Raw genomic sequence first — 114732 nt, 5'->3', positions numbered from 1 at the left:
CCTCTCGGACGGGCCGTCCGCACCGCCCTGACGAGCCGTTACCGGAGTGGGGCGGTCGCGCCGAGGGGGACCCGGATTTAGGCGTGGGGGCTGCGGGCCGGTAGTGTACGCCTTTGGCTCACCAGGCGGACCGTTACTGCGCGCTGAACTGTGGAAAGCGCTGGGTGACATCTGCTGCCAGATGTGACAAACCGGGCATTGGTGGGTACAACAAGGGGCGGCACGAAGGAAGGCAGCGGCGCGCAGCGCCTCCATCAGGCGGTGGTGGGCGACGAGTGGGCACATCTCCCGGTGACGGGAATCTTCACCGCCGACCGGACGTTGACCGGATGACGACGACAGCGACACCTGTCCTGTGGGCGACAAGCCCGGGAGGCACGATTCATGAGTGAGCGAGCTCTTCGCGGCACGCGACTTGTGGTGACCAGCTACGAGACCGACCGCGGCATCGACCTGGCCCCGCGCCAGGCGGTGGAGTACGCATGCCAGAACGGACATCGATTCGAGATGCCGTTCTCGGTAGAGGCCGAGATTCCATCCGAGTGGGAGTGCAAGGTTTGTGGTGCACAAGCCCTCCTCGTGGATGGCGACGGACCTGAGGAAAAGAAGGGCAAGCCCGCGCGTACGCACTGGGACATGCTCATGGAGCGGCGCACCCGCGAGGAGCTGGAGGAGGTGCTGGCCGAACGGCTGGCCGTCCTGCGCTCCGGCACCATGAACATTGCCGTGCATCCGCGCGACAACAACAACAATCGCAAGTCCGCCTGACGAACGGACGCGCGAACGGGCCGGGGCCACTGCACCACGCAGTGGCCCCGGCCCGTTTCCGTGCCCGCCTTCGACCTCCGGCGCACCGCCCGGCGGTGTGCGTCAGGTCACCCCTCACCTGCGGAATCATCCGCGGAGCCAGAGCGCTGCAACGGGTGCGGGTGCCGGTGGGACAGTGTCCCCGGGCCTCACCATTCGCCCGTGGGGACGATCGTTCGGCTGAAGCCCCACGGAGCCTTCCGCCGAGAGGCGACCGCCACCGGTATCCGCACCCTCGGACCGCCCCGGCCAGTTCCCCCCGACTGACCGGGGCTTCTTTTCTGCCCTGCCTCTTGCCCGACGCGGATTGCACCTCACCACCACACGGGGTGACGGGTCGCACACATACCGTACGCCCGCGCGGTCAATCCGCCCTGTTCCGCTCGCAGTTACCGCGCTCAGCGCGTCAGCGGCGGGTCCTCACGCCGCGGTGCGGGCCCTTCGTCCTCGCGTACGACCTCACCCTGGACGACCTTGCCGTCCGGCTGGTGCATACGGGCCTGCTGGAAGGCGTCGCCGAGGGAGCCCGGCGTACGGCGTGCCTGGCGGGTCAGGAAGCGCTCAGCGCGGCGGTGGAGCAGCTTGCGGGTGGGCGGGAAGAGACAGAGCAGCCCGGCGACGTCGGTGACCAGGCCGGGGAACATCAGCAGCAGTCCGCCGAGCATGGGCAGCGTGTTCCCGCTGCCCGAGGAGGCCCGCTCCCCCGGTTTCGCGGACGCGCCCGGGGAGGCCGCGGGGTCCCCGCCCGCCTGCATGGTCTCCGTGAGGTTCTTCCAGGCCCGCCGGCCCGCCCGCTTGATCACGTACCCGCCGGCAACCACTCCGGCCAACAGCAGCAGAAGCACCGTCAGACCGCCCGCGGCGTCGGCGACCAGGGTCAGCAGCCAGATCTCCAGCACCAGCCAGGCGGCGATGCCCAAGGGGACGAACCGGCGGGCGCGCGAGCGCTGGGGCGGACGGGACCTGGGCGGCGGCGTGGCTGCGAACGTCATGGTCCCAGTGTGCCTGGCTCCGGCCGCCGGGCCCGTCCGCGGGTGGCTTCCGGGCGCCTCACGCGCTCTCGAAGACGATCAGGCAGAACTCGTTGCCCTCCGGGTCGGCGAGGACCGTGGTCGGGCAGCCCGCGTCGTCGAACGGGCCGCGCAGGACCCGCGCGCCCAGGGCCACCACCCTGCTCAGCGCGGGTTCCATGGCGGGCACCCGCAGATCGAGGTGCATCCGGTTCTTGCCCCGCTTGGGCTCGGGCACCTGCTGGAGGAGCAGCTCGGGGCCGCGGCCCTCCGGGTCCGTCAGGGCGGTGTACGGCGGTGTGGTGCGCGTGACCCGGTAGCCGAGGGCCTGGCTCCAGAAGTCCGCCAGCGCCTCCCGGTCGGCACAGTCCAGCACCATGACCAGCTCCTTCGGCGTCACCGCTGCCATCGCCGTCTCCTTTCGCCCGTACCTCTCCGTACGGCCGTTTCCGTACGGTCCTGACCGCTCCGGAACGCATGCGGCCGCGCCTGTCGGGCACCCGTACCGGACATCACACCCCTACCCGTCCCTCTCACAAGGAGGCCGAACACGATGGACAAGCGCAGCGAGACACCGGAGCAGGGCGGCAGCGCCGTTCCCCGGGACCTGCCGGACCAGCAGGCGGACCCGCAGGGCGCGCCGGACCCGTGGGAGGGCCGGAGCCCGGACGACGGGGACGACCGTTCGGAGCACACCGACGTGCCCGACACCGACGTCTCCGGTACGGGCCGCCGGGGCGCGGCGCACGACCACGACACACAGGCCGACGACCCGACCCCGGACGAGCCCGCCGACTGATGCGGCGGGTCCGCGCGCCGCACGGCGCGCTCCCTGGCGGGCGGCCCGGGAGCCCCGCGGTCAACCGTTCCGCGGGGCTCCCGGCGCGTTCACAGCTCCCGCAGCGCGGGCAGCAGCTTCTTCTCCGCCCAGTCGAAGAACTCACGCTGGTGGTCGCCGCCGACCTGGACCACGGCGATCTCCGTGAATCCGGCCTCCGCGTACGGGCGCACCGCCTCGACGAAGTCGTCCACGTTGTCGCCGCACGGGATCGTCTCGGCGACGTCCTCCGGCCGGACGAACTGGGTGGCCCCGGCGAACCCGGCCGGGTCCGGCAGCTCGGAGTTGACCTTCCAGCCGCCGGCGAACCAGCGGAACTGGTCGTGGGCGCGCTTCACGGCGGCGTCCCGGTCGGGGTCGTAGCAGATGGGCAGCTGGCCCACCCGCGGCTTGCCCTGGCCGCCGTGCTTCTCGAAGGAGCTGATCAGCTCGCCCTTCGGCTCGGTGGCGATGACCAGGTCGCCGAGGCGGCCGGCGATCTCGCAGGACCGCTCCCCCGACACGGCCACCCCGATCGGCGGGGCCTGGTCGGGCAGGTCCCAGAGGGTGGCGGAGTCCACGTCGAAGTGGTTGCCGTGGTAGCTGACGGTGCCGCCCTCGAAGAGCGCCCGGATGATCTCCAGGGCCTCGGTGAACATCTCGTGCCGGGTGGTCTTGCCCGGCCAGCCGCGTCCGACGACGTGTTCGTTGAGGTTCTCGCCCGCGCCCAGGCCCAGGCGGAAGCGGCCGCCGGAGAGCAGCTGCATGGTCGCGGCCTTCTGCGCGACGACCGCCGGGTGGTAGCGCACCGTCGGGCAGGTCACGTACGTCATCAGCGGGATGCGGGAGGTAGCCTGCGCCGCGGCGCCCAGCACGCTCCAGGCGTACGGGGCGTGGCCCTGGGACTCCAGCCAGGGAGCGTAGTGGTCGGAGGTCACCGAGAAGTCGAACCCGGTCTCCTCGGCCCGGACGACGTGGTCGACGAGATCACGCGGGCCGGCTTGCTCAGTCATCATCGTGTAGCCGATTTGCACCATATGGCGCGAGTTTCCCGATCATGCGACCGCAAAACTCGGTCCCGGCGACGAGGCCCGGCCGGGCCCGGAAGACTCCGCCCGACCGGCCTAGCGTGTGCGCTCGCGAACGCCCGGCACACCCGCTGTCATCCGCCCTGGCCACGGAAGGCGCGGGCACGGGCCGGGTCCCTCCCGGGAGCCCGGCGCCCCGCCCTCAGCGCCCGCGGAGCTTGTTGACCCGCGAGCCGACACCCCAGCCGGTGACCCGCCACAGGGCCTCCACGACGATGTCCTTGCTCATCTTGCTGTCGCCGCGCTCGCGTTCGACGAAGGTGATGGGGACCTCGACGACGTGGAAGCCGCTCTCGACGGCACGGCGCGCCAGGTCGACCTGGAAGCAGTAGCCCTGCGAGGTCACCTCGTCCAGCCCGAGCCCTTCCAGGGTCTCCTTGCGGAAGGCCCGGTAGCCGCCGGTGACGTCGCGCAGCGGTACGTCCAGCATGGCCCGGCAGTACGTGCTGCCGCCGCGGGAGAGGTACTCGCGGTGCTTGGGCCAGTTGACCACCCGGCCGCCGGGCACCCAGCGGGAGCCGAGCACGAGGTCGGCGCCCTTGAGGGCGGTGAGCAGCCGCGGCAGCTCCTCGGGGCGGTGGGAGCCGTCCGCGTCCATCTCCACCAGGACGCCGAAGCCGTGCTCGATGCCCCAGCGGAAGCCCGCCAGGTAGGCGGCGCCGAGCCCTTCCTTGCCCTTGCGGTGCAGCACCTGGACGTGGTCGTCCGCCGCTGCCAGCTCGTCGGCGACCTTGCCCGTACCGTCCGGGCTGTTGTCGTCCGCGACGAGGACGTGCGCCTCGGGCACGGAGGTCCGTACCCGCGAGACGATCGGTTTGATGTTCTCCGCCTCGTTGTAGGTCGGAATGATCACCAAGGTGGTCCCGAGCGGACCGTACTTCCGCTGACCGCCGTCTGTCACTGCTGCCCCTTCTCGTCCTTCGTACGCCCGCGCCGGCCGATGACTGTCGCGGCGACGCAGGACAGAAGTCCCACGATAGCGAGCGCCCACTCGGGAAGGGCACCGACGCGGTCGGCCACGGTCTTTTCGTCACGCAGCGGCAGGCTCGCCCGCAGCACCCCTCGGGTGAACTCCGGGATCTTGTGGGTGACCGTACCGTCCGGGGCCACCACCGCGCTGATCCCGCTGGTGGCCGCCGTGACGACGGCACGGCCGTGTTCCACGGCGCGCAGCTTGGACATGGCGAGCTGCTGCTCGGGCTGTCCGGTGCGGCCGTAGGTGGCGTTGTTGGTCTGGACGACGAGGGCGCGGGCGCCCGCGTTCACGGTGTCGTGGACGATCTCGTCGTAGGCGACCTCGAAGCAGATGACGTCGCCGAGCCGGGCCGGCCCGACATCGAGGACGCCGGTGTGGTCACCGGGGTAGAAGTCGCGCGGCACCCGCTGGAACCGCGTGATGATCTTGCTGAGCTGCTCCCGGAACGGCACGTACTCGCCGAACGGCACCGGGTGCTGTTTGGTGTACGAGGCGCCGGGGCCCTTCTTCGGGTCCCAGACGATGCCCTGGTTGAAGACATAGCCCGGCTTGTCCGGGTGGTCGACCAGGGCGCCGACGAGGACGGGCACACCGATCGCCTTGACCGCCTCGTCGATCCGGTCGTACGCCTGCGGGTAGCGGAACGGGTCCAGGTCCGAGGCGTTCTCGGGCCAGATCACCAGGTCCGGCTTCTTGGCCTTGCCCGCCTTCACGTCGGCGGCCAGCTGCTCCGTGGCGGTGGCGTGGTTGTCCAGGATCTGCATCGGGCGGCCGAGGAAGTCCATGCCGGGCCGCTGCACGTTGCCCTGGACGACGGCGATGTCCACCCGGTCGTCCGCGTCGGTGTGCACCGGGACCAGGAGCCCCGACACGGTGACCGCGGCGGCCAGGCCGACGGCCTCCACGGCGGGCAGAGCCGCCCGCACGGACCTGCCGGACCCACGGCGCGGCCGCCACAGTACGGCGGCCGCCGCGGCCAGCAGAGCGCCGCTCAGGGCGACGGCGAAGGTCACCAGCGGAGCGCCGCCCAGTGCCGCGAGCGGGGTGAAGGGCGAGCCGGTGTTGGCGAAGGCGAGCCGTCCCCACGGGAAGCCGCCGAAGGGCACCCGGTCGCGTACCCACTCCTCGGTGACCCACAGACAGGCGGCCCACACGGGCGCGTACTTCAGACGGGAGGTCACGGCGAGGCCCGCACCGAGCAGGACCGTGTACAGGGCCTGTACGAGGGCCAGCCCGAACACCGCGTCCCAGCCGACGACGTGCAGCCACTTCAGCAGCATGAAGAAGAACGGCAGGCCGAACGCGAGGCCGGTCCAGGCACCCTGACGGGCCGTCCTGCCACGGGTGAGCAGGCCGAGGGCCGCGACGCCGACGAGGGACAGCGGCCACAGGTCGTACGGCGGGAAGGCCAGCGCCAGGGCGAGGCCGCTCAGCACGGCGAGCACCGTACGCGGTGCCTCGCGGCGGGCCAGCGCCGCGAACCGGCGGCCGCGCCCTGGCACGGCTGGTGCGGCGGTGTCGGAGCCCGATGGCACGGTCCCGGCCTCCCTTGCAGGTCGTGCGGTGGTCTCGGGCACGGTCGCGGCCTTCCTTGCAGGTCATGCGGTGGTGTGCAGACCGTACAACGGGGTAGCGCGATTGCGGACCGGGGGTGGCGACGGGTATGAGCTGCGCCGCCATCGCGCGGCAGGGGAAGAGAGGGGGCACCGGCCTGCGGTGCGGATCGGGGCCCGGCGCCCTTCGGGCCGACCTGGGGCCCGCTGGCTGCGGGTCGACCGAGAGCCGTTGTCTACTGAGCAACCGGGCCCCACCCGGGTCGCACCTTCCCCCTGGCCCTTGACGAGCAGGGAGGGACCCCCATCCGGACGAAACCTTTCCGTCGTCCCCGTTCCGCGGGTGCTGGACCTGGCTCCCAGTGACGGAGTGCCGGTGCGGCACCCCGTCCCATGGCCCAGCTGCGTTCGACGACTGCGCGGAGGTCTTCCGGTCTGACGTCCTGTGGTGGACTCGGCCGAACCTACCGGCCGCCGACCGTCTGCTGTCAACAGTTGCCCGGACCGCGTGGTTTTCGCGTCGCCCCAGGCCGGCGCCCGCTCTCCCAGGTGGGGCAGGCGCCCCTGGGCGCGTCCCGAGGCGGCACGCGCCCGCGTGAAGTCACTCGTTCGGCCGTCCGTACACCGTGCGACCGCCGACCACCGTCCACAGGCAGCCGGGCAGGTCCCGGCCGGGGGTCAGGTCGGGCAGGCCCGGGGTACCGGAGCGGGGGTCGGTGGACCAGCGCTCGACCCGCTCGTCGGGAGCCTGGACGACGAGGTCGCCGGTGCGCCAGACCGCGTAGTCGGCGGGCGCGCCGGGCACCAGGACGCCCGCGTCGTCGCGGCCGATCGCACGCCAGCCGCCGCGGGTGTGGGCGGTGAAGGCGGCGCGGGCGGAGATGCCGTGCTCGCGGGTGCGGTGGAAGACTGCGGCCCGCACCGTGCCCCACGGGTCCAGCGGGGTGACGGGGCTGTCGGAGCCGAGGGCGAGCGGGACGCCGGCCCGCAGCAGCGCGGCGTACGGGTTGAGGGTACGGGCGCGCTCGGCGCCGAGCCGGGTGGCGTACATGCCGTCCTCGCCGCCCCAGGCCGCGTCGAAGGCGGGCTGCACGGAAGCGGTGAGGGCGAACTCGGCGAAGGCCGCGACGGTGGCCCCGGTGAGCATCTCGGCGTGCTCGACGCGGTGCCGGGCGGCACGGATCCGGCCCAGACCGACGCGGTCGGCGGCGGCCCGCACACCGTCGGTGACGGCGGTCAGCGCGGCGTCGCCGATGGCGTGGAACCCGGCCTGCAGACCGGCCTCGGTGCAGGCCGCGACGTGGGCGGCCACGGCGTCGGCGTCCAGGTGGGCGGTGCCGGTGTGACCGGCGTCGGCGTACGGGGCGTGCAGGTGGGCGGTGTGCGAGCCGAGGGAGCCGTCGGCGAAGAGGTCACCGGCGGCGCCGATCGCGCCGAGGGCGCGGACGCGATCGGCGTCCTTTGCGCTCGTGACGGTCTCGGCCCAGTAGCCGACGACGCGCGGTCCTGCCTCACGGGCGGCGCGGGCCAGCAGGGCGGTGAGGTCGTCCTCGCTGGAGATCTCCGGTCCCGCGCACTCGTGGAGCGTGCCGATGCCCCGGGAGGCCGCGTGCGCGAGCGCCGCGGCCTGGGCGGCGTCGCGCTGGGCGGGGGTGACGGTGGCGTACGCGGCGGCCCGCACGGCGTGGTGCGCGTCGCCGGTCAGCGGCTGCTCGGCATGGAATCCGGGCAGGTCACGAATGCCGGGGACGAGGTCGAGGAGGGCCGTGGTGACGACCGCGGAATGCACGTCGACCCGGGTCAGGTAGAGCGGGCGGCCGCCGGTGGCCGCGTCCAGTTCGGCGCGGGACGGCGGCCGGCCCTCGGGCCAGGCGGTGGCGTCCCAGCCGTGCCCCAGGAGGATCCGGTCGGCCGGGCGGGCCGCCGCGTACTCCCGTACCCGGGCCAGCGCGTCCGGGAGCGTGCGGGCTCCGGACAGGTCCAGGCCGGTGAGCGCGAGGCCGGTGGCCGTCGTGTGCACATGTGCGTCCGTGAACGCCGGGGTGACGAGCGCGCCGTCGAGGTGGACGACCTCGTCCACGCCGTCGGCGAAGGAGTCGGCGGCGCCCTCCTCGCCGACCCAGGCAATGCTGCCGCCCTCGACCACCATGGCGGTGGCGAAGGGGTCGGCGGGACTGTGGACCTCTCCGCCGCGCAGCAGGACGGTACGGGGCCGGGCCGGGTCGGGGGTGCGCTCACTCATAGCGGACAGTTTGGCCCCTGCGGGCGGCGGGCCCGCGCGCGGGGTCGGGATCTTGCCGCGCGGCGCCCGCGCGCCGGAGCGACCGGGCCCGGCGCACGCCCGGGGCACACCCTCCGAGCGCCCCGGGCGTGCGCCGGACGGGTGCCCGTACGCGTCCGACGGCTGCCCGTGTGCCGGCCGGACGTCAGATGCGCGGCGGCCGGGCCTCGTACGGCGTGGAGAGCACGACCGTGGTCCTGGTGGAGACCCCGGCCAGCGTGCGGATACGGGTCAGCAGGTGTTCCAGCTCCAGGGGCGTTGCCACCCGCACCTTCAGGATGTAGTTCTCGTCACCCGCGACGCTGTGACACGCCTCCAGCTCGGGCACCTCGGCCAGCCGGTCGGCGATGTCGTCCGGGGCACTGGGGTCGAAGGGTTTGACCGAGATGAACGCGGTCAACGGCAGCCCCACCGCCTCCGGGTCCACGATGGCGGCATAGCCGCGAATGACACCGCGCTGCTCCAGACGGCGCACCCGCTGGTGCACCGCCGAAGTGGACAGGCCGGTGGCCTTGCCCAGGTCGGTGTAGCTCATCCGCCCGTCCTTGACGAGCAGCTCCACGATTTGTCGGTCCAACTCCTCCACCCGATCAACCTACTGTGCTCGGGCGCGTGTGCGCACCGTACGCCGGTTCGTGGCCGCGCCCGCGCGGCTCGTGTGACCAACGCCACAGGCGTGCCCCCGTATCCCGCGGGGCTCGGCGATTATGCGCGGGGCATGAGGGGAATTGCTGCTGTTGGCCGGAGCCGCCCGTCACAGGAAGCCGGCGGCCCGTGCGGCCCACCCGAGGGGGATGACCATCATGCGACGTCTGAAGACCACGACCGTGCCGCTCGGCCTCGACGCCGAGGAGGGCGACGGTCCCGGCTTCGTCGGCGAGGACGATCCGTACGACTCCTTCGAGACCTTGGAGATCTTCCGGGTGACCTGCCCGGACTGCGCCCAGCCGATCGCGATGCTGGCCGACGAGGACACCCTGCCCGAGCACGCGCTGTGCCCGACGCCCTGGAACCCCTTCTGCCTGTCGGTGTGCGAGGGCTCGGGACGGCCGGTGGCCGACGCCCCCTCGGCGGACGACTCGCTGGAGGCCCAGGAGCAGGACGCCGGCGTGCTGCTGACCCTGCCGGAGGGTCTGGACTGGCGCCGGCAGCCGTTCTCGCACGTGGGCGGGCCGGGTACGCGGCCGACGCGCGTGCCGCGGATGCGCCGGCCCTGAGGGCCGCGTCCGGCCGGCACGAGCGGTCGGCCGGCGGGGCCGCTCCCGCACCGCCCCGGCACCTCCCGCTCCCGGAGCACCGCCGGACCGCTCCCGGCCCTCCCGCGTGACGGCCCTCACCAGCGCCGGTAACGGCCCTCGATCATCGCCTCCAGCGCGCCCCGGTGCATGATCAGCGCGTCCGGGTCGGCGGGTACGGGCAGCTCCCCGAAATGGACCTGGCGGTACGCCACGCGCAGCATGACGACGGCGTGCCGCAGGGCCGCGTAGAGGGTGTGGAAGTCCATGGCGCGCGGTGTGTGACCGGTGAGCCGGGCGTACCGTTCCTCCACGCGGTCGCGGCGCAGCAGACCGGGCAGGCCCCGCCGGCCGCCGCTCTCCGCCAGGTCCTGGAAGAACCGGTGCAGATAGACCAGCCAGCCGAGGTCGAGTTCGCGCGGGCCGGGCACGGCCATCTCCCAGTCCAGCACCGCGGCGGGCGTGAAACCGTCGTAGACGATGTTGCCGATCCGCGCGTCGCCCCAGGTCAGTACGGTCTCCCCGGTCTCCCCGGTCTCCGCCGGCCAGTGGTCGGCGAGCCAGGCGAAGCCGCGCTCGATCAGCGGGGACGGCTCCCGTCCGGCGACGACCCAGGCGTAGTAAGCCCGTTGGGCCGCCACATGCCGCCGCAGCGCACTCCCGCTGCCCGGCAGGGCGAGGAACGCAGCCTCTCCGACGGGCACCTGATCATGGATCCGGGCGAGGACGGAGACCGTACCCGCCTCCAGCTCCGCGCGTTCCGCTTCGGTGGCGGCGTACAGCCAACTCCCCTCGTACGTGTACGGCATGACGTCCGGCGGCACGCGGCCCTCGGCACGCTCCATCACGAAGAACGGCGCGCCGAGCGGCTCCGGGTTTTCCTCCAGCCACAGTGTGCGCGGCACGGGCACGTCGGTGTGCTCGGCCACCAGGCGCAGCGTGCGGTACTGGCGGGCCATGTCATAGGTGGGGAATACCGTGTAAGCGGCGGGGTCGGCAGCCAGCCGCAGGGCGCAGGAACGGGCGGGCGGACGGGGGTGGTCGATGGCGAAGAGCAGGGTTTCGCTGGACATGCCGTTGGAGGCGGGCACGGTCGCGGAGACCGCGCGGGCACCGGGCAGGCGGGTGGCCAGCCACGCCGACAGCCGCCGGGTCAGCTCGCCCGGGTCGCGGGTGGAGGTGCGGGGCCGGGGCGTGCCGCTCATGACCGGCCCTCCGGGGAGACCGGCGTCTCCGAACGGGCCGGTGCCACGTCCGCATACCCCGTGAACCCGCTGGGATCGTGGCGGCCGGAACTGCCGTGCTCGAAGATCCCGTATCCGGTACGGCCGTCGAGGGTGAAGCGGGCGGCATGGTCGGTGACCCCGTAGGCCGCCCGCGGACGGGCGGCGGGGTCGGCGAGGTCGTAGGTGCGGCGGTCGGTCCAGCCGCGTCCGCGCCAGGTGCCGTGCTGCCAGTCGTCGGCGGGCGGATAGCCCGCGCCGACGGCCAGGGGCGAGGAGGTGAGGATCTCGGCGGCGAGTTCGAGCGGCTTGCGGGACGGGTCGGTGAGGTGCAGTACGGCGCGCTCGGGGTGGCGGGTGCCCGGCCGGTAGGTGATGTCGGCGTGCGGCCAGCCGAGTTGGACGTCGTGGGTGCCGTTGCGGACGAGCAGGGCCTCGTTGAGCGTACGGTGCCCGTCGGCGTCCTCCTGGACGACGACCATCACGAACCGGTCGTCGAAGCGGACCGGGCACCAGATCCAGTGGAAGCCCTCCGGCCGCGCTTCCTCGGCGGCCCGCCCGCCGTCCTCACCGGGCATCGGCCGCACGCCCCAGCTGCGGTCCCGGGTGCCGGTCCACTCCCCCGCCGTCACGGTCAGCCGCTCGCCGCCTGCGTGGATGATGCCGGTGCAGGTGCCCGCCTGGACGAACCGGCGGCCTTCGAGGACGAGTCGTCCGCCGCGGTACTGGGTGTGGTGCGGTTCCCAGACGGCGGGGAAGGCGGCGTGCCACACGAGGTCGCAGGAGAGGCCGCCGGGGTCGGCCGGGTCGGCCGCGCAGTGCAGCCGCAGCCGTTCGAGGGGCCGGTCGACGGTGATCGTCAGCGGCCCGACCGTGAGGGCCAGGCGGTCGTCGGTGAGCGCGTCGGAGGCCCGTACGGCGTGCAGGCGGTCGCCGAGCCGCAAGGTGGCGTAGGCGTCGATGACACCGGTGTTGGGGTAGACCCCGAGGCCGGCGACGAGCAGCGCGCGGCCGGAGTGGTCCAGGACGTGGAAGATGCAGCGGTCGTAGGCGTTGCGGTCGCCGGTGGCGACATACCGCATGGACAGCGGCACTTGGTGGACCGGGTATTCGTCGAGCGCGATCGGCCGGTCGGTCACGGGACACCTCCTGGACGCGCGGGCGGGCGCGGTCAGGTGGCCACGGGGCGCGCGGTGCTGCCTCGGCGGCGACCGTTTCCGCGCGGGGATTTGACGGTACGTCAGGAGTACGCGCGGAACCATAGCCGTACCCGCGCCGGGGCAGGTTACCCCGGGTCTGCGCGGCACCGCACCACGGCCTCACCCGCCGCGTCCGCCCCGGCTGCCCCGTCCTCCCACGGACACGAACACGGGGCCGTCCGCTCCCCTGTACGACGGACGCACCGCCGTACAGTGGGGGCGTAAGCCATCGCGGACACCGGCGACGAAACGGCGACGGAACGAGGGGGCACCATGACGACGGCCGGCTCCGCCCAGGGCCCGAGCAGCCTGCACTGCCTGCGCTGCGGCCAGGAGGTGAGGGGTTTCACCGGCTGCCCCCGGTGCGCGGCGGAGGGCATCGGGGCCAACGCGATGCCGCCGCTGGCCGATCTGGCGGGCCTGGAGCTGTCCTCCTACCCGGGCGGCCCGTGGGGCTGGCCGGAAACCCTGCCGGTCAGCGGCCCCCCGATGACGCTCGGCGAGGGCGACACCCCCACCGTACGGCTGCGTACCGACCCGGCCGCGCTCGGCGACGGGCTCGCGCCGGAGTGCGGCAGCGAGTTGTGGGTCAAGTACGAGGGCGGCAACCCGACCGGCTCGCACAAGGACCGGGCGATGGCGGTGGGCGTGGCCGCCGCGCTGGAGACCGGCGCCGACACGGTCGTCGCCGCGTCGTCCGGCAACGCGGGCGCGGCGGCGGCCGCCTACGCGGGCCGGGCCAGGCTGCGGTGCGTGGTCTTCACCGACGAGGGTGTGCCGCCCGCGCTGGCCGCGCAGATGGACCTGCTGGGCGCCGAGCAGGTCCAGGTCGAGGGCGGCTTCCTGGCCCGCAACGCCGCGATGGCGCGGGCCGTCGAGGAGCACGGCTGGTATCCGCTCACCAGCTTCTCCGCGCCCTCCCCCGGCGGCAATCCGTACGCCGACGAGGGCTACAAGTCGGTGGCGTACGAGCTGGCACGCGACTTCGCCGGCCGGCGGATCGGCGCCGTGGTCGTACCGACCTGCCGGGCCGACCTGCTGTCCGGGATCGAGCGGGGCTTCCGGGAGCTGTCCGCGGCCGGCCTGGTGTCCGCGGCGCCGCGGATGGTGGCCGCCGAGCCCGCCGGAGCGGCGCCCTTCACCGCCGCCCTGCGCCACGCCGACCGCGCGGCCCAGGAGCGTACGCGCGTGGAGAGTCACCCCACCGCCGCCTTCTCGCTCGGCGAGGAACGCCCGTGCTGGCAGGGGCTGGACGCGCTGTGGCGGTCCGGCGGTACGGCCGTCGCGGTGGCCGAGAAGGAGTTCGTGGCGGAACAGCGCCGTCTCGCCGAGCAGGGTCTGCTGCTGGAGACGTCCTCCGCCGTAGCGGTCTCCGTCGCCCGCCGGATGCTGCGCGAACTGCCGGAACTGGTGGTGGCGATCGGCACGGCGACGGGCATGAAGGAACTGGCGTCGGGCGCGGCCGGCGGGTGACGGCACCATGCCGCAGAACTCACCGCCCCGGGCGGCGGACGGCTCTGCGACCATCCACCGCCTGCGCAAGAAACCGCCGCTTTTCTAAGGGATCGCCGTACTCCTACGGGACCGCCGTACTCCTACGGAACCGCCGTACGCATTCCCTTCTCCACCCGGCCCCCACACCCCTCAGCGGGTCTCGGGCCCCGCCAGATGCCGCGCGACGACCATGCGCTGGATCTGGTTGGTGCCCTCGACGATCTGGAGCACCTTGGCCTCGCGCATGTAGCGCTCGGCCGGGAAGTCGAGCGTGTAGCCGTACCCGCCGAGCAGCTGGACGGCGTCCGTCGTGACGCGCATCGCGGCGTCCGTGCAGAACAGCTTGGCCATCGCCGCTTCCTTCGAGAACGGCAGACCGGCGTCCTTGAGACGGGCGGCGGCCAGGTAGAGCGAGCGGCCTGCCTCGATCTGGGTGGCCATGTCGGCGATCATGAAGCGCAGGCCCTGGAAGTCGGCGATCGGACGGCCGAACTGCTGCCGGGAGGCGGTGTACTCCAGCGCCTCGTCCAAGGCGGCCTGGGCGATGCCGATCGCGCAGGCGGCGATGCCGAGACGGCCCGAGTCCAGGGCCGACAGGGCGATGGTGAAACCCTGCCCCTCGTCCCCGATGCGGCGGGCGTCGGGAACCCGTACGCCGTCGAAGTGCAGCTGGGCCGTGGGCGAGCCCTTCATACCCATCTTGCGCTCGGGCGCGGCGGCGGTCAGCCCTTCCGCGTCGCCGGGCACCAGGAAGGCCGTGATGCCGCGGGCGCCCTTGTCGCCGGTGCGCGCCAGCACGGTGTAGAAGTCCGCGACACCACCGTGGGTGATCCACGCCTTGGTGCCCTCCAGGGTCCAGGTGTCCCCGTCGCGTACCGCCCGGGTGGTCAGGGAGGCCGCGTCGGAGCCGGACGCGGGCTCGGAGAGACAGTAGGCGCCGAGCAGTCCGCCGCCGAGCATGGCGGGCAGGTGGGCGGCGCGCTGTTCCTTCGTGCCGAACTCGGCGAGCGCGTGGCAGGCGAGGGTGTGCACGCTGACGCCGAGGCCCACGGTCAGCCGTGCGGCCGCCAGCTCTTCCAGCACCTGGAGGTACACCTCGTAGGGCTGGTCCCCGCCGCCGAACTCCTCCGCGTACGGCAGGGAGAGCAGACCGGACTCGGAGAGCAGGGCGAAGGTCTCCCGGGGGAACCGTCCCGCTTCTTCCTGCTCGGCGGCGACCGGCTTGATCTCACGGTCGAGGAGATCCCGCACCAGTGCCAGCAGATCGCGGGCCTCCTCCGTGGGCAGCCTGCGGTCCACCGGCCGGGGGCCGTAATCGGTCATGGCGGCGCTCTCCTCCCTGTCGGGCGCTGCGACGGCGCCCGCGAGGGTGAGGCGGCGCCGCCGGTCGTTCGCACAGTGCTCAGCAGATGATCCCCCACCGGGTCGCGGAGGGCGGTGACCTGCAGCTGTGGCGCTGTGAGTATGCCCGATCGGCAGCTTCACGTCACTGGTTGATCGAGATCTTGTTCCGGCCGGCCGGAACTTCGTCAGCACCGGAACCGGCGGACCCGCACCGCCGTCAGGCCGGCCCGAGACCCCGCCCACCCCCTCCCCCATCACCCGCACCTCCCCTCGCACCTCCTCCCACACCTCTCCCCGCATCCCCCGTACATCCCCGTACGCCCCTTTACTCCTCCCTCGAACCTTCCGGCCGCCGGGAGCTGTACGCACCATGAAATTGGTCCAAACCATTGACCGCACTGGTCTAGTCCTTCTACGTTCTCCTCCGCAACACTCAACGCGTTCATGCCAATTCGCAACGCGTGTCCGTCCCGCACCGCCCTCGCCCCCCCTCCGAGGAGACGACATGCCCAGATCCATCCGTACGCGATCGCCGCGCCGGCTGATCGCCGTCACCACCGCCCTGTGTACGGCCGCCCTGGCCGGCACCCTGTTCGCGGGCACGGCCGCCGCCGACCCCACCGGAAGCACCTCCACCGCCCCCGCGGCCACCCAGCCGGCCGGCGCTCAGGCCGCCGGCGGCAAGGTGGTCGGCTACTTCACCAACTGGGGCGTCTACGACCGCAATTACCACGTCAAGAACATCCAGACGTCCGGGTCCGCCGACAAGCTGACCCACATCAACTACGCCTTCGGCAACGTCCAGGGCGGCAAGTGCACCATCGGCGACGCGTACGCCGACTACGACAAGGCCTACACCGCGGACCAGAGCGTCGACGGCAAGGCCGACACCTGGGACGCGGGCGCGCTGCGCGGCAACTTCAACCAGCTGCGCAAGCTCAAGAAGCTGCACCCGAACCTCAAGGTGATCTGGTCCTTCGGCGGCTGGACCTGGTCCGGCGGCTTCGCCGAGGCCGCCAAGAACCCGAACGGCTTCGCGCAGTCCTGCCTGGACCTCGTCCAGGACAAGCGCTGGGCCGACGTCTTTGACGGCATCGACATCGACTGGGAGTACCCGAACGCCTGCGGCCTGACCTGCGACACCAGCGGCCGCGAAGCGCTCACCAACCTCGTCAAGGCGCTGCGCTCGAAGTTCGGCGGCAAGCTGGTGACCGCGGCGATCGCGGCCGACGCCTCGGCCGGCGGCAAGCTGGACGCCGCCGACTACAAGGGCGCCGCGCAGTACCTCGACTGGTACAACCCGATGACGTACGACTACTTCGGCGCCTGGGACGCCAAGGGCCCGACGGCCCCGCACTCGCCGCTGACCTCGTACAACGGCATCCCGAAAGCCGGCTACAACACCACCGACACCATCAAGAAGCTCAAGGGCATGGGCGTCCCCGCCAACAAGCTCCTGCTCGGCCTCGGCTTCTACGGACGCGGCTGGCAGGGCGTGACGCAGGACGCACCGGGCGGCACGGCGACCGGCGCGGCACCGGGCAAGTACGAGGCCGGCATCGAGGACTACAAACTCCTCAAGACCCGCTGCCCCGCAACCGGCAAGGTCGGCGGCACGGCGTACGCCAAGTGCGGCAGCCAGTGGTGGAGCTACGACACCCCGGAGACCATCGGCACCAAGATGGCGTACAAGAATCAGCAGGGCCTGGGCGGCACGTTCTTCTGGGAACTGAGCGGCGACACGGCGAACGGTGAGCTGATCAAGGCCATCAAGTAGCGACTCCGAGCACGCCACGACGCGACCGGCCCCGGCGCGGCCCGCGCGGGCGTCCCGACTCCCGTGCCTGGCGCCGCACCGGGCGCCCCACGCCACACGTCGCCAGGTCACAGCGGTGCGGCGACAGCACACACCCGCTCACCGCCGCAGCCCGTCCCGTGTCTCGCGGGCCGGGCTGCGGCGGCGTCCGCACGTACCCGTACCCGCAGGGCACTTTCTCGCAGTCACAGGCACCTTCCGGCAGAAGCCCACAGAGGCGCGCCGCCCGGATTTCCCACGCGTCTCCCAGTTGATCATGCTCACGGGGGCTCGGACCGTCCACCGGAGCCCCGGCCCGGACCGGCTCCTCCCCCACCCGGGACGCGCGGCACGACACCGCCGCAACGGCCCCTCACCAGGCGCCGATGAGCCAGACAGACCGCCCCACCGGCACCCGGCCACCAGAAGCACACCGAGCACGACAACACCCAGCTTTCTCAGCAAGCCTGCCCGTTTGCTCCTGCCCTTGTAAGGGTGCAAGGCGACTGGATTCGCCACTCCCCTACACGCGTCGCTCCTAACCCCCGCCCGTCGGCATCGCCACCGCGCCGAGGGGCCCGGACCACCACCTGCCCACGGCCAGTGCACCGCGCCCTGCCCTGGCGTGCGCCCGCGCGACCCTGTGGGCTCCGGCCGACGCGCTCACTCGGGCGGCAGCCCGACGACTTCGCCTTGCCCCGACACGGACAGCTCTTCCCGTGCCTGACCGCACAGCCTCACCCGCAGGCAGCGCGCCACCCACACCCCGCCACGCCCTCCCGCTCCCCAGCCGTGCCCGCGCGTCGTCTCGGCCGCGGGCCGGCGGCGGCACGACCTCGATCACGCCGCCGTTCATCGTGTGGAACAGCTTCCCTCCCTCGACTCCGGGACTGCGACGCCTGCGAGGACCAAGATTGTTTCCGCAGAGGACCGCGAATCGGTGAAGATGACGCGAGAGTCTGACCGTAGCTACTGGGCAGCACCCTCGTGCCCCCAGACATCGAGAGATTGCCGTTCCCCCGTACGTCCCCCGCGCCCCGAAGGACAGCTCGGCAGGAGCACATTTGCCCAGGTCAAACTCCATGCACAGATGATGGATCGAGTGCCTTCCGAGCACTTAGCCGTTTCGGGCAAGACGGCGGGAAGGCACTGTCTGTGCAGGCTGATCTCATGCGGGCATGACTCGTCTTGGCGGGTGCCGCGTCCGCGAATGCCCCTCGTTGGCGCCACCACCTCTTTGCGGTCCCGAGCTCAGCTCGTATCGGTCGTCACGATGTCAGGCGCGATGTCCAGCACCAGGAGTGCCGCCGCCATATGGGCCGGGTTGTCCTCCACCTTGACGGCCGAGAGTCCGTTGGCCCGCGAGACCCGCCGTTCGACGGTGTTGCGGTGCGCGTAGAGGTTGGCAGCCGCACGGGTGGTGTTGAAGCCGCACTGCACGTAGGTGAGGAGTGCCTGCCGTAATGCTGTGTCGGCTTCGGCCAACGGCCCCAGGGTGTTGATGACGAACCGACGTGCGCCGGCACGGTCCTTCGTTAGCGCGTCGATCAGCTCGACGTCGGCGTAGGCGGTGTATCGCCGGTCGGACCCGAGCCGGATGACCAGCGCCTGCGCCGCGAGGGCGTCCTGGTGGCTGGACCGGAACCCTTCGAGTCCGCGTCCCGGCCTTCCCACCGCCGCGCGGATCTCGTCGGTCGCCGCGAGGGCCTTCTCCACATGGTGAAGGTCCGAGACGGACTCCCCCGAGAGCCAGATCCACCGCGACGTGGCGCTGGCACGCGCCACCAGAGCGCTCCGGCCGCCGGCGGCGGAGCGCACGGCGGAAATGGCCTCGTCCAGGGCATCGGACTGCTGGGGACCGTCGATCCACAACACGAGGCCCACGTGCCACCACGCCATCCGATAGCGCAGGCGTTCTTCGGCGAGGTCCTCCGCCATCGGTGCCCCGCTGGCAATCAGCTGGATCAGGGCGATCCCCTCGGCATCCGTATTGCCCATCGCCGCGGCCAAGCCGGCTTGGCGCAGGGCCGCGACCGAGTCGAGGGCGTACTGCACCAGCGACTTCGCCGTCACGTCCAGGACCTCCACGAGAAGGTCGGGGTCGGCGCAGTCTGCTACGCATGCCTGCAGCCATCGCCGCCAGCTGATACCCAGTGCCACGCGCCAGGCAACGGCGAAGTCGGGCGCGATGCCTCGGGAGACGAGATCGTTGATGTATGCCGTGGTTCTCGGGCCGACGTAGGGCTCCACCCGCCGCCCCGGTTGCTGGATGTTCGCGGTCAGCCACTGGACGAGGTCGGAGCGGTTGAGCTCACGGTCCTCTTCGACCAGCGATGCGTCCGCGAGGAGGGCAGGATCGTTCTGGGCGACGAGAGAGGGCCTTACGAAGGCGTCGACCAGAGCGTCCGTTTCCGTCAGTTGGCGCCGGCACAGTGACCTGATCGCATCAGCAACCTCGCGGGAGGGCCTGGGCCACAGCTCATCCATTCCTACAGTGTCCTCCTGATCGCGAGGAGCCGACGCTCCCGACATGCCGTGTCACAGACAGATGAAAGGAAGTCGGCGGCATGGCCGATGGCGAAGGCGAGGGCCGTCGGCCCGCCGACGGCGGTTCCTTCTTCGTGCGTGAGAGGTGCCAGAGATGGGCGGGGTGTTGCGCGCTCAGGGCGGCAGCAGGTGACGCATCTGCCGTCCGGTGGCGAGGTGCTCCAGCGCTTGTGCGGCCTCTTCGAGAGGAAGGCATCGGAGCCTACGGAGGAAGTAGGTCCACGACCTGTTCCTCGGCGACGACCCGGCAGTCGCCGACCGCGGCCACTTCATCGATCGGCTCTGAGAACCCGAACGTGATCTCCAGGACGATCACCGCCTGCCCTTGAGCACTCCGCGGACGGCATGAATGACAGCCGGGGTCTGTCCCCGCCCGGTACGCCTGTGTCCTGACGTGCCGCGAGATCGTGTCCTCACCGGCCATCCGGGCCTTCCCTGGCCCGCCGCTCCGACGGACTCGACGTCCGCGCGCCACGGCAAGGCGGAAGCGACGGCCCGGCCAGTGGCACCGAGACCCACAACGACACCCCGAACACTCGACGTTACTCCCCTGAGCGCCTGAACGGACGCGACCGCGACGAGGTGTTCAGTCCTGCCAAACGTCGGGGGCGAACCTGCATCACGCCGACGTTGTCAGCGCAACGGCTGCGGCGAGGCCGGCCGCTGCGCTGACGCCCTGTTCCTCGAAGAGCCGAGCGCGGCCTCGGCCGGGGACGCGCTCGGATGTCGACCACCGTACGGGCGCAGCGGCGCCACCGGCCTGTGCATCGTGCACCGGGTCCGGGCGAAGCAGGTGCTCACTGTCGTTCTCACCGCGGTCGCGACTGGCGACAGTGAAGCGACCGCCACAGGAACAGCGAGGAAACGCCATGACAGCTGAGGTGTTGGACGCCGTCGAGGAGTTCGACGTGGTGATCATCGGAGCAGGGATCTCCGGGATCGGCGCGGCCACCTATTTCAGCCGGGAGCTCCCCGACAAGTCGCTCGTCGTGCTGGAAGCACGCGACGACATCGGGGGCACTTGGGATCTGTTCCGCTATCCGGGCATCCGCTCGGACTCCGACCTCCACACGTTCGGTTACGCGTTCAAACCGTGGCGCCACGAAGCCGCGATAGCCGACGCTCCCCTCATCAAGGAGTACCTCCAGGAAGCAGTCGGGGAGAACGGCCTGGAGCGCCTCCTCAGGTTCCGCCACCGGGTCATCCGCTCGGAATGGTCCTCGGCGGACTTGAGGTGGACCCTCACCGTCCAGACGTCGGACCCCGCAACGGGAGCGACCCGGACCAAGACGTTCCGCGCGGGGTGGGTCTTCGCCGCCACCGGCTACTACCGGTACGACGAGGGGTTCTCCCCCGAGTTTTCCGGACGGGATGACTTCGAGGGCCGGATCGTTCACCCGCAGCACTGGCCCGAGGGTCTCGACTACAGCGGGAAGAAGGTCGTCATCATCGGCAGCGGCGCGACCGCGATCACGCTGGTACCAGCCATGTCCACCGGGGCAGGCGCCGCCCGCCACGTGACGATGCTGCAGCGCACCCCCACCTACGTCATGGCGCTCCCCCGTGTCGACAGGGTCGCCCTGGCGCTCACGAAGGTGCTCGGACAAGAGCGCGGGTACGCCGTGACGCGGTTCAAGAACATCTGGGCCGACCGAGCCGTCGTCAAGGGGCTGCGGACCTTCCCCAGGGCCGGGCGGGCGCTGATCCGTCGCGAGAACATCAAGCGCCTGCCCAAGGGATTCGACGTCGACAAGCACTTCAACCCGCCGTACGACCCGTGGGACCAGCGGCTGTGCCTGGCACCGGACGGTGACTTCTTCGACGCGATCAAGGAGGGCAGGGCCTCCGTCGTCACGGACACCGTGGCGAGGTTCAGCAGGCGCGGAATCGTCCTGGCGTCGGGCGAGGAGCTGGAGGCCGACGTCATCGTCACCGCGACGGGGCTGACCCTGCAGCTCTTCGGCGGCATGCCCATCGTGGTCGACGGGCGTCAGGTCGACATCGCAGACGCGCTCTGTTACCGCGGGATGCTGCTGAGCGGGATCCCGAACTGGGCGATGGCGATCGGTTACACCACCTCGTCCTGGACACTCAAGGTGAGCCTGATGTGCCGCTACTTCATCGACCTGGTCAGGCACATGGACGCCCGCGGATACGACACGGTGGTGCCGGTCGCACCGGCGGGGACGGAACGCAGGCCCGTCATGGATCTTCAGGCCGGGTACGCCAAGCGTGCCGAGAAGCGCATGCCCAAGCAGGGCCTCGAAAAGCCCTGGCGGATGGCGATGTCCTACCCCGAGGACGCCAAGGCCCTCCGCGGCCCGGTGGCCGACGAGCACCTCGAATTCGGCACCCGACGGGCGGCCGCGCAGTCGCCCGGTGGGAGGCGAGCCACCCATGCCTGAGACGAGCGGCGCCGAGGGCGTCGACCAGTACGCGACCCTGCCCTCCGGGATCAGGATCTGCTTCCGGGACTACGGCGACAAGGCCGACCCCGCGATGCTCCTCGTCGCGGGGCTGGGTGAAGACCTCACCTTCTGGACGGACTCGTTCGTCGGCTCACTCGTCACCCGCGGCTTCCGTGTCGTCGTGATCGACAACCGCGACGCCGGCCAGTCGACGTTCGTCGCCGCTCCCCCTCCCGGGCTCTGGCGTCGGATCGCCGGGCGTCCGCGCGGCGATGCGTACGCGCTGGCCGACATGGCCCGGGACGGCATCGGCGTACTCGACCATCTCGGGATCTCGCGGGTTCACCTGGTCGGGCGGTCGATGGGCGGAATGATCGCGCAGACGATCGCAGCCACAGCCCCTGAGCGAGCGCTGTCCTTGACCTCCGTCTACTCCACCACCGGGGCACGCAGAGTCGGCCGGCCGGCTCTGTCGACGGTTCTGCTCCTCGCCGCCCCGCCGGCGAGGAGCAGAACCGCAGCGGTCCGTGCTCACCTGCGGCTCACCCGGCACATCGCGGGAGTGGGACATCCCATCGATGACGCGGCCGAGGCGGCCGTCGCAGCTCGTGGATGGGACCGCAGCGCCGGTGATCCGGCAGCCGGCACGGCGCGCCATATCCAGGCGATCCAGCGGTCCGGGGACCGGACGGCCCGGCTGAGCAGGGTCACGGCCCCGACGCTGGTCATCAACGGCGACCGGGACCTGCTGATCAGCCCGAGCGGCGGCGCCGCGACCGTCCGGGCGATCCGCTCGGCGCAGCACGTGGTCATCCCGGGCATGGGCCATCACCTTCCCGAGGCCCTCGTCGGCCCCATCACGACCTACATCTCGCAGCACGCGGACCGCGTGGGTGAAGGGGGAAACCATGTCCGCATCTCGTGAGCCCGGCTCCGAGGACACCACGGTCGACGTCGCGGTCGTCGGCGCCGGCTTCGCCGGCCTGAGCGCTGCCGATCGACTGGTGAGCGCGGGGCGGTCCGTCCTGGTCGTGGAAGGCCGCGACCGGGTCGGAGGCCGATCGCTCTCCGGCGAGGTGGCGGGCGTGAAGGTCGACCTCGGAGCAACGTGGGTGGCACGACGCCACACTGCCGTCCGGGACCTCGCGAGCCGAGTGGGGTGTACCACGACCGGCCAGTTCGACCAGGGTCGCAACGTGCTGTGGATGGCGGGCCGGCGCCGCACCTACAGCGGCACCGTCCCCAAGGTCTCCCCCACCGTCCTGGTGGACATGGCCCGCATGCAGATGGCGGTGAACAAGCTGGTCGCGACCATCGACGTGAACGCCGCGTGGGAGTCGCCCGGGGCCGACCGGCTGGACGCCATCTCGTTCGGCGAGTGGCTCGACCGGAAGCACGCACTGCCTGGCACCCGTGCGCTGATGACCGTCGTCAGCAAGGTGCAGTGGGGCTGCACTCCGGGAGACGTCTCCCTGCTGCACGCGCTGCGCTACATCGGTGCGGCGGGCGGGCTCGATCACATGCTGGACGTCAAGGGCGGTCAGCAGCAGGACCGGATCGTCGAAACCACCCAGGAGATCGCCATGCGGGTGGCGGAGCGGCTCGGCGACCGCGTGCGCTTGGAGACACCGGTGCGCCGCATCACGCAGGACGACAACGGCGTCACCGTCCACATCGGTTCCGGCGGCATCCGCGCCAGGTACGCGATCGTCACGGCCGCGCCGGCGCACCGCGCCGCCATCGAGTTCGATCCCGCTCTGCCCGAGCGGGCCGAAGGGCTCACGCGAACCTGGCGCATGGGCGTGCTGAGCAAGGCTTTCGTGGCCTACGAGAAGCCGTTCTGGCGGGCCGGCGGATGCTCCGGTGAGGCGGTGACCGACACCGGAACCGTGTTCATCACCTTCGATGTGTCACCCGCCCACAGCGGACCGGGCGTCCTGATGGCCTTCTGCGATCCGCGCGTCTTCGACGGCTTCAGCCCTGAGACCCGACGTGACCGGGTCGTCCAGCAGCTCGCCGACCTCTACGGTCCGCAGGCCCGCACCCCGGTCGACTACGTGGACCACCGCTGGGGAGCGGAGCCCTTCGCCCCGGGTGGCCCCAATCCCGCTGTCGCCCCCTACGCGACCACGAGCTTCGGCAAGGCGCTGAGCGAGCCCCACGGGCGCATCCACTGGGCCGGCAGCGAAAACGCCGGCGAATGGGCCGGCACCATGAACGGCGCGGTCCTGACGGGCCGGCGCACCGCCGAGAACGTCGTCGCCCTCCTGACCCGCGACGTCCGAGAGGGGGCGTCGCGATGAAGGAAGCGCTGTTCTTGCCGGCCGACCTGTGGATGATCTTCGCCGGCTACTGCTACGGCTGGAGGTTCATCCGCCGGTACGGCAACTACCTACTCGGTCTCGAATGGATGGTCGTCGCGACATCAGGCAGCAATTTCCTGCTCTGGTCGCTGCTCGGAGCCGACAGCGGCAGCCTCCTGTACGACGTGGCGTACTTCTTCGACGCGTTCTCCAGATCGGTCGGCATCACTCTCATCCTGATCCTGGGCCCGATGCAGGTCACCCATCGCTACAAGCCGAGCCGCGGCGTCGACGTCGCCGTGTTCGGAGTCGCCATCGTGGCCGGCGTGTTCCTCCGGCCCTTTCACGGCGCGGACGTCCACACCGACCGCGCCACGTTCTCGGTCGCCGTGTTCTACGTCGTCGTCAATCTCCTCACGGCGGTCTTCCTCGGGTACTTCGCCAAGCGGCTCTGGAACGCGGGCGCGAAGCGGCCCGCGATCTGGGCGGGACTGGTCACGGCCGCCGGCGCCGCCATCGCGTTGACCTACGACTTCTTCCCCCTGCCGTTCGACGACGCGAACCGCACGGTCTTCTACACCGCCGCGCTGGCGACGTGGGGCACCCAGGGATTCGTCTACTTCCGTGCCTACCGCGCGCTGCACGATCACGACGCGGCCATGGATGCGAACCCGGCCCGCGCAACCGGGGCCCTCGTATGAACCCCGAAAACGATGAAGGAGACAGCATGGCGAAGAGGCACATGCACGCGGTGGTGGCCCCCGCCAGCGGCGAATTGGTCAAGGATCACCCCACCGCGACGGACGAGGCCGTCGACCTGGCGAACGGCACACCGTACGGGCTGGGCTCCTACGTGTTCACGACGGACGCCGAGCAGGCGCTGCGCGTCGCCGACAAGATCGACGCAGGCATGGTCTTCATCAACGGCGTCGGACTCGAAGGCGCAGAACTGCCTTCCGGCGGGGTCAAGCGGTCCGGTTTCGGCCGCGAACTGGGCCGGGCCGGAATCGACGAGTCCGCCAACGCGAAGCTCATCCGCACAGCACGGACGTGATCGCCACAGCACACAGAGGAAAGTCGTCATGACCATCGAATTCGACGCCGCTGTCTTCAGGACGCCGAACGAACCACTGACCGTCGATAGAGTGACTCTTCCCTCGGCGCCTCCGCCCGGTGAGATGCTCGTGCGGCTCAAAGCGAGCGGGGTGTGCCACAGCGACCTTCATGTGCTCGTGGGCGACTGGGAGGCGCCTTCGCCAATGGTTCTCGGCCATGAAGGGTCCGGCATCGTCGAGAATGTCGGCGAAGGTGTCACGACGCTGAAGAAGGGCGATCACGTCGTGCTGTCCTGGACGCCTTCGTGTGGCCGCTGCCGCTATTGCGTCGGTGGCAGGCCCGTCCTCTGTGACATGGTCAGCCAGCATCCGGCGAACCATCTGTCGTTCGACGGTCGGCCTCGGATCACGTCCGCCGGCGGGGGCGACGTGTACAGCTTCGCGGGCCTCGGAACGTTCGGCCAGTGCACTCTCGTGCCCGAGCCGGGCGCGATCGCCATCCGGAACGACGCCCCGTTCGAACAGTCACCTCTGGTGGGGTGCGCCGTCACAACCGGCGTCGGCGCGGCCGTCAACACCGCCAGGGTGTGTCCGAGCGACACCGTGCTGGTCCTCGGCTGCGGCGGCGTCGGCCTGAACGCGATTCAGGGGGCTCGGCTCGCCGTCGTGCGGAAGATCATCGCAGCGGACATCTCCGATGACAAGCTCCAGCAGGCCAGCGTCTTCGGCGCGACCGATCTGATCGACAACGGCCGCGAGAAGGTCGCAGACAGGGTGTACCAGCTCACCGACGGACGCGGTGTGGAGATCGCCATCGAGGCCATCGGGCTGCCCCACACCATCGAGCCGGCCTACGAGGTCCTGGCCCGAGGCGGCACGGCCGTGGTCGCCGGGCAGGTGGCGGACCACATGAAGATCTCCATCGACCCGTTCGTCATGTCCGATCAGGAACTGTCGCTTCGACGCTGCGAACCCTCTGCGACCGGCACGGCGTCGTCCTCGTCTTCGACGAGGTGCCGGCCTGTGCACCGTGCACCGGGCCCGGGCGAAACAGGTGCCCGCTGTCGTTCTCGCCGGCGGTCGTGACTGGCGAGAGTGGCATCAGCAGCCACAGGGACAGCGAGGAAACGCCATCACGATCGAACCCACTTGGCCGTCGTCAAGGCAACGCGCAGTCGACCACGACGGCCAGGATGCCGGCGGCCGATCGGGCGTCCGGTCAACCGGAGTTCATGGTGAGGGAGAGGAATGCACATGACGACGCAGAAGCAGCCCCAGCCCCTGTCGTCGGTGGCGACGGGCACCCCGACGGACGAGATGGCCGAGCTCCTGACCCGCGATGGCGGCCTGATCGTCAAGAACTTCCTGACGCAGGAGCAGGTGAACCGCTTCAACGCCGAGATCAAGCCGCCGTTGCAGGCGCTTCGTCCGGGCTCTGCCCACGAGAGCGACGTGGTGGCCGCGTTCCACGGCAGCAGCACCAAGCGACTCACGAACCTGGTCACGCACAGCGCCACGTTCCGCAACGAGATCCTGGAGCACCGCCTGGTCCACGAGATCTGCGACCGGACCTTCCTCCCGGAGTCGGGCACGTACTGGATGACCACCGCACAGGTGATCGAAATCGGCCCCCACAGCCAGGCGCAGATGCTCCACCGGGACCTGGAGAACTGGTTCCCGTTCGTCGGGCTGGGGCCCAGCGGCCCGGAGGTCGCCCTCAACTTCCTGATCGCACTGACCGACTTCACGGAGGAGAACGGCGCCACCCGCGTCATCCCCGGAAGCAACCACTGGCGCGACTTCGAGGACCGCGGGACTCCTGAGCAGACGATTCCCGCGGTCATGAATGCCGGAGACGCCCTGCTGTTCAGCGGCAAGACCGCGCACGGGGGTGGAGCGAACCGGACGAGCGACGAGTACCGGCGGGCGGTGGCCTTCGCCCTCAACCCGGGGTTTCTCACCGGCGAGGAGGCGTACCCCTTTCTGGTCGACATGGAGCTCGTCAGGACGCTCTCGCCGCGTGTCCAGCGCCTGCTCGGGTTCCGCTCCCAGTATCCGACGGGCTCTCCTGGCCTGTGGCAGGTCGACTACGCCGATCTGGGCGACTACCTCGGCCTCTGAGAACCGACCCGATCAGGACACGCGCCCTGTCTCCTGACCGTAATGCTCCGTCACGGTCATGGGGTCTGGACCAGCGCCGTTCCCTCCCGGACGAAGGTCACCGGACTGGAGCGGGCCAGGCCACGGGCTGCCGCAGATGTCCGAGGAGCGCACGCCAAGGCTTGCCCGTACGTGCGCTCCATGGGGCAGCCGGCCGGTCTGTTGCTCCAGCGAGCCGACTGTGTCGCCCGACTAAGTCGAATATAGTGGGCGTATGGCTCATGTTTCCGCGGCGGAGCGCCGCCCCCAGTTGATCAAGGCGGCCATCGACCTGATGACCCGGGAGGGTGTCGCCGCGGGGAGTACCCGCGCCATCGCCGCGGAGCTCGGTGTCGCGCAGGCCACCGTCCACTACACCTTCGGCACGAAGGAGGACCTCTATCGCGCGGTCATGGACCAGATCACCGACGAGCTGGTGGCGCAGGTACAGCGGGCAGCGCCGGAGGACGCGGGCTTCGAGGAGACCTTCAGCGCCTTGGCGGGAGCCCTGTGGGGCACCGTGCGCGAGCCGACGACCCACCACCAGCTGCTCAGCGAGCTGACCATGTTCGCCCTGCGTGTGCCCGGTCTCAACGAGGCCCGGCAGAGCCACTACCGGCGGGTCATAGAGGTGACCGCACAGGTGATCACCGAGACGGCCGAGAGGACGGGACAGAAACTGGCGGAGTCCCCGGAGACGGTGGCCCGGTTCTTCCTCTCCGGCTTCGACGGCCTCACCATGCAGGTCCTCCTGTGCCTGCCGGACGAGGCCACTGAGCGGACAGGGCTCAGGGCTCTCGTGGCCGCGACCGTAGCGCTGGCCAAGGGCAGCCTCGCCCTGCCGGACGTCCCGACGGCCTGACACGACGTAAACTCGTTTGCGGGCGCGCCTTTCCAGGCGCGCCCGCAAACGTCTCTGCCTACTCGCGAGCTCAGCCGGCCCAGACGTCCTCGACGTAGCGCCCGGACTCGACGAGCGCCGCGAGCCACGCCACGGCCTGCTCATCGCTCGCACCGGTCCGTTCACGGTAGATCGCCATGAACGCTTCCCGTACGGCCGGTGCCATACGGCGGCCGTCGCCGCAGATGTAGACGCGCCCGTCGGACTCCAGGACCGACCACACCTCCTCGCTCTCGCGGGCGATGCGCTCCTGGACGAAGCGGGCGCCGTTCTCGGGTGCGTGCATGAAGGTGGGGCGCATGCTCACGGCGCCGGCCGCCTCGGCCGCCTCGAACTCCTCCCGGTGCAGGAAGTCCACGTCGGGATGGTCGCAGCCGAAGTAGCAGAGCAGGGTGCCGGTCGAGCCCGCGTGATGGCGATCGAGGACCGCGCCGCGGAAGGGCGCGAGGCCGGTGCCCGCGCTGATCAGGATCACCGGTACGGAGGTGTCCTCGGGGAGGCGGAAGGACTCGCTGCACGGCAGGACCCGGGCCTGGATCACATCGCCCGCGTTCACCGTCTGCAGGAAGTGCGAGGCGATGCCCCGGAAGGTGCCCTCCCCCGACCGGTGGGACGAGGCGAGCAGCGACACCATCAGGTCGGCCTCGCCGGGCCGGGCCGCGGCGGACGACGAGATCGAGTAGTGCCGGGGGCGCAGCACCGGCAGCAGCTCCAGGAAGCGCTCGAAGGGCAGTTCGCACGCGCGGTAGCGCTCCAGGAGGTCCAGGACGCTGAGCCCCGCGACGGTCACCTGCTCCCGGAAGGTCTCGGCATCGGCGGTGGCGAAGACGGTGAGCGGCTGCTTCTCCGGCGGGCAGGAAGTGTGCTCGGCGAGCACGGCGACCTGCTCCTGGGTGGCCGGGTCCTGCAGCTCGACGAAGTCGGTGAGCAGGCGGCGCAGGGTCAGCGGCCGGTCGACGGGCAGGGCGCCCCGGCTCCGGCGGCGGGCACGCAGCCGGACGGTGCGGTCCAGGTCGAGGCCGAAACGGTCGGCGACACGCTGGACGAGGGTCTCGGGGTTGCTGGGCAGGACGGCCAGGTGGTCAGCGGTGCGGTAGCTGACGCCCTCGGGCAGCCGGAGCCGCAGGAACCGCTTGGAGCGACCCAGTTCGTGGTCGGTGTCGACGAGTTCATACGCTTCGAGGACCTCCATCGGCTGGACGCCGTGGCGCTCGGCGAGACCGCCGAGGACCGACTCCGAGGTGTCCTCCAGCTCGTACAGTCCCTCCTCTTCCGTCACCGGTGCGGGGCCGGCCGCTTCGCCGGCGGACGCTTCTCCGTACTCATCCAGAAGGACCGTCCACAGCTCTTCCGTCCACTGGTCGACCGCTCCGGCGAAGTCGCCGGCAGCATCGGCGGCGCCGCGCTCCAGAAGCGGGACGGCGCCGGCGGCGGACAGACGCTCGTCGATCAGGGTGGGGATGCGCTGGTAGGTCGCCGCCCAGTTGCGGTCGCCGACACCGAGGACGGCGTACCGCAGGCCGGCGAGCGAGCCGGGGGCGAGGTTCTCCAGAGCGGCGACGAACTCGGCGGCGTCGTCGGTGGGGCGACCGTTGTAGGACGCGGCAACGATGACGACGGGGCCCTCGGTGCCGGCCAGCCGCCCCGTGTACTCGTCGAGGGCGGCGACGGATGGAGTGAAGCCGTGCTCCTCACCGTCGCCGCCGAGGTCGCGGGCGATACCGGCGCAGGTGCCGAGGTTGGATCCGTGCAGCAGGGTCAGCGCGGTGCCGCTCGCCCGGCGCGTCACGGTGGCGGTCCGGCCCGGGACGGAATCCGCTGCCGTGACAGCGGGCAGGCGCCGTTCGTCGCTGGTGCGGCGGGCGAGCCGGAGGCTGAACCCGTCGGGCTTGATGGTCAGCGTCGACTTGATCTTCAGCTGGTAGTCGGTGTGGTCGATCAGACGGTAACGGTGCACCAGCAGGCCCAGCAGCAGGGTGGCCTCGTGCAGCGCGAACTGGCGGCCGATGCAGGCCCGCTCGCCGTTGCCGAACGGCTTGAAGGCGTGGACCGAGCGGGCCGCCTCCCGCTCGGGCGTGAAGCGCTCGGGATCGAACAGCTCGACGTTCTCCCCCCAGGCCGCGTCACGGTGCAGGGCCGAGGTGATCACCATCAGCGACTCGCCCTTGCGTACGGGGTACTTGCCGCCGATGACGGTGTCCTCGATCGGCTCGACGGCGAACGCGGGGGCCGTCGGCCACAGCCGCAGGCTCTCGTTGAGCACCTGGCGGAGGTAGGTGAGCTTGCCGATGTCACCGTACTGGGGGTCCGGGGAGTCGGTGTCACCCCACAGGGCGTCCACCTCGGCCTGGGCCCGGGCGAGCACCTCCGGATGCTTGGTCAGGTAGTAGAGGGCGAAGGAGAGCGCGCTGCTGGTGGTCTCGTGGCCGGCGATCAGGAAGGTGATCACCTGGTGGCGGATGTTGACGTCGTCCAGCGGCTCGCCGGTGGCCGGGTCCTTGGTGTGCAGCATCAGCCCCATCAGGTCGTCCGTGCTGGTGTCGCCGGAGGTACGGCGCTCTCTGATCACGTCGTCGACGAGGTCCGTCATCAGGTCGACGTCCCTCCGGAACTGCTCGACCTTCTTCCTCTTGAAGTACTCGGAGCCCGGGATGGACTCGCCCTTCTCCTGGGCGAAGACGAGAGCACGGGACATCGCCTCGACGAACGGGTGCAGATCGTCGCGGCGGAAGGACTGGAAGTCGTAGCCGAAGCCGCACACGCCGATCGTGTCGAAGGTCAGCCGGGTCATCTCGTCGGGGACATCCACCGACTGCACCCCGGCGAGCCGGTCCCACTTGCCGATCAGTGAGCGGGCGACCTTGAGCATGGGGGCGTGGTAGCTGCGCATCGCGCCGAGCGAGAACGCGGGCATCAGGATGTCGTGGGCCTTGCGCCAGTTCGGTTCGTGGTTGTAGGCGGTGAACAGACCGTCCCCGGCCAGGGCCCGAACCTCGACCAGGTCGGCGTGAACGTGCTTGCGGAAGCGGGTCTCGTCCGACAGCTCGGTCACCAGGTCCAGGCCACCGATCATGACGGTGTCCCTCCCGAAGACCCGCAGCCGGTACACGGGCCCGAATTCCTTGAACTCCTTCAGCAGGTAGGCCAGGAAGTCCGCGCCTGCGGGAACGTTGAACGCGTGGCCTACGAGGGGCAGCGGGGGGCGCTCGGGGATCGCCCGCGCCGCACCTACGGACACCTGAGTCATGAGCGTGCCTTTCGTTGCACTCCAGCAGTCCCTCGCTAACCTACACGCGACTTTGTCGAGTGAACATGTCGCATGACTGTACCGATAGACACAGTCACTCGAGGGAACTTACTGACCCTTGAGAACGTCCGGCGAGCACTGCTTGACAGGGACCTCGCCAGCAGACACGGTTGCCCGACATGGTCAGCCGACCATGTCACGTGTATGCATTGCATGCGCACTTTTCACCGAGCACATCGAGGTTTCCGCATGAACACCATGCCGGCCGGACGGCTGCGCCTGGACACCCGCGCCTTCGCCGTCGAAGAGGTCCCGATCCCGGTTCCCGGCCCGGGCGAGGTCCTCGTCGAAGTACGGGCCGCCGGCGTCTGCCTGTCCGACCTCCACCTGATCGACGGCAGCCTGAGCCCCTTCTACCCCGTGGACGCCGTCAAGGACTCCGGTGCCATCACCCCTGGCCACGAGGTGGCCGGCGTCGTCCACACCGTCGGCCCCGACGTGAAGGGCGACTGGGCTCCCGGCCTGCGGGTCGTGCTCCAGGCCGGGCAGGCGTGCGGCGCTTGCGCCGGCTGTCTGCGCCGCATGCCCTGCCGCCGGCCGCTGACCCGAGGAGTGGACTACGACGGGGGCTGGGCGCAGTACGCACTGGCCCGGGAGGAAACCCTGCTTCCCATCCCGGACCACCTGCCGTTCGACCAGGCCGCGATCATCCCCGACGCCGTCTCCACCCCGTACGCCGCGATCGTGGAGACCGGCGCGGTCCGCCCCGCGCAGGCAGTCGGCATCTGGGGAGCGGGGGGCCTCGGCGCCCACGGCATCCGGCTCGCCCGCCTGGTCGGCGCCGCCCCTGTCATCGCTGTCGACCCGCTGCCCTCAGCCCGCGAACGCGCCCTTCTCTTCGGCGCCGACCACGCGCTGGATCCCACGGCCGGAGACTTCGCCGAGGCGGTGCGCGAGGCCACGGCGGGCCGGGGCATCGACGTCGCCTTCGACTTCGCCGGCGTCGGAGCGGCCCGCGCCCAGGCCACCACCGTGCTCGGCCCGAACGGCGTCCTGGTGCTCGCCGGCCTCACCCCGGAGCCGGTCACCGTCGCCGACAGCATCGGCTTCTGCTTCAACGCCCGGCAGATCCGCGGACACTACGGCTCCGAGCCGGAGCACGTGGAACAGCTCGTCGGACTGGCCGCCGCCGGACGCATCGACCTCGGCCCCTCCGTCAGCGCCCACATCCCCCTGGCCGAAGCCGAAGCCGCCGTCGCCCGGCTGGAGCAGAAGACCGGAGACCCGATCCGCCTCGTACTCATCCCCTGAGCAAAGGGGAGCGGAGCCCGGACCACCAGGCACAACTCGGCCGATCCGGCCTCCGCCTCCACCACCGCCCGAAGGTCGGCGGCACTCTGGGGTATTCGACCATCCGGCGCTGACAGGGCAGCCACTCAAGTGCGACAACTACCTGCTCGGCTGCGCCTGGCGCGCCGACTGCTCGACAGCGCGCCTTTCACCCCGGCCCGGCTGGCCCGTCTGGCCGACCCGCAGCTGTGGTCCGCGTTCGGGGCGTGCACGGCCACGCGAGCGGAGACCGCCACGCTCCGGAACGAGCCGCACCGGTCGCAGGCCGTGGCCGTACACGCCCCGAGGGGGTACGGGTGGAGCCTCTCCCTACGCGAGATCTACAGTGCCGCGCCACTGCTGGAGGGGCAGCGGATCGAGCGGGCCGCGCCCGAACTGGTGGCCGAGCTGGACGCTCTGCGTGCGTTGCCCAACGGGTTCCACGGCCGGTGAAGCTGAGCGTCGGCCGTCACACCGCTCACCCGTGTCACCCACGTACGCGGTAACTGAGCCCCGCGTAGGAGAAGTTTCCTGACCCCAGCGTGCCCGTCACGTAAAGCAGGTCGCCGTCCTTGCCGGGTGCGCCAGGGCGGCAGCCGGCGTTGTAGTAGACCTCCACGTCCCGCTCGGAGATCGCCAGGAAGGACTGGACGGGAGTGGGCAGTTCCTGGCACTCGCCGACCTTGTCGAGGTTGGCCGCGATCGCGCTCCCGGTGCCGTTCGGCCCGGTGTAGAAGGTGATGCCCGGGAGCCCCGCCGCGCCGGCGGGCGCGCTTCCGGCTCCGAGGACGAGCAGACCGCTCGCGAGGACCGCGCTCGCAGCCGCCGCGACTCTGGAGAATTTCGTCGTCATGTCTCCGCCTTTGATCGGTGAAGTTGATGAAGTCGGTAGAAGGGGAGGTTGAGTGCATGGGTGGGGCGGCTGGTAGTGGGTGACCGGCGGCTCGGGTCAGGCGTCGAGGATGCTCTCCGCCGCCTCGCGTAGCGTGCGGGCGACATCGTTCTGATCGTCGAGATATCCGCCTGCCATCGCCCCGTCGCGCAGCACCATGAGCGCCCGCGCCACCCGGTCGGGATCGGGGTGCCCGGTGTCGCGCACCACCTCACGCAGAACACCGCGGAACCAGCGGCGGTGTTCTGCCACGCTGATGCGTACGGGATGCTGCGGATCGGGATACTCCGCGGCCGCGTTGAGGAAACCGCAGCCGCGGAATTCCGGCCGCAGGACGCTGTCGGCGACCATGGCGATGATCTCCAGTAGAGCCGCACGCCCCCGGTGGGCGCCGGTGATCGCCTCCACCGTCCGCTTCACCCGCGCGTCCCGCTCCCGCAGATAGGCCACGACCAGCCCGTCTTTGCTGGAGAAGTGACGGTAGAAGGTGGCTCGGGTGACACCCGCTTCCCGTACGAGCTGATCGACACCCACGGTGTGTATGCCGTTCGCGTAGAACAGCTCGCCCGCGATGTTCAGCAGCCGCTCACGCGGATGATCCGTTCCCCTGCCGCCCCAAGTCATGGGCAACAGCGTACGGACGGCCTGCCGAAACCTTCGGCCTGTCACAGCACCGGACCGCATCCGGACCACGTCCGGATCTCATCAGAGCGCGTCAATCGGTCATGGCGTCCCCTCGGGGAGAAAGAACGTTCATTCTGCCTGCCCCTCACACGCTACGCACCCCGTCCCCACGCCGTACAGATTCAACTTCAGCCATATCCCCGTCCTGGCCGAAAGCAGCCGAACGCCTCGGCCGTGCGCCCCAGTTGCCGATCAGCCCGACTTCCGTCACCGCCTTGACCGGTGACGCATTGCCTGGCACAGTCGTCGCACACCCGCCCGGCCGGGCCGGCGCACCGGAGGACTTCACGTGATCGACAGACGCACCTTCAACAAGGCCGTGAGCCTGAGCACGGGCGCGGCCGCCGTGTCGCTGGCCGCCCCGCAGGCTTCGTCGCCCGCCTCCGCCGCTCCACGTGACGGCGCGGGGGCTTCCGGGCCCTCCGCGGCCGTCGGGAGTGCGCACCCATCATTCGACCGTGTCCGGCAGGTCACCGCGGGGCTGCTCGACGTCGGTTACGCGGAAGCGGGCCCGGCGCACGGCCCCGTCGTCATCTGCCTGCACGGCTGGCCCTACGACATCCACAGCTTCATCGACGTCGCTCCCCTGCTGGCGGCGCGCGGCTACCGCGTGATCGTCCCGTATCTGCGCGGCCACGGATCGACCCGCTTCCGCTCGCCCCGGACGTTGCGGAACGCGCAGCAGTCGGCGGTCGCCCTGGACATCATCGCCCTGATGGATGCCCTCGGCATCGACCGGGCCGTGCTGGCCGGCTTCGACTGGGGGTCCCGTACGGCCGACATCATCGCGGCCCTGTGGCCCGAACGTGTCAAGGCACTGGTCTCGGTGAGCGGGTACCTGATCACCGATGTCGAGGCGCAGCAGGAGCCGTTGTCCCCGCAGGCCGAGCACACCTGGTGGTACCAGTACTACTTCGCCACCGAGCGTGGCCGGCGCGCCATGGAGGACGGGGACAAGCGGGCCGAACTGTGCCGGCTCGTCTGGGACACCGTCTCGCCGACCTGGGACTTCGACGATGCCACGTTCGCACGCACCGCAGCCGCCTTCGAGAATCCGGACCACGCCGACATCGTGATCCACAACTACCGCTGGCGGCTGGGTCTCGCCGACGGCGAGCGCCGTTACGACCGCTACGAGAGGCGGCTCGCCACCCGGCCGGTCATCACGGTGCCGACCATCACCCTGGACCCCGAACGGGATCCGTTCACCGCGCCCGGCAACGGCTCTTCGTACCGCGACCGCTTCACCGGCGCGTACGAGCACCGCACACTGACCGGCATCGGACACAACCTGCCACAGGAAGCGCCCGTCGCCTTCGCCCAGGCGGTCCTGGACGTGGACCACTTCTGACCACTGAGCGACTACGTACGCACACACGGAGGCCGACGATGAACACTTACGCCACAGCCAACACGGCCGGCGGTTCGGCAGCCCGGCAGGCGAAGGTCGGCAAGCCGCCCGAGCGCGTCCCGTACCAGGGCATGGCCACGGAAAAGGCCCTGCCGTTGAGCCGCGCACAGAGCGCGTACACCCCCGAGGGGACGTGGAACCACTTCTCGCGCCTGGCTCTGGACCTCGGCCTTTAGAGGCGGCGAGGCCCCTTCAACAGAGCGGGTCGGCGTTCCACCTTGCAATCGGAACAACGTTCCGCTTTTGCTTCCGCCGCCCGATGCGGGCTCCCCTGTCCACCCGTCCCGTGGGCGAGCAACCAAGCTTGGAGCAAGCGACCTGCGGGCGGTGGCGCAGGACTCCTTGTTCGTCCGGAACGGGCTGAGGGGCCGGGTGATCGGTGACAGCGAGCCGTGCCTACACGTGTTCTCCGACCCCGGCTCCGCCCGCCTGTTCGCAGAAGTACTGCCGCGCCCCGATCACCCTGCACCCCGGAGCCCAGCCGGTCCGCCACAACCTGGACCCGAGGCTTGTCCCACAATGATCGAATAGCTGAGAGTCAGGAGGCTCCGTGACGGGCCCCCGGCCTACCCAGCCAGGGCCAGGTTGTGGAGGCGGGTGATGCCGCGCATCGCAGTCGTTGCGGTTGCCGGGCAGGGGCTGGCCGGCCGTCACGATGAGCCGGGTGTCAGCGTCGACAACGACCTGGTGGTTACTGTAGGCGTCGGCGCAGGGCTGCCTGAGGCCAAGTGCTTGCATTGGTCTGGACCTGGAGGCCGTGAAGTCGCCATGCTGTTGACGAGCACACGCCAACGCTCATCCCCTCGGTATGGAAAGGTCCCGCCATGCCCCCACAGTCGCCGCAGCCCGTGGAGCACACCGGCCGAGCCACCGCGACCTCCGGCCTCGCCCGCCGCTCGCTTCTCGGGGCGCTGGGCGCCGGCGTGCTCGGTGCCGCGTCCGGGGTCCACGCTTCCGCCGCGCGGGCCCTGACGTCGTCCGCACGGCCGGAGGCCGCCGATCCGCGTCCGGTGTTCCTGGGTACGTACGGCAACGGCATCATCTCCTGCACGTACGACACCACGACCGGCGCACTGACCCGGCGGGGCGGTTTCCCGGCGGTGACCGACCCGTCCTTCCTCGCGGTCTCCCCCGACGGCAAGGTGCTCTACTCCCTCGACAACGGCGGACGGCAAGGCGCGGTACGGGCCTTCGCCATCGGCACCGGCGGCGCGCTCACGCCCTTGGGCCGGGCGCAGTCCACGGGCGGCGCCAATGTCACCCACCTGTCGGTGCACCCCACCGGCCGCTACCTGCTCAGCGCCAACTACGGGGCAGGCAGCGTCGCGGCGCACCGGATCAACGGCGACGGCAGCGTGGGCACCCGTACCGCGCTCGTCCAGCACACCGGCTCCGGGCCCGACCCCGGGCGCCAGGAGGGCCCGCACGCGCACCAGATCATCACCGATCCCCTGGGCCGCCACGTCTTCGCCGTCGACCTGGGCACCGACAAGGTGTACACGTACCGACTCGACACCGCGAGCGGCACGCTGCAGCCGGTTTCCGAGGCCCGCTCGGTGGCGGGCGCCGGCCCCCGCCACATGGTCTTCCACCCGACGGCCCCGTACGCGTACGTCGCCAACGAACTGAACAGCACGATCACCGTCTACGGACACCATCAGACGACCGGCGTGCTCACCCGTGGCGAGAGCCGGCCCACCGTCCCCGGCGGTCACGCGGCGGCCGTCCGCAACTACCCGGCGGAGGTGGCGATTTCGGCCGACGGCCGGTTCCTCTACCTCTCCAACCGGGGGCATGAGAGCATCGCCCGGTTCGCCGTCACCGAGGACGGTTCCAGCCTGCGTCTGGTGGACACGGTGCCCAGCGGCGGCTCCTGGCCCCGGCACATCAGCCTCGCGCCGTCGGGCACCCTGCTGTTCGCGGCCAACCAGTACGGCAGGACGGTCGGCGTCTTCACCGTGAACCGGGAAACCGGCGCCCTCACCGCCTCCGGGCCGCCCTTCGCCACGTCTTCGCTCGGCTGCGCCCTGCCCGTCTGACACCGCCGACCCCCGCACGCCTGCCCACGTCTCCCCCCTCCGGCTCGCCGCCCTCACCGGAGAAGCCAGGCCCGTTCTCCACGGGTCTCCACGGGCCTGGCTTCGTTGCCATACACACGGCCGCGCACGGCCATACACGGTCACGCCCACGGCCGTACACGCGCGGGACAGTCAGCCTCCTGCCGCCGCCCCGGCCGCGACGACCTCCCGGTTGACAGCGCGGACGCGGACGGGATCAACCTTGAGCTGGCGCCGGTCGTACGTCCAGAACCCGTTGAGTTCGTTCTCCAGGTCGGAGACCTGCGTGTAGACCGAGCCGGACAGTTGCTCGCCTGCCTGGCGCAGGTAGAACCGCCGGGTGTTGTCGACGTACTTCCGGGTCAGCGCCTCCGGGTCGGCCACCCCGCTGTAGATCACGGTGGGGGCGCCGGGCCACATGTGACCGGGAGTGCGCAGGGTGAAGCCGCCGTGTTCGCCGTCCATGGCGGCCCGGTGATCGTCGGGTGCGGGCGGGTCGACGTTGTTGTAGTCGTGGTGATCGATGATGTCACCCTTACCCGAATCGCCCTTTGAGTCGCAGCAGTTGACGCCGCTGTGCGCGTTGACGACGCGCGAGGGGTCGGCGTCCTTGACGGCCTCGGCGAGCCGGCCGGTGGCGGCGCGGTCCCACTCGCCCCAGCCCTCGTTGAAGACGACGTAGCCGCCGACAGCCGGTGAGTTGTGCGTCTGCTGCATCATCTCCTTGCCCTGCTCGGTGAAGGCCTGCTGCCCTCGTTCGTCGGTGATGGTGCCGGAGACGAAGTCCTGCCACACCAGCAGTCCGATCCGGTCCGCGTGGTAGTACCAGCGGGGCGACTCGACCTTGATGTGCTTGCGTACCGCGTTGAAGCCGAGCCGCTTCTGTCCCTCCAGGTCGAAGCGGAGCGCGTCGTCGCTGGGCTGGGTGTGGAGGCCGTCCGGCCAGAAGCCCTGGTCCAGCATGGCGAGGGAGAAGAAGGGCCGGCCGTTCAGTACGAGCTTGGGGTGGCCGCCGACTTTCTGTACGCCGATGGAGCGCATCCCGAAGTAGCTCTTGACGGAGTCCTTCGGCCCGCCGTCGCGGAGGGTGACTTCGAGGTCGTAGAGATAGGGGTCGTCGGGCGACCACAGGTGCTGGTTCCGCAGCTTCAGATTCAGGTTGGCGTTGGCCGCTCCGGTGACCCTGCCGACCACCCGGCCCTTCTTGTCGCGCGCCACGGCCGTGACCTTCGCCCGCGGCGAGGCGTTACGGGACTCCGCCGTCACCTTGAGGGTGCTGCTGCCGATGTCGGGGGTGCTGACGATCCTGTCGACGGCCGTCCTGGCGACGGGTTCCAACCAGACGGTCTGCCAGATGCCGGAGGACTGGGTGTAGAAGATGCCGCCTGGGCGCGGCGTCTGCTTGCCCTTCGGCTGGTTGGCGCCGCCGGTGTCGGTGACGCCGACGATGATCTCCTGTTGGCCGCTCTTCTTCAGCGCGTCGGTGATGTCGGCGCTGAACGCGGTGTAGCCGCCGGTGTGCCGGGCCACCTGCTTGCCGTTGACCCAGACCCGCGCTTCGTAGTCGACGGCGCCGAAGTTGAGCTTGAGGCGCCGCGCGGTGCCGACGTGCCAGCCCTTGGGGACGGTGACGAGCCTGCGGTAGAACATGTGGTCCTCGTGCCGCTCGATCCCGGAGAGCTGCGACTCGACGGGGAACGGCACCGTGATCCTTTCGGCCAGCCGCTTGCCGAACGGGGGCTGCTCGTCCTTACGGGCGCCGGCGAACTCCCAACGGCCGTTGAGGTTCTTCCACTGCGCCCGCCTCTCCTGCGGCCGGGGGTACTCGGGCAGCGGGTTGTCCGGGTCCACGTTGTCGCCCCATTCGGTGGTCAGCCGGTGGGTGGAGAGGTTCCCGGCCGCGCGGATCACCACGGGCACGGGCTTCCCGTTGCTGGTCAGCCCGCCCTTGCCGTCGTATCCGAAGCGCACCCGCTGTCCCTTCTGGACGGGTCCGGCCAGCGTGAGGACCACGGAGCGCGGGTCGTTCCCGTCCCTGACGGCCGACTCCACGGGCATCTGCGTGGAGTCGGCCTCCAGCATCAGGTGGTCCTTGAGCGCCTCGGCCCCGCGGACCTCACCCTCGAACGTCGCCCGCAGCCGCCGTCCATCGGCCCCGACGACCAGATTTACCGGGTACGGCTCGAAGCCGTCCGGCAGGCTGAAGGCCGACTCCGGGACCGGTTGCCGCTCGACGTCCGGGCTCTGCCAGCTCAGCACCATGTTGGAACCGCCGAAGTCCTGGAACATCTCGAACCGGAAGTCGTACTGCCGGCCGGCGGTCAGTTCGAGGGGTTGGCTCTTGACCTCGACGTCCCAGTCGGGCGCCCAGTGGTCGATGACCGGCTTGCCGTCGACGAAGAACCGGAAGCCGTTGTCCCCCTTCGCGAAGAAGGTGAACTTGCCGCTCTTGGGCACCTCGATCCTGCCGCTCCAGCGGGCCGTGGTGTGCTCGGTGCGCCCCGTGGTGAACCGGAAGACGGAGCTCAGGTCGGGGAAGTCGACGGCCGGCTCCAGGGTCGTCCCGCCCAGCTCGGCGAAGTCGCGGGCGCCGGGTTCGGACATCCGGAAGTACTCGCCCTTGAGGCCGCGCCCCGTCTCGTGCGGAGCTTCCGCCGCCCGTGCCGGCGGCACCGGGCCGCTGACCGCGAGCGAGCCGGCGAGGGCGCACAGTAAGGCACAGAACAGCAGGTGGGAGGAGAGGCGTCGGGGGTGTCTCATGCGGTGTCTTCGGTGCGGGACACCTCTGGCACGCGGGCTCAGGCCACGCAGAGAAGGAAACATAGTCAAACAGTTAGGCACAGCCTGCACCGCAAAACAACAGTTCTGCACGGCAATTGCCGTGGCGGGCACCGTTCGACCGAGGCCGCCGGAAACGGTCAGCACGCGCCGTTCGCCGGACACGGTCAGCACGCACCGATCGCCGGACCCGAAAGTGCCGCCTCGCCGTACCACCAGATCGGTACGGCGAGGCGGCACAAGTCATGCGACGGCCCCCACGGGTCAGCCCGCGTGCGGCTGCCGGGCGCTGGACGACAGACGGCCGGCCGCGAGCTGCCACTCCCGGTGCAGGGCGCCCAGGGGAATGCGCTTCTGGAAGAGCGGGGTACCGAAGACCGTCAGCTGAGCCTGGAGCGAGCCCGAGAGGTCCAGCCCTCCGAAGGCCTTCCAGTCGGCCGTGGCGGAACCCTTCCCGTCGGAGGAGCCGGTGACCACGGCACTGCCTTCGCCGCGCAGGTACGGGGCGATGTCGGCGCTCACCCCGGCCATGCCGTACAGGCCGACGCCCGCCTCGGCACCGAGTACGGCCTTGGCCCGGCCCGCCGCCGTCACGGCGGCCTGGACCGGGGTGGCTTTCAGGCCGGACTCACTGACCGGCTTCCAGCCCCTGGCCCAGCTGTAGCTGCCGCCGACCCGGAAACCTCCCTTGAGGTCCTGCTTGACATCGACAGTGATCCGGCCGTCGGCCTCCACCGCGAGATAGCACGTGAGGTCGAGGTTGACGACGACGGGCACCGGGCCGACCTGGACGACCGGGTCCGCGTGCAGCTTGGCGAACGGCATCCGCAGCGGCTTGTCCTTGCCGGTCGACGCGGCGGCCCGGCCCTTGAACTGCCATTGGGAGGACCAGTCACCCGACAGCCCGATGTAGGCACCGCGGGGAGCCGTGCCGGTTCCGGTCCCGGGAGCGGCGGAGTCGGTGTGCGTACGGTTGCCGTGGTAGCCGAACTCCACCTTCGGGGAGAGCTGGACGAAGCCGGAGACCGAGGCGGCGGCATCGGCCGGAGCACCCTCGGCGGTGGCGACCGACGCGCCGACGTCGAGGCGCAGGCTGCCCAGGGGCAGCGTGGCGCCCTGCGGGCCGAACCGGCGCCCGCCGTTCTTCGCCCAGGACACTTTCACGCCCTTGACCAGCGGCTCGACCGAGAAACCCGCCGGATCGACGGGCACCTTCCCGTCCGCCTCGTCCTTGCCCAGCAGCGCGTCGAGCGTGGCCGGGGCGGTGTTGACCTCCGTGCCCTGGTGCGTCGTGCCCAGCACCTTGGTGACCTTGGCCAGTACGCCGCTGGGGGCGCCGGGGGCAGGTGCGCTCGCGATGACGTCGCCGACGACCACCGCCGACTTCTCCCCCGGGGAAGCGGGCTTGGCGGGCTTGGCGGCCCCTCCAGTTCCTCCAGCACCGTCAGACACCTCAGTCCCCCCAGTCCCTCCGGCCCCCTCGGAACCGACGGAGGGAGCGGGGGCGGAGGGAACGGGGGCGGAAGGCGCGGGAGAGCCGGACGCCGAGGCCGATGGCGCCGGGGAGGAGGAGCCAGAGGCCCCCGAGGGCCCCTTCGGAGCGACCACCGCCCCCGCGATGACCGCGCGCCCGCTGCGCCGGTCGTACGAGGCGATCCGCAGCGAGGACTTGTGCGTCACGTGCCCGTCGCGGGACGGGCGCGCCACTGCGGTGGCGCCGGACGGAGCGGACGGTGCCGGAACCGCGGTGACCGGCAGCCGCCGCCCGTCGCCGGTGGCACCGCCGCCCTGGCCGGTGTCGCCCGCGGCGTCCAGTTCGGCGGCCGGGGCAGCGGCCGCCCCGCCTACGCCATCGGCACCGGCGGCCTCGGCGGCGTCGCCGACCCGGCCGGCCTTCCCGGTACCGACCGACGAACACCCCGCGGCCAGCAGGGAGATGGTGGTCAAGGCAGGTATGAGTGCCTGCTTGGTGATCTTGTGCACAGTGGGCCCTCGGGACGTGGGGTGGGGTGCGCCACGACGGAGTCGGCTCCGCAGGCAGCGCCTCACGACGACGGGACGTTCGCGAAGATTCGCGGAACGGATGCGCGTGATCATGCCATGACTTTCCCGTCCGCGAGAATCGCGCCCATGCCGAACGATTGGCCTATACCAGAGGTGATGTTTCACGATAAACCAATACCGTGCCTTCATTCAGCCCGGCGCCCACCCCACCGCCCTCCCGAACCGGAGCCACCCGGCGGGCAGTTGACGCCTCAACCAGCAGTCCCGACCATTGCGCCGGGACCGCGTCAAGGCAAGAAAGTCCGGGCCGCACCCCCAGAGGAATTACCCGCAGGGATACGGCGGTTGCCCGGGTAATCCAAGTCGACTATTCACCGGCAGCAGCCCCCCTGGCCGACAATCTCGCCGACGGATTCCCCGTCGGGACGATCCCGGACTCCGGCGCACCTCAGGAGACGGACGGCCGGGTGGGCGCCGGGCAGGTGGGCTCGTACTCCTCGATCAGCCGCAGGGTGTCCCCGAGCCCCCGGACCAGCAGCGAGCCGACCGTCTCCCGGTCCAGTTCCTGGCGCGCGATCCATTCGAGGGTGACGCCCTCGACGCTGGAGAGCCAGCCGACCAACGCCGTACGGGCCAGTGCGGGGATGTCCTCGCGGCCCCAGGCGGCGTGCGCGATGGTGCCGAGCAGTCGCTCCCGTACCTCCGCCCGGATCGCGAGCACCTGCGCGTCGAAGCCGACGCCGCCCGTGACGATGGCGCGGTAGGCCGCCTGGTGGTGCTGGGCGTAGCGCAGATAGCCGTCGATCGTGTGCTGGACCCGCTCCACGGGCGGCAGGTCGTGGGTGCTCGCGGCGCGCCGGACCAGTTCCGCGACGGCGTCCTCGATGATCGCGAGGTAGTAGCCGCGCTTGTTCTTGAAGTAGTAGTAGATCAGGCCCTTCGCTACACCGGCCTGGCGGGCGATGTCGTCCATGGACAGGGCGTCGTAGGAGGTGTCGGCGAACAGTCTCCTTCCGGTGGCGATCAGTTCGGCACGGCGTGCCTGCGAACGCTCGGTGACGCGGGCGACCCGTGGGACACCGGGTCCGCGCTGTTGACTATTATTCAATTCGAGCCCTAGTCTCCAACTGCCGCGGATTTTCCGCAGTATGGCAGAAGTACGCCACCTGCGGCTTCGTCCCGTGGCAGCTCCACCAGGCACTTCCCTCGCGCGCTCGCACGTGTCCACGGCTGCGCCGGCAGCCGTCCCATCGCTGCCCCGGGGAGGAAGCAGTGAGCAAGAAAAGGCGGCCGTTGCCGCAGGGACGCACCTCCTGGAAGAAGACCGCGGTCACGGCGATCCCCGCGGTGCTCGCGGTCGGCGCGATGGCCTCGGTGATGGCCGAGGGCGCGCTCGCCGCGTCGTTCGCCGTCTCGGGCACCAACTTCCAGGTCACCTCGGGCAAGCTGACCAGTCAGGGGCTGGCCTCCTACGTCCACACCGACCGCGACGTGGGCGGCAAGGGCCACCCCGTCGCACTGCTCGGCCTGGGCAGGGCCACACTGAGCGACATCTGCCAGGCGGCCGAGGTCAAGACGCCGCTGGGCACCGTCGTGTTCAAACTGACCGCGGGCGGCGACGCCGGGCAGGTCACCGCCGACAGCCTCGTCATCGACGCCGAGGACCTGGTGGGCGACGCGCGCTTCGGTACGGCGCAGATCGGGCGGGACGCCTCCACCCTCGACCAGGTGCCCGGTGTCCAGGGCGAGAAGGGCAAGTTCGGTCTCCAGGCCGGGGACATCGAGGTCGCCGGGGTCAGGTCCCACGCGTGGTCCGCCACCGGCGGCAACTTCCGCCTCAAGGGGCTGCGGCTGGACGTGAGCCTGGACGGCAAGAAGTGCTTCTGACCACCCGGCGCCCGGCCGCCAGGCTCCCTTGGCCCGAGCGGCGGGCGGCGTTCCGCGGCTGGCGGCGGACCCGGCCGTTCTGGGCCGGGCTGCTGCTGATCCTGGGCGGCGCGGAACTGCTGCTCGTACCGCTGTCGCCGCTGACCGTACTGATCAGCCTCGGCCTGGGCGGACTGGCCGCGATCGGCATCGGGCTGGCGCTGATCGTGGCCGGGCTGTTCCTGTGGCTGCGCCCGGCCGCGCACCATTACGTGAGTCTGCACGCGCTGATCCTGTCCGTCCTGTCCTTCGCGGCGACCAACCTGGGCGGGTTCCTGGTGGGGATGGGGCTGGGCATCGCGGGCAGCGCGATGGGGTTCGGGTGGACGCCGCTGCGGGAGGAGGCGGAGGGGGACGAGGGAGGTGACGGGGACGAGGGGACCGCCCCAACCCTCTCGCAGCAGGACGAAGACACGTCCGGCAAGGACGACAAGGGCCGGAGCAGAACCCTCGCCGTCACCCTGCCGATCGTCCTGATCGCGGTCATCGGCACCCCCACCGGACCCGCGCACGCGGCCCCCGGCATCCCCGCCCCACCCGTCCCGCCGACGGTGACCACCACCATGTTCGCACCGAAGGGCTTCCTGCTGGCCGGTGTCACCGAGGTGCAGACGGCCGACGGGCCGGTCAAGGCGATGGTCCTCCGGATGAAGGCCGCCTCGCTCACGGACTACCGGCTCACCACCCGCGACGCCGGCGGCCCCCAGCTCAGCCTGGGCGCTCGCAGCCTGGACCTCAGCGGCGATGTGACGCTCTACCTCACCAAGTTCAGCGGCTGCCTGGAAGGGCTGATCTGCCTGACCTTCACCCCGGACACCCTCCCGGTGCCACCCGTCGTACCGCCCTTCGTCTTCATGACCGACGTGGACGCCGAACAGGCCCTGGTCACCTCCGACCTGATCGTCGCGGACGGACTGACCCTCGACGCCGGGCCGGGAGCGGGGACGGCATGATCGGGCTGCCGGCCGCGCTGTTCTGGGCGTACGCCACCGGCTCGACGTTCGCGCTCGCCGCCGCCCGGCAGCTGCAGTTCCTCGAACGCCGCGCCGCCGACCGCACCGGACTGCCCGCACTGCTCGCCCCGCGTCTCGTCAGCCGCGCCGCGAACCCGTACCTGTGTCTGACGCTGCTGTACGCGGCGATGCTGCCGGTACCGACCGGACTGTTCCTGATGTGGCAGAACCCGTCCTGGTCGACGATGCACATCGCCGACGGGCACCGCGGTGTCTGGGCGGGCTTCTCTCTCCTTTACGCAGGCGGCGTCGTGCTCGCCACCCTCCTCGGCTTCCTGCTCGCGCAGGCGCTGTGCCTGGTCGGCGCGGGCTACTGGGCGTACCTGAACTGCGCGGGCGGCTCCTTCCTGCTCTTCGGCACCCTCGTGCACGGCTGGGACGGCCAGGGCTACCGCCGCTTCCTGACCACGGACGGCGCCGCACTGCGCGCCTGGCCGGAGGACAGCGTCGTCAACAACGTCCTGCGCTTCCTCACCTCCGGCACCTTCCTCACCCTCCTGTTCCTCGGCGCAGCCGTCATCGGCACGATGCTGCTGGTGGAAATCGGCTGGCTGGCCGAAGGGTGGCTCCTGCCGGGCGGTGCCCAGGACCGGAAGGTCCCGCGCTTCCTCGCCGTGGCCGTCGCGGGAGCCGGTCTCTACGGGCTGCCGCTGGCCGGCGCCCTCCTGGCGAGCACACTGGTCCGCTTCCTCGGCTACCCCGCCGGCCTCACGGTCTTCGCCGCCGTGGCAGGAACGCTCCTCCTGCCGCGCCGCTCCCCCGTCCGCGGGCTGTACGGGCTGGTGGGCCTCCCGAAAGCGCATTGGCGGGCCACCTCGGACCTCGTCCCCGGGACGAGGCCGGCCCCCGCCTGACCGCACGCACACCCCGGCCCGTGCCCACGACATCGCCCCGTGCTCGCCCTGACCTCCTTCGCCCTGGCCTTCCCCGGGCTTTACTGCCCCGCCCCGTACGAGCACCATCGGCGTACGGGACGACGGGGGCAGGGAACCGCAACGGAGAGGTGACACGTGGTCAACCCTTGGCTGGCGATGGAGACGGGAACCGACCCCGCGGAGCGCACCCGCAGCCTGCGGCACGCCCACGAGGTGTTCCTGGCGGGCGGCCCGGTGACGCACCCCGTACGCCAGGTGGTGGCCGACTCCTGGCGCCGGTCGGCGTCCGCGCGCGCGACACTCGACGGGCCCGCGCCGATCGACCTCGACGAGCCGGAACTGCGCGCCTACCGCGACGGACACCCGCTGGCCCGCGCCATGCCCGTCTTCCGCGACCTCCTCGGCAGCATCGCTCACGACGGCGCCCACGTCCTCGCCGTCTGCGACCCGCAGGGCCGGATGCTCTGGGTCGAAGGCCACCCAGGCGTCCGCCGCCATGCGGAGCGCATGAACTTCGTGCCCGGCGCGCGCTGGGACGAACGGCACGCCGGTACGAACGCACCCGGCACCGCGCTGGCCGCCGACCACGCCGTACAGATCTTCGCGACCGAGCACTACAACAAGCGCGTACAGCAGTGGACCTGCGCGGCGGCGCCCCTGCACGACCTGCGGACGGGCCGGCTGCTGGGTGCCGTGGACATCACCGGCGGGGACCACCTCGCCAGCCCGCACAGCCTGGCCCTCGTCCAGGCCACCGCCCGTGCCGCCGAAGCCCACCTGGCCTCGTACACGAAATACGCGAAGTGCGCGAAGTACGCTGAACATCCGGCACCCACGGCACATCTGACCGTGCTCGCCCGGGACGAGGCCCTCCTCACCACCGACGGCCGGACGCTGCGGCTCGGCCGCCGGCACAGCGAAATCGTCCTGCTGCTGGCCCGGCACCCGGAAGGACTGACGGGCGACCGACTGGCCACACTGCTCTACGGCGAACGCGACATCCGCCCGGTGACCCTGCGCGCGGAGCTGTCCCGGCTACGTCACGTCGTGGGCCCGCTGCTCGATTCGCGCCCGTACCGCCTGACCAGAGCCGTCCAGACGGACGCGGACACCGTGGAGACGGACCTGACCGCCGGCGACCTGCCGGCCGCGCTCCGCGGCTACCGCGGCCCTCTCCTCCCCCGCTCCGAAGCCCCCGGCGTACGCCGCCTCCGTTCCCTCCTCGAAGACCGGCTACGGCGCTCCGTCCTCACCCACCGCACTCCGGAAACGTTACGTCTGTGGGCGGACACCCCCTGGGGCGAACACGACCTGGAGATCTGGGAAGCCCTGGAGGCCACCGCCCGGCCCGGAGACACCGCACCGGCCTCCACCGCCACACGACTCCGCGCGGCATACGCGCTCCCCGCGCCCTCGCAACGTCCCCGCAACACCCCCGCCCCTAGCCTGCGCACCGGCGCCCCGCCGCGGGAGCGGGGCCGCGACCGACCCGACAGCGATGGGGAGCTCTCATGGCCCGTTACGCGAACCCTGGTGCCGCCGACGCCGTGATGTCCTACCGGAGCCGGTACGACCACTGGATCGGCGGCGAGTACGTACCGCCCGCGAAGGGGCAGTACTTCGAGAACCCGACCCCGGTCACCGGGCAGCCGTTCACCGAGATCGCCCGCGGCACGGCCGAGGACGTGGAACGCGCCCTCGACGCCGCCCACGCCGCCGCGCCCGCCTGGGGCCGTACCGCGCCGGCCGAACGCGCCCGCGTCCTGAACAGGATCGCCGACCGTATGGAGGACAACCTCCAGTCCCTCGCGGTCGCCGAGAGCTGGGAGAACGGCAAGCCCGTCCGCGAGTCGCTGGCCGCCGACCTCCCCCTCGCCATCGACCACTTCCGCTACTTCGCCGGCGCGATCCGCGCCCAGGAGGGCACCCTTTCCCAGCTGGACGACGACACCGTCGCGTACCACTTCCACGAGCCGCTCGGCGTCGTCGCCCAGATCATCCCCTGGAACTTCCCGGTCCTCATGGCCGCCTGGAAGCTGGCTCCCGCCCTCGCCGCGGGCAACGCCGCCGTCCTCAAGCCCGCCGAGCAGACCCCTGCCTCCATCCACTACTGGATGAGCCTGGTCGCCGACCTGCTGCCGCCCGGCGTCGTCAACATCGTCAACGGCTTCGGCGTGGAGGCCGGCAAGCCTCTCGCCGCCAGCCCGCGCGTCGCGAAGATCTCCTTCACCGGCGAGACCACGACCGGCCGCCTGATCATGCAGTACGCCTCGGAGAACCTGAAGCCGGTCACCCTCGAACTGGGCGGCAAGAGCCCCAACCTCTTCTTCGCCGACGTCTCCGCCGCCGACGACGACTTCTACGACAAGGCCCTCGAAGGCTTCACCATGTTCGCCCTCAACCAGGGCGAAGTCTGCACCTGCCCGTCCCGGGCCCTCATCCAGCAGAGCCACTACCAGGACTTCCTGGCCTCCGGCGTCGCCCGCACCGAACAGATCGTGCAGGGCCACCCCCTGGACACCGACACGATGATCGGCGCCCAGGCGTCCAACGACCAGCTCGAAAAAATCCTCTCCTACCTCGACATCGGGCAGAAGGAAGGCGCCCGCGTCCTCACCGGCGGCACCCGCGCCGAACTCGGCGGCGAACTGGAAGGCGGCTACTACGTCCGCCCCACCATCCTCGAAGGCACCAACGACATGCGCGTCTTCCAGGAAGAAATCTTCGGTCCGGTCGTCGCCGTCACCCCCTTCACCGACTTCGACCACGCCATGACCCTCGCCAACGACACCCTCTACGGCCTCGGCGCCGGCGTCTGGACCCGCGACACCAACACCGCCTACCGCGCCGGCCGCACCATCCAGGCCGGCCGCGTCTGGACCAACTGCTACCACGCCTACCCGGCGCACGCCGCTTTCGGAGGGATGAAGCAGTCCGGCATAGGTCGCGAGACCCACAAGATGATGCTGGACCACTACCAGTCGACCAAGAACCTCCTCGTCAGCTACTCCCCGAAGAAGCTCGGGCTCTTCTGAGCGCCTCCACCCTTGGCGGCACACCGCTGCATCACGCCGCACGCCTCGACAAATTGCCCAGACTCGTGGGGTGGGCCGTTGACGTCTACCGAGGCCGTTCCCATTCGGTCCGGGTGAGTGCGTACTCGACTTCACCATGTTCGGAGCCTTCGATGGCCTCCGGCCAGTCCCCGGTGAAGTTCCGGACGAAGGACAGGCCCGACTTCTCCATGACGCGACGGGAACGGGTGTTGACGGCCATCGTGTTCGCCGTGACCCGCTCGACCTCCAGGTCCGTGAACCCCTTGCGGATCAGGGCCCGGGACCCCTCGGCGGCGTAGCCGCGCCCCCATGCCGCCTGGTCCAACCGGTAGCCGAGTTCGACCACGGCGGGGCTGTGCTCGTCCAGCGGCCGGAACTCGAACCAGCCCAGGAAGGTGCCGGTGGCCTTCTCCTGCGCGGCCCAGTAGCCGCGGGTCTTCCAGCACGGGTAGTCGTGCATCAGTCGCGGCAGGACCCGCGTCTCGATCGCCTCGCGGCTGGTGGGGCGGCCACCGTTGATGAAGCGCATGACCTCGGGATCGTTGTCCAGGGCGAGCAGGTGACCGGTGTCGGCCGTCGTGAACGCGCGCAGGATGAGCCGGCCGGTCTCCAGGAAGTGGGACATGCCGCGATCTTCACCGCGGGCCGGCCGGGTTCGCCACCGGTTTTCCGGCCGGCGGGAGCCGGTGGCGATCACGCCGCATGGCCGGCGGATCGCTCGGCCAGGTTGCCCCGCTCGAAGCGGGCCCCGGCACGGACCAGTGCGACGAGGTGGGGTGCGTTCACGGCCCGCCACCACTGCTGGGTTCGATGACCTGTCGATCAATCACCCGGGAAGGTACGTCTCCCGAGGCCGATCCACAGGTCCTGAGCATGGCTCTGCCAACCCTGTTCTGGGTGCCCTGCACGTCGGACTGTCATTCGCGCTCGGCCTCGTGACACGGCGAGTGGCGAGTACCGGGCACGGGGCATCATCCGTTGGCCGGCTGCCGCCGATGCTGCTCGTCCAGATGCGGGAAGCCCTCGAACGTCACGACGAGTTTTCCCTTGTCCTCACTCGGTATGCCTGTACCGGAACACCGAGCCACAGGGTCGGAAGCCACACAATGTTCCCCACCATGTTCCTCTGCAAGCCCTAAGCTGCCATCCGGCACCGGCCCGTACTCAGGAGCGCGCCATGTTCGACCTTGATCCCGCCCGCGAACGCCCGTACCCGGATGCCCGTCGGCCGGACGAAGCACCCGCGCCGCACCCGCTGCTCGCGCCGGTCACCGGCTTGCTGGGTACCTGGACCGGCCAGGGGCGGGGCGAGTACCCGACGCTGGCCGAGGAGTTCACGTATGCGCAGGAGGTGACCTTCAGCCACGACGGACGTCCCTTCCTGCGGTACGAGGCTCGCGCCTGGCTGCTCGACGCGGACGGCGCTCCGCTGCGGCCGTCGGCCCGGGAGAGCGGGTGGTGGCGGCTCCAGCCCGAGGGGCGGGTGGAAGCCCTGATCACGCAGCCCACCGGCATCGCGGAGATCTCGGTCGGCCACACGGGTGACGGCACCGTCGACCTCACCACCCAGGAGGTGGCCCGCACCCCGACGGCCAAGGAGGTCACCGCGACCCGCCGCCGCTACGCCCTGACCGTCGAGGACACGCTCGACTTCGTCCACGACCTCGCGGCAGTGGGCCACCCGCTGCAGCACCACCTGTCGGCACGGCTGTTCCGGTGCCGGCCGGGCGCGTAGGGCGTCTTTGACCGGGTGGGCGGGCGCCGAGACGCTCTCACCTCGCAGGCCACCCCTCACCTGGTGCGACGGGTCGGGATGAAGGCCACCACGACCGTCGGCCTGCTGCTGAGCGCCGGCCTGTTCGTCATCTCCCGGCTCGACGTCGGCTCGGCCGTCGGCATCGCCCTCATGGGACCGATCTACGGCAGCCACTACCGCTCCAACCTGCCCGCCCCTCCCGACCAGCTTCCCGCTGACGCCGCCGAGGCCGCACGCGACTCCGCCGGGGCGGGCCTGCACGTCGCCGATCGCTCGGTGCCCGGGGCGCGGCCCTGGCAGACGGCGTCGAGACCGCCTTCATGAACGGCCTGTCCGCCTCGCTCGTCGCCGTCGGCCTCATCGTTCTCGCCGCCGCGATCGGCTGCCTGTTCCGCGCACCGAGGACACCGCCGGCATCCGACTGACGAGTTGCTGCGCGGTGGCCCACTTGTCGGGCGGTCGTCGGCAGTCGATGAGCCGCGCACCCGCTCCGAGCGGGGCCGGCACGTTGCCGGGGTGCCGGCCTGAGCTTTCCGCCGGGCGGGTTTTCCGCCGTGAGTTCGAGCCGGATACGCGCCGTCAAACGCCTAGGTGTCGCGGATACGCAGAGCTACCCACCCCTGGAACGCGGGGTTCCAGGGCGTGGCGCATTTGGCTGGTAAGCATCGCTGAAGCGGAAAAAGTTCAACGGGAAATTTCCGTTCGCGGAAGTCGGCTCAACCGCAGGCAAGGCAAAGTTCCGGCAAGGTGCGGAGATAAACGGACCGCTCGCATCCAGCCATGCCAGCAACCGTGAGAGTCCGCCGGGTGGCGCCTCCGAAACCCGTAACGTTGCAGGTCGGCGACGTGATGGCGAACCGGCGGCCGTTGGCCTGAATTGTTGGCCATCAGCCCTCGCAACCCGCCCTTAGATCGCCAAGGGCTTGCAAAGTCGCAATGACTTGTTATTACCTGAGACACGTTCAAGCCGGGGCGTCACTCCTGACACTCCGCGCTTCCTTCGCATCGGTGTGCAGGGGCTCGCATGCCCGCTGCCGCACCGAACCGGCCAGTGCTTCTCCCGTGCCACGCATCCGCCACGGGAAGCGCTTCGCACCCATCGCCCCGGTGGAACACACCCGGGACGGCACACAACAGGGGGAAAAGAAGTGGGTTTCCGTACGCCGACGACTGCTGCCGTGTCGGTCGCTGTCCTGTCCGCGCTCCTGCTGGCACAGGTGCCGGCTCGGGCGGACACGGCGCCGGCGTCTCTCACGGACAGCGGGGTACGTGCCCATGTCGATGCGCTCCAGCGCATAGCCGACCGTAACGGCGGCAACCGCGCCTCCGGGACCAACGGTTACGCGGAGTCCCTCGACTATGTCGAACAGCGGCTGAAGAAGGCGGGTTACGAGGTCGAGCGGCAGCCCTTCGGCTTCCTCTTCACCCAGGTCCTCACGGAACGGCTCACCCTGCCCGGCGGGAAGCCGGTGCCCGTCATCGTGGCCAAGTACTCTCCCTCGACCCCCGCGAAGGGCCTGACCGCGCGGTTCGCGGCGCTGACAGGTCCCGAGGAGCGGCGGCAGGGCTGCGCGCCCGCCTCGTACGACGGCGCCACGGTCACCGGACGGATCGCGCTGGTCGGCAACGGCGGCTGCACGATGGACGACAAGGGCAAGGCCGCCGCCGCGGCCGGAGCCGCCGCGGTCGTGGTGATCAACGACCGGGCGGGCGAGCTGTACGGCTGGCTCAAGGACGCCGCGGGGGCCCGCATCCCCGTCTCAGGGGTGTCGCCGGAGACCGGCGAGGCCCTGACCCGAGCCGCCCGGCAGAACGCGCCCGGCACCCTCACCCTCCGCTCGCGCACCGAGAAGCGCACCACCGAGAACCTCATCGCCCGTACCAGGGCCGGCGATCCGGCACACCAGGTGATATCCGGCGCCCACCTCGACTCGGTGCCCGAGACCGCCGGGATCAACGACAACGGCGCCGCCGTCGCCGTCCTCCTGGAGAGCGCGCTGCGCGGCGCCCAGCGGCCCGCCCCGAAGAACCAGTTGGTCTTCGCCTTCTGGGGCGCCGAGGAGTTCGACATGCTCGGCTCGCAGTACTTCGTGGACCGGCTCACCCCGGCGCAGCGCAAGCGCGTCGCCGCCTACCTCAACCTGGAGATGATCGGCGGCCCGAACTCCGGGCTGTTCACCATGGACGGGAAGAACGCCGACCCCGAGGGAGGCATCACGCCGCCGAACGGCTCGGCCGACATCGCGGACCGCTTGACCCGCGCCTTCGCCGAGGCCGGCGAGGTGGCGCAGACCTGGAAGCTGGACGGCCGGTCCGACTACGCCCCCTTCATGAAGGCCGGCATTCCGGCCGGCGGCCTCAACGGCGGGTCCTTCGAGCTGAAGACCGCCGAGCAGGCCCGCCTGTGGGGCGGCACGGCCGGCCAGCCGTTCGACCCCTGCTACCACCAGGTGTGCGACAACGCGGGCAGCTTCAACGCCACCGCGGCACGCAAGCACGGCGACGCCTTCGTCCGGACGCTGGACCACTTCGCCGGCACGGCGGTGGCGCGCACCGACCGTGCGGCGCGCGACCGTGACTGAGCGGGCGGTGGACGGCCGGCCGGCACCGGCCCCCGCCGGTCGCCCGCGAGCCGCCGGAAAGCTGGTGGTCGGCGCTCTGATCGTCGACAGCCGGGACCGCGTCTTCCTCCAGCAGCGCTCCTTGGACCGCCGGCTCTTTCCCGGCTGCTGGGACGTGGTCGGCGGCCACGTCGAGCCGGACGAGAGCCCCCTTGAGGCGCTCGCCCGCGAGCTGACGGAGGAGACCGGATGGCACCTCGGCCGGGTCCTGCACCGGGTGGCCGAGGGGCAGTGGGACGCCGACGACGGCACCCGCACCGAGATCGACTACCTGGTCGAGGCCGTCGGCGACCTCACCGCCCCGCGCCTGGAACGGGACAAGCACCCGCGCTGCGCCTGGGTGGGACCGCACGACCTCGCCCTCCTCGACGACAGCGTCCGGCGCAGCGGCAGCACCTTCGTCCGGGACGCGGTGACCGCGGCACACACCTGGCTCGCCCGGACACCGGCACCCCACCGGAAGGACATCAGCGACACGCTGTGACGGTCGCCGGTCCAGTGACGCACGTACGTCCGCAATCGGGTCAGAAAGGGAAGAGCGCGTGACACACGTGGTTGAACCGAGCAGTCGCCCCCGATGTCGTTCGTTGGTGATCGGATTCGCCGGACACCAGGGGCAGGAGTACCTACCGATCGTCCGGCGGCACACCGACATCGCCGGCGGCGTCGACCCCTCGGGGGACGCCGCGGCGCTGGCCCGGCAGTGGGACTTCCCGCTCTACGGCAGCCTCGGCGAGGCCCTGCGGTCCGCCGACTTCGACACCGCCGTGGTGACCGTTCCGCACCACGCGCACTTCGCGATCTGCTGCGATCTGCTGCGCGCCGGCAAGCACGTCCTGAAGGAGAAGCCTTTCGCCGTCACCGAGGCGCAGGCCCGGGAACTGGTCAAGCTGGTGGACGACGCGGACCGCAGTGCCTTCACCCTCGTCCAGCGCGGCTTCAACCCGGTGTTCGCGTTCGCCCGAGAGCAGCTGGCGGAGATCGGCAGGCCGTACTGGTTCTCGTACGACTACCACCTGAACCTGCCCACCCCGACCAGCGGCTGGCGCGCCACCAGCGATCTCGCGCTGGGCGGCGTCCTGCTCGACATGGGTTACCACCTCCTCGACGTGCTCAGCGGCCTGTTCCCGGCCCCGGCCGAGGTGCGCTCCACCTTCCTGCACCGCTACGCGGAGATGCGCGAACGGCGCCTGGAGGATCTGGCCAGCGTGCAGTTCAGTTATCCGGGGCTGGACTTCGCGGGCTCGCTGCGGATCTCGCGGCACAACCTGGAGAAGGTCGAGAAACTGACGATCCTGGGCACCGAGGGCGCCCTGAACGTCACGCCCACCGAAGCGGCGCTGCACTCCCCGGACGGCGATGTCGCGTACCGCCTGGTGTCCGAGCAGCCCAAGGGCGCGGCCGTGAACGCCATGTTCGCCCACTACTTCCGGCATCTGGACGACCGCGACTACCGCACCACGCACGTCCGGCGGCAGCTCTCCGCGGTACGGCTGCTCGACCGCATCTACCGCGACCGGCCCGCCGACACCCGCACCGCCGTGGAAGCCGGGCCACCACTGACCGCCCCCGGCCAGGCCGTCCCCGCCTGACCCGCGGCCGCCGGGGCCGCTGCCCCCGGCCGCCTTCGTACACCGCCGGTACGCGCCTTCGCCACCACCCCGCGACGCCCTGCCGGCCGCCGCTTCCCCAGCCCCGGGCCCTGGCCCCAGGCCGTCCTGCGCCCGTACGACCGCTTCCCGACCGAGAGACAGAGGACCCCGTGACTTCCACCGGCGAACGCCTCGCCCTGCTGGGCGGCACCCCGGCCATCACCCGGCCGCTCCCGCACGAGATCTGGCCGCCCCGCGCCGAAGAGGCCGAACTCACCGCCCTGGCAGCGCAGCGGAACGACGACATCTCCATCCGGGGCAGCAGCGGCCCGGTCCGCGAGCTGGAGGACGCCTTCCGCGCCTTCCTCGACGACCAGGTCCGCTGGGCGGTCACCTTCAACTCCGGGACCAGCGCCCTGTTCGCCGCCTACTTCGCCCTCGGGGTGCGGGAAGACGTCGAGGTCGTCGGCCCGGCGCTCACGTACCACGCGGCGCTGAGCCCGGTCCACGCGCTGCGTGGCGAGGTCGTCCTCGCCGACATCGACCCGCTGACCCGGGGCATCGACCCGCAGGCCCTGGAAGCGGCGATCACCGAGCGGACGAAGGTCGTCACCGTCGTCCACCAGTGGGGTCACCCCTGCGACATGGACGCGGTCATGCGCATCGCCGAGCGGCACGGCCTGCGCGTCCTGGAGGACTGTTCACACGCCCACGGCAGCCGCTACAAGGGCCGCCTGTGCGGCACCTTCGGCGACGCGGCGGTCTTCTCCCTTCAGGCGAACAAGGCCGTCTTCGCCGGCGAGGGCGGCATCCTCGTCACCAACGACGCGGGGGTGCACGACCGGGCCACCCTGCTCGGGCACTACCGTGACCGCTGCCGCGAGGAGATCACCGACGCGGCGCTGCGCGATCACTGGGTGACCGGGTTCGGGCTGAAACTGCGCATGTCGCCGTTCAACGCCATCGTCGCCCTGCACTCCCTCGCCGCGTTCCCCGAGCGCAAGGAGGCCCGGCACAGCGCCCTGCGCTACTTCGGGGAGCGGCTGGCGGAGGTCGACTACATCGAGCCCGTACACGTCGGCGAGGACGTCGACATGGGGGCCTGGTACGGCTACAAGCCGCTGTTCCTGCCCGAGGCGCTGCCGGGCGTCACCCGCAAGCAGCTCATCACCGCACTGCGGGCCGAGGGCATGGAGATCGGCGCGCCGTCCGGCCCCCGGCTGTCCACCCTGCCGTTGTACGCGTCGGCCGAGAGCCCGCTCTTCCCGGGCACCCCCAAGCACGCCAACGTGGCCGCCCCCGGCACCGCTGCCGAGCGCGTCGAGCAGCAGGCGCTGTCCCTGCCGACCTTCAACGACTGGCCCGCCGACAAGGAGCTGATCGACGCCTACATCGAGGCGTTCCAGAAGATCGGCCGCCACCGCGACGCGCTCGCCGGGCACGCGCGCGACGACGGCTGACGAGCGCCCGGCCCACCGTACGGGCCAGGGGCCGGCCCCGCCCCGCTCCACCCCGCCCCACCCGCACGACCGACATGAGGACTGGAGAGGAACCATGGCTGTCAAGGAATCCCCCGAAGCCGCCGAGGCCGTACTCAACCGGGCGATGGAGGGCGACGATCTGCCCGACTCGTTCACCCTGCTCGGCCGGGAGTGGGACCTGCACCGCGACGTGTTCCCCGGCACCATCACCGCGGCGACCGAGGTGATGGCCTCGGCCCTGCCGTACCCGAAGGGCGGCTCGTTCCTGGAGGTGGGCTGCGGCACGGGCGTCATCTCCGTCACCGCCGCGCTCTCCGGCTGCGTGCAGGTCACCGCGCTGGACATTAACGAGAAGGCGGTGGCCAACACCGAGGCCAACGCGCGTCGGCACCAGGTCGCCGACAAGGTACGCGCCCTGCACAGTGACCTGTACGACGCCCTGACCCCCGAGGACCGCTTCGACGCGATCTTCTGGAACGTACCGTGGACGTTCGTGGAGGACGACTTCAGCCTCAAGAGCCACCTGCATCACGCCGTGTTCGACCCGGGCTACAAGGGCCAGGCCCGCTACCTGGCCGGGGCGCGCGGACATCTGGCCGACGGCGGGCGGCTGTTCATCGGCACCGCCGACCTCGGGGACCGCGAGATGCTCGACCGGTTCGCCGAGGACGCCGGCATGCGGGTGGAGCTGCTGCGCCGCATCCGTCGTATCGAGGTGGTGCGGGTCATGGAGTACCACCTGTTGGAGCTGCACCAGAAGTAGCCCCCGGATCCCGGCCCGCGTGCCCCGGCCGCCCCGCGCGGCGGCCGGGCCCGGGCGCCCCACCGCCCATCCCAAGGAGACACCGATATGCCCAGCCCGGGTGACCTGGACGTCGCCCTCGATCTCGCAGACCTCGCCGACGCCATCACCGGTGCCCGTTTCCGCTCCCGCGACCTGCGTATCGACCAGAAGCCCGACCGTACCCCCGTCACCGACGCCGACCTCAGTGTCGAGGACGCCATCCGTACCGCCCTCAAGGAGCGGCTGCCCGCGGACGCCTTCTTCGGCGAGGAGCACGGCGGCACCCCGGACGGGCCACGCGTGTGGATCGTCGACCCGATCGACGGCACGAAGAACTTCCTGCGCGGCGTACCGGTCTGGGCGACCTTGATCGCACTGGTCGAGCACGGCCGCCCGACCGTGGGCGTGGTCAGCGCTCCCGCGCTGCGGCAGCGCTGGTGGGCCGCCGCGGGCAGCGGCGCCTGGACACGGCGCGGCAACGAGCCGCCGGCCCCCCTTCACGTGTCCGGCGTGAACTGTCTCGGCGACGCGTACCTGTCCACCACCAACCTGTGCACCTGGCCGGAGTTCCACTCCAGGGCGGCCTACTTGCGGCTGGCCGACGCCTGTTGGGAAGACCGGGCGTACGGCGACTTCCTCCAGCACTGCATGGTGGCCGAGGGAATCGTCGACATCGCCGCCGAGCCTGTCGTCAGCCCGTGGGACGTGGCTGCGGTACGGGTGGTGGTGGAGGAGGCCGGCGGCCGCTGCACCGACCTGGCGGGCGGCGACATCCTCACCGGAGGCGGCGCGTTGTCGGCCAACCCGCAGCTGCACGAACTGGCTGTCGGGGTTCTCGGCACCCACCGCCCAACCGCACCCGACCACTCGACCACCCCCGACCACTCGACCACTTCCGACCACTCGACCACTTCCGACCACTCTCCCGCCCAACTGAACTGGTGACACCCATGACCTCGAACACCCCCGCCGTCCGCCCCGCCACCCGCGACGACCTCCCCCGCGCGCTGCGCACCCTCCAGCGCGCGTTCGCCGACTACCCCTTCACCCGCCACACCATCGCCGCCGACGACCACCTCGCCCGCCTGCACCGCTTCAACGAGCTGTTCGTCTCCCGCATCGGCCTGGACCACGGCAAGGTGTGGGTGGCCGACGACGGCGATGCGGTGGCCGTCTGGACCACCCCCGAAACCGCCGACGCCGGCAACGTCTTCGCCGAGATCGGTCCGCAGTTCGCGGAGATCGCCGGGGACCGTGCCGACTTCTCCGCGCAGGCCGAGGCCGCCATGGGGCCCCACCGGCCCACCGAACCCGTGTGGTTCCTCGGCTCCGTCGGCGTCGACCCCGGCCGCCAGGGGCAGGGACTGGGCGGCGCGGTGATCCGGCCCGGCCTGGAAGCCGCCGAACAGGCCGGTGTACCCGCCTTCCTGGAGACCTCCGACGAACGCAACGTGCGCTTCTACGAGCGCCTCGGCTTCGAGGTGACGGCCGACTACCCGCTCCCGGGCGGCGGCCCGCGCACCTGGGCCATGACCCGTAAGCCGGGCGCCTGAGCCAGGGCTGCCCCCGACGATGCCGGTCGGTGCCGCGCGGCCCGGCCACCGGAACGCGGAGACGAGAAGGGCTGGAAGACGTGACCATAGGGCTCGCCACGACGCTCGGCGACTATCTGGAGTACGCGTTCGCTCAGCACGGCCGCGGTGCGCGGTACCTGCCCGTGTTCGACCCGGCCGGGAAGCACGTGTGGCCCCGCCGGATCGCGGCGCGCCTCGGCCTGGAAACGGTCGCAGTACCTGCCCGGGCCGACGGCGCCGTCCCTCCGGGAGCCGGTGACTGCGCGCGCGACGGGCGGGAGGACCATCTCGTCGTCGCCCTCACCGACGACGCCGGGTTCTGCGCGCCGGCACTGGTGTTCGCGCTGGCCAAGGACGCCCGACTGGTACGGGCCGACACCGTGAGCCAGGTCGTGAAGGCGGCGCTGGAGCTGCCGCCCGGCGGCTACCTCACGGTCGTCGGGCCGGAACGGGTGCTGGAGTTCGCGCTGCTGAACCGGCTCCGCCGGGAGGTGCCGGAGGTGAACACGGGCGTCCTGTGCGGGCCGACCCCGGCCAAGCTCAGTGAGCTGGTGTTCAAGACGCTGGTCTATCCGCACGTTCCGGCGGAGCGCGACGAGTTCTTCGCCGGGCTCCTCAAGGGCAAGGAACCGATGACGTCGGGCCGCCTGACGGTCTACCCGACGGACGCCGTCGACGCCGGGCACCTCATGGACGGCACGGTGCTGCGCCGGGTGCTGAGCTTCATCGCCCACGCCAGCGAGGACTATCTGCGGGTCACCCCCGACGACATCCTGTGCGGTCTGACCGACGACCCGGAGGAGCAGGCGGCGGCCCGGCGCGCGCCCGGGCCGCTGCCCGCCTGCATGCAAGGAGACACCTGTGTCTACCCGGACGCGCGGCGGCACGACCCCGCCGCCATCACGGCTCAGGTGGTTTTCGCCAACGCCTGCCTGACACTGAAGTTCGGCACCCAGCTGATGGGCGAGCACAACCGCTTCACCATCTCCCGCCGGTTCCTCGACGGCTGGGCGGGCTGCTTCGTCGCCAGCCCGCTGCTCAAGGACGGCATCCCCGGCGAGAACCTGCTCTTCCACGCCCTGATCGAGGACGGTCTGACGGTCGGCGCCGCCGTACGGGCGGTCAACGACAACCTCGAACGGTGGGGCGTGGACGCGCCGGCCGTCATCGTCATCGGCGACCCGGAGGCCGTCTACGGCGACCGCGGTGCGCCGCGGACCAGCCCGGTGCCGGCGGTCACGTACGAGCGAGACCGTGCCACCGTCCGCTTCGACGGCCTCATGCCGACGTACAGCCGCGTCCGGCTGGACGACCCGGACCTCCTCGCGGCGCACCGCGACGGCACCTTGGACATCCGGCCTGCCACTCCGTTCGGCGGACGCACCCCGTTCTACGCGGCCGCCGCGGAGATCGACGGCGGGCTCGACATGATGGTGCTGGGCGTACAGGACCGGCCGCTGCTCACGGAGGAGTCGCCCCGCGTCCTCGACGTACGCGCCACGGCGCCGCGGGCCGAACTGGACGGGCTGACCCGGGCCTTCGAACGGTACGAGAACCTGGCGTTCCTGGACATCAAGCTCGACAAGGGCCGCGCGGTGCTGACCGACATGGTCAACAACCTGCCCACGATGGCCCGCAGAGCGCGCAACACACGCTTCGAGCTGACCGAGTGGGAACGGTTCAGCCGGTCCGTCGAGCGTATCCAGGAGAAGTGCGCCGCGCTCGACCGCGGTGTCATGGACAAGCTCCTGCAGGCCACCGAGAGCCGCGAGTACCACTTCGTCGAGGCGTACCGCCACACCTACACGGTGCAGCGCACCGAGAGCACCGACGATCCGTGCCGTTACTGCGGCGAGGCCCTCCACCGCTACGTCAGCGGCAACATCCTCCGCCCCCACCTGCGCCGCTACCTGATCAGCTGCGCGATCTGCGGTGCCGTGCAGGACACCGAGGACGAGGCGGTGACACTGACCATCACCGGAGACAACCGGCTGCGCCCCGGGACCGACACCGAACTCGGCGTGGAGATCGGCAACAGCGGCGACGAGGAACTGGATCTCCTCCTGGGCGGGCGCATCACGCACGGCAAGCCGCACGGCTTCGGCTTCCGGCTCGACGACGAGTCGGTGCGCGTACCGGCGGGCGGCACGGCCCGCACCCGTCTGACCGTCAGCACCGGCCGCCCGCTGGCCCGGCACACCATGCTGCTGCGCTTCTACGCGGTGGGCCTGGGCCGGATCCAGTTCGCCGGCCGTGACCTGTACGTGCGCTGATCCGGTCGCCCCCGGTCGCCGCCCCTTGAACTGACCCGTCGGACCCGAGACAGAGGTACGGACAGTGAACACCGAGGTCAACCACCCACGCTTCGCCCGGATGTATCCCAAACTCGCCGCCTGGGCGGAGGAACACGGCGCCCAGGAACACCGCGCCGAGTCGCTCGCCCCCGCCACCGGCCGAGTCCTGGAGATCGGTGCCGGACACGGCCTGAACTTCCCCCACTACCCGGACACCGTCACCGAGGTCGTGGCACTGGAACCGGAAGAAACTCTGCGCGAGCTGGCGCGGGAGGCAGCGCCCAAGGCCCGTGTACCGGTGACCGTGTCCGACGGTGTCGCCGAACGGCTGCCCGCCGGGGACGCGTCGTACGACACGGTCGTCTGCTCGCTGGTGCTGTGCTCGGTGCGCGATCTGCCGACCGCGCTCGCCGAGATCCGACGGGTGCTGCGCCCCGGCGGACGTCTCTGCTTCTACGAGCACATCCGCTCGCGCTCCCGGGGGTTCGCCGCCTACCAGTGCGCGGTGGATCTCGTGTGGCCGCACATCTCGGGCGGGTGCCGGGTGAGCCGCCGGACGGACCGCGCCATTCCGGGAGCCGGCTTCACCATGAAGCACGTACGCCACTTCCGTTTTCCACCGGGACGCAACCCGGCGCCGACCGCCCCCTTCATGATCGGCCTTGCGGTGCCGGAGTGATGGACCGGTGGGGTGTTGTCGGTGGTTGTCGGCAGTGGGGGCGCTCCGGACGCCGGCGCTGCCCACTTCCCCCCGAGGGCTCCGCGAGCTCGTTGCCACCCGACGCGGCATGCCAAGATCGGCACCCTTGACGCTCCCTGGCTTCTCCCCCGGCAGACAGCCAGGCTGCCCCTTCAGTGACAGCCAGATCGGTCTACGGCTGCACGAACACCACCAAGGAGTCCCGAGCATGACTGTCCGCCGCTACGACGCCGTGCTCTGCGACATCGACGGCGTGCTTCGGCACTGGCCCGCTCCCGGACCCACTGACCTGGACCATGTCCACGGACTCCCAGCGGGCACCATCGCGGCTGCCGCCTTCGCGCCCTCCCGCCTGCAGCCCGCGATCACCGGGGAGGTCACCGATGAACAATGGCGCTCGGCTGTGGCCGCGGACCTCGCCGAGGTGTGTGGATCGATGGACCGCGCCCGGAACATCGTCACCGCCTGGTCCGAACTCACGCCACGTGTCGATCAAGAGGTGGTGACCCTGCTCACCCGGGTCCGTGAAGTCGCGCCCATCGCCCTGGTCTCCAACGCGACCACGCGACTGGAGTCCGATCTCGCGCGGCAAGGCTTGAACGACCTCGCCGACACCGTGGTGAACACCTCCCGCATCGGTATCGCGAAACCCGATCCGCGTGTCTACCTCATCGCCGCCGAGCGAGTCGGGGCCCCGGTCCAGCGCTGCCTGTTCATCGACGACACCGCCGCCAACGTCATCGCCGCCCGCGAGGCAGGGATGACCGCACTTCACTGCCGCCAGATCGAAGATCTTCAGGACGCCCTGTCCGCTCTCCTCGCCCCGGCGGCCCCACACGCACAGGGACAGTGACCAGGGGCTCTCGGGCAGCTCCCCTGACCGACTCCGCCACCAGCGATCTACGCAGCCGAGCCGATCGAGACCCACCGCGCCTTCATCGCCCGTCGCCAGGCCACCCGGCCCAGCGACGACTACCGAACGCCGACCGAGGGGTAAGGGGACGTCTTCCTCGCCAACGTCGAGAAGCGCGAGGTGCCCACCGGTTGCCCGTTCGTCCAGCCGGACGCAGCCCAGCGCGGTGGGACGGGTATGTGCCCGGGGCCGGCCGTGGTGACGAGATGGTTTTCTCGTGCCTTTCCTCACCTCGGAGCCACTCGGAGCCACTCGGAGCCACTCGATGCCTTCCCCGTCCCACCTGCTTGCCCTGGCAGTTTTCACCATGGCAGCCCGTGCAATGTCGCTGTGCAGCTAGACGTTTCCACCAACGGAAGGGGATGCGGTCACGGTGATGTTCGAGCTTCCGCTGCTCCGGTATCCCTCCGTCGCCATGATCATGTAATGGAAGGTGCCAAGGCGCATCCCGTGGCGCGCCCAGGCGTCGAAGTGGTTGCCGGTGGTGATGGTGCCGCCCGTACGCTTCGACCGCCGGACGCTCCAGTACTGGTCGAACGTCGTCTTCGGTCCTTCGATGGAGGGGGCGTCGACGCGGGTCGTCCGATAGATGTCGTAGGTGCCGCCGTCGCTGGTCACCGTGCCCTTGTAGCTGCCGGTGGGCCGGTAGGTGCCCCAGTTGTCGACGATGTAGTACTCGACGAGGGGGTTGGTGCTCCACCCGTAGAGCGCCAGATAAGCGTTGCCGGACGGGTGAAAACTGCCGGAATAGGTGACGCTCTTGCGTCCTCCGGTTTCCCAGCCCTTGCCTGCGACGAAATTACCGGTGTTTTTCCAGGATGTGCTGTAACTGCCGCCGGACGCCAGGTTCATGGAGACTGATCCCGAACGGTCGGTCCAGAACGAGTAGTAGTAGCCGCCGTCCATGCCGGTCCGGTTCGTCGTGACGGTGTCGGCGCTGGCGGTGCCGGGCAGGAACAGGCACAACACAGTCGCCAGTACCGGCATACAGATGCCTTTGAGCAGCAGGCCGAAGCGGTGGCCTGCACGATTTCGGGAGTGGGAGCTCGTGTTCACGTCCGGGGTTTCTCCTTTTCGGTGAGGGCGCAAGACGGGTTCGGCCTAGCAGGTGGAGTTGGCCTGGGTGAGCAGCCCCATGCGATAGGGCAGCTGTGAGTACTCGCCGTCGGAATGCGGGGGGCGCCCTTGGTAGACGTACTGGAGGTGGCAGGGGTCGACGGTCAGGTTCTGGTCGTTGTCCGAGCGGACCAGCTCGCCGTGGCTGATGTCGGCGGTCCAGGCGGGCCCGTTGAAGGAGACATTGGCCTTGCCCGCGAACGGGGCGCTCTCGGTGGACGCGAGCGGGGTCCAGGGCCCGGTCAGGCTGGTGGACGTCCAGGAGCGGAAGTAACGGCCGCCCGCTCCCATGGCCTCGACCAGCAGCAGGTACTGGTTGGTACCGGACACCTTGTAGATGTTCGACGCCTCGAAGAGCTTGGGCCGGGAATCGGAGAGCACGATGGTGGTGTCGCCGAAGCCGTTGGGGAAATTGGCGAGTGTGGTCCGGGCGCGGTAGAGGTGCCCGTTGTCGTCACTGAAGAACAGGTAACAGTTCGCGGTGTCGCAGATGGTCCAGAAGTCGATCCATCGCCCCTTTCCCTTGTTCTGCGTTACCACGTCGGGTTCCGAGGCGATGAAGGGCTTGGGGGCGGACCAGGAGGAGGGGTCGGCGGGGTCGGTCGTCGTGGAGTAGGTGGGCGGGCCGGTCTGGTAAACCATGTACCAGAGCTTCTGCGGGGCGAAGTAGAAGACCTGGGGCGCGGCCGCGTAACGGGTACCGATGGGCGAGGAGTCCAGGTAATGCTGGGTGGCGGAGGCGGCGTTCACCCACTTGTCGAAGCTGAAGTACGCCAGGCTCCATTTCCCGGCCGTGTTCGCCGTCGTGGCGTAGACGTGGTATTTCCCCTTGTACCGGACGACCGAGAAGTCCTTGATCGACACGAGCCGGTGCGACGCGTCCGACCGCGGCCCCGCCAGCACACCGGTCGACACCCATGAGAAGGCGGCGGGCAGGGAATTCGCGGTGGTCCCGGCCTTCACCAGCTGCCACTGCTGACCGGCCCCGCCCCGGTCGGTGTACTGGTTGACGGCGGCCCCGTCGGCCGTGGAAGCGCCTGCGGCCTCGACGGCCTTTGCGCTGTTGCGGTTGATCAGGCGCTGGTACCCGTCCGCGGAGTCCGCCAGGCGGAACTGCTGGCTGGACGCCTTCGTGTCGTCCCACTGCTGTATCCGGGCACCGTCGGCCGTCGACCGGCCCGCCACGTCGAGGACCTTGCCGGTGAAACGGGACCGCAACCGGTAATAGCCGTTCCCGGAGTCGATGAAGCGCCACTGCTGCCAGGCGCCGTCATTGCGGGTGTATTGCTGGAGCCCGACTCCGTTGTCGGTGTCCCGGTCGGTGACATCCAGCGCTTTGCCGCTGTTGCGGTTGACCAGGACGTACCAGGCGTTGGTGTCCACCGAGGCAGCCGACGCCGTTGTCGTGGTCAAGGCGATACACAGACCGGCGAGCAGCGCCGTGACCACGGTCCCGACCACGCTTCGTCGCCGACGCCACAGTGCCCGCCGGTGTGTGCTGTGACCTGTAGCCATATTCTCTCCTGAAGTCGTAGTGCTGCCTGAGTGGCGAAGTGGCAGGAATGAAGCGGCGGTACGGTGCGCGCCTGAGGTCGTACCGGCGTGTCCCGAAGCCGGACACGGCTGCCCGAGACATTGGCATGCGTGTTCTGCGGAGTCGCGCGCCCTTCCCGATGAGCCGGCCGTTTTTCACGTGGAAGTCGGCAGCGGCGTACGCGTGGGACCGAGTGCTCGCGGCGGGAGCGAATGTACGTGGCCGCACGGCAATACGTCCTTCCTGGCGACGGGTCTCGGCGGGAGACATTCGATACCACCGCCGAGCAGCGTCCACCGGATTCCGACAATGTCGCAGAACACGGCAACCTTTCAGCAGTCGGTGGCCGAACGGCAGGTTCTCTGTGAGGGTTCGTCCCCGGGGTGTGATGCGAAGTCCTTCCGCAGCCGGGCGAGGGGCGTCGAATCGGGTGTCGGGCATTTTCCGTCCTCTTGGCAGGGTGATGAATGGCGCAATATCGGGGGCTCGGATACACCGCTCACCTCCTGCCGGCCTTCAGTGGGTGTTGTCGTCGCGGTACGGCCACGGCAGGACGGTGCGGTCGAGGCACCGCCGAGCACAGGCGATCGACATGCCACGTCGCACAGGAACTCCTGGGTACGGGTGCCCGGTTCGCCCCTGAGAAGGGCCGACGAGAACTGCAAGCTCGTACCGGGCATCGCACCGCTCTCGCTGCTGGAGCGGACGAACACCGGTCGCACCGAGCAGAGCTCCGCCCTGTCCCCACTGGGTGGCGATCACCTGGCGGCTCGCCCGGGCCTCGGTGGCCCGGTGGCGGTCCCGTGGGTCGATCGTGCATGCCTGGTGACCGGTGTACCGGGGTGGGCCGTCCGTTGGGCGTCGGTCAGCCGGGGCGGGATCAGGCGCAGCCACCCTGGCCGGCGACTCCGGCTCCGGTTTCCCGCCGTACGACGGTGGTCTCGTCCAGCCAGGTCGCCGCCGACATGGCAAGGTCCAGGCCGAAGACTCCACCGAGTGCCGGCGTGGGGCAGGCGCGGCTCCCGGGCATGTGACGCCTCTTCTCGGTGTCTCGGTGTCTCGCTCTCTCGGTGTCTCGGAGACGGGCGCGGGTGGGTTGCCGCCGGACAGCGAGGCACGGACCGCCCGGCGCCGGGGGCCGGGCGGTCGTTCTCGGCGGCCGCCGTCCGTCGGCGGCGGTCAGAGTGCGTCGGGCTGGACGGCTGTCAGTCGCGCCAGGTGTCGTTCAGCTTGATCCCGGGGCCGGAGGGGACGGTGGTCCTGCGGTTGGCTCCGCCCTCCCAGGTGACGTGGCCCGTCGCGTCCTTGCGGAGGTACTTGTACGCGATCGATGTCCCCGCGGGCAGCTTCACGTCGAGCTTCCAGGTGGGGTAGCTCGCGGGGTCCAGCTTGAGGGCCTTGGAGGTGTTCCAGTTGCCCAGTGCGGCGTTGTCGCCGACGACGTAGACGTTCTGCCCCCACTGGGTGTTGGCCTTGACGTGGAAGGACGCTCCGGCGGCCGGCGGGGGTTCGGTCGGGGAGCTGTTGTCGCACTTCTTCGCTCCCGCGTGCAGGGCGAGGGCCGTGTCGGCGCCCAGGGTCGCGGTGAACCGTCCGGAGGAATCGACCGTGACGCCCTTGCCGGTCTGCACGTCGCAGTAACCGCCGGCGGGCAGGGAGGTCTGGAAGGTGCGGGTGAGCGGGGCGTCTTCGTGGTTGACGGCGACGTACGCCTTGTCGCCGCGCCCGAAGGCGATCTGGTTGTTGCCGTTGTCCCACCAGTGGGTCACCGGTGCGCCGGCTGCGGTGTTGCGGAACTTGACCATGCTCGCGATCTCGCGCCAGGCGTGCTGGCACTTCCAGCCGTTCTGGTAACAGGCTTCGGCGCGGCCGTTGTCCGGGCCGCCGGAGTCGTGGTCGGTGAACTCGTAGCCGGAGTGGACGTCGGGGGAACCGTACGGCCAGGCCAGCATGAAGACGTGGGCGAGGGTGTAGTCGGCACCGTCCTTGTAGTTGAGACTGCCGCCGTTGCGTTCGGTGTCGTGGTTGGTGACGAACACGGACGCCTTGTCGCTGCGGAGGTAGTTCCAGCCCTCACCGAAGTTCTTCAGCGCCGCGAGCTTCTCCTTGGTGAAGACCCGTTTGAGATCGTAGGCGTAGGTGAACTCCTGGACGTCTCCGGTGGTGTAGTACTCGGAAGGCTGGACGTCCTCGCCCGGGGCCCCGATGGTCTCCTGCTTCCAGTAGACACCGGGGTCGGTGAGCCGGGACTTGATGTCGGCGAGGTCGTTCTGCGGGATGTGCTTGGCGGCGTCGACACGGAAGCCGTCGACGCCGAGGGAGAGCAGGTCGTTCAGGTAGCCCGCGATCGTCTTGCGGACGTGTTCCTCGCCGGTGTCCAGGTCGGGCAGGCCGCCCATTTCGCAGTTCTGGGATTCCCAGCGGTCCCGGTAGTCGACGATCTTCTTCCGGCAGGTGTCCAGGTCGGCGCCGGAGTAGGTGCCGGGGTAGTCGTACTTGCTGAAGGGCGAGCCCGCGGAGCCGGTGCCGGAGGCGTTCGCCATGTGGTTGATCACCGTGTCGGCGACGACCTTGACGCCTGCCGCGTGACAGGTGTCGATCATGCTTTTGAGGTCCGAGCGGTCGCCCAGCTTGGTGCCGATCTTGTAACTGACGGGCTGGTAGGCCGTGTACCAGGGGCTGCCCGCCAGGTGCTCGTTGGGCGGGGAGATCTGGACGTACCCGTATCCGTCGGGACCCAGCTCCTCCGTGCACGCTTTCGCCACGGAGGAGAAGCTCCTCTCGAACATCACCGCCGTGACGTCCTTGCCGCCGGGCGCATCGGCTTGTGCCGACGTCGGTGCCGTGACGGCCGCAGCAGCTCCCGCCGCTAGGGCGAGTGCTGCGGCCACGGTCTTTCTGGCCATGGTGGGCTCCAGTCTGAGGGGGCGGGGGAGCCTCGATGAGCAACGCGCCATGCCGGACAAGGCGGACTGATTTTTGCAGCAAGTTTTTGCGGTCGAGACCGTACGGCGCCACTCACCCTTGGTCAACCCTTCGCGTCAGACGCACAGTTCGCCGAGGCAGAGGGCGAAATGCGAGCCCGCAAACTCTTTCGCAAATGTTTCAGCGGTGTTACCTTCAACGCACTCCGGCCCGCGGTCGTGGGGATGGCAGCAGGTATGTCCCCAACGCGCCCGGCCGACCGGGCCGGAGTGTCCGACGCCCCCTCCCCTGCCGCCGTACAGCCCCCTCAGGCGGCCGCGGACAAGGGCTCACACCAGGATCGGTGGTTGCGGTACCAGTCCGCGTGGCGGTCAGCGTCCGCTCGAAGCCGACACGCGACAGGCATCCCAGCTCTGCGGTGATCTTGCTGTGGTCCACCGCGTCCGGCGGTCGTGGCCCTTGCGGTCCTTGACGTGCGCTATGCGGTCGGGACCCGCACCGCACCGCCTCAGCAGGCGGTGCGCGAGGTCGAGATTGTTCAGGGAGTTGCCGCCCCGATGCCCCGATGTTGTACGTCTCGTCAGCCCGCCCGCCCGTGCGTCCGGACCGTCCGCGCGGTCGACGGGGTGTCCTTCACGATCCCGGTCGGCCCCAGGGCGGCGTACATCGGCGCCAACAGGGCGGGCAAGTCCACCACCATCAAGATGCTCACCGGCATCATGACACCGACCAGCGGGCACTGCCTGGTTCGCGGCATCGAGCCGTACCGGCACCGGAAGGCCAACCCCATGAGATCGGCGTCGTCTTCGGCCGGCGCAGTCAGCTCTGGTGGGGCCTGTCCGTCCCGGGCTCCTTCCGCATCCTGCACCGCGTCTACGAGATCCTCGCCCCGGTGTACCGCCGCATTCTCGCCCTGTACCGGGAACTGCTGGACATCGCCGCGATCTGCGACAGCGCCCCGGTCGTGGGGCGGGGCGGGTGGTGCGCCAGGGCAGCATCCGGGGCCTGCTGCGGACCGCCGGCCTGCGGTCCGTCCTGTTCGACCACCGGGACGCGACGGCCTCCGAGCGCGCCTGCGCGGACATCATGCAGCGGGGGCTGCCCGGGGTACGCGCCGCGTCGGCCGGGGACGGCCGGATCAGGGTCGCCGGGCAGCCGGCCCCCTCGCCCTGATGCCGGGACCACTCAAAGCGCTGGCGTCCGCACTGCCCTTCCAGGGCATGGTCGACTCACCTCTCCCGCTGCTGCTCGGCCGCTATGACGGAGCGGCCGACCCGCGGGCGTACTCGCTCTGCAAGTCGCTGGGTGGCCGGCCTGGCGCAGTGGGCCGTCAAGAGCTGTGGACCACCGCGCGGGGCGCCCCGCTTCCCTGACGGCCTGCCCCGCCGGCCGGCGCTTGCCGCAAGATCTCGCGACGCATTTCAGGGAGTGCTCCACGGCCGGTCAGCCCTCTCGATCCAGCCACTTTCCCTGGCTCACGACTCGCTCGGCAACCTAATGCCTTCCGCCGGCAACCTTCGCGAGGGTGCCCCGGACCGCAATCAACGAACCGAAGAAGGAGACGACGTGACGCACGACACGCACGAACCCGAGAGCTGCGAGCGCAGGCCGCCGGGCCGGAGAACCGTCCTGGCGGCGATGGGGGCCCTGCCGGTCCTCACGACCACGGCATCGGCATCGGCCAAGGGCACTTCGAGGACCGCGGCCCCCACCACGGCGTTCGTCGACCCCGCGGCGCGGCGGCAGACGATCCGGGGCTTCGGCGGCATGACGCACGCGGCCTGGATCGGCGATCTGACAGCCGCCCAGCGGGACACGGCGTTCGGCACCGGCGAGGGCCGGCTGGGACTGTCCGTCCTGCGCCTTCCCGTTCCGGAGAACCGGGCGGACTGGAGCCGCGATGTGGCGACGGCGCGACGCGCGGCCGAGCTGGGAGCGGCCGTGTTCGCGTCACCGTGGAATCCGCCCGCCCACATGGTGGAGACCTTCGTCCACGGCAGCCGGACCGACGCAAGGCGCCTCCGGCACGACATGTACGGCGCTTATGCCCGGCACCTGAACGACTTCAACGGTTTCCTGCGCAACCACGGAGTCAACCTGTACGGCATATCCGTGCAGAACGAGCCCGATTACGCACACGACTGGACGTGGTGGACCCCCGGCGAGCTGGTCCGGTTCCTGCGGGAGAACGCAGGCTCCCTCGGCACCCGGGTCATCGCCCCCGAATCCTTCAACTACACGAAGACCGTCTCGGACCCGATCCTCGACGACCCCGCGGCGCTCGCCAACGTGGACATCATCGGCACCCACCTCTACGGCACGCCTGTCAGGAACTTTCCCTACCCCCTCTTCAAGCAGAAGGGCGCGGGCAAAGAACTCTGGATGACCGAGGTCTACCATCCGGACAGCACCAGTTCGGCGGACCTCTGGCCGCAGGCCCTCGACGTGGCCGAGCACCTCCACCACGCCATGGTGGACGCCGAATTCCAGGCATACGTCTGGTGGTACATCCGCCGCAGCTACGGTCTCCTGCGCGAAGACGGCCACCTCAGCAAGCGAGGCGCCTGCATGGCGCACTTCGCCAGGTTCGTCCGTCCCGGATACGTACGGATCGAGGCGACGGCGACCCCGGCGCCGAACGTCTACGTCTCAGCGTACCGGGGCAGCAGCTCCGTCGTTGTCGTCGCCACCAACAAGACAACGTCTCCGGTGAGCCAACAGTTCACCCTGAAGCGCGGCACCGCGTCCCGCGTCTCGTCCTGGCTGACCGACGCGAGCCGGAACGTCGCTCTTCAGGGCACCGACGGCCTGTCGAACGGCTCTTTCACCGCCATGCTTCCCGCTCGGAGCGTGACGACCTTCGTCACCGCATGACCGGGATTCCAGGAGGGAAGGACGGCTCTGGGACAATCAGGGAAGGACCAGCAATGAGATCCAGTTCGACTGTCAGCGCCGCGACGATTATGGCAACGCGACGCGCTCGAGGTCGTCCCATCCATCGACGGAATACCGCTCACCGACCTGATCGACAGGTTCGAGACGGAAACCGGGATGCAGCCCGCAGGCGATGCCTACGGCGGTATTTTCCCGCAGCTTTTCCGGCTCGGTCCGATGGAAGACTACTTCCATGGACGGTCCGCCGACGTGCTGGGAACGACTTCCCTGCTCGGCTGTGGATGCGGCGAATTGAACTGCTGGCCGCTCATGGCCCGCATCACGGTGACAGACGAATTCGTGATCTGGGACTCCTTCCAGCAGCCCTACCGCATGGAACGCGACTACACGGCGTTCGGTCCATTTCGCTTCGACCGGAATCACTACCATGACGCCGTGCAAGCCCTGAGCGCGGACATCAGATCCGACAACACATGATCACACCGCGCCCGGGAGCGTTCGGCCGGCCTTCCCGGCAAATTCGCAGAAGCGTGCCTCCGCTGCCCGATGCTGTAGATCAACCCGAAGATGGTTCCGCGCCTGGGGGAAGTGGAGCAGGACCGGATCATGAGGCGCGGGCGGCGAGCAGAGGAGGAACAGTGGCTCGGCGAGATCGAGGGCATCGACCTGACGTTGTCCTGCCAAGATGCACCTCATCGTCGACCGCAACGGCCTGCCCCTGCCGGGAACCCCGAGCGCGTCCTCGCCCGTCACCGCCATCGGCTGCAGCCTCACGCGTCACCTGATGAAACGGCTCCTCAAACGGACATCCTGGGTCCACGCGTTGGTCCCGCCCTTGGGTGTGGTCTTACAGGCCAGGGCATAACAGCGCCAGACCCAGGTGCCATTCTGCCTGCGGCGGATCTCGATCTCCGCCCCGCCGCACCGCCCGCAGCGGGGCGGAGCGGAGCGGCAAAGACCGCCGCATGCTCGTGTTCCAGCAGCTTCCGGGCGAAGTGCGCACCCCGCATCGTCAGCATGACTTCACGGGTCCACCTCTGCGAGAGGACGTTGAGGCTGCCGAGCATGACCATCCGCTCGTCGATGACCGCGATCTTCTGGTGCATGACGTTCATCGGTACGACCACATCCACGATGGTCCGCAGGTCGGCGATGAGTTTCTGGTTGGCCGGCTTAGGAGTGCCGTGCGTGCCGGATCTCCTCGGTGAACGTGCGGAAGAAGTCGCGTTCATCGTCGATCTCCGTCACCTCGACGTGCCGGCTCAGCACCTCGGCGAGCGCGGTGCCGAACTCCCCACGGCACGCGGGCGGCGCGGTCGGCGGGGTGATCAAGGACTTGGCTTGGAGGACCCGCACACCACGCCGACTGCCGACGAGTGCCGCGAGGTGCGCCAGGGCCGTCCCCGGTTTCGCGTTCTTGACGCGTTCGCCGCTGGCGATGATGTACAGACGCGTCTTGACCCGGGTGACGGCCACGTTGAAGAGACGGACGCCGTCCCGGGGCCAGCTGCTCGCCGCCGGCTGGAGGTGGGCGCAGGCCATCCACAGCTCGCGGCTGCCCGCCCCGCCTTCCACCGTGTCGAAGACGACGATGTCGAACTCCCGGCCCTGGAACCTGTGCGCGGTTCCGACCTCTGCCGACGCGCCCCCTCCCGGGCCTTCCACGTCCCGCAGTGCCTCCAGAGTGGCGTCGGACTGGACTCGGTAGGGCGTGACGATGCCTGTCTCCTCCGAGCTGATCGGGACCGATGTCGGAGCCACGAAGATCGACAGCGTACTGCCCCGCACCCCCGGTGCGGGCCGCCCGGCCGATGCGCTGCCAGCGCGGCTGCTTGCCCGCACCGCCTTCCACGTTGATCCACTCGCCGAGCGCCGTAGCGATCTCGTCGCGCCAGCCCACGTACCAGTCCCCCCGCCTGCGGCCCTCGTCTCCCCAGCGGCCAATTTACCCACGCCGCCGAAGTGACATACGACAGGGCTACCTGCGGGCAGCCGGAACTGGACGGATCTCACCGGAGCCGGCTGCGGGTGCCGACGCCCTGACAGAAGCGCGGAGGCCGCGGAACACACGCCGTACGACCACGTCGCCGCCGGCTGACGTGCTGATCGCCTGATGCCCCGCTGACGGGAGGGCCCCGCACGGACCCGGAAAGCCGGGAGTACACGTGCGGGGCCGCTCACCGGGTGTGGGCCGTCAGACTCCGACCAGGGTGTACGTACCCGTGCCGTCCTGCCTGCCACTGGAGTACTGGCGGATGAACTCCCCGTCCGCGTACCGGTCGTGGCCCATCATGGAGCCGGTGTACTTGTTCTGCACACCGATCTTCGAGCTGCCGGGTACGTCGCGGTAGATGTAGAACCGCTGGAGGTCGTCCTCCGCGCAGGTGACCGTCTGCAGGACCGCCCGTTCGGTGGCCGCGTTCTGCGCGGCGATGGTCGCGCACCCGCCGTTGCCCCAGTTCCACAGGGACGCCTCAAGGACCCCGTTGCGCTCCGTCACGTTGCACAGACGCCAGTTGTCCAGGTGGGCGCTGAAGATCGACGAGGGACGCAGGCGGACGCCGTCGGCCGCCAGGACCGGCGCGCCCCAGGACAGGGGCTTGCCGGGTACGGCGATCTTGTAGACCTGGGCTTGGCAGTCGAGAGCGGCCCGCGCGCTACGCCCGGTGGTGGCCTTGGGCTGTTCAGCGGACGTACCGCCGGCGTGCGCCGGGGGCTGCGCGAGGCGGTCCCGCGTCTGCTTCTTTGCCGGCGCCACCGCGCCCGCCGGACGCTCGGCCTTCGCGGCGGCCGAGCCGCAGTCGAGGAGGCTTTGCGCCTTGGCCATGATGCTGCCCGCGGGCACTTGGTCCTGGCAGCGCACCGCGCCTTCCTCAAGGGTGGTGTAGGTGGTGAAGTTGCCTCCGTCGGGCCCCTCGACCCACTTCAACGCCCACCTGCCGTCGCCCTGTTGGACGCGGTTGCAGTTGAGGCTCACGTACGTGCCGGTGACCTTCTTGGTGCCCTTGTAGGCGCCGTAGTAGCCGGGCTGGCTGAAGTTCCACGTGACCGCATTCGACTCGGTGTTGGTGGAGGTGTAGTCGACCTTCACGTCATAGCCCAGGCTCGTGCCGACCTTGCCGAGGGCCTCGGTGCCGAAACCACCCTCGATTTTGCCGCTGAGGCCGACGGAGACCGTGACGGTCGTCTCGGTGGTGGTGGTGACGGTCTGGGTGCCGGTTGTGCCCTCGGTGACGTACCAGCCCTTGAAGTGGGTGATCGTCGGGGACACTTCGGTGGACTTGATGTACGGGTGGCGTGTGCCGAGGTCGGCCGCCGTACAGGCGTCGCCGGGCGCGGGCGTCTGCGCCGTCGTGGTGGTGGGCGCTGCGGCAGCCGGCGAGGCGGCGAGGCCCACGGCGGTGACCGCCCAGGCGGCCGCCGCAGCGGTCACCGCCATGAGTGATCTGCCGGTGCGGCTGACGGGTCCTGTGGGGCGCATCGTTGCCCTTTCCCCCTGGTCGTGTGTGTGCGGTCAAGGGGTGAACGTAGCGGCCACGGGGGCGGGGGCGAGAGCCTGGAACTGGCCAAAAATGATCATAGAGTGGCTGATTCCACCCATCACCGCCAACGGCCTCGTTCTGGAGATGCCCGCCGGGCCCCTGTCCGGCGTCTACGACCCCACCGGGCCGGGGAAGCTGCTGCCGGGCGAGCCGGGGAGGCAGCCACGATCCGGACTGCTGCTCCCCCCAGGAGCGTCCACTCCTGCCGCTCCTGCCGCTCCTGCTACGACGCGCCGGCGAGCCTGCCCATCACTTCGTACATCTGCTGCGGGGTCGGCGGGGCGACGGAAAGCGACCCTTGCGCCGATTCCGCGCTCAGTCCGTCGAGCAGGAAGGCGACTTGGCGGCGCCAGGCGTCCGGCGCAGTGTCCGCGACGGCACGAGCGAGCAGAGCGCTGGTGCCGAAGAACAGCAGGAGGTCCTCGCCGGTGAAGTCCGGGCGGACAGCGCCGGCCAGCCGGGCCCGCTCGATGATCCGCGCGGCGGCGTCCTGCGCCCGGCCACAGATGGCCATCAGGCACTCGGCAGCCGGAAAGCATCCGCTGACGACGTCGGCGACCGCGGGATCGGTGGCCTGCAGTTCACAGACCTTTTCGACGTAGTACGCGAACCCCTCCCCGGCATCCTCGAAGGACAGGGCGCGCTCGGCGGCTTCGCCGAGCCGGTCCGCGGCGAGGCCGGCCACCACTTCGTCGATGAGGGCCTCGCGGGTGCCGAAGAGGTTGTAGAGCGTGCCATGGCTGACACCGGCCCGGCGGGCGATTTCCTTCAGGGGCACCTTGAGGCCGCGCTCCTGGAAGAGCTCGGCGGCGGCTGCCCGCAGTTTCTCCGCGTTTCGTTGCGCGTCGGCCCGCATCAGGTCGTTCCTCCCGGCTCCGGCATTGCGTGCCTCCATGATCGCATTCACCGCGGAATCAACTTGACCCCTGGGTCAACTCACATGTTACCGTCGGCGAGCAAGTTGACCCCCGGGTCAAGAACGTTGTCACGGCAAGGAGCAGTCCTGTGTCCAAAGTGATCGCCGTTTTCGGTGCCGGTACCGGTCTGGGGGTGTCCGTGGCCCGTCGCTTCGGGCGCGAGGGTTTCCGGGTCGCGTTGGTGGCCCGCCGCAAGGACCGGCTGGACGCCCTCGTCGAGCTGCTCGCCGGTGAAGGCATCGAGGCGGTGGCGTTCTCCGCCGATCTTTCCCAGCCCGCCGAGGTGCCCGCGCTCGTCGAGGCGATCCGTGACCGCTTCGGCCGGATCGACGTGGTCGCGTACGGGCCGATCAGCGGCGACCAGGGCTTCACCCCGGCCGCCGAGCTGGACGCGGCCACTCTGGAGCGGCTGACCCCGCTGCTGCTGTTCACCCCGGTCGAGGTGGTCCGGGCCGTACTGCCGGAGTGGACCGAGCGTGGCGAGGGTGCCTTCCTGCTGGCTCAGGGCTACTCGGCGGCGCAGCCGATGCCCCGGCTCAGCGGCCTGGGCCCGGTGATGTCCGCCACCCGTAACTATCTGTACTCCCTCCACGCCGAACTGGCTGACACGGGCATCTACGCCGGCGCCCTGACCATCGCGTCCCTGATCGCCCGCAGTGAGGTGGCCGCCGCGGCCCAGTCCGCCTTCGAGTCGGCCGACGGTCCGCACTTCCCGGTTGCCGACCCGGACGACCTCGCAGAGCACTACTGGAACATGTACACCAGGCGCGACCGCGTCGAGCAGTTCCACCCCGAGTCGATGACTCCGCAGGCCGCTGCGTAGCGTCTGCGCCGCAGAGCAGGACGGGGCGGGACGTCCAGGGTCAGGTGTCCCGGGACGTCACCCGTCAGCCGCCCCTTCAGGACGCGCGGCGGAGCAGCGAGCCGCCGCAATGCGCCCCTGCTCTGACACCTCCCACCGTTGTCCCGCCCGGCAGCGCTGTCCGGCCGGCGTCATTCGGTCCAGCACCAGTCGGCGACCTCCGGCAGGTCCGTGCCGCACTCGCGGATCCAGGCACGGTGGCGGGTGCGGGCGTCCTCCATCGTCTGCCGGACTGCGGCGGCCCGGACGGCCAGTCCGGGGACGCGGTCGATGACGTCCATGACCAGGCGGTAGCGGTCGAGGTCGTTGGTGACGACCATGTCGAAGGGGGTCGTGGTGGTGCCGATCTCCTTGTAGCCGCGTACGTGCAGGTGGGCGTGGCCGGCGCGGCGGTAGGCGAGGCGGTGGATGAGCCAGGGATAGCCGTGGTAGGCGAAGATGACCGGCTTGTCGGTGGTGAACAGGGCGTCGTACTCCGCGTCGGACATGCCGTGCGGGTGTTCCTCCTTCGGCAGCAGCCGCGCCAGGTCGACGACGTTGACGACGCGTACGGACAGCTCCGGCAGGTACTGCCGCAACAGCCCGGCGGCGGCCAGGACTTCCTGGGTGGGGACGTCACCCGCGCAGGCCAGGACCACGTCCGGCTCGCGGGTGCCGTCGTCGGTGCCCGCCCATTCCCACATCCCGGCACCGCGGGCACAGTGGGCGCGGGCCGCGTCCAGGCTCAGCCAGTCGAAGCAGGGCTGTTTGCCGGCGACCACGACGTTGACGTAGTCGCGGCTGTGCAGGACGTGTTCGGCGACCGAGAGCAGGGTGTTGGTGTCCGGCGGCAGGTAGACGCGGACGACTTCGGGACTCTTGTTGAGGACGTGGTCGATGAAGCCGGGGTCCTGGTGCGAGAAGCCGTTGTGGTCCTGGCGCCAGACATGGGAGGTGAGGAGGTAGTTGAGGGAGGCGATGGGGCGGCGCCAGGGCAGGCGACGGGTCACCCGCAGCCATTTGATGTGCTGGTTGACCATGGAATCGACGATGTGGACGAACGCCTCGTAGCAGGAGAACAGACCGTGGCGGCCGGTGAGGAGGTAGCCCTCCAGCCAGCCCTGGCACGTGTGCTCGGACAGGATCTCCAGGACGCGGCCGTGCCGGTCCAGGTGCTCGTCGGTGTCGGCCGTCGCCGCCTGCCATGCCTTGCCGCTGGCTTCGAACACCGCTTGCAGCCGGTTGGAGGCGGTCTCGTCGGGGCCGACGATACGGAAGTCGCGGCGGCCGGCGGTGTCCGCCATGACTTTTTGCAGCAGGTGTCCCAGAACGCGGGTGGGTTCGTGGAGGGTCGCGCCGGGCTTGTCGACCGGGACCGCGAAGCGCTCCAGGGCCGGCACCGGCAGGCCGCGCAGCAGCAGGCCGCCGTTGGCGTGCGGGGTCGCACCGAGCCTGCGCCGCCCTTCGGGTACGCACGCCAGCACCTGCGGCCGGGGATGACCGTCCGCGTCGAAGAGCTCCTCCGGGTGGTACGAGCGCAGCCATTCTTCCAGTTGCCGCAGGTGGTCGGGGTGGTCGCGGACGGCGGCCAGCGGGACCTGGTGGGCGCGCCAGGTGCCTTCGACGGGGAGGCCGTCGACTTCGGCGGGGCCGGTCCAGCCTTTGGGGGTGCGCAGCACGATCATGGGCCAGGCGGCGCGCTCGGCGGTGCTTCCGTCGCGGGCCGCGCGCTGGATCGCGGTGATGCGGTCCACGGCGGTGTCCATGGCGGCTGCCATGGCACGGTGGACGGGCAAAGGGTCGTCACCGGTGACGAAGACCGGCTCGTGACCGTATCCCCGCAGCAGCGCGTCGAGTTCTGGTTCGGGCAGCCGGGACAGCACGGTCGGGTTGGCGATCTTGTAGCCGTTCAGGTGCAGGACCGGCAGCACCGCGCCGTCGTGCACCGGGTCGAGGAACTTGGTGGAGTGCCAGGACGCCGCGAGCGGGCCGGTCTCGGCCTCGCCGTCGCCGATGACGCAGGTGACGAGGAGGTCAGGGTTGTCGAAGGCGGCGCCGTAGGCGTGTGCGAGGGAGTAACCCAGCTCGCCGCCTTCGTGGATGGAGCCGGGTGTCTCGGGCGCGACGTGGCTGGGCACGCCGCCGGGGAAGGAGAACTGCCGGAACAGCCGGGCCATACCGGCGGTGTCCCGGCCGATGTCCGGGTAGGTGTCGGTGTAGCTGCCTTCCAGCCAGGAGTTGGCCAGCACCGCGGGCCCGCCGTGGCCCGGCCCCCAGACACACAGCGCGTCCAGGTCCCGGCCCTTGATGATCCGGTTGAGGTGCGTGTGGACGAGGTTGAGGCCGGGTGAGGTGCCCCAGTGGCCGAGCAGCCGGGGTTTGACGTGCTCGGGCCGCAGGGGTTCGGCGAGCAGGGGGTTGCCCATCAGATAGATCTGGCCGACGGCGAGGTAGTTGGCGGCGCGCCAGTGGGCGTCGAGCGCCTGGAGTTCGTCGTCGGTGAGGTCGGGCGCGGGGGACATGTGTGCCTCCGGAACTGGGGGTGGGCCTTCCCGTGTCGCGCACAGCCTGGACCCGTCCGGCCTGTGCCACCAGGGCCGTACGGGCCGAGCTCCGCAGCGTCGGAAGGGCCGGGGAACCGATCGCTCGCGAGAGGAGGGAGGGACGGGAGCGAAGTGCAGCACTGAGGGACGGGAGCGAAGTGCAGCACTACTGCGGCGCCCCGCCCGCTCGGCGCACCGCCGGTCCCTCTCGGGCCGGGCGGCGCCTGCCAGGGCCGTTCGGCCCCCTCCCGGCCGGAGTTCTCCGGCCGACGATGAGGACACGGACCCACGGGACGCTGCCGAGGAGGCACCGATGTCCCACAGCGCAGCTGTACCGGAAGCGGTGATCTCCGCGTCGGAGGGGCTGGCCACGCTGGTCGATGTCCTCGCCGAGGACCGTACCGTCGTCGGACCGGCCCTCCGCGACGGCGCGATCGTCCTCACCGAGATCTCCTCGGCGGACGAGCTGCCGCACGGCTGCGGCGTGGAGCTGACGGCCGGGCGGTACCGGCTGGTGCGGCGCGCGGATCCGATGATCTTCGCCCACAGCGCCGGTCCGCAGTCCTGGAAGGCGTACCTGCATCCGCAGCGCGAACGCCTGTGGACGGTGGACCGGGACGCGCGGGGCCGGCTCGCCTTCCGTGAGGAGGAGGGCGAGCCGCCCGCGTACGCGTTCCTGGGGGTACGGCCGTGCGACCTGCGGGCCATCGCGATCCAGGACCGCGTGCTGGGCGGGGGCCCGCACGCGGACACCGCCTACCGGCGCCGCCGCGACCGTACGTTCATCGTCGCCGTGGAGTGCACCGACCCCGGCGCCACCTGCTTCTGCACGTCGATGGGCGCGGGGCCGGGCGTCGGGGAGGACGGTCCGGCCGCGTACGACCTGGCGCTGACAGAGGTGCTGGACGAGGACGGGCACCGCTTCCGGGCCCGGGCGGGAAGCCGGGCCGGCGAGCGCGTACTCGCCCGGCTCCCCCGCCGTACGTGTGACCCGGCCACCCGAGCCGTCGCCCGGCAAGCCGTCACCACGGCGGCACAGCACATGGAACGCGCCATGCCGCCGGTCGACCTGCACACCCTGATGGCCGGCTCGCTCGACGCCGCCCGCTGGGACGATGTCGCGTCACGGTGTCTGACGTGCGGCAACTGCACGATGGTGTGCCCGACCTGCTTCTGCACCACCACCGAGGACGTCACCGATCTGACGGGTGACCACGCGGAGCGGTGGCAGCGTTGGGACTCCTGTTTCGACCTGGACTTCAGCCACCTGCACGGCGGCCCGGTCCGCGCGTCCGCGCGCAGCCGCTACCGGCAGTGGCTCACCCACAAGCTCGGCACCTGGCACGACCAGTTCGGAGAGTCGGGCTGCGTCGGCTGCGGCCGCTGCATCGTGTGGTGCCCGGTCGGCATCGACATCACCGAGGAGGCCGCCGCCCTGCACGCCGAGACCCGGGGCTCGCGAACCACCGACGAGGAGGCACCGTCATGACCACCAGGACAGGACTGAGGACCATGCTGTGTCAGCTGGACGCCCTCACCGACGACCAGCGTGACCGGCTGATGGGGCCGGCCCGCGAGGTGTCCTTCCCGGCGGGCGCGCGGCTCTTCGAGGAGCGCCGCGCCGCCGACCGGTTCTGGATCGTCCGTACCGGCAGCGTCGTGCTGGACCTCCATGTCCCGGGCCGCCGGGCCGCGGTGATCGAGACGCTGGGGCCAGGTGACCTGGTGGGCTGGTCCTGGCTCTTCCCGCCGCGCAACTGGCATCTGGGCGCCGAGGCCCAGAGTCCCGTACGGGCCTGGGAGTTCGAGGCCGAGGCCGTACGCGGGCTGTGCCGGGAGGACCCGAAACTGGGCCACGCCCTGGTGCTGGCGGTGGCCGAGGTCATCGGACACCGGCTGGAGTGCGCCCGTACCCGGCTGCTGGACCTGTACGGACCGTACGGGAGCGGGCTGCCACGATGAACGCCGCGGCCGTGTCCCCAGGCGGCGCGCCCCTCCCCTACCGCGTCGTGCGGAGGTGCCCGGAGACGGCGGATGCCGCCACGTTCAAGCTGCTTCCGTGCGGACCCGCGCTGCGGCCCTTCCGTCCGGGGCAGTTCGCGATGCTCTACGCGTTCGGAGTGGGCGGGATTCCCGTGTCGGTGTCCGGGCTGCCGCTGGGCGAGCCGGCGCTGGTGCACACCGTGCGGGCGGTCGGCGCGGTGTCCCGGGCGCTGTACGGGGTCGAGGCGGGCGACACCGTAGGGGTGCGTGGCCCCTACGGTGTCGGCTGGGACCTGGAGCAGGCCGTGGGGTGCGACGTCCTGGTGATCGCGGGCGGTATCGGGCTCGCGCCGTTGCGGCCCCTGGTTCTGGAGGTACTGGCCGAGCCCGGGCGCTACGGGCGGCTCAGTGTCCTGATCGGGGCCCGTACGCCCAGCGACCTCCTGTACCGGCTGCAGACCCGGTCCTGGAGTGCGGCCGCCCGGGTGGCCGTGACGGTGGACCGGCCGGAGGCGGGATGGCGTGGGGACGTGGGAGTGGTGACCCGGCTGCTGAGGGACGGAGGCTGGTCGCCCGACGGGACGTGTGCCTATGTCTGCGGGCCCGAGCCCATGATTCACGCCACCGCGAGCGACCTGATGCGGGCAGGTGTCGCGCCGCACCGCATCCAGGTCTCGCTGGAGCGCACCATGCGCTGCGGCGAAGGCAACTGCGGCCACTGCCAGCTGGGCCCCCTCCTGCTGTGCCGGGACGGCCCGGTCGCCGGCTGGGACCGCGCCGAACCCCTCCTGGCCGTGAGGGAGCTGTGAGATGCGCGCGCCGCGACCCGACCCTGCCCACGGCGGCGGTTCCCGCCCGACGCTCGCCGTCTTCAAGCTCGCCTCGTGCGACGGCTGTCAGCTGACGCTGCTCGACTGCGAGGACGAACTCCTCGCCATGGCCGGGCGGGTGGACATCGCGCACTTCCTGGAGGCGTCCAGCGCGATCCGGCCCGGCCCGTACGACCTCGCCCTCGTGGAAGGGTCGGTCACCACGCCCCAGGACGCCGGGCGGGTACGGGAGATCCGGGGCGCCGCGCGCTTCCTGGTCACCATCGGCGCCTGCGCCACGGCCGGCGGCATCCAGGCGCTGCGCAACTTCGCCGACGTGGAGGAGTTCCGCGCCACCGTCTACGCCCGCCCCGACTACATCGCCACCCTCGCCACCTCCACCCCCGTCTCCGCGCACGTCCCCGTCGACTTCGAGCTACGCGGCTGCCCCATCGACCGCGGCCAGCTCCTCGAAGTGATCACGGCCTTCCTGGCGGGCCGCAAGCCGGACGTGCCCAACCACAGCGTCTGCTTCGCGTGCAAGCGGCGCGGCACCGTGTGCGTGACCGTCGCTCACGGCACTCCGTGCCTGGGCCCGGTCACCCACGCCGGGTGCGGCGCCATCTGCCCCGCGTACGGGCGCGGCTGCTACGGCTGCTTCGGGCCGTCCGGCTCGGTCAACCTGCCCGCGCTGATCCCGCTGCTGCGGCGGGACGGCATGAGCGAGGACGACGTACGGCGCGCCCTGCGCACGTACAACGCCGCGTCCTTCGCCGAGGTGGAGGGAGCCGACGCCGAGGGAGCCGGAGTGAAGGGAGCGCCGTCATGACGCACCGGGGCTCGCGCGTGCTGCACGTCGGCTCGCTCGCCCGGGTCGAGGGGGAGGGAGCGCTGCACCTGACGGTCGAAGACGGTACGGTCACCGGCGCCGAGCTGCGCATCTACGAGCCGCCGCGCTTCTTCGAGGCGTTCTTGCGCGGCCGCTCGTACACCGAGCCGCCGGACATCACCGCGCGGGTGTGCGGCATCTGCCCGGTCGCCTACCAGATGAGCGCCTGCCGGGCCGTCGAAGATGCCTGCGGAGTGACGGTCGACGGGCAACTGGCGGCGCTGCGGCGGCTGTTGTACTGCGGTGAGTGGATCGAGAGTCAGATTCTGCACATCCACCTGCTGCACGCGCCGGACTTCCTTGGGGTGGACGGCGCCGTGGAACTCGCCCGCACCCAGCGGGCCCACGTGGAGCGCGGCCTGCGCATCAAACAGGCGGGCAACGCCATCCTCGAACAGCTCGGCGGGCGCGCCATCCATCCGGTCAACGTCCGGCTCGGCGGCTTCCACCGCGTACCGGCCGCCGTCGAGCTGAAGCCGCTGGCCGAGCGGCTGCGCCGGGCCCTCGACGACGCGTGGCAGACCGTGTGCTGGGTCGCGGGCTTCGACTTCCCCGACGCCGGGCTGGACCACACCCTGCTGGCGCTCGCCGAACCCGGCCGCTACGCCATCGACTCCGGCACCCCGACCGTCATGGCCGCCCCGCACACCCACGGGCTGCCGTCCACATCGGCCGCTCCCCTGCCCTTGCGCCAGTTCCCCGTGTACGCGTTCCCGTCCGAGGTCGCCGAGGAGCAGGTTCCCTACTCCACCGCCCTCCAGGCCACTTTGGACGGCGGGCGCTACCTGACCGGCTCGCTGGCCCGCTATGCCATCAACGGGCGCTGGCTGTCCCCGCTCGCCCAGGAGGCGGCGCGGGCGGGCGGGCTCGGCGATCCGGCGGCCGGGAAGGTGTGCCGCAATCCGTTCCGCAGCATCGTCGTACGGGCCGTCGAGGCGCTCTACGCGATCGACGAGGCGCTGCGGATCATCGACGCGTACGAGCCGCCGCCCTGCCCGTACAGGGACGTACCACCGCGCGCCGGGACCGGCCACGGCGCCACGGAAGCGCCCCGCGGGCTGCTGTACCACCGCTACACGCTCGACGCCGACGGCATCGTCACCGCCGCCACGCTCGTCCCGCCCACCTCCCAGAACCAGGGCGCGATCGAGGAGGATCTGCGGCGTCTCGTCCAGGCCCGCCTGGACACCGGCGCCCAGGACACCGAGGCGGAGCTGACCGCCCTGTGCGAGCGCGGCATCCGCAACCACGACCCGTGCATCTCCTGTTCCGCCCACTTCCTCGACCTCACCGTCGACCACGCGCGAAGGAGCCCGCCATGCCCGTGACCGACCTCGGCACCCCGCAGGAGCACGGTCTGCACACCGTGAGCGACGTGATGACCCACACCGTCGTGGCCGTCGGCCGCGACGCGTCGTTCAAGGAGATCGTCCAGACGATGGAGCAGTGGAAGGTCAGCGCCCTGCCGGTCCTGGCGGGCGAAGGCCGCGTGATCGGCGTCGTCTCCGAGGCCGACCTGCTGCCCAAGGAAGAATTCCGCGACAGCGACCCCTCACGGTTCGAGCAGCGCCGGCGTCTGGAGGACCTGGCCAAGGCCGGAGCCCTGACCGCGGGCGAGCTGATGACCGCACCCGCCATCTGCGTACACGCCGACGCGGCCCTCCCCCAGGCCGCCCGCATCATGGCCGTACGGCACGTCAAACGCCTGCCCGTCACCGACGCCCAGGGACTGCTGCAAGGCGTGATCAGCCGCAGCGACCTCCTCAAGGTGTTCCTGCGCTCCGACTCCGACATCGCCGAGGAGGTACGGCGGGTGGTGATCGACCGGGTCTTCCCCGGACAGGACGTCACCGTTGCCGTGCAGGAAGGCGTGGTGCGGCTGGGCGGGCGGGTGCGCGACGGTTCGTTCGTCCCGGTCGCGGCCCGGCTGTGCCGCGCCGTCGAGGGTGTCGTCGATGTCACCTGGGAACAGAACGGGCCCCACAGCGAACCGGCCCCCGGCACGACGGAACCGTGATGCGCTACCTGGACGAGTACCGCGATCCCGAACTGGCCCGCAGCCTGCTGGACCGGCTCCAGCAGGTCGCCACCCGCCCCTGGCGCATCATGGAGGTCTGCGGCGGCCAGACCCACACCCTCGTGCGCCAGGGCATCGACGAGCTGCTGCCCGCCGGCATCCGCATGATCCACGGGCCGGGGTGCCCGGTCTGCGTGACACCGCTGGAGACCCTGGACCGGGCCATGGCCGTCGCCGCCCGGCCCGAGGTGACCTTCACCAGCTTCGGGGACATGCTGCGTGTCCCCGGCACGCACACCGACCTGCTGTCCCTACGGGCGCGCGGTGCGGACGTACGGGTCGTGTACTCACCGATGGACGCCGTACGGATCGCTGTCGCCGAATCCGACCGCCAAGTGGTCTCCCTGGCCGTCGGGTTCGAAACGACCGCGCCTGCCAACGCCATGGCCGTCCTGCACGCCCGCCGGCTGGGCCTGGCCAACTTCTCCGTCCTGGTCAGCCATGTCCTCGTCCCCCCGGCCATGACCGCGCTGCTGGCCGATCCGGACTGCGAGGTGCAAGCCTTCCTCGCCGCCGGGCACGTGTGCGCCGTGATGGGTTGGAGACAGTACGAGCCGATCGCCGCCCGCTGGCGCGTGCCCGTCGTCGTCACCGGCTTCGAACCGCTCGATCTCCTCGAAGGCGTCCTGATGGCGGTCGAACAGCTCGAAGCAGGCCGCCACGTGGTCGAGAACCAGTACGTGCGCGCGGTCCGGCGCGCCGGGAACCGCCACGCACAGCAGGTCGTGGCCGAGGTCTTCCGGGTCACCGACCGCACCTGGCGCGGCATCGGACCGCTCCCCGCCAGCGGACTCGAACTCACTCCGGACTACGCCGCTTTCGACGCCGCACGCCGCTTCGGCGTGACAGACGTGCGCTCCGCCGAGCATCCGGAGTGCATCGCGGGCGCCGTCCTCACCGGGGCCCGGGAGCCGACCGACTGCGCCGCCTACGGCACCCGCTGCACCCCACGCACCCCCCTCGGCGCCCCCATGGTCTCCGCCGAGGGCACCTGCGCCGCCTACCACGCAGCCGGACGCACCCCACAGGGAGCCCGTCATGATGAACCAGTGCCCCACACCACGGCATGAGGACGAACGAGTCCTGCTCGGCCACGGGGCCGGCGGCCGCCTCACTGCGGAACTCCTCGACACCCTGCTGCTCCCGGCACTCGGGCCACCACCCGGCCCGCTGGAGGACGCCGCGACGCTGCCTCCCGTGGGGCTGCCGGTCCTCAGCACCGACAGTTTCGTCGTCAGCCCCCTGTTCTTCCCCGGCGGCGACATCGGCTCCCTCGCCGTACACGGCACGGTCAACGACCTCGCCATGCGCGGCGCCGCGCCGGCCGCGCTCGCGGTGTCCCTCATCATCGAAGAGGGGCTTCCGCTGGCCGAACTGCGGTCCGTCGTGGAATCGCTGGGCAAAGCCGCCGCCGACGCGGAGGTGCCGGTGGTCACCGGGGACACGAAGGTCGTGGGACGCGGCGCCGCCGACCGCCTGTTCATCACCACCACCGGCATCGGCCGCCGTATCCCCGCGCTGCATCCCTCGGCGGCACGTGCCCGGCCGCACGACGCGATCCTGCTCTCCGGCCCCATCGGCCTGCACGGCACCGCCGTCCTCAGCACCCGCGAGGGTCTCGGCTTCGAGGCCGACATCACCTCCGACTCCCGTCCCCTGCACCGCCTCGTCGCGGCCCTGACCCGCTTCGCCGACGACCTCCACACGCTGCGTGACCCGACGCGCGGCGGACTGGCCGCCGCCCTCAACGAGATCGCCGAAGCCTCCGGCACCGGGGCGGAGGTCGACGAAGCCGCCCTGCCCGTCCCCGGCCCCGTCACCGCCGCCTGCGACCTGCTCGGCCTCGACCCCCTGCACGTCGCCAACGAGGGCTGCCTGGTCGCGTACGTACCGGAAGCCCAGGCGGGCGACGTCCTGGACTCGATGCGCGGCGTACCCGAAGGAGAGTCGGCGGTGCGCATCGGCCGGACGACCGCCGCCCACCCCGGACGCGTCGAGCTGCGCACCCGCGTCGGCTCCCACCGCGTTATCGACATGCCGCTGGGCGAACAGCTGCCCCGCATTTGCTGACAGCCGGACGAGGAGGAACCATGCGCGTGTTCATCGGATACGCGGGAGAACATGGAGCCACCCGCGGCATCGCCGAACGCATCGCGGCCACGCTGACCGGACAGGGCCTCCAGGCCGACCTGACGGACCTGGCCGACGAACGTGCCACGGCCCCGGACCACGACGCCTGCGTCCTCGGCAGCGCCGTCCACAACGGCCGCTGGATACCCGCAGCCGCCGAGTACCTGCGCCGCTACACGCCCGAACTCGCCCGGCGGCCCCTGTGGCTGTTCAGCGTCGGGCTGGCGCGCGTCTTCGGCGGCCCCCTCGAACGCTGGTCACAGAATCCGGACCCCCTGCCCGCCGTACGCGACCTCCTCTCCCCCGAGGACCACCGGCTGCTGGCGGGCGCCTTCGAGCGGGCCCACACCTCCCTGCCCGGACACGTGATCTTCCGAGCGATGGGCGGTCACTACGGGGACCACCGGAACTGGCCGGAAATCGACGCATGGACGAAGGACATCGCGCACCGCCTGCTGTCGGCCCCGTCCGGGAAGGAGCACCATCGGAACGGAGCCGCGCCGAGCCTCCGGGCCCTCTGACCCAGCGGTCCGGGTCCGGTGCCGGCAGCGGCCCGCCGACGCTCACGGACGGAGCGATGCCTCATGCACGCACCAGCCACCCCGGACCCGATCCGCGTCTTCCTGCTGGACGACCACGAAATGGTCCGCCGGGGCGTCCGCGATCTGCTCGACGGCGAACCGGGCATCGAGGTGGTGGGCGAGGCCGCCGACCGCCGCGAAGCCCTGGCCAGGGCACCCGCCCTGCGCCCGCACGTCGCGCTCCTGGACGTACGGCTCGGCTCCGGCAGCCCGGAGGGCGACCACGAGGGCATCGAGGTGTGCCGTGAGCTGCGCGCCCGTATGCCGGAGCTGGCCTGCCTGATGCTGACCTCCTTCGACGACGACGAAGCGCTCTTCGACGCCATCATGGCGGGCGCGGCCGGCTACGTCCTCAAGCAGATCAACGGCTCCGACCTGGTGAACGCCGTACGGACGGTGGCGGCCGGCGCCTCCCTGCTCGACCCGGGCGCCACCGCACGGGTCATGGCCCGGGTCCGCGGCGACGAAGACCCCGTACCGCCCGAACTGGCCCGCCTCTCCCCCAGGGAGCGGGAGATCCTGGAACTGATCGGCGAGGGCCTGACCAACGGGCAGATCGCCCGGCGGCTGTACCTGGCGGAGAAGACCGTCAAGAACCGCATCTCCTCCCTCCTCGGGAAGCTCGGCGTCGGCCGCCGTGTCCAGGCCGCGGTGCTGGCCGAAAAGCTGCGCCACCGCGCCATGGAACACGACGGACCGGGCTGAGCCGGGAAGCCCGGCCCACCCGCGTCCGGGCCGGGTGCACCCGGTCACGCCCGCGGTACGACGGCCACCGGGCACCCGGCGTGATGGAGCACGGCGTGGTTGACCGGGCCCAGTTGCAGGCCGAGCGTGTGCCGGTGGCGTTGGGCGCCGACCACCAGGAGGTCCGCGCCGGCCGAAGCGGCCAGCAGGATGTCGCGGGGGTTGCCTTCGGCCGGCCGGGGGGTCACGGGAATCTCCGGGTGCTCGCACGCTGCGGGAGCGAGGGCTGCTTCGAGCATGTCCGAGGCGCGGTGGAGGTGTTCCTCGCGGCGCTTGCTGTACGGGCCGCTCTCCTCGGCCAAGTCACTGCCCGCGCACCGCCAGGCGTGCACGGCCTCGATCTCCCCGCGCCGCAGGGCCGCCTCGCCGTACGCGAAAGCAACCGTGGCCTCGCTGCCTGTACCCTCGCCGACACCCACGACGATCCGGCCGCCCCGGCCGGGCGAAGACGGGGGCCACCCCTGTCCGCGTACGACGATGACCGGGCAGTGCGCCCGCCCCGCCACCGTCAGGCTCACCGTCCCCAGCAGCAGGGACGCCAGTTCGCCGCGGCCCCGGTGCCCCACGGCCAGCAGCGCGGCGGTGCGGGACTCCTCGACAAGGGCCACGGCCGGCTCGTCCGACACCGCCCGGGTCGTCACCAGCGGTTCGCCGACCCACCGCGCGGCCCGCTCGGCCGCAGCGGAAAGCACCCGCTCTTCCGCCTCCTTCTCCTCCGCGGCCCCTTCCCCGTAACGCTCCCAGAGCGAGGCGTACACGATCCGCAGCGGCAGGCCGCGCAGCCGGGCCTCCTCCACTCCCCAGTCCAGCGCGCGCACGCTGTTGCCGGAACCGTCCACGCCCACCACGACCGGCCGTTCCATCACAGCCACCGCCTTTCCGGAAATCGGCTGCCCGCACTGTGCGCCCGTACGCGCCCTCCGTGCAGGGGTGGACCGGGGCATGTCGAGGGCCGTTCGGCCCCAAGCCGACGGGCGGTCCCTGGCCGCACTCTGACGGGCGAAGGGCCCTGCGTCCGGCGTTCCGGCGATGGCCGGAACGCGGGCCCCGGCCCACCGACCGGCCGCCTCCCGGACAGGAGGATCCCGTGACCCAGGTGCCCCGCATCGCGGTGATCGGCGTCGGCAACGCGTTCCGCCACGACGACGGAATCGGGCCGGCCGTCGTGCGACGGCTGCGCGAGCGGGCCCTGGACCGCCCGCTGCCGCCGTCGGTCGCCCTCGTCGACTGCGACGGGGAGAGCGGACGGCTGATGTCGCTGTGGGAGGGCGCGGAACTGGCCGTCGTGGTGGACGCCGCACACGCCCACCCCGGCCACCCGGGCCGTGTCCACCGCTTCGACCACGAAGGCCCCTGTACCCGCCGCGCAGTCACCAGTTCCCACGGGCTGGGGCTGGGGGAGGCCGTCGAACTGTCCGACGTGCTGGGCCGCCTGCCGGGCAAGCTGATCGTCTTCGCCGTCGAGGGCGCGGACCATTCCCTGGGCACCGGGTTGTCGCCGGCCGTCGCCGCGGCCGTCGCTCCGCTCGCCGCGACCGTGGAAGCGGAGATCACCCGGCACCGTGACGCGCGCGCAAGGAATGCGGACCGTCAGGCCGGCGGCGAGTCCCGCCCGGCAGGCGGGTGAGAGCCATGAGGAGCGACCGGGAGGCACGGCGCTTCGAGGTGTACGGAACGGTCCAGGGCGTCGGCTTCCGCCCCTTCGTCCAGCGCCTCGCCTCCGCGCTGGGCCTGGACGGCTGGGTACGCAACGTCGACGGCCATGTCGTCATCGACACCGCCGGACCCGCGCAGTCACTGCACCGCTTCGGTGCCGCCCTGCGTGCTCAGGCACCGCCGCTGTCCGTCGTACGCCACATCCGCAGCTTCGCGGACGTCCCCGAACACCCCTTGGCAGGCAGCGGGTTCACCGTACGGGCCAGTGCCGCCGCCGAGGTGCGGCCGGCGCCGCGTGAGATCCCGCCGGACGCGGCGACCTGCGATGTCTGCCTGGCCGAGCTGTTCGACCCGCGCAACCGCCGCTACCGCTACCCCTTCATCAACTGCACCGACTGCGGCCCGCGCGCGACCGTGATCACGGGCCTGCCCTACGACCGGCCCCGTACGACGATGCGTTCCTTCCCGCTGTGCCCGGCGTGCGCGGCCGAGTACCGCGACCCGTCCGACCGGCGCTTCCACGCCGAGCCGCTGGCCTGCCCCGCGTGCGGGCCCCGGCTGTCCTGGCACGCTGACGGCCGGAGCCGCACCGGTCCGGCCGCTCTCCAGGCCGCCGAGGAACTGATCGCGCAGGGTGGCATCGTCGCCGTCAAAGGGCTGGGCGGCTACCAGCTCGTCTGCGACGCGCGGCAGTCGTCGGCCGTTCTGCTGCTGCGCCGGCGCAAGCACCGGCCGCACAAGCCGTTCGCCGTGATGGCCGCCGACCTGGCCGCGGCGCGCCGCATCGCCCGGCCCACCCGTACCGAGAGCCGGTTGCTCACCTCGCCCGCCCGGCCCGTGGTGCTGGTCGCGGACGGGCCGTCCGGCGGGACGGCTGCCGCGGCCGTCCACCCCGGCACCCGACGCGTGGGCCTCTTCCTCCCCGCCACCGGCCTGCACCACCTTCTCCTGCGCGACCTCGCCCGGCCGCTGGTGGTCACCAGCGGGAACCTTTCCGACGAGCCGATCGCGACCGCCGACGCCGACGCGCGCACCCGCCTGGCGGGCATCGCCGACGGCTTCCTGGCGCACGACCGCCCGATCGCCGCCCGGTACGACGATTCCGTGACGCAGGCGGTACGGGGGCGGGTGCTGACCATCCGGCGGGCCCGCGGGTACGCCCCCGCTCCCCTACCGCTCCCGGCGCGGACCCGTACGCCGGTCATGGCGGCCGGTGCGCAGAGCAAGCACACCGTGACGTTGGCCTACGACGACCGCGCGGTGACCGGCCCGCACACCGGCGACCTGTCCGACGTCCGCACCCTGGAAGCCTTCGAGCGCTGCTACGCGGATCTCGTGGCGCTGACCGGCGTGTCGCCCCGCGTGGCGGCGCACGACCTGCATCCGGGCTACCTGTCCACCCAGTGGGCGGCCAAGACCTTCCCGGCCGAGCAGCGGGTCGCCGTCCAGCACCACCATGCGCACATCGCCGCCTGCGCGGCCGAGCACCGGCTGCGCGGGCCGTTCCTGGGCATCGCCTACGACGGCCTGGGGTACGGGGACGACGGCACGCTGTGGGGCGGCGAAGTCCTGGTCGCCGACTACACCGGCTACCGCCGCGCCGGCCGCTTCGCCACCGCGCCGCTGCCCGGCGGCGCGGCCGCGGTGCGCCGTCCGGCGCGGATGGCCCTCGGCTGCCTGTACGGCCTCGAACCGCTCGGCGTGCCGCCTCCGTCGCCCGAACTGGCCCGCCGCTTCACCGAACGGCTGGACCCGCGCGAGGTCACCACGGTCCGCACCATGGTCGGACGCCGACTCAACTGCCCCCGCGCCTCCAGCGCCGGCCGTCTCTTCGACGTCGCCGCCGCCCTGCTCGGACTCGCCGACGACATCTCGTACGAGGGGCAGGCCGCGGTCGCTCTGGAGAACGCCGCCGGTACCGCGCGGCGCGCCGCCCTTCCCTGGCGTCTGGTGCGCGCCGACGGACTGTGGGTCTACGACCCGGCGCCGACCCTGACCGCTCTGCTCGGCCAACTCGGCGGCGGGACGCCCGTACCGCTGCTGGCCGCCGCCTTCCACACGACGATCGCCGAGGTGAGCGCCGCGCTGGCCGAGCGGGCCGTGGCCGCCGGCGCCCCGCGCACCGTCTGCCTGGCAGGCGGCTGCTTCGTCAACCGCCGCCTGCTGACGGACGTGTCCCGGCTGCTGCGCGCCCAGGGGATGCGGGTCGTGGTCGGCAGCGCCGTGCCCGTAGGGGACGGCGGCATCAGCTACGGCCAGGCGGCGGTCGCCGCGGCCCGCCTGAAGGGAGGCTGACAGCGATGTGTCTGGGAATTCCGGGCCGCGTCCTCGCCACGTACGGGAGTGCCGGACTGCGCATGGCCCGCGTGGACTTCGGCGGAGTCCGGCGCGAAGCGTGTCTGGCCTACACACCGGAGGCCGGCGTCGGCGACTATGTCGTCGTGCACGTCGGCTTCGCCATCACCACCGTCGACGAGACCGAGGCGGCCCGCACGCTCGCCGTACTGCGGGCGATGGCGGACGCCGTGGCGGGCGAACTGGGTGAACCCCTGCCCGCCGGAGAACCCGCCGGGGAGGCAGGACCGTGACCACCGTCCCACCGCAGCGGGGCCGAGCGGCCGCCGTCGCCTCCACGAGGGCCGAACGGCCCGGACCGCTCCCGTACGGCCCCTGGGGAGCCCTGCGCGGTCCAAGGAGTCTGTCAGCAGGATCCGTCCCGTCCGAGGAGCTGCCATGACGAGCACCGAACGGCCCGAAGACAGCGTGCACGCGCTGCTGGCCGACGGCACCACGGTCTGCATACGGCCGGCCGCGCCTGAGGACCACGGGCGAGTGCTGCGGATGTTCACCGGTATGTCCTCCGAGAACCTGCGGCTGCGGTTCTTCACCGTGGGTACGGATTCCGCTGTCAACGCCGCTGACCGCATCTGTGCCGTGCAGGCACCGGGCACACGGGCGCTGCTCGCCCTCGCCGGCGACGAGGTCACCGGCACGGCCGAGTTCCACCGCTCCCCCGCCACCCCGGACACGGCGGACGTCGGCCTGGCCGTCGCCGACACCTGGCACGGCCACGGCATCGGCACCCTGCTCCTGGAACACCTGGTCCATGCCGCCCGCGCCGCCGGCGTCCGCTCCTTCACCGTCGACACCCTCACCGAGAACCACCCCATGCTCAAGGTGATCTCCGGCCTCGGCCTGCGCACCGCACGGCGTTTCGACGGGCCGGAAGTCCACTGCACCATCGAACTCGCAGAAGACGAAGGGTATTTGAGTGCGGTGGACGAGCGAGGGCGCACCGCCGGCGTGGCCAGCCTGGAACCGCTCCTGCGCCCCGCTTCCGTCGTCGTGATCGGCGCCGGACGGTCGCCGTCCTCGGTCGGCCGCGCGCTGCTCACCAACATCCGCGCGCACGGCTTCACCGGGCGGCTCGCCGCCGTCAACCCGCACACCGGGACCATCGACGGCACGCCCTGCCACCCCTCCGTCGAGCACCTGTCCTTCGTGCCCGACCTCGCGGTCCTGGCCGTGCCGGTGCCGGCTGTCGCCGACGTCGCCGAACAGTGCGGCAAACTCGGCGTCAAAGCCGTGGTCACCGTCTCCTCCGGGCTCGACGACAGCCAGGCGGCGGGGCTGCTGGCCGCCTGCCGGCGCCACGGGATGCGGCTGGTGGGCCCCAACTGTCTGGGACTGGCCAACACCGAGCGGACCGTACGGCTCGACGCGACGTTCGCCGCGGCGCCGCCCCGCCCGGGCACCGCCGGGGTCGCCGTCCAGTCCGGCGGAGTGGGCATCGCGCTGCTCGGCGCGCTCTCCCGGCTCGGCATCGGCGTCTCCTCCTTCGTCTCGCTCGGCGACAAGTACGACGTCAGCGGCAACGACCTGCTGCAGTGGTGGGAGAGCGACGGCGTCACCGACCTGGCGCTGCTGCACCTGGAGTCGTTCGGCAACCCGCGCGGCTTCTCCCGCACGGCGCGCCGGGTGGCCCGTAAGGTGCCCGTCCTGACCGTGGACGCGGGCCGTTCGGAGGCCGGGCGCCGCGCCGCCGCCTCGCACACCGCCGCGATCACCACCCCCACCATGACCCGCCGGGCCCTCTTCCACCAGGCCGGGATCATCGCCACCGACAGCATCAGCGACCTGGTCGCGACCGCCGCCCTGCTGCGGTCCCAGCCGCTGCCGACCGGGGCGCGCGTCGCCGTGGTCAGCAACGCGGGCGGCGCCGCCGTCCTGGCCGCCGACGCCTGCGCCGAGGCCGGGCTGACCGTCCCGGAGCTGCCGGGGCCGCTCATCGCCGACCTGCTGGCGGTCCTCCCGGCGGGAGCCCGGGCCGTCAACCCGGTGGACACCACCGCCGCCGTGTCCGGGAAGCAGCTGGCGTCCTGTCTGTCGCTGCTGACCGGGCACGGCGCCGTGGACGCCGTGCTCGTGGTGCTGGTCCCCACCGCCCTGTCCGCCGCGACCGGGGACGACCCGGCACGGGCCCTCGTCCCGCCGACCGGTACCGGGCCCCGGCCGGTCGTCGCGGTCCTCCTGGACCAGGACGTGCCCGTACGGCTGCTGAACGGGCCGGTGGCCACCGTTCCGGCGTACGCCGAACCCGCGTCCGCCGCGCGGGCACTGGCCCACGCCGTCTCCCATTCCCGCCGGCGTGCCGAGCCCCTGGGCACGGTGCCGGTTCTGGAGGGCGTCGACAGCGAAGCGGCCGCCGCCCTCGTCGCGGACTTCCTCGCCCGCCGTCCCGACGGTGGCTGGGCCGGGCCCCAGCTGTGCGGGGCGCTGCTGGACGCGTACGGCATCCGGCAGTCGCCCTGGGAGTGGGTTGCCGACGCCGACGCGGCGGTGGCTGCCGCCGAACGGCTCGGGGGAGGCCAGATGGCGCTGAAGGCGTACTGGCCCGGCTTGCTGCACAAGACCGACGTGGGTGCACTGCGTCTGGACCTGGAGGGGCCGCAGCACATCCGCACCGCCTATACGGAGCTGGCCCGGAACTTCGCCGGGGTGATGACCGGAGCGGTGGTGCAGCCGATGGCCGCGCGCGGCGTAGAACTGGTCGCGGGCGTCGTCCAGGACCAGGTCTTCGGCCCACTGGTGCTCTTCGGCCTCGGCGGCACCGCCACCGAGGTGCTGGCCGACCACGCCGCCCGCCTCGCGCCGCTCACCGACCGCGACGCCCACGCCCTGATCACCGCACCGCGCTGCACGCCCCTGCTGTTCGGTCACCGCACCGGCCGGGCCGTGGACCTCGAAGGGCTCGAACAGCTGCTGTTGCGTCTGTCCCGTATGGCGTGCGACCTGCCCCAGCTGGCCGAGGCCGACCTCAATCCCGTACTCGCCCGTCCGGACGCGATCCTCCCACTGGACATCCGCATCCGGCTGCTGCCGTACCGCGCCCAGGCCCCGTACCTGCGCCGCCTGCGCACCCGCTGAACCGTTCCGCGCCCGGGAGGCTGCGACGACGACCCGAGCACCGGCCCCGTTCTCCGGCCGGCTGATCGCCGGTTCCGGCCCTGCCGGAGCGGACGGGGCGGCCCGCCGCCCGGGACAAGCCACGAAGCCGGAAGGAGGACCGAGGATGAAACACCGGCTGATCGACCAGATCATGAACCGCGACGTCGTCAAGACGCTCCCTGACGCGCCGTTCAAGGAGGTCGCCGACCTGCTTGGCCCGGCACGCCGTCAGCGGGGTGCCCGTCGTGGACCAGGACGACAAGGTGCTGGGCGTCGTCTCCGAGACCGACCTGATGTACCGCCAGGCCGGACAGGACGACGCGCCCCGCCCGTGGTACGTACCGGCCCGGCGCTCCAATCGACGACGTGCTCGTCCGCACCCTGTGGCTCGCCCCGCACACCATCGGCGTGCGCGTCCAGGACGGCGTCGTCACCCTCACCGGCGAACTCCGGCGCCGCAGCGAAGTCCCCATCGCCGTACGGCTGGCCGGCCGCGTCGACGGCGTCGTCAGCGTCACCGGCCACCTCGGCCACCTCGGCCACCAGGAGGACGACGCCCACCTGCGCCCCACCGAACAGGCCCTGCACGGCATCACCGAGGAATGGCTGCGCAAGACCTGATCCCGCCCGCCTCCCAGCCCTTCGGAAGGAGCTGAACACCCATGACCGACAAGCGTGTTCTCGTCGCCTACGGCACGCAGAACGGCGGAACCGCGGGGATCGCCGAGGAGATCGCGGCGACGCTGGAGAAGGACGGCGTGCCGGCGGAGGCCCGCTCTGCGGCGGATGTCACCGACGTGACCTCCTACGACGCGATCGTGCTGGGCGGCGGCCTGTACGCCGGCCGCTGGCACCGCGACGCCCGCCGCTTCGCCCGCAGGCTCAAGGACCCGCTGCTGGAGCGCCCGGTGTGGTGCTTCAGCAGCGGCCCCCTCGACGCCACCGCGACCCAGAAGGAGGTCCCGCCCACCCGCGCGGTGCTGCGCGACGTGTCCCGCATCAAGGCACGTGGCCACACGACCTTCGGCGGCCGGCTCGATCCCCGGCCCCAAGGCTGGCTCGCCCGCTCCATGGCCAAGCGGGGCATGGCCCACGACTGGCGTGATTTCGAGCAGATCCGCGCGTGGGCGCACACCATCGCCACCGATCTGAGCAAACAGTGACCCGAACCGGACCGACAGGCGAGGGCCGGGCAGAGCCCGGTCCTCGCTCCCTCCCCACCTATGGTCCGCTCCGCTCAGTCGAGCGGCACGACGGCGACCGAGCAACCCACGTGAGCGGAAATGCCCCGGCTTTCCGGACCGGAGGTGTCCTGACCGTGCGCAGACCGGCACGATGGTGGGCGCCATGTTTCCGGCCCGCTGACCCGGGAGCGAAGAATGCTGGAGAAGTTCAGGGCGCAGGCCCGGGTACGAAGAGGTGAGCGCCGCGCTCATGCCGACTACACCGGTGGGGTCTACGGTTCGCTGCTCGCCGCCTCCGTCGTGGTCGGAGCCAGTACGCTCGGAACCTTCCCGAGGCTGGAGCTGGCACTGCTGCTGCTGGCCACCGGGACCGTCTTCTGGCTCGCGCACGTCCATGCCCAGCTCTTCGGGGCACGCCTGGCGCAGCGCTCCCTGAGCAGAACAACCGTGCTGCATGTCTGCCGTGAGGAGTGGCCCATCGTGGAGGCCGCCGTGCCTTCCGCGGCCGCCGTGCTGGTCAGCCCGCTGCTGGGCCTCGATGTCCAGGGGGCTGCCTGGCTCGCTCTCGCCGTCGCCCTGATCAGCCAGATGGGCTGGGCGACCGCTGCCGCGCGGCGCGCAGGCGCCGTCTGGCGCCAGGTGGTCCTCACCGACGCGGTCAACCTCGTGATCGGGCTGCTGATCGTCGCCCTCAAATTCGCGCTGAAGCACTGATCTGGGGCATCAGACGGCAGCCGCGTCGACCGGAAGCGCTCTGGTCCCGGCATTCGGGGTGGCCGAGAGCCACGACAATCCGCACAAACCGGCAAGGCCACGTCGGCGTACGACACCGTCCCGTACAGCCCTCACAGCGAGCCGGACACGACGCACAAGCCCCAGGTGACGAGCGGCCCGATCAGGCTGATGCCGAGGCTCCGGGCCATGAGGCGGCGGAAGACGACGTCGCGAAAGCGCCGGCTGACCCGCTTCAGCGGCCCCCGTGAAGCGGACGGCCGCCCCGCATGTCGGTCAACGGGCCGAATTATCACAGGACTTGACGCCCATCCGGCTGTCAGTGGCGAGCTGTAGCGTCAGTATGCGCCCTGGTTCGGGCCTGATCTTCACCTCTCGTCCCACTCCTTCCGAGGAACCCTGATGGCATACGTCCGTGGGCACTACCGCAACGGCTCCTGGGTCCGGCCGCACTACCGCCGTACCAAAGGGTCGTCAGGCACCGCATCGTTCTCCCGTTCGTCGCCCGCCCGCCGAGTCCGTACGGCTTCACCCACCCCTCCAGGGGCAACGACACACGTGCGCAGCCACTACCGCAACGGCTTCCACGTCCGAGCGCACCGTCGGCGCCTTGATCCGCGGGCCGCCGCAGCAGCGGGCGGCAGTATCGGGGTTCTTCTGCTCATCCTGGCCGCGATGCTGGTCGCGGGCCTGGTCGGCGGAGGGCCGGGCTCCGGGGAGGCGCCGGGTCAGCACCCGACTCCGTCCGTCAGTGCTCAGAACGGCAAACCCGCCCGGTAGGGGCCCGGTGCCCGGCCCGATAGCGAAGCGGGACCTGTGAGAAACCGGTCCCGCTTCCCGCCCGACCGGGACCGGGCATGGGGCTCCCCTGACGCATGGCGTCCGCCGTTCTTCCCGTCACCGGACACGTCCGCGCCCGCGGGCGACGAGTTTGCCGAGTTCCCACAGGAGCAGCAGTGCGGCGGCGGGTACGAGGGCCCACGCGAAATGCCTCAGGTCGAGTTCGGTGGTGCCCAGCAGACGGTGGAAGAGGTCCATCTGGGTGACCGCGACGGCGAGGACGACCTCGATCAGCATCGCCCGGTTCATCTGCTTGCTGTCGAAGCTGGCGGTCGTCAGCACGGTGCCGGTCTCGCTGCGGCATTCGAGGGCGGCCACGATCAGGCACAGGGCGAAGGCGGTGAACGCGATGGAGTTGCCGATGGGAAGGCTGTCGTAGAGCGACCGGCCCAGCTGGATCATGCAGAGCAGGCCGATGCTGATGGCGAGTCCCGCCGATCCGACGGTGAGCATCACTCCCGTGGTGAGCACCGGCTCGCCGCGGGGCCGCGGGCTGCGGGCCATGAGGCCCGGGCTCTCCCGGTCGAAACCGAGGGCGAATCCGAAGGCGGCGTTGACGAAGAAGTGGATCCACAGGACCTGCGCGGCGGTGAACGGTTCACCGGCGGCGATGTTGAACAGGGCGGCGCCGAGGAACGTCAGGACGAAGACCACCAGCAGGACCAGGACGAAGCGGATGTACTTGGTGAGGTTGTCGTAGATCTTCCGGCCCTGCTCGACCGCGGAGACGATGGTGGCGAAGTTGTCGTCGGAGAGGATCATCTCACTGGCATTCTTGGCCACTTCCGTACCGGAGCCCATGGCGATACCGACGTCGGCCGCTTTGATCGCGGGGGCGTCGTTGACGCCGTCCCCCGTCATGGCCACCACGTCGCCCTTCTTCTTCAAGGTGTCCGCGAGCAGCACCTTGTGTTCGGGAGCGACCCGGCCGAGGACCCCGATGTGTTCGATGGCGGCCAGCCGTTCGGGCTCGGACAGGGCGGCGAAGTCCGCGCCGAGGACGGCGTCGCCCTCGATGCCGAGCTGTTCGGCGATGGCGGCGCCGGTGGTGACCTCGTCCCCGGTGACCATGCGGACGCGGATCCGGGCCGCCTGCGCGGCGGCGACCGCGGCCCGGGACTGGGCCCGTGGCGGATCGACCATCCCCACCAGGCTCGTCATCTGCAGCTCGGTGACGTACCCGAGGAGGTCGCCGGCCGGGTCGAACCGTTCCGGGTCCAGGTCGCGGACCGCGGCGGCCATCACCCGCTTGCCCTGCCGCGCCATGCGGTCCTCGTGCACCTGGGCCCGCCGGCGCAGGCCGGCGTCCCACGGGAAGCTCCTGCCGTCGGAGAGCGCCGTCGCCGCTCGGGCCGTCACCGCCGGTGCCGCGCCCTTCACGAAGCACCGTACGACCGGCCGCCCGGTGGCATCGCTCGCCGCGTTGAACGTGGCCATCAGCTTGTAGGTCGGATCGAACGGCAGCGTGGCCATCCGGGGCAGGCGCTCGCGGGTGGCGTCGATGTCCAGGCCGGCCTTGTGGCACAGGACGACCAGGGCGCCCTCCGTAGGATCTCCGACCACCTTGCCGTCGACGAGTACGGCGTCGGAGGCGACCAGGTACGGCAGCACCGCCTGCTCGATGGAGTCCGAACTGCCCGCGGCGTGGTGCACCTTGCCTTCCAGGCCGTACCCGCTGCCGGAGACGGTGTAGCGGTCCGTCGGCGTCAGCACCTCCACGGCCGTCACCTGGTTCATCGTCAGGGTGCCGGTCTTGTCGGAGTTGAGGGCCGAGGTGAAGCCCAGAGTCTCCACCGACGGCAGGCCCTTCACGATCGCGTGCCCCTTGGCGAGGTTGACGGCCCCGATCGAGAGGATGGTCTGCGCCACCGTGGGCAGTGCCTCCGGGATGGCCGCGATGGCCAGGGCGACGGCGCTCACGAAGAGCACGTCCCAGGCTTCGCCGCGGCTGCGCCCCAGGGCGAACATCGCGATCATCGTCAGGCCGGCCGCCGCCGCGATCCACAGGGTGAGCCGGTCCAGCTCCTTGGTCAGCGGCGAGGCTTCTTCGGGCGTGGCGGAGAGCATGCCGGAAATGGTGCCGAGTTCGGTGTCGGCCCCGGTGGCCGTGATGATGACGGTGCCGCTGCCGTGCGTGACAGGGGTGTTCATGAACGCCATGTTCGACTGATCCGCCGGTCCCGGCCGTTCGCCGTGCAATGTCCGCGCTTCCTTGGCGACGGGTGCGCTCTCGCCTGTCAGTGTCGCCTCGTCGATCTGCAGCGCGCTGGCCGCGATGATGCGGCCGTCCGCCGGTACCTCGTTCCCGGCCGTGAGGAGCACGACATCGCCGACCACCACCTGTTCGGCGGGGATCTCGGCTTCCTTGCCGTCCCGGCGCACCCGGGCGGTCGCCTTCATCATCGACTTGAGGGCGTTCATGGCGCTCTCGGCCTTGCCGGCCTGCCGCATGCCGATCACCGCGTTGAGCACCGTCAGGGCCAGCAGTATCCCGGCGGTCCCCCACTCCGTGATCAGCAGGGACACCACCGCGGCAACGACCAGGATGATCTGCATGTAGCTGCGGTACTGGGCCAGGAACCGCCGCCAGCCCGGCTCGGGCTCCTCCGCCGGTAACGCGTTCGGGCCGTTCCGGTCCAGCAGTTCGGCGGCGCGCTCCGCGGAGACTCCCACCGCCGGGTCCACCCCCAGGGCCGACGCGACCTCCTCCGGCGAACGCGCGTACCACCGCTCGGGCTCGACTGCCCGATGGTTCAAGGCACCTGTTTCCACAGCCATCGTGACTGCCTCCGCTCCGGTCGTCCCCGGGCTGGGCCCTGTCCCTGTACCTGTCCCTTCCGTCCGCCTTTCGTGCTGTTCCTCCTGCCGTTCTTCCTGTCGATCAGCGTGTGCGCGAGCACGGCGCCCAGGCCTGCTCGGCGGCCGGCCGCCGCTGGTACTCGGCCGGCAGCTCGACGCCCACCCGCAACAGCTCGACCCCGTTCGTCTTCTTCTCGATGCGGACACGGCGGAGCGGTCCCGTACCGGAACAGTCCTGTACCGGAGCAGTCGGCGAACCGCGCTTCGCGATCCCGAGGCAGCGCACGGGCTCGGATGTCAGGCCGGTGGCAGGCCCCGCCGGCGCCTGCCGCGTCACCCGCTGCCCGTTCCCGGGTCGTACTCCGTCAGTGACACGAGCCGCCGAGGTCCGGGGCGGCAACTGTAGGACGAGAGTACGGCGGACCATCCGCTTGAGGAACACCGTCCGGCTCCCCTCGCCGCCGGACGGCGCCCGCCGGTCACGAAGGCCCTGGCCGGGCTCCCCGAGCGACGGCCAGACCGGTCAGCAGAGCCGTACGGGTGTCGAGCTCGCCCCACGTTCCGCGCCAGGCCAGCAGGGCGACCGCGGCGGTCGGGAACTTCTCCCGGACCTGCCGGATCCGTCGGCCGACTCCGTCGCCTGCCACGATCAGGATCGTGTCCCGCAGGCTCGGGTTGTGGCCGATCACCAGTAACGTCGACACGTGGGCGGGCACTTCGTGCACGACGGCCAGGAGTTGCGGCACCGGCGGGTGGTACAGCCGCGGCTCGAAGCGCACCTCGGGCAGCCCCGCCAGTTCCGCCGCGGCCAGCTCCCACGTCTCCCGCGTACGGTGAGCCGTGGAGCAGAGCACCAGGTCGGGCAGCCAGTCCTCCTTCGCCAGCAGTTGTCCGGCGGCCCGCGCGTCCCGGCGGCCACGCCCGGACAGTGACCGCTCGTGATCTGCCGTCCCCGGGGGACGGGCGGCTTTGGCGTGGCGCAACAACAGCAGGCGCCGCAGAGGCGAGATCGTCACACCGGAACACCTCACACCTCACGTCGGGAGTGCCGTGATCCTGAGAGGACGCGCCCTGGCTTCGGGCCGGTACGCGACGGTGTGGACCACGGCCGTCAAGAGCGTCCGGTTTGCAGGTGGAGCACACAGTACTCGGTGCCTGAGCGCGTCGGTCCCGCCCAGCGGCGCTGCCTCGCGGCTTTCGGACAGCGATGGAGCCGCCGCGCGCCGTGTACTCACCTCCTACGGGGGATGCCGTCCCACCGTGCCCGTTGCTGAATGGCGGGGAGCCTCTACAGAGGGAGACCGCATGACGACCGAGACCGGCCCCATACAGCTGTTGACGATCGCGTTCGGCCCGGACACGACGTTCGAGGGGCGGATCGCCGAGGAGCTGGACGACCTCACGGCCGCCGGCCAGATCCTCGTGCTGGACCTGCTGATCGTACAGAAGCAGGCCGACGGTGACCTCGTCTCCGTCGGCTATCAGGCGGAAGGCATGGGCGACACGGTCAGCGCGCTGCTCGGACTGAGCCCGGGCAGCCTGCGGGGAGCGGAAGCCGCTTTCCCCTCCCTGGCCCCGGGGCGCCCCTTCGGCCTCACCACGGACGAGGTCCGGGAACTCGCCGACGCCCTGGAACCAGGCACCACAGCAGGTTTCCTGCTGCTCGAACACCGCTGGGCGAGGAAGCTGCGGCGCGCGGTCCGCGAACAGGGAGGCGTGCCCGTCGCCGAGGGTTTCCTCACCGAAGAGGCCCTCGCCCCCATCGCCGCGGAGCTGCTCGCAACCGCCGCGCGGTTCGAGGACAAGCCGGAGGACAAGACATCGGAAGGGACCGGTCCCCGGCAGAACCTCTCGTGAGAACGGGGAACTCCATGAAGATCGGCACACCGCCGTCTTCCGGCCCGTCCTGCTATTGGCCCGTCCTGCTATGGCTCCCCGCGCGCGGCGGCTCTAGTGTCGGCAGCCGTCGGGCCCAGGACCCCTTCACTGAAGATCCGTACGCCGGACGCCCGCCTCGACGGGACGAGCCCGCGCACGCTCTTGCGCACCGCAAAGCCCGCTCGGGACACCACCGCCGGTGTGCCCGGCCGCACCGTTCCGGCGGAACGGTGCGAGGCAGGGCAGAACGAGCGAGGTATGGAAGGAGAGGACCATGAGCGGTTCCGTCACGCTCGCGTACGACTACCCGCTGCTCGGCGTTTTCTGGACCACGTTCTGGCTCTTCATGTGGATGCTGTGGTTCTTCCTGCTCTTCCGTGTCATCGGCGACGTCTTCCGCGACGACCGGCTGAACGGATGGGCCAAGGCGGGCTGGATCATCTTTGTCATCGTGCTGCCGTTCCTCGGTGTCTTCGTCTACGTCCTCGTCCGGGGACGCGGCATGGGCCGTCGCGAAGTGAGCAGGGCACAGGCCCAGCAGGAGGCATTCGACACGTACGTACGCCGGACCGCGGCGAAGGACGCGCCCCGCGCCACCCAGGCGGACGAGCTGACGAAGCTGTCCCAGCTCAGGGAGCGCGGCGACATCTCGGACGCCGAGTTCCAGCAGGCGAAGAGCAAGGTCCTGCACTGACCTCCAGGGTGGGAAACGGTCGCTGTGCTGTCCCAGTGGGGTCTTACGGACGGAGGTAGCCATGGCGGGAGACGCATCGGACTCACCGGGCGGCCCGCCCCCTCCTGCGGACACCTCGGCAGCGGCCGAAAGCCCCGGCCCGGCACCGCGACCCCGTGGTCGCCGGAGACCGTGGTCCGTCACCCTCCCCGGATGCTGGGGTGCGCTCCTGTTCGCCTGCCTGTCGTTCACCCCGTCGCTGCTCCCGCGCGGCGGCATCCTGCAGGGCCTGATCTGCGGTATCAACGCGGCCCTCGGCTACGCGGCCGGGGTGCTCGTCGCGCGGGTGGGGCGCGCGTTCGCCGACCGGGAATCGCGCCCCCCGCGGCGCAGGTCCTGGACCGGCTTCCTCATCAGCGCCGTCATCCTCTTCGGGCTCTTCTTCGGCTTCGGGCAGTACTGGCAGTACGAGATCCGCCGGCTGATGGGGGTGACCGACTACAACGTCCCGCTCGCCGTGGCCTCTCCCCTCGTCGCGGCGCTGGTCTTCGGTCTCCTCCTCCTGACCGCGCGCGGCGTCCGCGGCCTGTACCGCCGGCTCGTGCGCCTGCTCAGGCACTGGATCGGGCCACGCGCCGCGTCCGCCGTCGGCTGGACCGCGGTCGCCGCCCTTGTCTGGGCGATCGTCACCGGAGTACTGCTCGACGGCCTCGTCGGCCTCGCCAACCAGAGCTTCTCGCTCCGCGACACGACGACCGAGGAAGGGACGCACCGGCCCACGACGACCCTGCGTTCGGGCGGGCCCGGCTCGCTCGTACCGTGGGACTCGTTGGGCCTGCAAGGCCGCAACTTCACCGGCACCGGCCCGTCGGTGTCCGCCATCGGAGAGTTCACCGGCCGTCCGGCGAAGGAACCGATCCGGTCCTACGCCGGACTGGCGTCGTCCGACGACGCCGAGTCCCGTGCCGCCCAGGCGGTCGCCGACCTGACCCGGCAGGGCGGCTTCCAGCGCAAGAACCTGCTCGTGATGACGACGACCGGCAGCGGCTGGGTCGACCCCGCCGCGGTGGACTCTTTCGAGTACCTCACCGGCAGCGACTCCGCCACGATCGCGACCCAGTACTCCTACCTCCCGTCGTGGCTCTCCTACCTGGTCGACCAGTCCAAGGCCCGCGAGGCGGGCCGCGCCCTCTTCGACGCCGTGTACGACAGCTGGTCGAAACTGCCGCCCGACCGGCGCCCCCGGCTGTTCGTCGCCGGGGAGAGCCTGGGGTCCTTCGGCGGCGAGACCGCTTTCAGCGGGGAGTACGATCTGCGCAACCGCACCGCGGGCACCCTGTTCGCCGGTCCGCCGGCGTTCAACACGCTGTTCCGGGAGTTCAGCGATCACCGTGACGCCGGCAGCCCCGAGGTGCAACCCGTCTACAAGGACGGTCGGACCGTCCGGTTCGCCAACGATCCGGCCGCGAAGATCCCGCCGGCGGACCGGCCCTGGAACGGCAGCCGCGTCCTGTACCTCATGCACCCGTCCGACCCGATCGTCTGGTGGAGCCCGCACCTCGTCTACAGCGAACCCGACTGGATCGGCCAGCACCCGGGCGACGACGTGCTGGAGCAGATGGTGTGGCTGCCGCTCGTGACGTTCTGGCAGGTCACCGCGGACCTTCCGTTCGCCGCCGACGTCCCGAGAGGCCATGGCCACACCTACACGACCGAGTACGTGGACGCGTGGAACGCCGTCCTGCGGCCCCCGGACGTCACCGCGCGGGATCTCGGCCGCCTCAAGGACATCATCGCGGCCGAGAAGTGACCGCGTACGACACGCGTCTGCGATCGGTACGGAATCCACCCCGCCCCCGCCCGGTCACCGCAGCAGAAAGCCCACCAGGTAGCCGAACGCGTTGACCGCCCAATGCAGACCCATGGGCGCCAGCAGACTCCCGCTACGGCGGCGCAGCTCGCAGAAGAGCACGCCCGCCGCCCCGGTGAACAGCACCGCCGCCACCACGGCGGCCGCCGCACCGAGCGCGGATCGGCCGAACAGCGGCGTCAGCGCGGGCTTGTCAGCCGCCAGCCCCAGCGACGGCAGGACGTGCCACAACCCGAACAGCACACTCGACACGACCGTCGCCCACACGGCGCCCCGGGCCCGGCACACCAGGCCGTACAGCACACCCCGGAAGGCGACCTCCTCCAGCAGCACCGTACCGACCGGCACCGTGACCAGGACGCGCAACGCCACCTGGCCGCCGGACAGCCCGCCGTACCGCTCGTCCGCGAACAGCCCCCGGGTGACCGGCAACAGCGCCGCCACCGCATACCCCACGCCGACCAACCCGATCAGCACCATCGCCCAGCAGGCACCGCGCTTGCGCGTCGCAGCATCCAGCCCCGCATCCGCCCACGTGCCACCGGCCAGGAACAGCACCCCCAGCAGCAGTGCACTGACCACGACGGCCGTCAGTACCCCGAATGACGGCGCCCATCGGCTGTTGACCAGGTTGGCAAGCACCAGCAGGGCGACCGTGACGCCCACAGCTGCACCGGTGCTCAGCGGCTGCGAGGCGCGCGTGGCGCCGTCGGCCGCACAGTTTCCCTTTCCACTCACGATGTGGCCCCCGAGGAGTCTGCCGGCCAAGCACCGCTGATGGTGCGGCGGCCGGTGCGTCCATGATGTACCCGGGGGCTGCCGACACGGCCAAGGGCCCCGGGCGTCGAGCCGTACGAGCCGCTATTACTCGATCACTTTCCCGCTGCCAAGCTGATGCTACTTCTCTGAATCAAATTCCGGCTCGCGTACACACACAACAGTCTGCGGATGAAATCACCCCCGCCTCTCGCTGACTATCTGCATCCACTTCCCCGAAGTTTCGCGATGAATTTCGAGGTGTGTGGGTGACAGCCGGGACGGAATGGGAGTGCAGAGGAATACGGTATGGCGCGAACTGAATGGCGATGTGGAGAGGAATGAGCCGATGCGCGGGGGTGCCGTGACACGACCGTAGTGGGCTGGCAGGGTGACAGGCACGAGCTCGAACAGCCGCCGGCCGGCAGGCGTCAACCAGACCCGACGACTGCGAAAGGGTGTGGAACGTGGCAGAGCAGACCGCTGCACCGGGTTCCTTCTGCCGGTGCGTCGACGCCGTGGTGAGGGCCAAGGGCAACGACCCCATTACGTGGGTCCTCAAGGACAACTCCTACGTGCGCTACGACATGAAGGAGAACCACGGGTTCGACGGGTACCCCAAGCTCATCGAGGGCAACTGGCCCGGTCTGGTGGACAGCTTCGGGCGCAGCATCGACGCCGCGCTCAACCGCCGGGACCAGCCGAACGTCGTGTACCTCTTCAAGGACAGCCAGTACGTCCGCTACGACCTGGACTCCGACAAGGTCGAACCGGGCTACCCGATCAGCATCGCGGAGGGATGGAAGGGGCTGCCGCCCGACTTCCAGCTCGGCGTCGACGCGGCCGTCAACCACCAGAGCAGCCCGAACGTCAGCTGGTTCTTCAAGGACGACCTGTACGTCCGCTACGACGTGGTGAACGACAAGCTGCTGGGCGGCCCGACGCCCATCCTGCGCGGCTGGCGCGGACTGCCGGAGAACTTCCAGCGGGGCATCGACGCGGCCGTCAACTCCGTGCTCGACACCGACAAGGTGTACCTGTTCAAGGACGACCAGTACGTCCGGTACGACCTGGTCAGCGACAAGACCGACAGCGGCTACCCGCTGCCGGTCGAAGGCAACTGGAACTTCTTCGCGTGAGCCACGCGGACTGAGGTCCACGGCGGTTCGGCGTCGCGTCCGGCTGGTTCCTGCGGGGCGCTGTTGCGGGCACCGACGGCGACGTCGGTGCCCGCAGCGGTCACGCGCCGCGGTCCGGTGGTGGCCGGGCCGCGGCGCAGGCAGGACCGGCAGGATCAGCTGCCGGTGAGGGAGACGGCCAGGTCCGTGATGTTCAGCGGGAACTGCCTGATCGGGGTGGCCTGGCCGGTGAGGACATTCACGCTGTAGAGCGACGGATTGACGGCGCCGTTCGGGGTGAGGGAGGCGAAGGCGGCGTTGTCGACCGTCTGCCCGTCGGACAGGGTGCTGTAGATGTCCAGGCCGGCCTTGAGACCGGCGTTGACGCCGAGCTTGCCGGTCGGGGCGAGCATGCCGCTGTTGGCCGGGGACTGGAGGACGATCTGGTCGTTGGTCGTGTCGACGTCGGCCAGGGCCGTCGCGGTGGCCGCACTGCGGTCGTTGTTCGTGTACGCGGCGGCGGTGACGCCCTTGGCCGCGCCCTCCTCCCCCGGGAAGTTGAGGTTCTGGTCCTGGACGGTCGTGTGATTGTTGAGGTTGTGCCGCAGGTTCTGCCCGTTGTCGCTGATCACGCGGAGCCGGTCGGCCGCCGGGTTGAAGTCGACACCGAAGGCCGTGCCGCGCAAGTCGTACTGAAGCTGGGACACCTTGGTGACCTGGACGTCCCCGTCACCCGTCGGGATCTTGATCGTGTAGATGCCGCCCTTGTTGCCGACCCCGTACAGCAGGCCGTCCTGCACCCGGAAGTCGATGCCGATCAGGCTCGTGTCGCCGACGAGGCCCTCGACGGCCCTGACCCAGTCGAGGACCTGCGGCCGGTCGGTCTTGAACGCGGCCATCAGGGTGCCGTCGCCGGTGATTCCGTACGCACGCAGGCTGGGGGCGGCGGGCGCCGCCGTACCGGTGCCCGACGTGCCGAGCATGAGCGTCACCGATGTGCCCAGGGCAACCATGGTCGCCACTATTTTCTTGCGCGTGCTTGCTTTCATCGGAGCATCCCTCCAGATTGAGCGAACGTCATGTTGCGGTGCTGGCTGAGATTCCTTTCACGCCCGCCCGTACTCCCGTACTACTGACCGGAATCATTCCTGAGTAGCGCCCGGAATGACTGTCGCGGTCCTCCCCCACGGGCGTACATGCGGTTCTCATTAAGACTGCTTCACGGCTCCTCCACAAGCGGAAGAGGTGATGAGAACGCCCCGATCCGGGAATTTTGCGCGCTGTGACAAAAGCCTGGTCGCGTACTTGCCGCCGATTTGTGCGCAGTACTGAACACCGTCCGGATCCCGCCTGTCGGCCGGTTCGTCCGGACGGGCATGCTCGTGTCCGTGGGCAGCCTCTTCGTCGAACTCGCCCGGCAGGCTTCGGCCAACGCCCGCCGGGAGGTCGAGGTGTACGCGCGCGAGATCCCGGAGCTCGGGTTCCTGGAGAAGGACTCCCGGGCCCGGGCCCGGACGCTGGAGCACGCACTGTGGCTCCGGGAGCGAACCGTGGACCTGTCGCCGCAGAACAACGAGTTGACCGACGGCGATCTCGACTACATCGCGTCGATGGGGGAGCTGCGAGCCGGTGCGGGGATGTCGCTCGACGCACGGCAGCGGGTCCTGGGGCTGCACGCCGCGCTCATGCTGCGCGAGATCAACGAGGTGACCGAGGCCCAGCGTGGCGGCGGTCTCGAAGAAGTCATGCGCTTCATGAACTGGTTCGCCCCGCAGGGCGAACGCGGCATCGGCGCCTACTGCCAGGGATTCGTACGGGTACTGCGCCGCCGGATGCGCTACGTCGAACAAGTAGCCCTGTTGACCCGTTCACTGTTGAACGGGGATCCCATAGCGGCGGAACTCGCCGCGGCCGTCGACATGGAGCTGCCGGATTGCTGGGTGGTGACGGTGTTCCGCATGCCGGTCCGTCCCGCCACTGATCGTTTCCTGGAAAACGAGATCGAGACTCTGGTGAGAAGTCACCAGGTGCCTGTCATGTGGGGCCCGGAAAACGGCGACGGAAGCGGCGAGCTGATCGTTTTGGTTCCTTTGATTTCCGGTCCGGCGAGAGCGGAATCCGTACCGCCGCACGCCGTTTCCGAGCTCTTGCCCGACCTGGCCCCCGACCACGTGTCCGACCTCGTACAGGACTTCGCCCTGGCCCTCGGCCGGCCCTGCGCCGTCGGCACCGCCACCGCACCGCCGCCCGAACTGGCCGACGCCCTCGACCGGGCCCGGCGGATCAGCCGGGCGGCTCCGCTGCGCCGGGCCTCCGCCCGGCTCCGGCCGCACACCCTGGCCGATGTGTTCGTCGAACTCACCGTCGTGGACGTGCCGTTCGTCGACGCCTGGCTGTGCGACGTGGCCCGACGACTGGACTCCGGCCCCGACCTGCTCGTCACCCTCGACGCGTACTACCGCCACGACATGCACCGCGGCACCACGGCGACCGCCCTCAACGTCCACACCCGCACCCTGGACTACCGCCTCCGCCGGGTACGGGAACTCACCGGCATCGACCCGGGCTCGACGCGGGGCGTGCGCACGCTCAGCGCGGTCGTCACCAGGCGCCTGTCGGGGGCGTGGCGCTGACTGAACCCGTCGGGGCCCGTGTGGACTTGTGGGGCCCGTCAGGCACGCCGGGCCGGGGTGGCCGCCATGGCGTAGCTGCCGCGGAGCAACCACTTCACGAGGACGGCGGCTGACGCGTGCCGAAAGAACAAGACTGCCGTCGGGATGCCGACTGCGGGAACCTGGCTGCCGTACCCCACGGCAGAAACGCCCCACGGCAGGAGACCGCAGATGACGACGCCAACGGGTTCTCCCACCCCCACCTCTCCACCCACACCCCTGCACCTCTCGGGCAACAACGCGCCGGTCGCGGCCGAGGTCACCCACCGGCCGAGCGAGGTGACCGGCACCGTGCCCAAGGAACTGTGCGGCCAGTTCTTCCGCAACGGGCCCAACCCGCGCAGCGGCTGGTCGCCCCACTTCTTCGCCGGCGACGGCATGCTCCACACCATCGCGCTGGCGGACGGCCACGCCACCTGGTACCGCAACCGCTACGTGCGCACCCCGCTGCACGCACAGCCGGGCGCCTCCCGCTTCGCCCTCGCCTTCGACCCGGCCACCTCACGGATCGACTACCGCGTCACCACGGCCAACACCCACCTGATCGCCCATGCCGGCCGGCTCTTCGCCCTCGAAGAAGGCGGCTTCCCCTACGAGGTCACTCCCGACCTGGCGACCCTCGGGGTCTTCACCTTCGACGGGGCGCTCACCACCCCCATGACCGCTCATCCCAAGACCTGTCCCCTCACCGGAGAGCTGCACTTCTTCGGCTACCGCCTCCGGCCGCCGTACCTGACCTACTACCGGGCCTCCGCAGCGGGCGAAGTGCTCCAGAAGCAGACCGTGGACCTGCCGCGGGCGGTCATGATGCACGACTTCGCCCTCACCGCCCACCACGTCCTCTTCATGGACCTGCCGGTCGTCTTCGACGCCGACCGCGCAGCCGCGGGCGGACCGCCCTGGCGGTGGGACGACGGACACCACGCCCGCTTCGGCATCCTGCCCCGGACCGGGGAAGCTGTCCGCGTACGGTGGTTCGACATCGCTCCCTGCTACGTCTGGCACACGATGAACGCCTTCGAGACCGACGGGACGATCACCCTCACCGGCACCCGCGTCCCGGCCCTGTGGCGTCAGGGGCCACAGGACCTCAGCGGTGGCCTGCCCACCCTGCACCGGTGGATACTCCACCTGGCCACCGGCAAGGTCACCGAGACCCCGCTGGACGACACCCCCAGCGAATACCCCCGCATCGCCGACACCGCCATCGGTCTGCCGCACCGCTACGGCTACACCGCCGGCTTCACCCTCGACGCCGAACCCCGGCAGACCGAGGTCTACAAGTACGACCTGACCCACGGCGCCCGGCGCAGCACCCACCGCTTCCCCACCGGGCACACCTGCGGCGAGCCCGTCTTCGTCCCCCGCTCCCCCACCACCTCCGGCCAGCAAACCGGCCAGGAACCCGGCCAGGAAGACGACGGATATCTCCTGACCTTCGCCCACGACCGCTCCCGCGGCACCAGCTACCTGGCTGTCCTGGACGCCGCCGACCTCGGCGCGGCCCCGGTCGCCGAGGTCCACGTGCCGGTCCGTATTCCGGCAGGCTTCCACGGCAACTGGGTCCCCGGCGCCCCGGGTGCCGCACCTGAAGTTCCGGCTACGGCCGGTGCTCCGAACGGGCCTTGATCCCCTCCCCCTGCCCCTTACCCGGCGGCAGATCACCTGCTGTAATCAGCGGTAGGCGCATCAGCGCGCGAACGGGGGTTCGCGATGAGTTCCGACCTGCCCGGCCCCTCCACCGGGCCGCCGACACCTGCCGTACCACCCCGGCCCCGTCGGCCGCCCGAGCCGCCGGCTCCCTCACGGCAGCTGATCGAGCACCACGCCGGGCCTCCGCGCGGAACCGCGACCCGCTACCTGTGCGCCGCCGGCTATCTGGACCGTACGTTTCGCGACGCCGTCATCGCGGAGCTGGTCGAGCACCCCTACCGAGTGCCTGCGCCGTCGCCCGGCACCGATCTGACACGCGTGCTCCACGAGTGCCTGCGGGCCCGGCGTGCACCGTTCCTGGCGGGGCTGGCGATGCTGGGCGTACTGGCGTTCGGCGTACTCTCCGGGCACGGGAGCGCCACGCTGCCGGCCCTCCTCACGGTGGCGCTGCTGCGGCTCGTCGGAGCGGGCGCCAGTGCGGCGACCGTCGTCCCGCCCGACGAGACGGTGCGCGCCCGCTCGTCCGCGCGGCGCACGCTGGGTGCCGCAGGCCAGTTGGCCGCCGCCGTGGTACTGGCCGGGTTCCTGGTGTCCGTCTGGGTGCCGACGCAGAACGGGCGCACGCTCTTCGAGCGCGAAGTGCTACCGCGCCTGCCCGCAGACATGCCGTTCACCGTCACGGCTCCCGGGCTGGCGGCGTACATCGCCATCCTGTTCATGCTGTGGGTGGTCGGGGTCGTCTGGCGCTGCCGGACACTGTTCCTGCTCGGCGACCGCGACGGCCCGCTGTCCGGCCGTGCCGCCGCGGTCAGGACCCGCATCCCGTCCCTCCAGCCGGTCTACGCCGCTCTGCGCAGCCAGCAGAACGGCCCCGAGCTGCTGTACCGCGACCACGCGCCCCTGGTCGGCCTCGGTGTGCCGCTGGAGGACTGGGCGATCGTCCTGGAGCTCGTCCCCGCCAGGAAGAGTGACGGAGAGCCGGTGGTGCCTCGGCCGATCAACGCCGCGATACTGCATCAGGCGATCAACGCCGCGGTTCTGGACCTCGGCCGGGGCCGCGAGTACCCGGGCGATGCCCTGCACCGGCTGACCGTCGGTGACCGGGTATTCCGTCCCGGGCTGCGCCGCGGACCGGCCGCTGACTGGCTCGGCGGCATGTCGGTTCCGGTGCCTGGCACCAATGGCGCGGTGCGGCTGGACCATCGCTGGGCCGGCGCACTGGACCTGTTCGGGCACGAGCGTCTTCGGCACTTCTTGACGATCCGGGTCGGCAGCTGGCAGGAGGAGGTCGTCACCACCGTACTGGTACGGGCCATCACTCAAGGCAAGGTGCTGCACCTGGAGTGGCAGCCTTACCTGCTGCCACCGACAGCCGTCGCGTACCGGGCCGTCGACTCGTTCGCCCCCCTCGATCTCTTGGCCGACGGGCCGGCGGTGATGGGACAGGCGGCCTGGGGGCTGGGCCGGGACATGGGCTCCGCCATCGGCCAGATCTTCGGTACGTGGGCGTCCGCCGCCCGGGCCATGCGCAACCGCGGCCGCTACCGCCGGCTGGTCCGCGACGGCTATGCCGTCAACCACGCTCCGGCCATCAGCGTGCGCGAGTTGGGTGCGGAGGAGCAGTTCCAGAACGTCTTCCAGGAAGCCGACGTGGAGCGCTTTTTGAGCACGGTCTGGGTGCGCGCCCAGACCGCGGTGCTCACCCTGCTCAAGGAGCGCGGCTACGACGTCAGCGCCTTCGAACAGCAGGCACAGAACATCGTCAACAACAACATCAACAACGGAACGCAGATCAACGGCGGCACCCAGCACGGCCCCATCGCGGGCGGCCCGGGCGCCCGGGCACGGGTCACTCCGCCGCAGCCCCGCGTGGGTGCTCGGTCCGGGACCCGTGCCACCTGACCACGGAAACCGCAGGCAGCTCGCCGAGGAGACAACCATGACGCCGGACGGGCCACATGCCCCCCGCAACGAAGGCGTTCAGATCAGCGGCGGTACGCAGTACGGTCCCGTCGCCGGCGGTCCCGATGCGCAGGCGACCCTCTACCAGGCACATCCCGCGGGCCCGTCGTCCGCCGAACCACTGCCCGCCCAACAAGAGCTGTTGCAAGCAGTGGCGGCCCTACGTCGCGACCTCGCCGCGCTGATCGCCGAGCGGCCCGGGGCGCTGGAGCCGGATGCGGCACAGGACGCCGAGCAGAGCCTGGCCCAGGCCGAGTCGGAGGCCGGCCAGGCGCAGCCCCGGCAGGGCCGGCTGCGGCGCCGCGTTCAGACCGTCGCCGACGCGCTGGGGGACGTCGGCGCGCTGGCAGCCGGTGTCACCGCCGTCCAGGCGGCTTTCGACCGGCTCTTCGCCGCCGGGTAGCCGGTCCTTGCCACCCGGCGGCCGAAGCTTCGAGTGGGAACAGGGGGAAGCGCCTTGCGTGAGTTCGGCGGATTCGTCATGTTGGTGGGCTTCGTCGTCATGCTGCTCGGCACGGCGATGTTCGGCATGGAACTCGTGAGAGTCGTGCAGTCGGCCGTGGAGACCGGTCGCACCGGGGACTTCCCTCCGAACATGTTCAAGTGGTTCGGACTCGGCATCATAGGCGGGGTCCTCTACGAGCTGGGCAAGATCACTCGGGGGTGAGATCACCGGCCGGCCACGGCCCCCTCGCCGCCGACTTCGCTCCGGCGCTTTCTCCGCGGCCCGGGTGGCGCCTTTCCGCTCCCCGGCGGAGCACCGGCTTGACGCCGGTGGCCCCGGTCCCGAGAGTACCGCCCGA

General features: G+C 70.8%; 95 protein-coding genes and 5 pseudogenes. 67 read left to right on the top strand and 33 right to left on the bottom strand.

The window, feature by feature from the left end:
* Positions 1–384 precede the first annotated feature (384 nt).
* The gene (locus OEIGOIKO_RS40245) at positions 385–768 is read left to right on the top strand and encodes an RNA polymerase-binding protein RbpA (protein ID WP_031000331.1); all 384 of its coding nucleotides are present in this window, start codon (positions 385–387) and stop codon (positions 766–768) included.
* A gap of 437 nt (positions 769–1205) precedes the next feature.
* Here the strand turns inward: OEIGOIKO_RS40245 and fxsA are convergent, their stop codons facing one another.
* Both fxsA and OEIGOIKO_RS40235 read right to left on the bottom strand, forming a co-directional pair.
* Positions 1206–1799 carry an FxsA family membrane protein gene (gene fxsA / locus OEIGOIKO_RS40240; protein ID WP_125058210.1) on the bottom strand — a complete coding sequence of 198 codons (594 nt, stop codon included), beginning with the start codon at positions 1797–1799 and terminating at the stop codon, positions 1206–1208.
* 58 nt (positions 1800–1857) lie between these two features.
* Positions 1858–2226 carry a VOC family protein gene (locus tag OEIGOIKO_RS40235; protein WP_125058209.1) on the bottom strand — a complete coding sequence of 123 codons (369 nt, stop codon included), beginning with the start codon at positions 2224–2226 and terminating at the stop codon, positions 1858–1860.
* Between the two features lie 144 nt (positions 2227–2370).
* On the opposite strand from OEIGOIKO_RS40235, the gene OEIGOIKO_RS40230 reads away from it, so the two are divergent.
* Positions 2371–2616 carry a hypothetical protein gene (locus OEIGOIKO_RS40230; protein WP_125058208.1) on the top strand — a complete coding sequence of 82 codons (246 nt, stop codon included), beginning with the start codon at positions 2371–2373 and terminating at the stop codon, positions 2614–2616.
* An 89-nt stretch (positions 2617–2705) separates the two neighbouring features.
* Here the strand turns inward: OEIGOIKO_RS40230 and OEIGOIKO_RS40225 are convergent, their stop codons facing one another.
* From OEIGOIKO_RS40225 to OEIGOIKO_RS40205, 5 genes are all read right to left on the bottom strand, one after another.
* Positions 2706–3671 carry an LLM class F420-dependent oxidoreductase gene (locus tag OEIGOIKO_RS40225; RefSeq protein WP_125058207.1) on the bottom strand — a complete coding sequence of 322 codons (966 nt, stop codon included), beginning with the start codon at positions 3669–3671 and terminating at the stop codon, positions 2706–2708.
* A gap of 193 nt (positions 3672–3864) precedes the next feature.
* Entirely contained in the window at positions 3865–4623 is a 759-nt protein-coding gene (locus OEIGOIKO_RS40220; protein WP_125058206.1) for a polyprenol monophosphomannose synthase, read from the bottom strand.
* Positions 4620–6233 (bottom strand): apolipoprotein N-acyltransferase, encoded by a 1614-nt coding sequence (lnt, locus tag OEIGOIKO_RS40215; RefSeq protein ID WP_125058205.1) that lies wholly within the window; start codon positions 6231–6233, stop codon positions 4620–4622. Before lnt ends, OEIGOIKO_RS40220 begins: the two co-directional genes overlap by 4 nt.
* A 619-nt stretch (positions 6234–6852) precedes the next feature.
* Positions 6853–8493, bottom strand: a complete 1641-nt coding sequence (locus OEIGOIKO_RS40210; RefSeq protein ID WP_125058204.1) for an amidohydrolase — start codon at positions 8491–8493, stop codon at positions 6853–6855.
* Between the two features lie 184 nt (positions 8494–8677).
* The gene (locus OEIGOIKO_RS40205; RefSeq protein ID WP_003984197.1) at positions 8678–9118 is read right to left on the bottom strand and encodes an Lrp/AsnC family transcriptional regulator; all 441 of its coding nucleotides are present in this window, start codon (positions 9116–9118) and stop codon (positions 8678–8680) included.
* 208 nt (positions 9119–9326) lie between these two features.
* Here OEIGOIKO_RS40205 and OEIGOIKO_RS40200 point away from each other — a divergent pair, with 208 nt between their 5' ends.
* Entirely contained in the window at positions 9327–9749 is a 423-nt protein-coding gene (locus OEIGOIKO_RS40200; protein ID WP_125058203.1) for a hypothetical protein, read from the top strand.
* A gap of 116 nt (positions 9750–9865) precedes the next feature.
* Here OEIGOIKO_RS40200 and OEIGOIKO_RS40195 read toward each other — a convergent pair whose 3' ends face one another.
* Positions 9866–10972 (bottom strand): phosphotransferase family protein, encoded by a 1107-nt coding sequence (locus OEIGOIKO_RS40195; RefSeq protein ID WP_125058202.1) that lies wholly within the window; start codon positions 10970–10972, stop codon positions 9866–9868.
* A complete protein-coding gene (locus OEIGOIKO_RS40190) occupies positions 10969–12129 on the bottom strand; it encodes a hypothetical protein (protein ID WP_125058201.1) in 1161 nt (386 codons plus the stop codon). The genes OEIGOIKO_RS40195 and OEIGOIKO_RS40190 overlap by 4 nt, the downstream gene beginning before the upstream one ends.
* Before the next feature lie 333 nt (positions 12130–12462).
* Here OEIGOIKO_RS40190 and OEIGOIKO_RS40185 point away from each other — a divergent pair, with 333 nt between their 5' ends.
* The gene (locus OEIGOIKO_RS40185) at positions 12463–13662 is read left to right on the top strand and encodes a threonine synthase (RefSeq protein ID WP_125058200.1); all 1200 of its coding nucleotides are present in this window, start codon (positions 12463–12465) and stop codon (positions 13660–13662) included.
* A 171-nt stretch (positions 13663–13833) separates the two neighbouring features.
* On the opposite strand, the gene OEIGOIKO_RS40180 is transcribed toward OEIGOIKO_RS40185, so the two are convergent.
* On the bottom strand, positions 13834–15006 hold the full coding sequence (locus tag OEIGOIKO_RS40180; RefSeq protein WP_125058199.1) for an acyl-CoA dehydrogenase family protein: 1173 nt from the start codon (positions 15004–15006) through the stop codon (positions 13834–13836).
* A 526-nt stretch (positions 15007–15532) separates the two neighbouring features.
* On the opposite strand from OEIGOIKO_RS40180, the gene OEIGOIKO_RS40175 reads away from it, so the two are divergent.
* On the top strand, positions 15533–16804 hold the full coding sequence (locus tag OEIGOIKO_RS40175) for a glycoside hydrolase family 18 protein (RefSeq protein ID WP_125058198.1): 1272 nt from the start codon (positions 15533–15535) through the stop codon (positions 16802–16804).
* A 1269-nt stretch (positions 16805–18073) separates the two neighbouring features.
* Here the strand turns inward: OEIGOIKO_RS40175 and OEIGOIKO_RS40170 are convergent.
* Positions 18074–19309: a PucR family transcriptional regulator gene (locus tag OEIGOIKO_RS40170; protein WP_125058197.1), complete on the bottom strand. Its 1236-nt coding sequence runs from the start codon at positions 19307–19309 to the stop codon at positions 18074–18076.
* 929 nt (positions 19310–20238) lie between these two features.
* Here OEIGOIKO_RS40170 and OEIGOIKO_RS40165 point away from each other — a divergent pair.
* From OEIGOIKO_RS40165 to OEIGOIKO_RS40130, 8 genes and pseudogenes are all read left to right on the top strand, one after another.
* Positions 20239–21774, top strand: coding sequence for a flavin-containing monooxygenase (locus OEIGOIKO_RS40165; protein ID WP_125058196.1), 1536 nt, complete (start codon positions 20239–20241; stop codon positions 21772–21774).
* Entirely contained in the window at positions 21767–22702 is a 936-nt protein-coding gene (locus OEIGOIKO_RS40160; protein ID WP_125058195.1) for an alpha/beta fold hydrolase, read from the top strand. Before OEIGOIKO_RS40165 ends, OEIGOIKO_RS40160 begins: the two co-directional genes overlap by 8 nt.
* Positions 22686–24080 carry a flavin monoamine oxidase family protein gene (locus OEIGOIKO_RS40155; RefSeq protein ID WP_125058194.1) on the top strand — a complete coding sequence of 465 codons (1395 nt, stop codon included), beginning with the start codon at positions 22686–22688 and terminating at the stop codon, positions 24078–24080. The genes OEIGOIKO_RS40160 and OEIGOIKO_RS40155 overlap by 17 nt, the downstream gene beginning before the upstream one ends.
* Entirely contained in the window at positions 24077–24781 is a 705-nt protein-coding gene (locus OEIGOIKO_RS40150) for a transporter (RefSeq protein WP_125058193.1), read from the top strand. The genes OEIGOIKO_RS40155 and OEIGOIKO_RS40150 overlap by 4 nt, the downstream gene beginning before the upstream one ends.
* 101 nt (positions 24782–24882) lie before the next feature.
* Positions 24883–25134 (top strand): annotated as a pseudogene (locus OEIGOIKO_RS40145) (aldehyde dehydrogenase family protein); the annotation flags it as partial.
* A gap of 28 nt (positions 25135–25162) precedes the next feature.
* The gene (locus tag OEIGOIKO_RS40140; protein ID WP_125058192.1) at positions 25163–26221 is read left to right on the top strand and encodes an alcohol dehydrogenase catalytic domain-containing protein; all 1059 of its coding nucleotides are present in this window, start codon (positions 25163–25165) and stop codon (positions 26219–26221) included.
* Between the two features lie 168 nt (positions 26222–26389).
* Positions 26390–27256, top strand: coding sequence for a phytanoyl-CoA dioxygenase family protein (locus tag OEIGOIKO_RS40135; RefSeq protein WP_125058191.1), 867 nt, complete (start codon positions 26390–26392; stop codon positions 27254–27256).
* Between the two features lie 253 nt (positions 27257–27509).
* Positions 27510–28136 (top strand): TetR/AcrR family transcriptional regulator, encoded by a 627-nt coding sequence (locus OEIGOIKO_RS40130; RefSeq protein ID WP_125058190.1) that lies wholly within the window; start codon positions 27510–27512, stop codon positions 28134–28136.
* A 70-nt stretch (positions 28137–28206) separates the two neighbouring features.
* On the opposite strand, the gene OEIGOIKO_RS40125 is transcribed toward OEIGOIKO_RS40130, so the two are convergent.
* Positions 28207–31422, bottom strand: coding sequence for a bifunctional cytochrome P450/NADPH--P450 reductase (locus OEIGOIKO_RS40125; protein WP_125058189.1), 3216 nt, complete (start codon positions 31420–31422; stop codon positions 28207–28209).
* Positions 31423–31671: 249 nt separating this feature from the next.
* Here OEIGOIKO_RS40125 and OEIGOIKO_RS40120 point away from each other — a divergent pair, with 249 nt between their 5' ends.
* Both OEIGOIKO_RS40120 and OEIGOIKO_RS40115 read left to right on the top strand, forming a co-directional pair.
* Complete coding sequence (locus tag OEIGOIKO_RS40120) at positions 31672–32733, top strand: zinc-binding dehydrogenase (protein ID WP_125058188.1); 1062 nt, start codon at positions 31672–31674, stop codon at positions 32731–32733.
* Positions 32734–32862: 129 nt separating this feature from the next.
* Positions 32863–33204 (top strand): hypothetical protein, encoded by a 342-nt coding sequence (locus OEIGOIKO_RS40115; protein ID WP_125058187.1) that lies wholly within the window; start codon positions 32863–32865, stop codon positions 33202–33204.
* A gap of 34 nt (positions 33205–33238) precedes the next feature.
* Here the strand turns inward: OEIGOIKO_RS40115 and OEIGOIKO_RS40110 are convergent, their stop codons facing one another.
* Complete coding sequence (locus tag OEIGOIKO_RS40110) at positions 33239–33604, bottom strand: hypothetical protein (RefSeq protein ID WP_125058186.1); 366 nt, start codon at positions 33602–33604, stop codon at positions 33239–33241.
* A gap of 96 nt (positions 33605–33700) precedes the next feature.
* Positions 33701–34267 (bottom strand): TetR/AcrR family transcriptional regulator, encoded by a 567-nt coding sequence (locus tag OEIGOIKO_RS40105; RefSeq protein WP_125058185.1) that lies wholly within the window; start codon positions 34265–34267, stop codon positions 33701–33703.
* Positions 34268–34616: 349 nt separating this feature from the next.
* Between OEIGOIKO_RS40105 and OEIGOIKO_RS40100 the strand changes: the two genes are divergently transcribed.
* Both OEIGOIKO_RS40100 and OEIGOIKO_RS40095 read left to right on the top strand, forming a co-directional pair.
* Positions 34617–35678, top strand: coding sequence for an alpha/beta fold hydrolase (locus OEIGOIKO_RS40100; RefSeq protein WP_125058184.1), 1062 nt, complete (start codon positions 34617–34619; stop codon positions 35676–35678).
* A gap of 38 nt (positions 35679–35716) precedes the next feature.
* Positions 35717–35914, top strand: a complete 198-nt coding sequence (locus tag OEIGOIKO_RS40095; RefSeq protein ID WP_125058183.1) for a hypothetical protein — start codon at positions 35717–35719, stop codon at positions 35912–35914.
* Positions 35915–36344: 430 nt separating this feature from the next.
* Here the strand turns inward: OEIGOIKO_RS40095 and OEIGOIKO_RS40090 are convergent.
* Positions 36345–36434: pseudogene (locus tag OEIGOIKO_RS40090) on the bottom strand (IS5/IS1182 family transposase); the annotation flags it as partial.
* A 128-nt stretch (positions 36435–36562) separates the two neighbouring features.
* On the opposite strand from OEIGOIKO_RS40090, the gene OEIGOIKO_RS40085 reads away from it, so the two are divergent.
* Positions 36563–37777 (top strand): lactonase family protein, encoded by a 1215-nt coding sequence (locus tag OEIGOIKO_RS40085; RefSeq protein ID WP_125058182.1) that lies wholly within the window; start codon positions 36563–36565, stop codon positions 37775–37777.
* A 177-nt stretch (positions 37778–37954) separates the two neighbouring features.
* Here the strand turns inward: OEIGOIKO_RS40085 and OEIGOIKO_RS40080 are convergent.
* From OEIGOIKO_RS40080 to OEIGOIKO_RS40070, 3 genes and pseudogenes are all read right to left on the bottom strand, one after another.
* Positions 37955–40555 (bottom strand): annotated as a pseudogene (locus OEIGOIKO_RS40080) (PA14 domain-containing protein); the annotation flags it as partial.
* A gap of 282 nt (positions 40556–40837) precedes the next feature.
* Positions 40838–42520: a hypothetical protein gene (locus OEIGOIKO_RS40075; RefSeq protein WP_371859007.1), complete on the bottom strand. Its 1683-nt coding sequence runs from the start codon at positions 42518–42520 to the stop codon at positions 40838–40840.
* A 505-nt stretch (positions 42521–43025) separates the two neighbouring features.
* The gene (locus OEIGOIKO_RS40070; RefSeq protein WP_125058179.1) at positions 43026–43685 is read right to left on the bottom strand and encodes a TetR/AcrR family transcriptional regulator; all 660 of its coding nucleotides are present in this window, start codon (positions 43683–43685) and stop codon (positions 43026–43028) included.
* 257 nt (positions 43686–43942) lie between these two features.
* Here OEIGOIKO_RS40070 and OEIGOIKO_RS40065 point away from each other — a divergent pair, with 257 nt between their 5' ends.
* From OEIGOIKO_RS40065 to exaC, 5 genes are all read left to right on the top strand, one after another.
* The gene (locus OEIGOIKO_RS40065; protein ID WP_371859041.1) at positions 43943–44464 is read left to right on the top strand and encodes a DUF6230 family protein; all 522 of its coding nucleotides are present in this window, start codon (positions 43943–43945) and stop codon (positions 44462–44464) included.
* On the top strand, positions 44455–45456 hold the full coding sequence (locus OEIGOIKO_RS40060) for a DUF6114 domain-containing protein (protein WP_125058177.1): 1002 nt from the start codon (positions 44455–44457) through the stop codon (positions 45454–45456). Before OEIGOIKO_RS40065 ends, OEIGOIKO_RS40060 begins: the two co-directional genes overlap by 10 nt.
* Complete coding sequence (locus OEIGOIKO_RS40055) at positions 45453–46370, top strand: hypothetical protein (RefSeq protein ID WP_125058176.1); 918 nt, start codon at positions 45453–45455, stop codon at positions 46368–46370. The genes OEIGOIKO_RS40060 and OEIGOIKO_RS40055 overlap by 4 nt, the downstream gene beginning before the upstream one ends.
* Positions 46371–46526: 156 nt before the next feature.
* Entirely contained in the window at positions 46527–47942 is a 1416-nt protein-coding gene (locus OEIGOIKO_RS40050) for a helix-turn-helix domain-containing protein (protein ID WP_125058175.1), read from the top strand.
* Complete coding sequence (gene exaC, locus OEIGOIKO_RS40045; protein ID WP_125058174.1) at positions 47903–49426, top strand: acetaldehyde dehydrogenase ExaC; 1524 nt, start codon at positions 47903–47905, stop codon at positions 49424–49426. The genes OEIGOIKO_RS40050 and exaC overlap by 40 nt, the downstream gene beginning before the upstream one ends.
* Before the next feature lie 85 nt (positions 49427–49511).
* On the opposite strand, the gene OEIGOIKO_RS40040 is transcribed toward exaC, so the two are convergent.
* Positions 49512–50072 (bottom strand): GNAT family N-acetyltransferase, encoded by a 561-nt coding sequence (locus OEIGOIKO_RS40040; RefSeq protein ID WP_125058173.1) that lies wholly within the window; start codon positions 50070–50072, stop codon positions 49512–49514.
* 552 nt (positions 50073–50624) lie between these two features.
* Here OEIGOIKO_RS40040 and OEIGOIKO_RS40035 point away from each other — a divergent pair.
* The 12 genes from OEIGOIKO_RS40035 to OEIGOIKO_RS39980 all read left to right on the top strand — a co-directional run bounded on the left by OEIGOIKO_RS40035 (position 50625) and on the right by OEIGOIKO_RS39980 (position 63102).
* Positions 50625–51182 (top strand): heme-binding beta-barrel domain-containing protein, encoded by a 558-nt coding sequence (locus OEIGOIKO_RS40035; RefSeq protein WP_125058172.1) that lies wholly within the window; start codon positions 50625–50627, stop codon positions 51180–51182.
* 78 nt (positions 51183–51260) lie between these two features.
* The gene (locus OEIGOIKO_RS40030; RefSeq protein ID WP_246177907.1) at positions 51261–51527 is read left to right on the top strand and encodes a hypothetical protein; all 267 of its coding nucleotides are present in this window, start codon (positions 51261–51263) and stop codon (positions 51525–51527) included.
* A gap of 854 nt (positions 51528–52381) precedes the next feature.
* Entirely contained in the window at positions 52382–53785 is a 1404-nt protein-coding gene (locus OEIGOIKO_RS40025; RefSeq protein WP_125058171.1) for a M20/M25/M40 family metallo-hydrolase, read from the top strand.
* Positions 53778–54308: an NUDIX hydrolase gene (locus OEIGOIKO_RS40020; RefSeq protein WP_246177904.1), complete on the top strand. Its 531-nt coding sequence runs from the start codon at positions 53778–53780 to the stop codon at positions 54306–54308. Before OEIGOIKO_RS40025 ends, OEIGOIKO_RS40020 begins: the two co-directional genes overlap by 8 nt.
* Positions 54309–54414: 106 nt before the next feature.
* On the top strand, positions 54415–55416 hold the full coding sequence (locus tag OEIGOIKO_RS40015; protein ID WP_125058170.1) for a Gfo/Idh/MocA family protein: 1002 nt from the start codon (positions 54415–54417) through the stop codon (positions 55414–55416).
* Positions 55417–55586: 170 nt separating this feature from the next.
* Positions 55587–56876: a DegT/DnrJ/EryC1/StrS aminotransferase family protein gene (locus OEIGOIKO_RS40010; RefSeq protein WP_125058169.1), complete on the top strand. Its 1290-nt coding sequence runs from the start codon at positions 55587–55589 to the stop codon at positions 56874–56876.
* A 94-nt stretch (positions 56877–56970) separates the two neighbouring features.
* Entirely contained in the window at positions 56971–57660 is a 690-nt protein-coding gene (locus OEIGOIKO_RS40005; protein ID WP_125058168.1) for a methyltransferase, read from the top strand.
* Between the two features lie 87 nt (positions 57661–57747).
* Positions 57748–58626 (top strand): histidinol-phosphatase, encoded by an 879-nt coding sequence (gene hisN / locus OEIGOIKO_RS40000; protein ID WP_125058167.1) that lies wholly within the window; start codon positions 57748–57750, stop codon positions 58624–58626.
* Positions 58627–58631: 5 nt separating this feature from the next.
* Positions 58632–59234 carry a GNAT family N-acetyltransferase gene (locus tag OEIGOIKO_RS39995; protein WP_125058166.1) on the top strand — a complete coding sequence of 201 codons (603 nt, stop codon included), beginning with the start codon at positions 58632–58634 and terminating at the stop codon, positions 59232–59234.
* An 80-nt stretch (positions 59235–59314) separates the two neighbouring features.
* Positions 59315–61528, top strand: a complete 2214-nt coding sequence (locus OEIGOIKO_RS39990; protein ID WP_125058165.1) for a hypothetical protein — start codon at positions 59315–59317, stop codon at positions 61526–61528.
* A 64-nt stretch (positions 61529–61592) separates the two neighbouring features.
* Positions 61593–62228, top strand: a complete 636-nt coding sequence (locus OEIGOIKO_RS39985) for a class I SAM-dependent methyltransferase (protein WP_246177902.1) — start codon at positions 61593–61595, stop codon at positions 62226–62228.
* 229 nt (positions 62229–62457) lie between these two features.
* On the top strand, positions 62458–63102 hold the full coding sequence (locus tag OEIGOIKO_RS39980) for an HAD family hydrolase (protein WP_125058164.1): 645 nt from the start codon (positions 62458–62460) through the stop codon (positions 63100–63102).
* 405 nt (positions 63103–63507) lie between these two features.
* On the opposite strand, the pseudogene OEIGOIKO_RS39975 reads toward OEIGOIKO_RS39980, so the two are convergent.
* The 4 genes and pseudogenes from OEIGOIKO_RS39975 to OEIGOIKO_RS39965 form a co-directional block, all read right to left on the bottom strand.
* Positions 63508–64149: pseudogene (locus OEIGOIKO_RS39975) on the bottom strand (glycoside hydrolase family 11 protein); the annotation flags it as partial.
* Between the two features lie 114 nt (positions 64150–64263).
* On the bottom strand, positions 64264–65691 hold the full coding sequence (locus OEIGOIKO_RS39970) for a non-reducing end alpha-L-arabinofuranosidase family hydrolase (protein WP_246177901.1): 1428 nt from the start codon (positions 65689–65691) through the stop codon (positions 64264–64266).
* A gap of 1001 nt (positions 65692–66692) precedes the next feature.
* On the bottom strand, positions 66693–66842 hold the full coding sequence (locus tag OEIGOIKO_RS41995; protein ID WP_170251992.1) for a hypothetical protein: 150 nt from the start codon (positions 66840–66842) through the stop codon (positions 66693–66695).
* A gap of 175 nt (positions 66843–67017) precedes the next feature.
* Positions 67018–68718, bottom strand: a complete 1701-nt coding sequence (locus tag OEIGOIKO_RS39965) for a carbohydrate-binding module family 20 domain-containing protein (RefSeq protein WP_125058162.1) — start codon at positions 68716–68718, stop codon at positions 67018–67020.
* Between the two features lie 576 nt (positions 68719–69294).
* On the opposite strand from OEIGOIKO_RS39965, the pseudogene OEIGOIKO_RS44045 reads away from it, so the two are divergent.
* From OEIGOIKO_RS44045 to OEIGOIKO_RS39940, 5 genes and pseudogenes are all read left to right on the top strand, one after another.
* Positions 69295–69462 (top strand): annotated as a pseudogene (locus OEIGOIKO_RS44045) (ATP-binding cassette domain-containing protein); the annotation flags it as partial.
* Between the two features lie 256 nt (positions 69463–69718).
* Positions 69719–69910 carry a hypothetical protein gene (locus OEIGOIKO_RS43405; protein ID WP_246177899.1) on the top strand — a complete coding sequence of 64 codons (192 nt, stop codon included), beginning with the start codon at positions 69719–69721 and terminating at the stop codon, positions 69908–69910.
* Positions 69910–70110 carry a hypothetical protein gene (locus OEIGOIKO_RS43400; RefSeq protein WP_125058161.1) on the top strand — a complete coding sequence of 67 codons (201 nt, stop codon included), beginning with the start codon at positions 69910–69912 and terminating at the stop codon, positions 70108–70110. The genes OEIGOIKO_RS43405 and OEIGOIKO_RS43400 overlap by 1 nt, the downstream gene beginning before the upstream one ends.
* A 265-nt stretch (positions 70111–70375) precedes the next feature.
* Entirely contained in the window at positions 70376–71611 is a 1236-nt protein-coding gene (gene xynC, locus OEIGOIKO_RS39945; protein WP_170252102.1) for a glucuronoarabinoxylan endo-1,4-beta-xylanase XynC, read from the top strand.
* 177 nt (positions 71612–71788) lie between these two features.
* Positions 71789–72109 carry a hypothetical protein gene (locus OEIGOIKO_RS39940; protein ID WP_246177897.1) on the top strand — a complete coding sequence of 107 codons (321 nt, stop codon included), beginning with the start codon at positions 71789–71791 and terminating at the stop codon, positions 72107–72109.
* Positions 72110–72429: 320 nt separating this feature from the next.
* Here the strand turns inward: OEIGOIKO_RS39940 and OEIGOIKO_RS43395 are convergent, their stop codons facing one another.
* From OEIGOIKO_RS43395 to OEIGOIKO_RS39915, 4 genes are all read right to left on the bottom strand, one after another.
* On the bottom strand, positions 72430–72864 hold the full coding sequence (locus tag OEIGOIKO_RS43395; RefSeq protein ID WP_246177896.1) for a phospholipase D-like domain-containing protein: 435 nt from the start codon (positions 72862–72864) through the stop codon (positions 72430–72432).
* Positions 72806–73393: an AAA domain-containing protein gene (locus OEIGOIKO_RS43390; protein ID WP_246177895.1), complete on the bottom strand. Its 588-nt coding sequence runs from the start codon at positions 73391–73393 to the stop codon at positions 72806–72808. The genes OEIGOIKO_RS43395 and OEIGOIKO_RS43390 overlap by 59 nt, the downstream gene beginning before the upstream one ends.
* Before the next feature lie 433 nt (positions 73394–73826).
* Positions 73827–75113 (bottom strand): hypothetical protein, encoded by a 1287-nt coding sequence (locus OEIGOIKO_RS39925; protein WP_125058159.1) that lies wholly within the window; start codon positions 75111–75113, stop codon positions 73827–73829.
* Positions 75114–75397: 284 nt separating this feature from the next.
* Positions 75398–76030 (bottom strand): TetR/AcrR family transcriptional regulator, encoded by a 633-nt coding sequence (locus OEIGOIKO_RS39915; RefSeq protein ID WP_125058158.1) that lies wholly within the window; start codon positions 76028–76030, stop codon positions 75398–75400.
* 149 nt (positions 76031–76179) lie between these two features.
* Here OEIGOIKO_RS39915 and OEIGOIKO_RS39910 point away from each other — a divergent pair, with 149 nt between their 5' ends.
* Positions 76180–76914 carry an SDR family NAD(P)-dependent oxidoreductase gene (locus tag OEIGOIKO_RS39910; RefSeq protein WP_125058157.1) on the top strand — a complete coding sequence of 245 codons (735 nt, stop codon included), beginning with the start codon at positions 76180–76182 and terminating at the stop codon, positions 76912–76914.
* A gap of 170 nt (positions 76915–77084) precedes the next feature.
* On the opposite strand, the gene OEIGOIKO_RS39905 is transcribed toward OEIGOIKO_RS39910, so the two are convergent.
* The gene (locus OEIGOIKO_RS39905) at positions 77085–79454 is read right to left on the bottom strand and encodes a phosphoketolase family protein (protein WP_125058156.1); all 2370 of its coding nucleotides are present in this window, start codon (positions 79452–79454) and stop codon (positions 77085–77087) included.
* A gap of 334 nt (positions 79455–79788) precedes the next feature.
* Here OEIGOIKO_RS39905 and OEIGOIKO_RS39900 point away from each other — a divergent pair, with 334 nt between their 5' ends.
* From OEIGOIKO_RS39900 to OEIGOIKO_RS39855, 10 genes are all read left to right on the top strand, one after another.
* A complete protein-coding gene (locus OEIGOIKO_RS39900) occupies positions 79789–80964 on the top strand; it encodes a 4Fe-4S dicluster domain-containing protein (RefSeq protein ID WP_125058155.1) in 1176 nt (391 codons plus the stop codon).
* Positions 80961–81437, top strand: coding sequence for a Crp/Fnr family transcriptional regulator (locus tag OEIGOIKO_RS39895; RefSeq protein ID WP_125058154.1), 477 nt, complete (start codon positions 80961–80963; stop codon positions 81435–81437). Before OEIGOIKO_RS39900 ends, OEIGOIKO_RS39895 begins: the two co-directional genes overlap by 4 nt.
* Positions 81434–82267 (top strand): FAD/NAD(P)-binding protein, encoded by an 834-nt coding sequence (locus OEIGOIKO_RS39890; protein WP_125058153.1) that lies wholly within the window; start codon positions 81434–81436, stop codon positions 82265–82267. The genes OEIGOIKO_RS39895 and OEIGOIKO_RS39890 overlap by 4 nt, the downstream gene beginning before the upstream one ends.
* Position 82268: 1 nt before the next feature.
* Positions 82269–83096: an NADH-quinone oxidoreductase subunit B family protein gene (locus tag OEIGOIKO_RS39885; RefSeq protein WP_125058152.1), complete on the top strand. Its 828-nt coding sequence runs from the start codon at positions 82269–82271 to the stop codon at positions 83094–83096.
* The gene (locus OEIGOIKO_RS39880) at positions 83093–84484 is read left to right on the top strand and encodes a Ni/Fe hydrogenase subunit alpha (protein ID WP_125058151.1); all 1392 of its coding nucleotides are present in this window, start codon (positions 83093–83095) and stop codon (positions 84482–84484) included. The genes OEIGOIKO_RS39885 and OEIGOIKO_RS39880 overlap by 4 nt, the downstream gene beginning before the upstream one ends.
* Positions 84475–85173 (top strand): CBS domain-containing protein, encoded by a 699-nt coding sequence (locus OEIGOIKO_RS39875; protein WP_125058150.1) that lies wholly within the window; start codon positions 84475–84477, stop codon positions 85171–85173. Before OEIGOIKO_RS39880 ends, OEIGOIKO_RS39875 begins: the two co-directional genes overlap by 10 nt.
* Positions 85173–86303, top strand: a complete 1131-nt coding sequence (gene hypD, locus OEIGOIKO_RS39870) for a hydrogenase formation protein HypD (protein WP_125058149.1) — start codon at positions 85173–85175, stop codon at positions 86301–86303. The genes OEIGOIKO_RS39875 and hypD overlap by 1 nt, the downstream gene beginning before the upstream one ends.
* Positions 86272–87303: a hydrogenase expression/formation protein HypE gene (gene hypE / locus OEIGOIKO_RS39865; protein WP_125058148.1), complete on the top strand. Its 1032-nt coding sequence runs from the start codon at positions 86272–86274 to the stop codon at positions 87301–87303. Before hypD ends, hypE begins: the two co-directional genes overlap by 32 nt.
* A gap of 20 nt (positions 87304–87323) precedes the next feature.
* Entirely contained in the window at positions 87324–87884 is a 561-nt protein-coding gene (locus OEIGOIKO_RS39860; protein WP_125058147.1) for a flavodoxin domain-containing protein, read from the top strand.
* Positions 87885–87947: 63 nt separating this feature from the next.
* Positions 87948–88649: a response regulator gene (locus OEIGOIKO_RS39855; RefSeq protein WP_125058146.1), complete on the top strand. Its 702-nt coding sequence runs from the start codon at positions 87948–87950 to the stop codon at positions 88647–88649.
* 44 nt (positions 88650–88693) lie between these two features.
* On the opposite strand, the gene OEIGOIKO_RS39850 is transcribed toward OEIGOIKO_RS39855, so the two are convergent.
* Positions 88694–89551 carry a universal stress protein gene (locus OEIGOIKO_RS39850; RefSeq protein WP_246177894.1) on the bottom strand — a complete coding sequence of 286 codons (858 nt, stop codon included), beginning with the start codon at positions 89549–89551 and terminating at the stop codon, positions 88694–88696.
* A 224-nt stretch (positions 89552–89775) separates the two neighbouring features.
* Between OEIGOIKO_RS39850 and OEIGOIKO_RS39845 the strand changes: the two genes are divergently transcribed.
* The 7 genes from OEIGOIKO_RS39845 to OEIGOIKO_RS39815 all read left to right on the top strand — a co-directional run bounded on the left by OEIGOIKO_RS39845 (position 89776) and on the right by OEIGOIKO_RS39815 (position 97690).
* On the top strand, positions 89776–90315 hold the full coding sequence (locus tag OEIGOIKO_RS39845; protein ID WP_125058144.1) for a hydrogenase maturation protease: 540 nt from the start codon (positions 89776–89778) through the stop codon (positions 90313–90315).
* Positions 90316–90320: 5 nt separating this feature from the next.
* Positions 90321–92639, top strand: a complete 2319-nt coding sequence (gene hypF, locus OEIGOIKO_RS39840) for a carbamoyltransferase HypF (RefSeq protein ID WP_125058143.1) — start codon at positions 90321–90323, stop codon at positions 92637–92639.
* 5 nt (positions 92640–92644) lie between these two features.
* Complete coding sequence (locus OEIGOIKO_RS39835; RefSeq protein ID WP_125058142.1) at positions 92645–92932, top strand: HypC/HybG/HupF family hydrogenase formation chaperone; 288 nt, start codon at positions 92645–92647, stop codon at positions 92930–92932.
* 145 nt (positions 92933–93077) lie between these two features.
* Complete coding sequence (locus OEIGOIKO_RS39830; RefSeq protein WP_125058141.1) at positions 93078–95771, top strand: bifunctional acetate--CoA ligase family protein/GNAT family N-acetyltransferase; 2694 nt, start codon at positions 93078–93080, stop codon at positions 95769–95771.
* Positions 95772–96158: 387 nt separating this feature from the next.
* On the top strand, positions 96159–96413 hold the full coding sequence (locus OEIGOIKO_RS43810) for a BON domain-containing protein (RefSeq protein ID WP_307721256.1): 255 nt from the start codon (positions 96159–96161) through the stop codon (positions 96411–96413).
* A 41-nt stretch (positions 96414–96454) separates the two neighbouring features.
* Positions 96455–96955, top strand: coding sequence for a flavodoxin domain-containing protein (locus OEIGOIKO_RS39820; RefSeq protein WP_125058140.1), 501 nt, complete (start codon positions 96455–96457; stop codon positions 96953–96955).
* Positions 96956–97171: 216 nt separating this feature from the next.
* On the top strand, positions 97172–97690 hold the full coding sequence (locus OEIGOIKO_RS39815) for a hypothetical protein (RefSeq protein WP_125058139.1): 519 nt from the start codon (positions 97172–97174) through the stop codon (positions 97688–97690).
* Positions 97691–98605: 915 nt separating this feature from the next.
* Here the strand turns inward: OEIGOIKO_RS39815 and OEIGOIKO_RS39810 are convergent.
* Both OEIGOIKO_RS39810 and OEIGOIKO_RS39800 read right to left on the bottom strand, forming a co-directional pair.
* Positions 98606–101326: a cation-translocating P-type ATPase gene (locus tag OEIGOIKO_RS39810; protein ID WP_125058138.1), complete on the bottom strand. Its 2721-nt coding sequence runs from the start codon at positions 101324–101326 to the stop codon at positions 98606–98608.
* Positions 101327–101826: 500 nt separating this feature from the next.
* The gene (locus OEIGOIKO_RS39800) at positions 101827–102363 is read right to left on the bottom strand and encodes a SixA phosphatase family protein (RefSeq protein ID WP_125058136.1); all 537 of its coding nucleotides are present in this window, start codon (positions 102361–102363) and stop codon (positions 101827–101829) included.
* A 289-nt stretch (positions 102364–102652) separates the two neighbouring features.
* Between OEIGOIKO_RS39800 and OEIGOIKO_RS39795 the strand changes: the two genes are divergently transcribed.
* The 3 genes from OEIGOIKO_RS39795 to OEIGOIKO_RS39785 all read left to right on the top strand — a co-directional run bounded on the left by OEIGOIKO_RS39795 (position 102653) and on the right by OEIGOIKO_RS39785 (position 105708).
* A complete protein-coding gene (locus tag OEIGOIKO_RS39795; RefSeq protein WP_125058135.1) occupies positions 102653–103204 on the top strand; it encodes a DUF1269 domain-containing protein in 552 nt (183 codons plus the stop codon).
* Between the two features lie 295 nt (positions 103205–103499).
* Positions 103500–103919 (top strand): SHOCT domain-containing protein, encoded by a 420-nt coding sequence (locus tag OEIGOIKO_RS39790; protein ID WP_125058134.1) that lies wholly within the window; start codon positions 103500–103502, stop codon positions 103917–103919.
* A gap of 61 nt (positions 103920–103980) precedes the next feature.
* The gene (locus OEIGOIKO_RS39785; protein ID WP_174857274.1) at positions 103981–105708 is read left to right on the top strand and encodes an alpha/beta hydrolase; all 1728 of its coding nucleotides are present in this window, start codon (positions 103981–103983) and stop codon (positions 105706–105708) included.
* A gap of 54 nt (positions 105709–105762) precedes the next feature.
* Here OEIGOIKO_RS39785 and OEIGOIKO_RS39780 read toward each other — a convergent pair whose 3' ends face one another.
* The gene (locus tag OEIGOIKO_RS39780) at positions 105763–106506 is read right to left on the bottom strand and encodes a CPBP family intramembrane glutamic endopeptidase (RefSeq protein WP_246177893.1); all 744 of its coding nucleotides are present in this window, start codon (positions 106504–106506) and stop codon (positions 105763–105765) included.
* A 485-nt stretch (positions 106507–106991) separates the two neighbouring features.
* Here OEIGOIKO_RS39780 and OEIGOIKO_RS39775 point away from each other — a divergent pair, with 485 nt between their 5' ends.
* Positions 106992–107663 carry a hemopexin repeat-containing protein gene (locus OEIGOIKO_RS39775; protein WP_125058133.1) on the top strand — a complete coding sequence of 224 codons (672 nt, stop codon included), beginning with the start codon at positions 106992–106994 and terminating at the stop codon, positions 107661–107663.
* A gap of 155 nt (positions 107664–107818) precedes the next feature.
* On the opposite strand, the gene OEIGOIKO_RS39770 is transcribed toward OEIGOIKO_RS39775, so the two are convergent.
* Entirely contained in the window at positions 107819–108691 is an 873-nt protein-coding gene (locus OEIGOIKO_RS39770) for a DUF4394 domain-containing protein (RefSeq protein WP_174857273.1), read from the bottom strand.
* Positions 108692–109030: 339 nt separating this feature from the next.
* Between OEIGOIKO_RS39770 and OEIGOIKO_RS39765 the strand changes: the two genes are divergently transcribed.
* The 5 genes from OEIGOIKO_RS39765 (at position 109031) to OEIGOIKO_RS39745 (ending at position 114596) form a co-directional block, all read left to right on the top strand.
* The gene (locus OEIGOIKO_RS39765) at positions 109031–110275 is read left to right on the top strand and encodes a PucR family transcriptional regulator (RefSeq protein WP_246177892.1); all 1245 of its coding nucleotides are present in this window, start codon (positions 109031–109033) and stop codon (positions 110273–110275) included.
* Between the two features lie 210 nt (positions 110276–110485).
* The gene (locus OEIGOIKO_RS39760) at positions 110486–111943 is read left to right on the top strand and encodes a carotenoid oxygenase family protein (protein ID WP_125058131.1); all 1458 of its coding nucleotides are present in this window, start codon (positions 110486–110488) and stop codon (positions 111941–111943) included.
* An 84-nt stretch (positions 111944–112027) separates the two neighbouring features.
* Positions 112028–113869 (top strand): hypothetical protein, encoded by a 1842-nt coding sequence (locus tag OEIGOIKO_RS39755; RefSeq protein ID WP_125058130.1) that lies wholly within the window; start codon positions 112028–112030, stop codon positions 113867–113869.
* Between the two features lie 37 nt (positions 113870–113906).
* Complete coding sequence (locus OEIGOIKO_RS39750) at positions 113907–114332, top strand: DUF5955 family protein (RefSeq protein ID WP_125058129.1); 426 nt, start codon at positions 113907–113909, stop codon at positions 114330–114332.
* Between the two features lie 78 nt (positions 114333–114410).
* A complete protein-coding gene (locus OEIGOIKO_RS39745; protein ID WP_125058128.1) occupies positions 114411–114596 on the top strand; it encodes a hypothetical protein in 186 nt (61 codons plus the stop codon).
* Positions 114597–114732 lie beyond the last annotated feature (136 nt).

Source organism: Streptomyces paromomycinus (assembly GCF_003865155.1).
In the GTDB taxonomy this organism is placed as follows: domain Bacteria; phylum Actinomycetota; class Actinomycetes; order Streptomycetales; family Streptomycetaceae; genus Streptomyces; species Streptomyces chrestomyceticus.
This window is presented reverse-complemented; position numbering and strand designations above follow the sequence as displayed.

What these genes read in the sequence shown, in the direction of transcription:
- OEIGOIKO_RS39925 (WP_125058159.1), bottom strand. Translation starts at nt 75,113, where the DNA reads ATGCGCCCCACAGGACCCGTCAGCCGCACCGGCAGATCACTCATGGCG.
- OEIGOIKO_RS39980 (WP_125058164.1), top strand. Translation starts at nt 62,458, where the DNA reads ATGACTGTCCGCCGCTACGACGCCGTGCTCTGCGACATCGACGGCGTG.
- OEIGOIKO_RS39810 (WP_125058138.1), bottom strand. Translation starts at nt 101,326, where the DNA reads ATGGCTGTGGAAACAGGTGCCTTGAACCATCGGGCAGTCGAGCCCGAG.
- OEIGOIKO_RS39750 (WP_125058129.1), top strand. Translation starts at nt 113,907, where the DNA reads ATGACGCCGGACGGGCCACATGCCCCCCGCAACGAAGGCGTTCAGATC.
- OEIGOIKO_RS39815 (WP_125058139.1), top strand. Translation starts at nt 97,172, where the DNA reads ATGCTGGAGAAGTTCAGGGCGCAGGCCCGGGTACGAAGAGGTGAGCGC.
- OEIGOIKO_RS39860 (WP_125058147.1), top strand. Translation starts at nt 87,324, where the DNA reads ATGCGCGTGTTCATCGGATACGCGGGAGAACATGGAGCCACCCGCGGC.
- OEIGOIKO_RS40140 (WP_125058192.1), top strand. Translation starts at nt 25,163, where the DNA reads ATGACCATCGAATTCGACGCCGCTGTCTTCAGGACGCCGAACGAACCA.
- OEIGOIKO_RS40200 (WP_125058203.1), top strand. Translation starts at nt 9,327, where the DNA reads ATGACCATCATGCGACGTCTGAAGACCACGACCGTGCCGCTCGGCCTC.
- OEIGOIKO_RS39880 (WP_125058151.1), top strand. Translation starts at nt 83,093, where the DNA reads ATGACGCACCGGGGCTCGCGCGTGCTGCACGTCGGCTCGCTCGCCCGG.
- OEIGOIKO_RS39915 (WP_125058158.1), bottom strand. Translation starts at nt 76,030, where the DNA reads ATGCGGGCCGACGCGCAACGAAACGCGGAGAAACTGCGGGCAGCCGCC.
- OEIGOIKO_RS40235 (WP_125058209.1), bottom strand. Translation starts at nt 2,226, where the DNA reads ATGGCAGCGGTGACGCCGAAGGAGCTGGTCATGGTGCTGGACTGTGCC.
- OEIGOIKO_RS40155 (WP_125058194.1), top strand. Translation starts at nt 22,686, where the DNA reads ATGTCCGCATCTCGTGAGCCCGGCTCCGAGGACACCACGGTCGACGTC.
- OEIGOIKO_RS39940 (WP_246177897.1), top strand. Translation starts at nt 71,789, where the DNA reads ATGCAGCCCGCAGGCGATGCCTACGGCGGTATTTTCCCGCAGCTTTTC.
- OEIGOIKO_RS40165 (WP_125058196.1), top strand. Translation starts at nt 20,239, where the DNA reads ATGACAGCTGAGGTGTTGGACGCCGTCGAGGAGTTCGACGTGGTGATC.
- OEIGOIKO_RS41995 (WP_170251992.1), bottom strand. Translation starts at nt 66,842, where the DNA reads ATGCCCGGGAGCCGCGCCTGCCCCACGCCGGCACTCGGTGGAGTCTTC.
- OEIGOIKO_RS39785 (WP_174857274.1), top strand. Translation starts at nt 103,981, where the DNA reads ATGGCGGGAGACGCATCGGACTCACCGGGCGGCCCGCCCCCTCCTGCG.
- OEIGOIKO_RS40105 (WP_125058185.1), bottom strand. Translation starts at nt 34,267, where the DNA reads ATGACTTGGGGCGGCAGGGGAACGGATCATCCGCGTGAGCGGCTGCTG.
- OEIGOIKO_RS40120 (WP_125058188.1), top strand. Translation starts at nt 31,672, where the DNA reads ATGAACACCATGCCGGCCGGACGGCTGCGCCTGGACACCCGCGCCTTC.
- OEIGOIKO_RS40005 (WP_125058168.1), top strand. Translation starts at nt 56,971, where the DNA reads ATGGCTGTCAAGGAATCCCCCGAAGCCGCCGAGGCCGTACTCAACCGG.
- OEIGOIKO_RS40225 (WP_125058207.1), bottom strand. Translation starts at nt 3,671, where the DNA reads ATGGTGCAAATCGGCTACACGATGATGACTGAGCAAGCCGGCCCGCGT.
- OEIGOIKO_RS39760 (WP_125058131.1), top strand. Translation starts at nt 110,486, where the DNA reads ATGACGACGCCAACGGGTTCTCCCACCCCCACCTCTCCACCCACACCC.
- OEIGOIKO_RS40180 (WP_125058199.1), bottom strand. Translation starts at nt 15,006, where the DNA reads ATGACCGATTACGGCCCCCGGCCGGTGGACCGCAGGCTGCCCACGGAG.
- OEIGOIKO_RS39965 (WP_125058162.1), bottom strand. Translation starts at nt 68,718, where the DNA reads ATGGCCAGAAAGACCGTGGCCGCAGCACTCGCCCTAGCGGCGGGAGCT.
- OEIGOIKO_RS40245 (WP_031000331.1), top strand. Translation starts at nt 385, where the DNA reads ATGAGTGAGCGAGCTCTTCGCGGCACGCGACTTGTGGTGACCAGCTAC.
- OEIGOIKO_RS43400 (WP_125058161.1), top strand. Translation starts at nt 69,910, where the DNA reads ATGCCGGGACCACTCAAAGCGCTGGCGTCCGCACTGCCCTTCCAGGGC.
- OEIGOIKO_RS40055 (WP_125058176.1), top strand. Translation starts at nt 45,453, where the DNA reads ATGATCGGGCTGCCGGCCGCGCTGTTCTGGGCGTACGCCACCGGCTCG.
- OEIGOIKO_RS39795 (WP_125058135.1), top strand. Translation starts at nt 102,653, where the DNA reads ATGACGACCGAGACCGGCCCCATACAGCTGTTGACGATCGCGTTCGGC.
- OEIGOIKO_RS40030 (WP_246177907.1), top strand. Translation starts at nt 51,261, where the DNA reads ATGAAGGCCACCACGACCGTCGGCCTGCTGCTGAGCGCCGGCCTGTTC.
- OEIGOIKO_RS39745 (WP_125058128.1), top strand. Translation starts at nt 114,411, where the DNA reads ATGTTGGTGGGCTTCGTCGTCATGCTGCTCGGCACGGCGATGTTCGGC.
- hypE (WP_125058148.1), top strand. Translation starts at nt 86,272, where the DNA reads ATGATGAACCAGTGCCCCACACCACGGCATGAGGACGAACGAGTCCTG.
- OEIGOIKO_RS39875 (WP_125058150.1), top strand. Translation starts at nt 84,475, where the DNA reads ATGCCCGTGACCGACCTCGGCACCCCGCAGGAGCACGGTCTGCACACC.
- OEIGOIKO_RS40040 (WP_125058173.1), bottom strand. Translation starts at nt 50,072, where the DNA reads ATGTCCCACTTCCTGGAGACCGGCCGGCTCATCCTGCGCGCGTTCACG.
- hypF (WP_125058143.1), top strand. Translation starts at nt 90,321, where the DNA reads ATGAGGAGCGACCGGGAGGCACGGCGCTTCGAGGTGTACGGAACGGTC.
- OEIGOIKO_RS39790 (WP_125058134.1), top strand. Translation starts at nt 103,500, where the DNA reads ATGAGCGGTTCCGTCACGCTCGCGTACGACTACCCGCTGCTCGGCGTT.
- OEIGOIKO_RS40185 (WP_125058200.1), top strand. Translation starts at nt 12,463, where the DNA reads ATGACGACGGCCGGCTCCGCCCAGGGCCCGAGCAGCCTGCACTGCCTG.
- OEIGOIKO_RS39895 (WP_125058154.1), top strand. Translation starts at nt 80,961, where the DNA reads ATGACCACCAGGACAGGACTGAGGACCATGCTGTGTCAGCTGGACGCC.
- OEIGOIKO_RS39905 (WP_125058156.1), bottom strand. Translation starts at nt 79,454, where the DNA reads ATGTCCCCCGCGCCCGACCTCACCGACGACGAACTCCAGGCGCTCGAC.
- OEIGOIKO_RS40230 (WP_125058208.1), top strand. Translation starts at nt 2,371, where the DNA reads ATGGACAAGCGCAGCGAGACACCGGAGCAGGGCGGCAGCGCCGTTCCC.
- exaC (WP_125058174.1), top strand. Translation starts at nt 47,903, where the DNA reads ATGGCCCGTTACGCGAACCCTGGTGCCGCCGACGCCGTGATGTCCTAC.
- OEIGOIKO_RS40035 (WP_125058172.1), top strand. Translation starts at nt 50,625, where the DNA reads ATGTTCGACCTTGATCCCGCCCGCGAACGCCCGTACCCGGATGCCCGT.
- OEIGOIKO_RS39855 (WP_125058146.1), top strand. Translation starts at nt 87,948, where the DNA reads ATGCACGCACCAGCCACCCCGGACCCGATCCGCGTCTTCCTGCTGGAC.
- OEIGOIKO_RS40195 (WP_125058202.1), bottom strand. Translation starts at nt 10,972, where the DNA reads ATGAGCGGCACGCCCCGGCCCCGCACCTCCACCCGCGACCCGGGCGAG.
- OEIGOIKO_RS40125 (WP_125058189.1), bottom strand. Translation starts at nt 31,422, where the DNA reads ATGACTCAGGTGTCCGTAGGTGCGGCGCGGGCGATCCCCGAGCGCCCC.
- OEIGOIKO_RS39835 (WP_125058142.1), top strand. Translation starts at nt 92,645, where the DNA reads ATGTGTCTGGGAATTCCGGGCCGCGTCCTCGCCACGTACGGGAGTGCC.
- OEIGOIKO_RS39885 (WP_125058152.1), top strand. Translation starts at nt 82,269, where the DNA reads ATGCGCGCGCCGCGACCCGACCCTGCCCACGGCGGCGGTTCCCGCCCG.
- OEIGOIKO_RS39890 (WP_125058153.1), top strand. Translation starts at nt 81,434, where the DNA reads ATGAACGCCGCGGCCGTGTCCCCAGGCGGCGCGCCCCTCCCCTACCGC.
- OEIGOIKO_RS39900 (WP_125058155.1), top strand. Translation starts at nt 79,789, where the DNA reads ATGTCCCACAGCGCAGCTGTACCGGAAGCGGTGATCTCCGCGTCGGAG.
- OEIGOIKO_RS40065 (WP_371859041.1), top strand. Translation starts at nt 43,943, where the DNA reads ATGGCCTCGGTGATGGCCGAGGGCGCGCTCGCCGCGTCGTTCGCCGTC.
- OEIGOIKO_RS39820 (WP_125058140.1), top strand. Translation starts at nt 96,455, where the DNA reads ATGACCGACAAGCGTGTTCTCGTCGCCTACGGCACGCAGAACGGCGGA.
- OEIGOIKO_RS43395 (WP_246177896.1), bottom strand. Translation starts at nt 72,864, where the DNA reads ATGAACGCGACTTCTTCCGCACGTTCACCGAGGAGATCCGGCACGCAC.
- OEIGOIKO_RS40170 (WP_125058197.1), bottom strand. Translation starts at nt 19,309, where the DNA reads ATGGATGAGCTGTGGCCCAGGCCCTCCCGCGAGGTTGCTGATGCGATC.
- OEIGOIKO_RS40210 (WP_125058204.1), bottom strand. Translation starts at nt 8,493, where the DNA reads ATGAGTGAGCGCACCCCCGACCCGGCCCGGCCCCGTACCGTCCTGCTG.
- OEIGOIKO_RS40175 (WP_125058198.1), top strand. Translation starts at nt 15,533, where the DNA reads ATGCCCAGATCCATCCGTACGCGATCGCCGCGCCGGCTGATCGCCGTC.
- OEIGOIKO_RS40160 (WP_125058195.1), top strand. Translation starts at nt 21,767, where the DNA reads ATGCCTGAGACGAGCGGCGCCGAGGGCGTCGACCAGTACGCGACCCTG.
- OEIGOIKO_RS39830 (WP_125058141.1), top strand. Translation starts at nt 93,078, where the DNA reads ATGACGAGCACCGAACGGCCCGAAGACAGCGTGCACGCGCTGCTGGCC.
- hisN (WP_125058167.1), top strand. Translation starts at nt 57,748, where the DNA reads ATGCCCAGCCCGGGTGACCTGGACGTCGCCCTCGATCTCGCAGACCTC.
- OEIGOIKO_RS40130 (WP_125058190.1), top strand. Translation starts at nt 27,510, where the DNA reads ATGGCTCATGTTTCCGCGGCGGAGCGCCGCCCCCAGTTGATCAAGGCG.
- OEIGOIKO_RS40095 (WP_125058183.1), top strand. Translation starts at nt 35,717, where the DNA reads ATGAACACTTACGCCACAGCCAACACGGCCGGCGGTTCGGCAGCCCGG.
- OEIGOIKO_RS39770 (WP_174857273.1), bottom strand. Translation starts at nt 108,691, where the DNA reads ATGAAAGCAAGCACGCGCAAGAAAATAGTGGCGACCATGGTTGCCCTG.
- hypD (WP_125058149.1), top strand. Translation starts at nt 85,173, where the DNA reads ATGCGCTACCTGGACGAGTACCGCGATCCCGAACTGGCCCGCAGCCTG.
- OEIGOIKO_RS39850 (WP_246177894.1), bottom strand. Translation starts at nt 89,551, where the DNA reads ATGGAACGGCCGGTCGTGGTGGGCGTGGACGGTTCCGGCAACAGCGTG.
- OEIGOIKO_RS40135 (WP_125058191.1), top strand. Translation starts at nt 26,390, where the DNA reads ATGACGACGCAGAAGCAGCCCCAGCCCCTGTCGTCGGTGGCGACGGGC.
- OEIGOIKO_RS40150 (WP_125058193.1), top strand. Translation starts at nt 24,077, where the DNA reads ATGAAGGAAGCGCTGTTCTTGCCGGCCGACCTGTGGATGATCTTCGCC.
- OEIGOIKO_RS39995 (WP_125058166.1), top strand. Translation starts at nt 58,632, where the DNA reads ATGACCTCGAACACCCCCGCCGTCCGCCCCGCCACCCGCGACGACCTC.
- OEIGOIKO_RS40085 (WP_125058182.1), top strand. Translation starts at nt 36,563, where the DNA reads ATGCCCCCACAGTCGCCGCAGCCCGTGGAGCACACCGGCCGAGCCACC.
- xynC (WP_170252102.1), top strand. Translation starts at nt 70,376, where the DNA reads ATGGGGGCCCTGCCGGTCCTCACGACCACGGCATCGGCATCGGCCAAG.
- OEIGOIKO_RS39755 (WP_125058130.1), top strand. Translation starts at nt 112,028, where the DNA reads ATGAGTTCCGACCTGCCCGGCCCCTCCACCGGGCCGCCGACACCTGCC.
- fxsA (WP_125058210.1), bottom strand. Translation starts at nt 1,799, where the DNA reads ATGACGTTCGCAGCCACGCCGCCGCCCAGGTCCCGTCCGCCCCAGCGC.
- OEIGOIKO_RS40110 (WP_125058186.1), bottom strand. Translation starts at nt 33,604, where the DNA reads ATGACGACGAAATTCTCCAGAGTCGCGGCGGCTGCGAGCGCGGTCCTC.